Genomic DNA, 112,168 nt, shown 5'->3' with positions numbered 1-112,168 from the left:
GCGTCTCGATGGCCGTGATGCAGCCCTCGCCGATACCGCCGAAGGTCGCCATGGCATGGATCATCGCCGTCTTCGGCGTGCCATAGGCCTTCATGTAGACGTCGCGGCGGGCGATCATCGCAGCCATCGCTGCCTTGCCGCCACCCAGCGACTTGGCAACCGCGGTGATGTCGGGCACCACGTCATAGTGCTCGAAGGCATAGAAACGGCCGGAACGGCCGACGCCGCACTGCACCTCGTCGGCGACCCAGATCACCCCATACTGGTCGCACAGCACGCGCAGCTTGTGCCAGAACGCGGCCGGTGCCTTGTTGATGCCGCCACCACCCTGGATCGTCTCGAGCACGATGGCGCCGATGGCCGAATCGGAACGGAACGCCTTCTCGATGGCATCGATGTCGCCGAACGGCACCCGCACGGTGTTTTCGGTGAGCTTGAACTCGCCGCGATAGAGCGCGCCGTCGGTGACCGAGAGCACGCCCTTGGTCTTTCCGTGGAACGAGTTCTCGGCATAGACGATCTTGGGACGTGCCGGCCCCGCAGCACGCTCGGCGAGCTTGACAGCTGCTTCCATGGCTTCCGAACCAGACGAGCCGAAAAACACCATGTCGAGATCGCCGGGCGAGATCTGCGCCAGATTGTAGGCCAGCGCCGAGGCGTATTGCGACATGAAGGCGATGCCGATTTCGTGGCGCTTCTCGTCCTGGAACTTCTTGCGCGCCTCGAGCACGCGCGGATGGTTGTGGCCGAGCGCCAGCGAACCGAAGCCGCCGAAGAAATCGAGGATCTTGCGGCCATTCTGATCGATGTAGTGCATGCCCTCGGCACGCTCGATCTTGATCTTGTGGAAGCCGAGCAGCTTCATGAAATGCAGCTGGCCGGGGTTGAGATGCGCCTTGAACAGGTCGGTCATCCTGGCGACGTCGAGCGCCTTGGCCTGCTCGACCGACATCAGGTTCGGCTTGGCGAGCTTTGCCGAAGTCATTGCCGGAGCAACCGCGACGGCATGCGAATGGGCCGTATCCGGCTTGGTGACAAGCGTCATGTTCATATCCTCTATTCAGCCGGGGCGTGCTGCGTGGACGCAGCGAGGCCGTCCTTTTTGGCGCGATATTCCTTGTAGGCTGCGATGAGCATGTCCTCGTCGCGGTACTGCGGCACCCAGCCGAGTTGGCGCTCGCCCTTGGAGACGTCGAGAACGCACTCCTCGTCGGCGATCAGATACTGCTCGGGATCCATGATCGGCATGTTCATCAGGTCGAGCAGGTCGAGCGTCCGCTTGACCGCCCAGCCCGGCGTCGGCAGCAGGATCGACTTCGAACCGGCATGCTTGACAAGGTCGCCGAGCAGCTTGCGCACCGGCGGCGGATTGAGCGATCCGAGATTGTAGGCCTCGTTCGGCACGCCGGCCTTCCAGGCAAGCCGCGCTGCCTCGGCGCAGTCGAACACCGAGATGAACTGGTATGGGTTCCTGCCCGAACCGATCATCGGCACCGGCAGGTTCCAGTCGATCAGCTTGAACAGCTTCTCCAGAATGCCGAGACGGCCGGGCCCGATGATCAGGCGCGGGCGGAACAGCGAGATGTTCATGCCGCGCGTCCGCCACTCGGCCGCCAGTTCCTCGGTCTTCTGCTTCGACCAGCCATATTCGCCGAGCGGCGCCACCGGATGCTCTTCGGTCATCGGATGGGTCACGGTATGACCGTAGATCATGTCGGTGGTGTAGTGGACCAGCCTCGGCGCTGCCGCATGGTCCATAGCCTTGATGATGTTCTCGGTACCGAAATAGTTGACCGGGAAGAAGAAGTCGTGGCGCTTGGCCCGCACCTGCAGCGGCGACAGCATCTTGGCCGACAGGTTGTAGACCATGTCGTCTGCCTTGATGCCGACGGCTGCGATCGCGGCGGGATCGGTCACGTCGCAATGGACAAAACGCGCGTTGCGGTAATGCGCAAGGTCGCTCTTGACGATGTCGGCAACGACAACCTCTTCGCCGTCGGCGATCAGTTTGGGCGCAAGATGACGACCGACGAAGCCGTCGCCTCCGAAAATGATGTGTCTCATCGCAAAAGCTCGCTTGTCTTGGTGGGTTCGGTAGAGGCCGCGGCGACAACTTCGCCATGGTCGCGGCCGCTTTGGGCGATCAGCACGGTGCCGACGCAGATGAAGGCGATGCCGGCGATGCGCCAGGCATTCAGGTCTTCATGGAAGACGAAGTAGGCAAACACCGCCACCGCCACATAGGCCAGGCTGAGGAAGGGATAGGCGAAGCTGAGCTCGACCTTGGACAGCACATAGAGGTGCGATGCCATCGAGATGACGAAAGTCAGCAGTCCGGCGAAAACCCATGGGCTGAAGACGATCTGCAGTATCTTGATCAGCGGATTGCTGCCTTCGAAAGAAAGCGGACCAAGAGACATCATGCCCTGTTTCAGCATCAGCTGGGCCGCGGCATTGGTCATCACTGTGAAAAGGATGAAGAGGATATATTTCATTGCTTTGTCCGTCCTTCGCACAACCTATCGGAAAGCCCCTGATATTCTGTGAAGCTTTCCTGGCAATTTGAACTTTTTCCGCACTTCTCTAACAAGCGCCTACTCGGCCGCCTGCGCGGTCTCGCCATTGCGCCCGCCCAGCCGGCCGGCGGTCCGGGCCCAGAAGTCGGACATGAATGCCGGATCGCGCATTGCCTCGAGCCGCTGCCAGTCCGGGAACGAAGCCGCGAATGTCTCAGCCGACATGCGCGCGTCCTTGTAGGGATTGACCGCGCCACCCGCGCCGACGGTGATCCGGTCGAGTTCGGCGAGCAGCTCCAGCGTGCGCCGGCCATGGTTCGGAAAATCGAGCGTCAGCGTGTAGCCCGGACGCGCGAAGGACAGCAAAGCCGGCGAACGCTGGCTGCCAAAACGTTTGAGCACGGTCAAGAACGAGCCCTGCCCGGCGCGTCGCGCCGCCGCCAGCAATGCCGGAATTGTTTCGCGCGCCATAGCTTCAGGCACGACGCTCTGGTGCTGGTAAAGCCCGCTCGGACCGTAGAGCCGGTTCCAGTCGGCAACGCCGTCGAGCGGAAAGAAGAACTTCTGGTAGCTCGCCTGGCTTTCCCTGAGGCGGCCGCGCCGCCAGCCATAGGCGGCATTGAACAGCTTCAGGAAGGGCCGGTTGAGCAAGGTCAAGGGCGGCTGGAACGGCACCGACAGTCTTGCCGTGCCGCATTCGGCCGTCCGCGCGCCATAGGCGGCGTGGTTGCCTGCAAGCAGCAATCCGCGGCCGGCATGCTTGCCGCCGGCCAGCTGGTCAATCCAGGCAACGGCATATTCGTTGTCGCGGTCGGCGGCTTCGGCGAGATCAAAATATTCGCCCAGGCTGCCGAACGGCTTCACCGTCTCGGCGATATCGAGCGAGGGTACCCGCATCAGGCGGATCGCGGCGGACACGATGATGCCGGTCAACCCCATGCCGCCGATTGTCGCCCAGAACAGCCGGGCGTTCTCGCCGGCCGAGCAGGCATAGCTGCGTCCGTCCGAGCGCAGCAATGTCAGGCGTTCGACATGGCAGCCAAAACTGCCGCGACGGTGGTGGTTCTTGCCATGCACGTCATTGGCAATGGCGCCGCCGAGCGTGACGAACTGTGTCCCCGGCACGACCGCCGGGAAAAACCCGTGCGGAGCGGCATAGGCGATGATGTCGGCCAGCAGCGCGCCGGCCTCGGCTTCGATCAGGCCGGTCTCGGCGTTGAAGGAAACGACGCGCTGGCGCGGCCGCATATCGACGACGGCGCCGGCGCTGTTCTGGCAGCTGTCGCCATAGCTGCGGCCATTGCCATAGGCGAGCAGCGATCCGGCGCGTGCCGTCCCGCCGGCCAGAAGCCGCGTTGCCTCGGCGATGTCGATCGCCTGGCTTGCGCCCGGATTGGCGCGGCCAAAGCTCTGGTAACGGGCCAGTCCCACGCTCACAGGCCCGCCACCACAAGCAGCACCGCGCCGGCGAAAACGACGATCTGGCTGCGCCAGTCGCGGATGATGAAGACGACCGGATCGTCATGCAGTTCATCGCGCCGCGCCAGGATCCAGATGCGCATCGTGAGATAGAGCACGATTGGCGCCAGCGGCCAGACCAGCCAGGGATGCTCGTAGAGCTCACGCACCGCGCTGCTGTCGATGTAGAGCGCCAGAACCAGCGCCGAGGAAAACGCCGACGCCATGCCGGCCTGGGCGACGATCTCCTGGTCCTCGATGCGGTAGCCGCGCCCGGCGATACGCTCGCCGACGCTGAGGCTGGACGAACGCAGCTCGACATAACGCTTCACCAGCGCCAGCGAGAGGAAGAAAAAGATCGAGAAGGCGAGCAGCCAGAACGACACGTCCACCCCGGTCGCGGCGGCACCCGCCAGGATGCGCAAGGTGTAGAGCCCGGCAAGGGTCAGCACGTCGAGCAGCAGCATCCGCTTGACCGACAGAGAATAGGCGGTTGTGGCCACGAGATAGACCAGCAGAACGCCGGCAAACTCGATCGTCGTGAAGGTAGCCGTCGCCAGGCTGATGACCAGAAGGACGCCCACGGACGCCAGTCCGAACGGGATCGACAGCTTGCCGCTGGCGAAAGGCCGCTCACGCTTGGTCGAGTGCGCCCGATCAAGCGCCAGGTCGAAGAAGTCGTTGACGATGTAGATAGCCGAGGCGGCAGCGCTGAACGAGATGAATGCCAGGATCGCCGGCACCAGCATCTCGGGATTGAAATATTTGTGCGCCAGCACCAGCGGCACGGCGATCAGCACGTTCTTGAGCCATTGATGGACACGCAGCATCTTGCGGATGGTGCGCAGGTCGGGCTTCGGCGTCTCGATCAGTTCGGACTGATGGCTGGCCTGCCAACGTGCGGCGGCCCGGTCGGGTGCAACCACGATTGCCTCGCGCGCGGCATCGAACACTTTGATGTCGTGACGGCTGTTACCGGCATAATCGAAGCCGCCATCGCCATAGGCTGCCACCAGAGCCCTGCGCTTGCGTTCAGCGGTCAGGTTTTCACCGCCAACGCTGGCAAGCACCGCGTCGAACAGGCCAAGATGGCGTGCGATGGCTTCGGCGAACTTGCGTGGCGTGCCGGTGGCGAGAACGATCTGGCGCCCGTTGGCCTGCTCTTCGCGCAGGCGTTTCAGCACTTCGGGCCGATAAGGCAAGGTCGCCGGGTCGATGTCGACCACCGCGGCAATCGCCTGCTTGAGACGCGCTGGGCCGCCCTTGAGCAGCCAGTACGGCACCATGAAGATGGCGAGCGGATTCTTCTTGAGAAGGGCAAACAGTCCTTCCCACAAAAGATCGCTGGCGATCAGCGTGCCGTCGAGATCGACCGCCAGTGGTACTATCTTATTGTCTGATCGCGCATCCATCAAACTGCCTGCCCTGCCCCTTGCCGGACGGCGTGAACCTTCCGGACCCCTTGCCGCTATAGCGGGCGACCAGGTTCCGGATGGTTAAGGTCGAGGCCGAATGCTAAACGAGCACCAGTCATTTCGCCAGTCATGCTTAAGCAGACGTTAGCAGAATGCAGAAAAGGCCGGGCTGATGCCCGGCCTTTTCGATCATTAGCCTGTGTGTTGACAGGCTTTACTTGATGCGGGCAGCGCCGCCCGAAATCTCTACTGTTTCATCACCGGTCAGCGCTTCGCGGTCGCCATTCGGCAAGGTCACGAAGCAGCCGCTCGAGCAGAACTCGACCGTTTCGCCGGCGGCAAGGGAAAGCTCCGTCTTGGAACCACCTTCCGTGACGATCAGGGTCCGCGGTTCGGCATCGAGGTTTACCGCGCTTGCAGCATGCGCAGCGCCCGACATTGCCAGGACCAGCGCGCCTGCAGCGACAAGAAACCTTTTCATTTAGCACTCGGTGTTTCCACCGCCCCTGTTCATCTCAGCAAGGCATTTTCGCCGTTTGCATGAGAGCTTATATGAGTTCGAAGCTGAACGGCAACTGAATGCCTTGTTCATGCCATAATTGGCATCGGCCCACCATCAGCTCGGATCCGGCTTGCGGCGACGGGACTTTGGCTTGGCGGTTTCCTCCCCGCTCTTCTTGAGCCGCTCCTGCTCCATGGCGGCATACTCCGCTTCCGCCTGCTCGTCATCGGCAGGCCACGGGGTTGCCTGCTTGTCGCCAACCACACGGATGCTGCGCTGTGGGAATGGAATGTCGATGTGCTCGCGCTCGAATGCCTCAAGGATGGCGAAGCGCAGGTCGTTTTGCACGAATGCGCTATTGCCGATATCGGCGAGAAATACCCTGATCTCGAAGTTCATCGACGAATCCGCGAACGCCGAAAACAGCACGAACGGCTCCGGATTCTTGAGCACCAGCGGGTGGCCACGCGCAATATCCAACAAAATCTGGTGCACTCGCTTGGCGTCCGAACCGTAGGCAACTCCGATCGGCACTTCGACGCGGCCAAGCTTGTTGCGGTGGGTCCAGTTGCCGACTGCGCTGTTGATCAGATCGGAATTGGGCAGGATCACCGACTGGCGCTGGAAGGTTTCGATTTCGGTGGCACGCACGCTGATCTTCTTGACCGTGCCCGACACCGCACCGGCAACGATCCAGTCGCCGACCTTGAACGGTCGCTCGGCGAGCAGGATCAGGCCCGAAACGAAGTTCGATACCACATTCTGCAAGCCGAAACCGATACCGAGGGAAAGCGCACCGGCAACGAGCGCGAGGTTGGAAAGATCGATGCCTGCTGCCGAAACGGCGATCAGTCCGGCAATCGCCACGCCGGCATAGCCGACGGCGAGACGGATCGAATTGCGCACGCCGGCGTCGACCTTGCTGCGCGCCATGACCGAGCCGTCGAGCCAGCCCTGGAACCAGCGTGTCAGGAAATAGCCGATGGCAAACACCATGACGCCTGACAGAAGGCCGGCGGGCGAGAAGGTGAAGCTGCCGATCTGGAAACCCGAGCCGATGCGGTAGAGCCAGGTGATCATGTCGCCGGGCTGGAACCCCCACGTAAACAGGATCAGCGGCACGCCGACGGTCAGCACGAGCAGATTGATGACCATGCTGGTGACTAGGCCGAGTTGGTCGAGCGTCGCATCGTCGAGGGTGAACATTCGCTTGATGCGCCGGCCGACCGTCGTCTTGATGAAGGCGTCTTCCTCGTTGATCGCCTGCGACGACAGAAAGCCGATATACATGGTCGCCAGGATCGTGCCGGTGATGACGATCTGCTGCGACACGAAACGCGCAAGCCCGATATAGCCCAGCAGCGCTGCGGCGATGGTGACGCCGCCAAGGGTAAGCACGATGTAGCGGAAGAGACGCGGCCACGGCTTCGGCCGTCCTTCCTCATCGACGAACGGCTTGACCAGGCCGATCAGGATGACCAGCACGCCGATCACCACAGTCGAGGTCAGCGCCTCGCCGACAGTCAACGCAACCGGCGAGCCGAGTACCTGGTAGACCGAGCTCAGGAAGTAATCGAGGCCGGTAAACAGGGCGGTCGCGGTGATCAGGAGCATCAGCCAGCGCGCAGCACCGCTTTCGACCGGAATAAGCCGCCACTTGGGCAGCTTGGGCGACAGCACGGCCATGCCGAGGCGCGAAACGAAGAACACGATGGCGATGACGTAGAACAGCGACCACAGCATGGCGCCGATGTCGCCACGCAGCACCTCGAAATAGGCGAACAAATAGTAGGTGACGCCAAGAAAGACGACGAGCGCCGCCGACTGCATGAAGGTCGACCAGAAGGCGACCGAAAGCCTGCTGAGATAAGACGGCTCTTCTACCCGGCCGTCGGGCTCGAACATCCGTCCGAACATGCGCCGGCCACCGATGATGATGACCGCCGCCGCACCCAGGGCGAAGAACGTTGCCGCCAGCATCGACTTGAGCTTGAAGCTGACAACGAAACGAACCCAGGACGATACCGTTCGGTAGAGGTCGTTCATCTCCGTCTTGAAGGCGTCGGCCACCTCCGACCCCAGAGCGAAATTGATCTGGTAGCGTTTGGTCAAAAGGTTCTGGAACAGGCTGCGGCGGATCTCGGTGATCTGGCTGATCAGCCTGTCGATGCGGATCGACAGGTTCTCGGCAACGCCGAGCACGGCATTGATTTCGGTTTTCTCGGCGTTCAGTTTCTCGCGCTCACTGGTCACCACGGCAGGTTCGGGCGGCTGGCCCTCTGCCGGCGGCTTGCCGAGCTGCTCCAGCCGGGCGTTGATCTCGGCCAGGCGCGGACGGAACGCGACGCCGCTTTGCAACAGGTCGCGCGACAGCTGTTCGAGCTGCAGGCGGATGTCGACGAGACCGGCATCGTCTTCGGCGCTCTGCTCCATCTTCTTCTGCAGCGCATCGGTCCTGGCCGTGATGCTGGCGATGACCTCCTGCTGGTCGGACACCACGCCGGCCGGCGCCTTGCCGAGATCGGCATCCTGCGCTGCAGCGTTTGCCACAAGCACGGCTGTGAAGATGAACAGAGTGGCAGCTATGCGCCGGACTGCGGAAAACAACATGATTTGTCAGCGACTCGTGGTCAGTTTGCCAAGGAAAAGGCGTGGCCATTGATAATGACGCGCATCTCGGCGGGCAAGCCGATGCGCGCTGGCCCATGGGAAAGTCGGCCTGACGAAAAACAATGGCGGAATATTGGCTTGATCGCCGCAGTGCGGCCTGTAGTGTCCCGGCGCAGCCTGAAGGATGACATGAAGTATGGCGGAATATTCGGCCTTTTCGCTTCTCAAGAACGCGCTCAGCGGCAACCGCGACTGGAAACCGGCGTGGCGCAAGCCGAGTCCCAAGGCCTCGTATGACGTCATCGTCATCGGCGGCGGTGGCCACGGATTGTCGACGGCCTATTACCTCGCCAAGGAATTCGGCATCACCAATGTCGCCGTGCTGGAAAAGGGCTATCTCGGCTCCGGCAATGTCGGCCGCAACACCACCGCCGTCCGTTCCAACTATCTGTTGCCGCAGAACACGCGCTTCTACGAACATTCGATGAAGATGTGGGAGAATCTTTCCCACGACCTCAATTACAACGTGATGTTCTCGCAGCGCGGCGTGCTCAACCTGGCGCACACGCCCGGCCAGCTCGACGACCTCGCCCGCAAGGGCAACGCCATGCGCCATCTCGGCGTCGACGCCGAGCTGATGACGCCGGCCGAGATCGGCCGGCGTGTTCCCGGGCTCGACATGTCGCAATCCGCACGTTTCCCGATCTATGGCGGCCTGATGCAGGAACGCGCCGGCACCGCCCGCCACGACGCCGTGGCCTGGGGTTATGCCCGTGGCGCCGATCGCCGCGGTGTCGAGATCATCGAGAATTGCGAAGTCACAGGCTTCCTGCGCGACGGCGACCGGGTCATCGGCGTCTCGACAAGCCGCGGCGAAATCCGCGCCAAAAAGGTCGCCGTTGCCGTGGCCGGCAGCACGGGGCGCGTGATGCAGCTTGCCGGCATCGACCGCATGCCGATCGAGAGCCACGTCCTCCAGGCCTTCGTCTCGGAATCGCTTAAGCCGTTCCTCGACACCGTGCTGACCTTCGGCATGGGCCACTTCTATGTCGGCCAGTCCGACAAGGGCGGCCTCGTCTATGGCGGTGACCTCGACGGCTACAATTCCTATGCCCAGCGCGGCAGCCTGCCCATCGTCGAGGAAGTAATGAGTGAGATGCTGGCGCTGTTCCCTTCGCTGGCACCCGTGCGCGTGCTGCGCTCATGGGGTGGGGTCTGCGACATGTCGATGGATGGCTCGCCGATCATCACCACCGGCCCGTTGCCCGGCATGTATCTCAATTGCGGCTGGTGTTACGGCGGCTTCAAGGCAACGCCGGCTTCCGGCTTCTGCTTTGCCCACACCATCGCCAAGGACGCGCCGCACGAGTTCAACGCGCCCTTCACGCTCGACCGTTTCAGCCGTGGCACCGTCATCGACGACAAGGGCCAGGGTCCGACGCCGCGAATGCACTAGGGGTTCGAACATGTTGATCACCTGTCCCTATTGCGGCCCGCGCGACGTCTCCGAATTCGCCTATCAGGGCGACGGCAACCGCACCCGTCCCGATCCCGCTTCGACCGATGCCGAGGCGTGGAGCGCCTATGTCTATGACCGCCTGAACCCGGCCGGCATCCACAACGAGATCTGGCAGCATACCGGCGGCTGCCGCGCGCATCTCGCCGTCGTCCGCGACACGCTCACCCATGAAATCAAGAGCGTGCGTTTTGCCCGCGAACATGGCGCGCCGCCCCACGGCCGCCGCACATCCGGAGCCAAGGCATGAGCCCGCGCCGCACACCGTCGGGTGGCCGCATCGACCGGTTGCGGACCATCCGCTTCACCTTCGACGGCACCGCCTATACCGGCCACGAGGGCGATACGCTGGCCTCGGCGCTGCTTGCCAATGGGGTTTCGCTGTTCGGCCGCTCGTTCAAGTACCACCGTCCGCGCGGCGTGCTGACATCAGGCGTCGATGAGCCAAACGCTCTCGTGACGGTGCTGCGCGGCGAGGTCCGCGAACCGAACATTCCCGCCACGATGGTCGAGATCCATGACGGCCTCACCGCGGTCAGCCAGAACCGCTTTCCCTCGCTCGCCTACGACGTCAGTGCCATCAACCAGCTCGGCGGCAAGTTCATCTCCGCCGGCTTCTACTACAAGACCTTCATGGGTCCGGTGATTGGCCCGCTCAAGGGCACCCGCTTCTGGATGCTATGCGAAAAGATCATCCGCCGCGCCGCCGGCCTCGGCCGCGCCGGCCACGCGGCCGATCCGTCACGTTATGAGCGCATGAACGCCTTCTGCGACGTGCTTGTCGTCGGCTCCGGGCCCGCCGGCCTTGCCGCCGCGCACGAGGCTGCTCAGTCGGGCGCTCAGGTCATCCTGACTGAGCTCGATCCATGCTTCGGCGGCTCGGCCAACTGGTCGGGCGAGACGATCGACGGCGAGCCCGCCGCAACCTGGGCGTCCGATGTCGTCGGCGAACTCAAGACCCATGACAATGTCCGCCTGCTCAAGCGCACCACCGTCTGGGGCTACTATGACGGCAACACGCTGGCCGCCGTCGAACGTGTCAGCGACCACAAGGACACGCCCGCCAAGGGCGCGCCGCGCCATCGCCACTGGACCATCCGGGCAAAGAACGTCGTGCTCGCCACCGGTGCCTTAGAACGGCCGCTGGTGTTCCCCGGCAACGACCGGCCGGGCGTGATGATGGCCAGCGCCGCGATGCGCTACGCCAATCAGTACGGCGTGCTGGCGGGCGAGAAGATCGCCGTTCTAGCCAACAACGACAGCGCCTATCGTGCAGCCGCGGCCCTCGCCAAGGCGGGAGCCAGGATCGTCGCCATCGCCGACCTGCGCTCGGACGTCTCCGCGGCCTGCCGCACTCTTGCATCAGAGGCCGGCGCCGAACTGTTGACCGGCCATGCGGTGATCGGCACCGAAGGCGGCAAAAATCTCTCCGGGGTCAAGCTGGCCCCATTCTCCGCCACATTGGGTGTCTCCAAGGGCAACGCACGCGACATCGGCGCCGACTGCCTGATCGTTTCGGGCGGCTGGTCGCCAACCATCCACCTCGCCAGCCAGGCCGGGGCGCGGCCGGTCTGGAGCGACGACCTGCAGGCCTTCCTGCCGCCGGAAACCGGCAAGGGCTGGATCGGCGCCGGCGCCTTCAACGGCACCTTCTCGACGGCCGAAGTCATCTCCGAAGGCTTTTCCGCGGGCCGCAAGGCGGCAGGCCAGCCGGCGCTCGAAACCGCCACCCTGCCCGACGTCGAACCCGCGCCGCTCGACCCCAACCCGGCACCGGTCTTCGAGATCAGGGCCAAGGGCAAGGCCTTCGTCGACCTCCAGCACGACGTGACGGCTGACGATGTCCGCCTCGCCCACCTCGAAGGTTTCGTCTCGGTCGAGCATCTCAAGCGCTACACCACCCTCGGCATGGCCACCGACCAGGGCAAGGGCTCCAATGTGCCCGGCCTCGCCATCATGGCCGAAGCCCTGGGCAAGCCGATCCCCGAGGTCGGCACGACGCGCTTCCGCCCGCCATACGCACCTGTCTCCGTCGGCGCACTTGCCGCCGAGCGTTTCGGCGACCTCAAGCCTGACCGACTGACCCCGATGCATGACTGGCATCTGGAAAACAGCGCGACGATGTATTCGGCCGGCCTGTGGTTCCGCCCGATGATCTATGGCGGACCCGGCGAGACGATCGAGCAGGCCTATGTCAGGGAAGCGGCAGCGACCCGCGAAACGGCGGGCATCGTCGACGTCTCAACGCTCGGCAAGATCGCCGTCCAGGGACCGGATGCCGCCGAGTTCCTCGATCGCGTCTATTCCAACGTCTTTTCGACCTTGCCCGTCGGCAAGGCGCGTTACGGCCTGATGCTGCGCGAGGACGGCCTCGTCTTCGACGACGGCACCACCTGGCGGCTTGGCGAACACGACTTCCTGATGACCACGACCACGGCCAATGCCGGCAAGGTCATGCAGCATCTCGAATATTTCCTCGATGTCGTCTGGCCGGATCTCAAGGTTCACCTGACCTCCGTCACCGACCAGTGGGCCGGCGCGGCGATCGGCGGCCCGAAGGCGCGGGACATCCTCGCTTCCTGCGTCACCGGCACCAGGGTCGACAACGAGGCCCTGCCCTTCATGGGCATCGTCCATGGCGAGATTTCGGGCGCGCCGGTGATGATCTGCCGGCTCTCCTTTTCCGGCGAGATGGCCTTCGAGGTCTATTCCGGTGCCGGTCACGGCACCCATGTCTGGGAAGCGCTGATCGAGGCGGGCAAGCCTTTCGGCATGGTTCCCTACGGGCTCGAGGCCCTCGGCACGATGCGCATCGAAAAAGGCCACGTCACCGGTGCCGAGATCGACGGCCGCACCTCGGCACGCGACCTCCATCTCGGCTGGATGCTGTCCAAGAAAAAACCCTTCATCGGCTCGGCCATGATGGACCGCGAAGGACTTGCCGCCTCGGGCAGGCTCGAACTGGTCGGCCTGATCGCACTCGACAACCGGCCGCTCAGCGGTGGCGCGCACATCGTCGAGGAGGTCGACGCCGCCAACCCGCACGGATCGCTCGGCCACATCACCGCCGCCTGCTTCTCGCCCGCGCTCGGTAAGTACATAGCACTTGCGCTGGTCTCGGGCGGCAAGGCGCGCCATGGCAAGCGCGCTCACATCTCCGACCCGTTGCGCAACCGCTTCGGCCCGGTGGAAATCGTCAGCCACCACTTCTTCGATCCCGAAGGGAAGCGCATGCATGGTTGAGCAGCTTTCACCGCTCGAACCGGTATTCCGGCCCGGCTCGTACGGAAATTTCGTCGATGGCGTCGGCGTAACCTTGTCCGAGATTGCACCCGGATCGATTGTCCAGCTTGCCGCCTGGCCGGGCGAGGAAAAGAAGCTGATGGCAACGATCGGTTCGGTCACCGGCCTCAAGCTGGCCGATGGCGCGGGCGCCGGCGCTTCGTCCGAGCGCTGTTCCGCCTTCGGCTTCGCTCCCGGAAAGTTCCTGGTATCAGACGCTTCGGAAGGACTCGCCACAGCCTTTGCCGGCAAGGTCACCGCAGCGATCGGCACCATCACCGACCTGTCACATGGACGCACGGCGATCAGAATTGGCGGCCCGAAATCGGAATGGGTGCTGGCCAAGCTCTTTGCCGTCGACTTCTCCCTGACTGCATTTCCAGTCGGTTCGGGCATCTCGACCACCCACCACGACGTGTTCACCCAGATCCAGCGCAGCGGCCCCGACAGCTTCGACCTCTACGTCTTCCGCTCTTTCGCCCGCTCGTTCTGGAAAATGCTGTGCCATGCATCGGACGAAGTCGGCTACGAGGTTAGGTAAGTCAGGCTGCGGTCATGGTGCCCAGCCCGCATTCTGCAACACGACGCGGTAACCATCACAATCCTCAAAGGTCACGCCTCGCCTGTCCCAGTAGGGATTGAAGGACGGCACCGGCTGATAGCCATGCGCCTTCATCCGCGCGATCGATGCCTGCCAGTCGTCGCTGTCGGGCAAATAAAACACGACGAGATTGTCCTGCGTCGGCGCCCTGCCGGCGTCATGGCCATGGGCATGGGTGAACTCGAAATGATGCGCTTCGCCAGCCTTGCCGAGCATAACGCCATCGAAACCGTCATGGTTGTCGAAGCGGGCGAGTTCGTCGAGCCCGAGCCCGTCGCGATAAAAGCGGACGGTGGCCTCGAGATCGTTCGTGGGCCGCGCCACGCGCAGGACGACGTTCTTTTTCATGATCTCTCTCCCTGGGTCGAGCCTAGCCTGCCTTCGCATTTGACCACTGGGTGACGACGAGCCCAATGACGATCAGCACCAGGCCGGCAACCCTGGCGAGACAGGCAGGGCGCTGCACGAACCCCATCAGCCCGAAATGGTCGATGACGAGCGACGCCACCATCTGCCCGCCTATGACGGCGACGACGAAGCTCGCCGCCCCCATCTTCGGCGCCAGCAGCAGCGCCGCCGTGACATAGACCACGCCCGCGACGCCGCCGGTCCAGATCCACCAGGGCCCGGTGGCTGCGGCGGTTGCAAAGCTGGGCACCGGGACCCTGAACGCCAGCATGACAGGCACGGCCAGGGCCACGCTGACGGCCAGCGAGACCATAGTCGCCCAGAGCGGATGGCCGAGCAGCCGCCCGAGCATGGCGTTGGCGCCGGCTTGAAACGGGATGGCGGCGCCGGCGACCAGCGCTGCGGCGAGCAGGGATGAACCTAGGTTCGGCATGACATGTCTCCTTGTTTTCCAAGACCTAGGGCATCCGAAATTCTGATGGAAATTCGTATTTCGTAGCCGCAATATGCACGGGATGAATAATCTTGCCGGCATCGATCTCAACCTCCTCGTCGTGCTCGACGCGCTTTTGGCCGAGCGCCATGTCTCGCGCGCCGCTATCCGCCTGAACAAGAGCCAGCCGGCAGTCAGCCACGCGCTTGGCCGTCTCCGCCATCTGCTCGACGATCCGCTGCTGGTCCGGCATGGCGGTGCGCTTCAGCCGACCATGCGCGCGCTGGAGATTGCGCCGCGGCTCACTGAAGCGCTGGAACGTATGCACGATCTGCTCGCCCCGAGCGGCTTCGATCCGGCCACGGCACGCCGCAGCTTCCGCCTCGCAATGTCCGACTATGGCGCTATCGTCGTTTTGCCGCGCCTGCTGCCGCTTTTGCGCCGGCGCGCGCCAGGCATCGATCTCCATGTCAGCCAGGCCGGCCGCGAAGCCATGGCGGCACAGGTCATGGACGGCGAGGTCGACATCGCGATCGGCGTTTTCCATGCGCTCGACAAAGCCGTCCGGCGACAGCGGCTGTTCGAGGAGGACTATGCCTGCCTTTCCGACGCCGCGTTGCTGGGCAAAGCGGCTGGAATGGACATTGCCGCCTATCTCCAACGGCCCCATGCGCTCGTCGCGCTGCGCGCCGACGTCGAAAGCGAGATCGACGTGGCATTGGCCGCCGCCGGGCACAAACGGCGCATCGCATTGGTGCTACCGCATTGGGGCGTCGCACCCGGGCTGATCGCCGGAACCGATCTGGTGCTCACCATCGCGCGCCGGCTGCACCCGGCAGTGCCGGCAGCAAGCGGCCTCGCTGCCTTCGAGCCGCCATTTGCGATACCGTCCTTCGCCTTCCAGCAGATCTGGCACAGGCGCCGCGACGGCGACGCCGCGCATCAATGGCTGCGCGAGACGATTGCGGGCCTGTTCGAAAGCCTGCAACGCCTGCCATAGCCGAAAAAGAGCCGATGCTTTAAGATCGTCGCCGCTTGAATGGCAGTTGCACATTGGTATCGGCACTCATGGCCAGCAACGCGTTCCGCTTCGATGAGGTCTGGGAAATCCCCGAGGCATCCCCGCAAGAGGTGTGGGCCGTACTCGCTGACGCGACGCTGCTGCCACTGTGGTGGGGCGACGTCTACAAGGACGTGGAAAAACTGACTTCCCATGACAAGCCGTCGGTCGGTGCCAAGGTCCGCGCGCGTGCCCGGGGATTTCTGCCCTATGAGCTCAACTTCATTCTCGAAGCGGTGGAACTCGAGCCCGGCAAGGTCGTGGCGGTGAAGACATCAGGCGATTTCGATGGCCACTGGCGTGCAGTGCTCGCGCCCTCCGGCCATGGCACCCATGTCACGCTCACCTGGCAAGTCATCGTCGAGCGCCCGATCCTGCGCCTGTTGTCGCCGCTGCTGCGCCCCGCCTTTGCCTGGAACCATCGCTGGACCACGCCACGCGGCGAAGCCGGTCTGCGCCGCTATCTTGCCGAGCGAAAGGCCGGTCGAGCCTGGTCGCCTTATCCGCAAGATTGACAGTTCGGACCGGAATCGCGTCATGTTGTCGGTGGCCCGTGCAGCCTGCCGCTCGCCCCTTCCGGGAAGGTGAATGCACGACGATTGACGCGGTTTGACCTTTTGCACGGGCGATCCGCCAGAATGCGAGCACTGGCACTTTCCAAAAGTTCGCCCGGGCCAAGGATCGAACCATGCATTCCTTTCTCGACGCCAAACTGATGGCCAAGGCGCTTCGCAAGGCCATGGCCGAACGTCATGTCGAATTGTCCCACACCGATTGTCTCGAAGTCGTATCCCGGCAGTTTGGCCTTGCCGACTGGAACACGCTTGCCGCCCGCATCGCCGCTGCCACGGGTGACGACGCGCTCCCGCTTCCCGAGAGCTGGTTCATCACCGGCAACACCGAGCGCACCAACTACCGCATCGGCCTCGACCCTACTCAGCCCGGAACGGCCATCATCGAATGCCGCTTCCACCGCCAGGGCGGCATCGTGCTGCGCGAAGACCATTATGGCGTGCTGATGCAGAGCATCCAGGCCGACGACTATCGCGGTGGTCGCATCAGGCTGTCGGCAACGTTGAAGGCTGATGACGCCGACGCCGGATCCATCTGGATGCGCGTCGACAAATCGGAGGGCAAGGTCCTCCAGTTCGACAACATGACGACGCGGGAGGTCGACGGCGCACTGAGGGGCTCCACCGGCTGGCTTGAGCGCAACGTCGTGCTCGACGTTCCGGCCGAAGCCTCGAGCATCCACTACGGCTTGCTGCTGCAGGGATATGGTCGCATTTCGGCGCAGTCGTTCCAGGTCGAGGCCGTCGACGCAAAGATGAGCCCGACGCCACGGAGCCCGAAACATCTCCCACGGCCGACCAATCTCGACCTGAGGTCGAGTGGACTGTCCGCCTGACGGGTATTAGCCGGCGCTGTGCGGCGCCGGCATTTCCCGGCTATTTCAGGAACTGCACCCACTCGTCGAGGGGCGCGCGGTCGGTGCGGAAGGTGCTTTCCGGCTTCGACGTGTCTTCGTGGCCCAGCGCCATGCCGCAGACCACGACCTCTTCCTCGGGAATGCTGAGCACCGGCCGGATCTGGCGGTGATAGGGCGCAAATGCTGCCTGCGGGCAGGTGTGCAGCCCCCGCGCCCGCGCCGCGATCATGATGTTCTGCAGGAACATGCCGTAGTCGATCCACGAGCCCTGGTTGAGCCTGCGGTCGATGGTGAAGATCATGCCGACCGGCGCGTCGAAGAAGACGAAATTGCGGTCGTGCTGGGCGCGCATGCGGTCGACGTCGCGGCGGCCGATGCCGAGCGTGCTGTAGAGCCCGAAGCCGTTGGCGCGGCGGCGGCCGAGATAGGGCTCGAAGAACTGGTCCGGGTAATATTTGTATTCGTCCCAGACGGCCTTTTCGGCACGCACGCCGGAATTCAGGATGGCCTCGCTGATGCCGCGCAACGTCTCGCCCGAGGTCACATAGACCTTCCACGGCTGCATGTTGGTGCCGGAAGGCGCACGTGCGGCAACGTCGAGGATGTCCCTGATGACACTGTCGTCGACCGGCGTCGGCAGGAATGCACGCACCGAACGGCGCGACACGATGGCCTCATCAACGATATCGGTTTCGTCGTAGTGCTGCGGTTTTTGGTCCGGTGCCAGCATCAGCTGTCCCTATGGCATGGCTATTGTCGGATCGCCCCTCACCGCCCGTCCGAAACCGAGCCTTTGCACTCTCTCCCGGAGTCTCGCAAGAGAAACTTGCTGGACTATGAAAACGGGCTTGAATTTTTCACCGCAATGCCATTTCATGAAATTCTTCCTTGAAATTTCACGAGGGCCGCATTTTGAGTTCCACCGTGTCGCTGCGCAAGGAAGGCAACGTCGCCGGCGATGTGCTGGCCAACGACCTGCGCGCGCTGCGCAAGTCGCGCGGGCTGACGCTCGCCGAGATCGCGATCAAGCTGGGCCGCTCGGTCGGTTGGGTGAGCCAGGTCGAGCGCGGATTGTCGACGCCATCGATCGGCGACCTTCGCGCCTTTGCCGAACTGTTCGGCGTGCCGATCAGCCTGTTCTTCGGCCATGAGGCCACCAATGACATCGAGCGCGGCGTCGTTGTCCGCTCCGGACGGCGGCGCTCGCTGGGCAGCAACGAATCCGGGCTGGTCGAGGAGCTCCTGTCACCCGACCTCGGCGGTAGCTTCGAAATGCTGCGCTCGATTTTCGCGCCCGGCGCCGGCATGGCAAAGCCTGTGACGCGCCCCACCGAAGAGGCCGGCTATGTCGTCTCGGGCGGCTTCGACATCGAGATCGACGGCACCTGGCACAGCCTGGGCGAAGGCGACAGCTTCCGCTTCGACCACAAGCCATTCCGGTGGCGCAACCCCGGTTCGGTTCCGGCAGTGGTCATATGGGTCGTATCGCCACCGGTTTACTGATTGCTTTTTTGGGAGGAAAAGATGGCTGAGTTGCCGAGCACGGCCCGCGTGGTGATCATCGGCGGAGGCGCGGTCGGAGTCTCGTCGCTCTATCACCTCGCCAAATCAGGCTGGACCGACTGCGTCTTGCTCGAAAAGAACGAGCTGACCTCCGGCTCGACCTGGCATGCCGCCGGCAACGTGCCCACCTTCTCGTCGTCCTGGTCGCTGATGAACATGCAGCGCTATTCGACCGAGCTTTATCGCAGGCTGGCGACCGAGGTCGACTACCCGATGAACTACCACGTCACCGGCTCGCTCCGCCTCGCCCACAGCAAGGAGCGCATGCAGGAGTTCCAGCGCGCCAAGGGCATGGGCCGCTACCAGGGCATGGATATCGACGTCATTGGCACAGACGAAATCAGGCGCCGCTACCCTTTCATCGAGACGCATGATCTCAAGGGCGCGCTCTACGATCCCAGTGACGGCGACATCGACCCGGCACAGTTGACCCAGGCGCTGGCCAAGGGGGCGCGCGACATGGGCGCAAAGATCATACGCTTCTGCCCTGTCATTTCGGTCCGCCGCGACAAGGACGAATGGGTCGTTTCGACCGAAAAGGGCGACATCCGCTGCGAAAAGGTGGTGAATGCGGCCGGTTATCGCGCCGCCGAGGTGGGAAAAATGTTCGGCCGCGACGTGCCGATGATGGTGATGAGCCACCAGTACATCCTGTTCGACGAAATCCCCGAACTGGCTGCATGGTCGCGGGAAGCAGGCCAAAAGCTGCCGCTGCTGCGCGACGTCGACACCTCCTATTATCTCCGCCAGGAGAAGAACGGCATGAATCTCGGCCCCTATGAGCGCAACTGCCGCGCCCATTGGGCAACGCCCGACGACCAGATGCCCGCGGATTTTTCCTTCCAGCTCTACCCCGACGATCTAGAGCGGCTGGAATGGTATCTCGATGACGCAGTCCGCCGCGTGCCGATCCTCGGCACCGCCGGCCTGTCCAAGATCATCAACGGCCCGATCCCCTACGCCCCCGACGGCAACCCGCTGATCGGCCCGATGCCCGGCGTGCCAAATGCCTTCGAAGCCTGCGTCTTCACCTTCGGCATCGCCCAGGCCGGTGGCGCCGGCAAGGTGTTGGCCGAGTGGGTTACCAGGGGCGAGACCGAATGGGACATGTGGTCCTGCGACCCACGCCGTTTCACGTCGTTTGCCTCCGCGACCGACTATGCGGTTGCCAAGGGGATGGAGGTCTACGGCCACGAGTACGCCATCCATTTCCCCCGCCACGCCTGGCCCGCGGCGCGTAACCGCAAGCTCTCGCCGATCCACGACCGGATCGCCGCCCTCGGCGCGCAGTTCAACGCCTATAATGGCTGGGAGCGCGCCACCTGGTATGCCCAGCCCGGCGACGACACCTCGGAAGCATCGACCCAGACCTTCGCCCGTTCCGGCCCCTGGGAGAAACGCATCCGCGAGGAATGCCTCGCCGTCCGCGATGCCGCCGGCATCCTCGACCTGCCCGGATTCAGCCGCTTCAATCTCGACGGGCCGGGTGCCGCCGCGTGGCTCGAGACGCAGGTCACCGGTACCGTGCCCAAGGTCGGCCGCATCGGGCTGTGCTATTTCGCCGACGATCACGGCCGCATCGTCACCGAGATGTCGGTTGTCCGCCATTCCGACGACCTGATGACGCTGATAACCGCAGCGGTTGCCCAGTGGCACGATTTCGAGTGGCTGAAAGCGCACATGCCTGCCGGCGCCACCTTCAAGCTGATAGACCGCACCGAGGAGTATTCGGCCCAGATCCTCGCTGGCCCCAACTCCAGGAAAATCCTGGTCGAGGTCTGCGAGGCGGACCTCGCGGCCCCTTGGCTGACGCATCAGGAGACGACGATCGCCGGGCGCTGGGCCAAGCTGGTGCGCGTTTCATTTGCCGGTGAGCTCGGCTGGGAGATCCACACAAAGGTCGCCGACACGGCGACCGTGTTCGACGCTCTCTGGGCCGCCGGCCAGAAGCACGGGCTAAAACCCTTCGGCATGTTCGCGCTCGACGCGCTGCGGTTGGAAAAGGGTTACCGCGCCTGGAAAGGCGATCTTTCGACCGACTACACCATCCTGCAGGGCGGGCTCGAGCGTTTCGTCAAATGGGACAAGGCCGACTTTCGCGGCAAGACGGCGCTGCTCAACGAGAAGCAGCAGGGCACAAAGAAACGTTTCGTCACGCTTGTCATCGACACGCCGGGCGAATGCGACGCGCCCTACATGTCGACGCTCTGGCACAATGGAACAATTGTCGGTGAGACCACGTCAGGAGGATGGGGCCACAGGGTAGACAAATCGATCGCGCTGGGCATGCTGCGAACCGATCTGGCCGTGCCGGGCGTTACCATCGAAGTCGAGATTTTCGGGGAGCGCTTCAGCGCCACGGTCCAAGAGGACAAGCCCTTGTGGGATCCCGAAAACGAAAGGCTACGCTCATAATGTCCCTTCCCCATTCCGGTCGCGCCTTCGGCGCCTTCATGTTCGACATGGACGGCACCATCCTGAGCTCGATCGCCTCGACTGAACGCGTCTGGAGCGCATGGGCAATCAAGCACGGCCTCGACGTCGAGAGCTTCCTGCCGACCATCCATGGCGTTCGGGCCTATGAGACCATCCGCAGGCTGAACCTGCCCGGCGTCGACGTCATGGCGGAAGTCGAGGCTCTGACCCAGGCCGAGTTCGACGACGTCGACGGCATCGCATCGATCCATGGTGCAGCGAACTTCCTCAATGCACTGCCTGTCGAGCGCTGGGCGATCGTGACGTCGGCACCGCGCCGGCTGGCACTGCGCCGGCTGGAGGCCGCGGGCCTGCCTGTCCCGCCGATCATGGTCACCGGCGAGGATGTCGCCAACGGCAAGCCTGCGCCCGACTGCTTCCTGCTCGGTGCTGAGCGGCTCGGCCACAGGCCGGAAGATTGCCTGGTGTTCGAGGATGCGCCGGCAGGCATTCGCGCGGCGGAAGCCGCTGGCGCGCAGGTGCTGGTCATCACCGCCACCCACAACCATGCCGGCGGCACCCCGCATCCTTCGGTTACCGGCTATGGCGCGCTGACGCCCCGGCTCGACGGCACGAGCAGGCTGACACTCGCCCGTCTGGCGGCCTTGCAGGATGCAGGAGCCTGAGATGCCGAAACCATCCGCCCGCATCTCCGGCATCGTCCCATCAGGCAAGGACGGCTGGGAAGTGCATTTCGCCGCCATGACACGCAAGCAGGCCGGCGAAGACATCATCATGCTGTCGGTCGGCGACCACGATTTCGATACGCCGTCGGAGACGGTCGAGGCCTGTGTCGACGCCGTGCGCGCCGGCTACCACCACTACACACAACTGCCCGGCCTGCCGCGCCTGCGTGCTGCCATGGCCAGGATCTCCACGCGCTGCAGCGGCGTCGACACCGCACTTTCCGAAATCATCGCCACGCCGGGCGGCCAGGCCGCTCTCTACGCCGCGGTCCAGGCAACGCATGATCCGAGCGACCACGCCGTGGTCGTGGCGCCCTATTACGCCACCTACCCCGGCACCTTCCGCGCCGCCGGCGCCGGCTACACCGTCGTCGAGGCGCACGCATCGGATGGCTTCCAGCCGCGTGCCCAAGAGATCGAGACGGCGCTGAAGCCCAACACGCGCTCGATCCTCATCAACACGCCGAACAACCCGACCGGTGCCGTCTATAGCAGGAAATGCCTGGAGGACATCGCCGAGCTTTGCATCCGACGCGACCTCTGGCTGCTCTCCGACGAGGTCTATTGGACGCTCGGCGGCGGCGAGCATGTGTCGCCCCGGGCCCTTCCCGGCATGGCCGAGCGCACGCTCATCATCAACTCGATGTCCAAAAGCCACGGCATGACCGGCTGGCGCATCGGCTGGCTCACCGCCCCAGCCGACCTCGTCTCGCTGGTCATCAACCTCAACCTCGTCACCACCTACGGCCTGACCGACTTCGTCAGCCGCGCAGCGATCGAAGCGCTGGAAAACGATTTCGGCGTTGAATGGATCGCGACCACCTATGCTGGCCGCCGCAGCCTGTTCGTCGACCAGATGCGTGGACTGAACAACGTCACCGTACGCGGCTCCGAAGGCGGCATGTATGTCATGCTCGACGTCAGCGCCATCGAACCCGACTGCGAGAAATTCGCCTGGGATCTGCTCGAGGCCGAGAAGGTCGCCGTCATGCCTGGCAAGAGCTTCGGCGACGCCGCCGCAGGTCACATCCGCATCAGTCTGTGCCAGCCCGACGACGTGCTGAGGGAGGCCGCTGGCCGCCTGAGGCGCTTCGCCAACAGCTACGAGAGGTCTGCCGCATGACCGAAATCCCCACCCGTGCCCGCGCCGTCATCATTGGCGGCGGTGTGTCCGGCTGCTCCGTCGCCTATCATCTGGCGAAGCTCGGCTGGACCGATATCGTGCTTCTGGAGCGCAAGCAGCTCACCTCAGGCACGACATGGCACGCGGCGGGGTTGATCGGACAGTTGCGCGCGTCGCAGAACATGACCCGGCTGGCGAAGTATTCGGCCGACCTCTACGTCAGGCTCGAGGAAGAGACCGGCGTCGCCACCGGCATGCGCCAGGTCGGCTCGATCACCGTCGCGCTGACCGAGGAGCGCAAGCACGAGATCTACCGCCAGGCTTCGCTCGCCCGCGCCTTCAATGTCGACGTGCGCGAGATTTCGCCTGGAGAAGTCAAGGAGATGTATCCGCATCTCAATGTCTCCGACGTTGTCGGTGCCGTGCATCTGCCGCTCGACGGCCAGTGCGACCCGGCCAACATCGCGATGGCCTTGGCCAAGGGCGCACGGCAGCGTGGTGCAAGGATCATCGAGAACGTCAAGGTCACGAAGGTCCTGACGAAGAATGGCCGTGTTTCCGGCGTGTCATGGGCGCAAGGCGGCGAACAGGGAACCATCGAGACCGACATCGTCGTCAACTGCGCCGGCATGTGGGCGCGCGAGCTGGGCGCCAAGAACGGTGTCAGCATCCCGCTGCATGCCTGCGAGCATTTCTACCTCGTCACCGAAGCCATTCCCGGCCTCGGCCGCCTGCCAGTGCTGCGCGTGCCCGACGAATGCGCCTACTACAAGGAAGACGCCGGCAAGATGATGCTCGGCGCGTTCGAGCCGGTGGCCAAGCCCTGGGGCATGGACGGCATCCGCGAGGATTTCTGCTTCGACCAGTTGCCCGAGGACATGGATCATTTCGCCCCGATCCTCGAAATGGGCGTCAACCGCATGCCGATGCTGGAAACGGCCGGCATCCACACCTTCTTCAATGGGCCCGAGAGCTTCACCCCCGACGACCGCTATTATCTCGGCGAAGCGCCGGAGCTGGGCGGCTACTGGGTCGCCGCCGGCTACAATTCCATCGGCATCGTCTCATCTGGCGGTGCCGGCATGGCGCTGGCGCAGTGGATCCATGACGGCGAAGCGCCGTTCGACCTCTGGGAGGTCGACATCCGCCGCGCCCAGCCATTCCAGAAGAACCGGCGTTATCTCAAGGAGCGCGTCTCGGAGACGCTGGGCCTGCTTTATGCCGACCATTTCCCCTATCGCCAGATGGCGACATCGCGGAACATCAGGCGCTCGCCCCTGCATGAGCACCTGAAGGCGCGCGGAGCGGTGTTCGGCGAAGTCGCCGGCTGGGAGCGCGCCAACTGGTTTGCGCGCGAAGGCCAGGTGCGCGAGTACAGATATTCCTGGAAGCGGCAGAACTGGTTCGACAACCAGCGCGACGAACACCTGGCAGTCCGCAACGGCGTCGGCCTGTTCGACATGACTTCCTTCGGCAAAATCAAGATCGAGGGCCGTGATGCGCTGGCCTATCTGCAGCGCCTCTGCGCCAACGACATGGATGTCGAGCCCGGCCGGATCGTCTACACCCAGATGCTCAACCAGCGCGGCGGCATCGAAAGCGACCTGACGGTCACACGGCTTTCACCGACGGTCTTCCTGGCCGTCGTGCCCGGCGCCACGCTTCGCCGCGACCTCGCCTGGCTTCGGAGGCATCTTCGCGACGAATTCGTCGTCATCACCGACGTAACTCCGGCAGGATCGGTGCTCTGCCTGACGGGACCGAATTCGCGGGAGCTGATCGAAAAAGTCAGCCCCAACGATTTCTCCAACGACAATAATCCGTTCGGAACCTGGCAGGAGATCGAGATCGGCATGGGCCTTGGCCGCGCCCATCGCGTCACCTATGTCGGCGAACTCGGTTGGGAGCTCTATATTCCGACCGACCAGGCGGCGCATGTATTCGAGGTCATCGAGGAAGCCGGTGCCGATCTTGGGCTGAAGCTGTGCGGCCTCCACGCGCTCGATTCCTGCCGCATCGAGAAGGCTTTTCGGCATTTCGGCCATGACATCACCGACGAGGATCATGTTCTGGAGGCCGGACTCGGCTTTGCGGTCAAGACCGGCAAGGGCGACTTCATCGGCCGCGACGCGGTGCTGCGCAAGCGCGAGGCGGGTCTTGCCCGCCGGTTGGTCCAGTTCCGGCTGACCGACCCCGAGCCGCTGCTGTTCCACAACGAGGCCATCGTACGCAACGGCAAGATCGTCGGCACGATCACCTCGGGCAATTACGGCCATTATCTCGGCGGCGCCATCGGGCTCGGTTATGTCCCCTGCGCTAACGAGCCCGAGGCAGACGTGCTCGGTTCGCGCTACGAGATCGAGATCGCCGGCGAACGTTTTGTTGCCGAAGCCTCGCTGAAGCCGATGTACGATCCCAAGGCCGAACGCGTGCGCATGTAGCCGCCCCTTACAAAATCGCCCGCGCTGACATATTCAGACGGAGGGAATTCATGCGGCGAGGCCGGGCAGTGACGAAAAAGCAGCGACGCGTCTGGTGGGGCGACTTCAAGGCGGCCGATTTCGCCGGTCTCGATCCGGAAATGACCATCGCCGTCATCCCTGTCGCGGCCATCGAGCAACACGGCCCGCATCTGCCCGTCTCGACCGACCTTTCGATCATGGAAGGCATGCTGGCCGAGACCTTCGCCCATCTGCCCGACGACCTCGACGCCCGCTTCCTGCCGATCCAGGCAGTCGGCAAGTCCGACGAGCATATGCAGGCACCCGGCACGCTCAGCCTGCCCGCCAATATGCTGGTCGACGCCTGGACCGAACTCGGCGCCTCGATCGCCCGCGCGGGCATCCGCAAGTTCGTGTTCGTCACCTCGCATGGCGGCAATGAGGAGGCGATGGGCATCGTCTCGCGCGAACTGCGGGTGCGCTTCGACGCCCTGTCGGTGCGCTCGAGCTGGGGCCGCTTCGGCACGCCCGACGGCCTCTACCTTCCTCGCGAGATCCAGCTCGGCATTCATGGCGGCGATGTCGAGACTTCGCTGATGCTGCATTTCCGCCCCGAGCTGGTCGAGATGGCAAGGGCCCAGGACTTTGCCTCCAGCTTCGAGCGCACTGAGGCCGAGTTCGACCTGCTGCGCTCACATGGCCCACACGGCTTCTCGTGGATATCAAGCGATCTCAACCCACATGGCGTGGTCGGCAATGCGCTCGCCGCCACCGCCGAGAAGGGGCGGCTGACGGCCACGCATCAAGCCAAGGGGTTCGTTCGCCTGCTGCAGGACATCCGCAAGGCGAAGTTGGCGGAATGGCTGGCGTAGAGATGGTGCGTCCTTCAAGGCTCGCCGATCGAAGATAGCGGCTGAACGGAGTGAGCGGTCGCACGACCGGCCTCATCCTGAGGTGTGAGCCCGTACGGTCGCGCTGTTGTGCACAGCCCATCGGCGGGCGGGCCTTGAAGGACGCACGACCAGCCAAGCTGAACCCTGGCCGCCCTAGACCTCCAGCCCGAACGGCACGCCCTCGAAACAATCGGCGCCACGACCGATGGCGGCGATCGCCGTCACCATGCGCCCGTTGCGTCCCAGAACGTGGTCTGCCACCGCGATCAGCCGCGGATTGGGCGTCGCCGTCGGCGAAAGCTTGCGTATCAGCGCAGCAAGTTCTGCTTCGTCGCGCGACGGGTCGAGCGCCGCAGCGACAATGTAGGCCGAGGCCGTCGAGCGGCTTACACCGGCCCAGCAATTGATCGCCAGCGGCCGCAAGCGGTCCCAGGCGCGGGCGAAATCGAGCAATTGTCGCACATGCGCCTCGCCGGGCAGCGTCATGCCGTCCTGCTCGACCACGATGTCGTGCATGTTCATCAAAAGGTGGTTCTCGACGCGGATCGACACTGGCCGCGTCATTTCCGTTCCGGCCGACAGCAGTGAGACAAGCCGCTCGGCGCCGATCCGCGCGACTGTCTCGTCGACCTTCGAAAGCGGGCAGACAAAGATCACCGCGCAGCCTCCCTCTTCGCCATTTCCCGGTCCTGCGCCCAGTCACCCAGCGCCACGTCAAGCCGCCGCCACTCGACTTCGTGGCCCGGCAGGCCGCAGCGCAACTGGGTCGGTCGATCAGCGAAACTGCGCACCAGGATACCCTCGCGCCCCAGTGCCTTGAACAGTCCGGCGGCGTCGGAAATGTCAACATGGCGGAACAGCGACGTGCCACCGGTGACGATCACGCCAGCGCGGGCAAAGGCCTGGTCGAGACGATGCGCGGCATGCGCCAGCGTCGTGCGCATCTCACGCTGCCAGTCAGCATCCGACAGTGCCTTGATGCCATATTCGAGCGACGGTACGGCCACCGACCAGGGCCCTAGCTCTTCCTCCAGTCGACCGGCGATATCGGGGTGGGCCAGTGCAAAGCCGAGACGGATGCCGGCCAGCCCGTAGAACTTGCCGAAGGAGCGCAGCACCACGTGGCCACTCTGTTCGACGTCGCCGGCAAGGCTCTGCGCCAGCGGGCCGACGTCCATGAACGCCTCGTCGACGACCAGAAGCCCACCGCGGGCGCGCAGGCTGGCGGCCAGTTCAAGCAGGTCCTTGCGCTGCACGACACGGCCGTCAGGGTTGTTCGGATTGACCACGACGGCGAGGTCGGCGTCGAAAAGCTGCCCGAAATCGCGCGTCTCGGCCACCTGATGACCGGCGATCGCAGCGGCGCGGGCGTGTTCCTGATAGGTCGGCCCGAGCACGAAGGCGCGGCCGGGCCGCACCAGCGAGGCGATGCGCGGCAATAGAATCTGCGTGCCCGGCGCCGGCAACACATGGGCGGCCGAGGGCGCACCGTAAGCAGTGGCGGCAACCGCTGTGAGGTCGCGCGCCCGGCCCGGCTCGGGCAGGCGCGACAAGGCTGTGGCAGGCAGTTCGAAAAGCGGATAGGAGTTTGGATTGATCCCGGTCGACAGGTCGACGAATGGTTCGGGCGCTCCCGGAAACAGCGCCCTCGCCCGTTCCAGGCTGCCGCCGTGGTCCACGGTCCCTGTCCTACGTCCTGCAAGAAGCGTCATGTCTTTTCCGCTCGCCTTCCTGTCGCTTCTGGTTGAACTCGGTCTCGGCTATCCGGACCGGCTTGTGCGCAAGATCGGTCATCCGGTCATCTGGATCGGCAAGCTGATATCCTTTCTCGACATCAGCCTCAACCGAGCCACCGATACCGACGCTCAGCGCCGCATCTGGGGCGTCGCCGCCCTTGTCGTCATCGTCACAGTGCCCGCCACAATCGCCTTCGCCCTGGAGCGGCTGTTCGGTTTGCTGCCCCTCGGCATGCTCTTGACCGCCATCGCCGCTTCCAGCCTCGTCGCCCAGCGCAGCCTCGGCAGCCATGTGAAGGCGGTCGCCGACGCGCTCGACAGCGGCGGTATCATTGCCGGTCGCAAGGCCGTGTCGCAGATCGTCGGCCGCGACCCCGAGCGTCTCGACGAAGCAGGCGTCAGCCGTGCCGCAATCGAGAGCCTGGCTGAAAACTTCTCCGACGGCATCACCGCACCTGCCTTCTGGCTCGCCATCTCAGGTTTCGCTGGAGGTGCCGCCTACAAGGCGGCCAACACCGCCGATTCGATGATCGGCCACCGCACCAACCGCCACGAAGCCTTCGGCTGGGCCGCCGCCCGTTTCGACGACCTCATCAACCTGCCGGCCTCGCGCCTGACCGCGCTTGCCATCGTGCTCGCCGCCTCCCTCGTGCCCGGCGCCGACCCGAAGGCCGCCTGGGAGGCCGTCTGGCGCGACGCCCAAAAACATCGTTCACCCAATGCCGGCTGGCCCGAGGCCGCCATGGCCGGCGCGCTCGGCCTCGCCCTTGCCGGCCCTCGCGCCTATGGCGGCGTTTTGGTCGAGGACGCCTTCATGGGCGCGGGCGGCCGCCGGGACGCCAATGCCCGGGATATCCGCGCAGCACTCCGCCTCTACTGGACCGCCGACGCCATCCTGGTCGGCGCCATCGGCCTGATCGGCTTCGCCATCTGGCTCTGACACAGCAGCGCTAGAACTCGATTCCCTTCTGAGCCTTCACGCCGGCCGAGAAGTGATGCTTGGTCGCGCCCATCTCGGTGACAAGGTCGGCAGCCTCGACCAGCGCCGGCTTGGCGTTGCGGCCGGTGACCACGACATGCAGGCCCTCGCGACGGTTCTGCAGCGTCGCGACCACCGCCTCCAGATCGAGATAGTCATAGCGCAGTGCGATATTGAGCTCGTCGAGCACGACAAGCGAAATTGTCGGGTCGGCCAGCAGTTCCTGCGCCTTTGCCCAGGCTGCTTCGGCGGCGGCGATATCGCGCTTGATGTCCTGCGTCTCCCAGGTAAAGCCCTCGCCCATCGTGTGCCAGACGGCGCGGTCACCGAAGGCGGCGAATGCGTCCTGCTCGCCCGAATGCCAGGCGCCCTTGATGAACTGCACGACGCCAACCCGCTGGCCATAACCCAGCATGCGCAGCGCCAGACCGAATGCCGCGGTCGACTTGCCCTTGCCGGGACCCGTGTTGACGATCAGCAGCCCCTTCTCGACGATGGTCTTGCCGGCGACCTCGGCATCCTGAACCGCCTTGCGCTTGGCCATCTTGGCGCGGTGACGTTCGGCTTCTTGCTCGTCGATCGTCTTCATCATTTCACCTTCATCGGCAGGCCGGCGACAAGAAACAGCACCTCTTCGGCCACGGCCGCCACCTTCTGATTGAGCCTGCCGGCATCGTCACGAAAACGGCGGGCCAGTGCATTGTCGGGCACGATGCCGAGCCCAACCTCGTTGGAGACCACGAACCACGGCCCGCGCGGACGCGACAGTGCCTCGACGAGCGCCGCACATTCGGCCTCGACGTCATGATCGGCCAGCAGATGATTGGTAAGCCAGAGCGTCAGGCAGTCGACCAGAACAGGCGCGCCATCGGGCAGGCTGGCGAGCGCGCCGACCAGATCCAGCGGCGCGTCGAGCGTCCGCCAGCCCTCGCCACGGCGTCCCAGATGGATCGAAATGCGCTCACGCATCTCGTCGTCATAAGCCTGCGCCGTGGCAACATAGGTCCACGGCGCAGAAAAATGGGTGATGAGTTGCTCGGCATGCGCGCTCTTGCCGGAGCGCGCGCCGCCGAGCAGGAGGGTCAGCTTCTCAGGCAAGGCGGCTGTTCAGAGACGGCGCCGGCTCGCTCATGAAGCGGTTGCGCACGTAGCCCGCCACCGCACCCAGCACGACCCAGAACACCAGATTGGTGATGGTGACGGCGACGACGAAGCTGTGGTGCAGGTCTGCTGGAATCGGCGACTCGTGGCTTTCCGGTTGCGGTGCACCGACGATGTGCGGCGCAACGATCAGCACCACACCGAGTATCGCCAGCGGCAGCGACTGCTTGAAGGCGATCAGCGCGAGACCCGCCGCGGTGGCGACGACGGTCAGCGTCCACCAGATCTGGCGTGCGCCAAGATCGGCGGCCGGCATCGCCGGCAGCTCCGGCGGCAGGCCTAGACCGGGAGCCAGGGTAAACACGGCAAAGCCGGCAAAGCCCCAGAACACGCCCTGGCGCCAGTTGGCGATGCCACCGGCAAACTCGGAAACGGCGACCAGGATCAGGCCGAAAGCGATGCCGCTGACGATATTGGCGAGCGCCGAATAGGCAAAACGTTCAGCGCCGTCGGCCGGAGCCCAGGCTTCTTCTTCGGCTGGCGCCGCAGTCTGTGCCGCCGTGGTTTCGGCGCCGGCCGCAGGGGCGGTCGCCTCAGTGCCGGCAACTGGTGCCGCGGCGTGCTCATGGCCACCGCCAGCGTTCTCATAGGTCTCCGCCTTGAGGATCAGCGGGACGGTTGCATAGGTCTGGAGTGCGGCAAGGACCACGCCTGCCAATAGCCCGCTGATCGCCGCGATGAACACGACGTTTCTGAAGATGGACATTGTTGGATCGCCTTGGTTAGTGGCAGGGGAAAGCCATCGAGTGGCGATAGTCGTGGGCAGCGTTGTGCACCACGTCCATATGCGAGAACCCGAGGAAGCCAACAACGAAAAGGCCGAGCAGCGCGGCAAGCGCCAGCTGCATGCTACGCGACGGCGAAGAGACGTCGGTGCCGAGAGCAGAAACAGTGTTCATCACAAGTCCTTTCGCCCTCCACCCGAGGGCACAGAGATAAGTGCCTGTCGCCGGCAGGTCTCCTGGCTTGCGGATCGGCACCCTTCCCCGCCTTCCCGAAGCAAGCTTCAGTGGCATTTGGGGAGAGCTAACCGCATACAGTTGCGGGGGCAGCCACGGCTTTGGACCTTCAAATGGCCCTTACCGCATTCCCTCTTGATTCCGTAACGGAACCGACGACGCCGCAACTATAGAAACAAATGGCTTGGGCGGCAAACCAAATTCCGACGCCGCCGCGCTCGAAAGCGGCGTTCCGGCGATCATCCGCGGGCCACGATTCGCTCGGCCACCAGATGCTGGAGCCGCCACAGATGCCGATCGTGGATCGCCCGCTGCTCGAGGTTGCTGACCACATTATAGAGATAGTCCGCAGCCGAACCCCAATGGCCGCAGGTCGTCGCCAGTCGCTCCGCCACCGCGTCCTCGCCCAGCGCGCCGGCATAGGCGTGGCCTTTGCGGTTGATGACGAAGGCGAGCGCGGTCAACGGACCTTCATCGGTGGCGAGCTTCAGCCAGCGCGGCTTGTAGGTGGAGGGTTTCAGCGTCATCTCGCGGCGAAACAGCTTGTCCAGCTGCTCGCGGCGGTCGCCGTCCGTCAGCCTGAGCGCCACGCCCTTGCACTGGCCGCCGCGATCCATGCCCATCATCAGTCCAGGCTCAGCCTTTGTGGCGCGCCAGCGGGTCATGTTGATGCAGAACGAACGGTGCCAGCCGCGCACCAGCGCCACCCTTTCGTCGGTGTGCTCCACCTCGGGTTTCCAGATCAGCGATCCATAGGCAAACAGCCACAACGGTCCATTGCCGGGACGCGCGGCAAGCGTCTCGTCGATCATCACCTCATAGTCGGCGTCGTCGAGATGCATCGCATCGGGGTCGGGGCCCGTGTCAGCGACCTCGCGATGGCAACGCGCCACCAGCTCCTCGGTCAGCGCCATCTTTCGTCCGCTCATGCCCGCCCCATCAATTGCTTAACCCTGTGCACGACAGACAGTTCTGCTCTCTTCCGCCCCGCTTCAACCATGATAGTGCTGCATGGGCGCTGCAACACCCGAAAACGCAGAAGCGAACAACATGACGATGCAACCGGACCCCGACCAGATCAAAGCACCTTCTCGGCGCGTATCGGTCATCGACATCGCCCGCGGCGTAGCCCTGATCGCCATGGCGATCTACCACTTCGCCTGGGACCTCGAATTCTTCGGTTATGCCGATCCGGGCATGACCGCCTATGGCAACTGGAAGCTGTTCGCGCGCTGCATCGCCTCGAGCTTCCTGTTCCTCGTCGGTGCCAGCCTGGTGCTGGCACATGCCAAGGGCATCCGCTGGCCCGGCTATTTCAGGCGGCTCGCCATGGTGACAGCGGCGGCATTAGCGATCACCGTCGCCACCTGGTTCGCCACGCCAGACACCTTCATCTTCTTCGGCATCCTGCATCATATCGCGCTCGCCAGCGTGCTTGGCCTTGCCTTCCTGCGCGTCCCGCCGGTGCTGACGCTGATCGCCGCTGCTCTGGTGATCGTAGCACCCCACTATCTGCGCTCGGAGGCGTTCAATCACCCGGCCCTGGTCTGGATCGGCCTTTCCACCGCCAACCCGCGCTCCAACGATTTCGTCCCGCTGTTCCCCTTCTTCGGCGCGGTGCTGGCTGGCATCGGCGTCGCCGGACTGGCGCTCAGGGCAGGCCTGATCGAAAAGATGGCGCGGCTTCAGCCCGGCGCCTGGTCGCGCCCCCTCTCCTTCTTTGGTCGCCACAGCCTTGCCTTTTACCTCATTCACCAGCCGGTGATGATCTCGCTGGTCTGGCTCTTCGCCCAGCTCTTCCCGGCCCCGGTCGAAACCCGCGAGGTCACTTTCCTGAAATCCTGCCAGCTTTCCTGCGAGCAGAGCCGCGACACCGATTTCTGCTCGCGCTACTGTGTCTGCATGCTCGACGAGTTGCAGAAGGATGATTCGTTCGATCGGCTCTATGCCTCCGACCAGAGCCCGAAGTTGAAGGCCCATGTCGGGCAGACCGCCGCCATGTGCACGACAAGCACCGAAAATCAGACGATACCAGGAGGAGCGCAGTGACCAATCCCAACGCCGCCCCCAGCAAGGTGCCATGGCCGCCGATCCTCTACCTCGCAGCAATCGTGGTGGCGGCGGTGCTCGGACTGCTCTATCCCTTGCCGTGGATCACCGAACCGCTGTCGGACTTGCTTTTTGCCGCCGGCTGGCTGGCGGTTGCCGGCGTTGTTGCGATCTATTATTCGGCCATGCAGACGCTGAAGCGGGCCAAGACCACCATCCGCCCCGACAGGCCGTCCGAGCATCTGGTCACGTCGGGCGCCTTCTCCTTCACCCGCAACCCGATCTATTTCGCCAACACGCTGCTGATGATCGCCATCGGGCTGATCACCGCAAATGTCTGGTTCCTGGCGCTGGCCCTCATTGCCGCCTTTGCCACGCAAAAGCTCGCCATCGTACCGGAGGAAAAGCACCTGCAGGCACGTTTCGGCAAGAAATACATCGATTACGCGAAGAAGGTCCGGCGCTGGATCTAACCGGCGACGGCGGTCGCTTGCCTTCGGAGAAAACTGCTCGTCCCATAGACGACGACGATGGCCAGCGCGAACACCAGCCATAAGATCAAGCCGATCCATTGATGCTGGGCCGCATCGCCGCCTTCAAACACGCGGCCGAGATAGCGGACGCTGTTCTGATGCGATGCATGCATCAGGATCGCCGGCAGCACGCTTCCGGCCGAGTTCTGGTACAGCCATGTGAACACCACCGCTGCCGCCATGACATTGAGCGCACTTGAAATGCTGTAGTCGTTCAGCAGCACCAGCGGCAGGTGCCAGGCCGCCCAGATCAGCCCGAGCACCAGACTGGCATTCAGCGCGCCGCGCTCGCCGAGAAGCAAGGGCTGTGCAAAGCCCCGCCATCCCGGCTCCTCGCCAAGCGGACCACTGAAAACCATGAGCAACGAGACCATGACGGCGATTTCCGTGACGGCCGGCACATTCGCCCAGTTTGGCGGGGCCGAGCCGAACATCGGATTGAGCCAGATAGCAAGCAGTTGCACCGCCAGCGGCATGCCGATCGCCACCAGGTACCACACCGGAGGCACACGCCACTTAACAATCGAGGCAAGCAGGGCACGTACCCTTGGCCAGCCGCCCAGGACAGCCGAAATGACGATGGCAGCGACAAACGGGCCGAAAGTGAACCAGGCGATGTCTTCGCCGCCTGCCCGATAGAACGGAATGAAACCTATCCAGGTGATCGCGAATGCCAGCAGCACGAAGCTCACGACCGGCCAGTCGCGAACCGTCCTGACGAGCATGGACATTGGAGCTACTCCCAAGGGGTAGTTGACCATACCACAATGCCGTAGGCGAGTCCGGGCTGCCGCCCGCAGAGCGTGACCGGATCGGGCGTCAGGTGTTGACGCCGAGTTCGACCAGCCGCTCGACGCAGGATTCCTCGGCCTGGTCGAGCTCGGCCAGCGTTTCCTCGAGGTCGCGGCGCTTCTGGCGCAGGTCCTCGCGCTTCTCCTCGATGCGCTTGATCATCAGCTTGAGTTGACCAACTTCGCCGGGCGGCTCGCGATACATCTGGATGATCTCGCGGATCTCGTTGATCGAGAAGCCGAGCCTTTTGCCGCGCATGATCTGGCGAATGAGATGCCGATCGGATGGTCTGAACAGGCGGGTGCGGCCACGGCGGACGGGCTGGACCAGCCCCTCATCCTCGTAGAAGCGCAGCGTGCGCGTCGAAATGTCGAATTCCCGGGTCAGTTCGGTAATCGAGTAATATTCCCGCATCGTCTCTCCACCCGGCGGACGCTATCGCCCCGCCTCAAATTCATGCCGGGCACTAGCCGAGGCGATCATGCCGCGCGACTGATCCGCGCAAGCCGAGGAACCGTCACCGATCCCTTGCGGAGTCTGGCACGCGATTTACGTAAAAGTCAATCGAGCACAACTATCCCGGAGCGGCTCCGAGATGCAGCCACCAGGTGGCGAGACTGAGGAAGGCCAGGAAGCCGATGACGTCGGTTATCATCGTCGTGAAGATCGATGACGAGATCGCCGGATCGGCGCCGAATTTGTCGAGCAGCAACGGAATGAGGATTCCGCCGAGTGCCGCCGCCAGCATGTTGAGGATCATCGCCGCGGCAATGACAAAGCCGAGGTCCGGGTTGTGGAACCACAGGCCGGCAACGAGGCCGAGGATGGTCGCGATGACCGCGCCGTTGAGCAGACCGACCATCACCTCGCGGCGAATGACGCGGCCGGCATTGTAGATGTCGAGGTCGCGGGTCGCGAGTGCGCGCACCGTCACCGTCATCGTCTGCGTGCCGGCATTGCCGCCGAGCGAGGCGACGATTGGCATCAGTGCCGCCAGTGCCACCATTTCCTCGATCGTCGCGCCGAACTGGCTGATGACGGATGCCGAGATGAAAGCGGTGCCGAGATTGACCAGCAGCCAGGGCACGCGCGAACGCGACGTCGCCGCCACCGTGTCGGACAGCTCTTCGTCGCCGACACCGCCCATGCGCAGCAAATCTTCCTCGGCCTCCTGCTGGATGACGTCGACGACATCGTCGATGGTCAGCACGCCGACAAGACGCTCGTTCTCATCGACGACGGCAGCGGAAAGCAGATCGTATTGCTCGAATTCGCGCGCCGCCTCTTCCTGGTCCATCGTTGCAGGAATGGCATGGCGCGTCTCGTGCATCACCTCTTCGATCTTGACTGCGCGCTTGGTGCGCAGGATCTGGTCGAGGTCGACAGCGCCGAGCAGCTTGAAGGTCGGGTCGATGACGAAGACCTGGCTGAAGCGGTCAGGCAGGTCCTTGTCGTCGCGCAGATAGTCGATCGTCTGGCCTATGCTCCAGAAAGGCGGCACGGCGACGAACTCGGTCTGCATGCGCCGGCCGGCCGATTCCTCGGGATAGTCGAGCGAACGGCGCAGCCGGATGCGTTCGGTGAACGGCAGCTGCGCCAGGATCTCGTCCTGGTCCTCGGTGTCGAGATCCTCGAGAATGTAGACCGCGTCGTCGGAATCGAGTTCCTGGACGGCCTGGGCGATCTGCTCGTTGGGCAGGTTGTCGACGATGTCGAGGCGGATCGCCTCGTCGACCTCGGTCAGCGCCGAGAAGTCGAAGTCCGAGCCCATCAACTCGACAAGCGCCAGCCGCTGCTCCGGCAGCAGCGCCTCCAGCAGGTCGCCAAGTTCGGACTGGTGCAGGACGGAGACGTCGCGCTTCAGCGTCAGCGTATCGCGGTCGGCGATCGCCGCCCCGATATGGGCCAGGAACGGCGCGAGAATCACCCCGTCATCGCCATAGATTTCGGCGCGGACAGCGTCAGCGGCGTCGGCGCCGTGGCTATGGTCGTTTCGGGCTTCCATCGGCGCTTCCCGCTTGCGGATTTCGGGATTCGAGGTGGGTTATCCCTAGCCCGCAAAGGGCCGGAATATCAAATGAAATACGGCCCGGACGCAGCACTTCGAACAGGCGGCGCGCGCCTGTCTCAATCAGGCCACATGGTCGGCGGCGCAGTGGCCGTGATCGGCCAGAACCTCGATGATGCGGCAGTCGCAGATACGGCCATGGCCGCACTCGTCGATCATGCGGGCGAGCTCGCCGCGCAGCCGCTTGAGCTTCTCGATGCGACGGTCGACCTCAAGCAGATGCGACTGGGCGATGCTGTCGGCCTGATGGCAGGAGGCCTGCGGCTCCTGTGACATGGCAAGCAGTTCGCGGATGTGATCGACTTCGAAGCCGAGTTCGCGGGCGTGGCGGATGAAATTCAGCCGGTCGATCTCGGTCTTGCCATAGCGGCGCTGGTTGCCCTCGGTGCGCGGCGGCGCGGCGATCAGCCCAATCTGTTCGTAGAAGCGGATCGTCGGCACTTTGACACCGGTTCGCCGCGCCAATTCGCCAATCGGCAGATTCATCGAAAAATCCTCTTGATCCTCTAGTGGCTAGAGATTCTAGCATCGCTTCATATAGGATTGAAAGGACCTGAAATGAACGACGCCAGCCACGGCAAGACACGCTTCCGCGTCGGCGGCATGGATTGCGCCTCTTGCGCAACCAAGATCGAAAACGCGGTCAGCCGCCTGCCCGGCATCACCGAGGTCGGCATTTCGGTGTCGGCTGGCACCATGATCGTCACCTATCAGGGCCCCGCCCCCTCCGCCGCCATCTCGAAACAGGTGAAGGCGCTTGGCTACTCGGTTGCCGAAGTGGGCGCAGCCAGGACCGCGGCACCGACGGCTCATGTCCATGAGCACGGCCCGAACTGCAGCCACGACCACGTCGGCCACGACCACAGCCATGACGACCACACCGGCCATGACCATGCAGGTCACGACCATTCCGGCCACGATCATGGCGACCATTCCGGACACGACCATGGCGCGGCGGCGGCAAATGTTGCCGGGGCCGGCCACGATCATTTCGACCTCGACGACGGCCCGTGGTGGACATCGCGCAAGGCCAAGCTCACCATCACCTGCGGTGCAGCACTTGTCGCCGCCTACGCCATCGGCCAGCTCTTGCCGCAGATCGGGCATTGGGCTTTTCTGGCAGCACTTGCGGTCGGCCTGGTGCCGGTCGCCCGCCGCGCTTATGCCGGTGCCATATCGGGCACGCCGTTCTCCATCGAGACCTTGATGACCATCGCCGCCGTCGGCGCGGTGTTCATCGGCGCGACCGAAGAAGCAACGATGGTCGTCCTGCTGTTCCTCATCGGCGAATTGCTCGAAGGCGTCGCCGCCCGCCGCGCACGCGCCAGCATTCGCGGCCTTGCCGACCTCGTTCCCAAGACCGCCCTGGTCGAGGAAGGTGGCACGACGCGCGAAGTAGCCGCCGACACGCTTCAGGTCGGCGCGATCATGCTGGTCCGGCCGGGCGACCGCGTTGCCGCCGACGGCACAATCGTCGAAGGATCGAGCACGCTCGACGAAGCCCCTGTCACTGGCGAGAGCGTGCCCAAGTCGAAGAGTGCAGGCGACGACGTCTTTGCCGGCACGATCAACACCGATGCGGTGCTCCGGGTCCGCGTTACCGCAGCTGCCGCCGACAACACCATTGCCCGCGTCATCAAGCTGGTCGAGGAAGCGCAGGAAAGCAAGGCGCCGACCGAGCGCTTCATCGACAGCTTCTCGCGCTATTACACCCCTGCGGTCCTCGTCGTCGGCGCGCTGGTCGCCATCCTGCCGCCTTTGGTTGCCGGCGGCGACTGGTCGGAGTGGATCTACAAGGGCCTCGCCATCCTGCTGATCGGCTGTCCCTGCGCGCTGGTCATCTCGACGCCTGCCGCGATCGCCGCCGGCCTGTCCGCCGGTGCCCGCCGCGGCCTGCTGCTCAAGGGCGGCGCCGTGCTCGAGGGCATGCGCCGCGTCACCACGGTCGCGCTCGACAAGACCGGCACGCTGACCGAAGGCAAGCCGAAAGTCACCGACATCATCGGCATCGGCCTCTCTGAGGCCAATGTCCTGTCGCGCGCCGCCGCATTGGAAACAGGCTCCAGCCATCCGCTGGCGCTGGCCATCCTCGGGCGCGCCAAGGCCGATGGCGTGCCAATACCACCGGCCAATGCCGCCAAGGCCATCGCCGGCAAGGGCGTGACAGCCAGGGTCGGCGGGGAGGAGGTTTTCCTCGCCTCACCTGGTGCTGCCGAAGAAATGGCCGGGCTGTCAGCCGAACAAAAGGCGCGGATCGCCGCCTTCAATGCCGACGGCAAGACAGTCTCGGTGCTGCTCGTCGACGGCAGGGTCGCGGGCATTCTCGCCATGCGTGACGAGCCGCGCGCCGATGCCATCGCCGCTCTCGCCCGGCTCAAGGACGATGGCATCGCCACAGTCATGCTGACCGGCGACAACGAGGCCACTGCCAAAGCCATCGGCAAGGGACTCGGCATCAACGTCCGCGCCGGGTTGATGCCAGACGACAAGCAGCGCATCGTGCGCGAACTGCAGAAGCAGGGCCAGGTTGTCGCCAAGGTCGGTGACGGCATCAACGACGCCCCTGCTTTGGCCGCGGCCGACTTCGGCGTCGCCATGGGCGGCGGCACAGATGTCGCGCTCGAAACGGCCGACGCCGCGATCCTGCATGGCCGCGTCAGCGACATCCCCGACATGATCGCACTGTCCAGGACAGTGATGGGCAACATCGCCCAGAACATCACCATCGCGCTCGGCCTCAAGGCGGTCTTCCTGGTGACGACGATCATGGGCATCACCGGCCTGTGGCCGGCGATCCTGGCCGACACAGGCGCGACCGTGCTGGTCACCGCAAACGCAATGCGCCTGCTCGCCTGGCGCGGGCGCTGACGAAAGCCGGCTCTGCCAGGTCTCAAGCGCGCAGAGCCGCCCCGGCACACTGCTTCAGCTCGCGAGCTTGCCCGGCTCCACCATCCCTGGGCATCGCCGCCTGGCCGGCGGCGATGCGGCGCACGTCACCGCCGACGCCACGCCCTGTTCGCATGGCGTCGGCCCTTAAGACAGACACCACGACTTGAGCGCGACGGAATGTGTGTTATCGTCCCTGCATTGCGAAGGGACGATCGCAGTGTACCGTGGATAACATGCGCGCACTGAATGTCGTCACAAGCACCTGCCCCTGAACTTGCCACCATCGTCATTGGCTACCGGGCCCCGGCGGAAATCGTCGGCGCCGTCCGCTCGTTACGCGAACAGTCGGTGGCGACCGACATTCTCGTCGTCAATTCCGGCGGCGGTGACATCGGCGCCCTGCTCCGCCGCCACGGCCTCGACGTCGCCTTCGTCGAATTCGAGGAGCGCCTTTATGTCGGTGCCGCCAGAAACCGCGGCATCGAACGAACCAGGGCGCCCTACGTCGCCTTCCTCGCCGATGATTGCCGCGCCGCACCCGGCTGGGTCGAGCGCCGCCTTGCACGCCATAAGGCCGGCGCGCCTGTCGTCGCCAGTGCTGTGATAAACAGCAAGCCGCAAAATCTGGTCGCCTGCGCCGCCCATCTCAGCCTGTTCATGCGCCGCCTGCCCGGATTGCCGGAGGAACAGGCGATTCGCTATGGCGTCTCCTTCGAGCGCGGCCTGTTTGCGCGTCATGGCCTCTATGACGAGACGATGGCGACCGGCGAGGACAGCGAATTCCTGTTGCGCCTGCCCGCCGAACTCAAGCCGGCCTGGGATGGCGACATAAGAACGGTCCACCTCAACGAAACGAGGATCTTGCGCTTGCTGATCGACCAGTATCAGCGCGGTACCAACTACGGCCGTGAAATGCACCGGCTGTCCGGCAAATCCTTGCGCAAGATCGCCCGCGATGTGCTGCGCCAGCACCGCCCCGCCCGCCAACTGGCCATGGCGGGGCTCTCCGGCGACGAACTCATCCAGACGCTGCGGGCCATGCCCATCCTGCGGCTCAGCCTGCTCGCCAAGGCCGCCGGCGTTTTGATGGCGGCCGACAGCAGGGGCAAATCTGTCATCGCTCCCCTCAGCCGGCACGGGGTGCGGCCATGATCACCGTTACGGCCAAGCCACAGCGCCGACGCCGTTGGCGCGATCTTTTCCGCCGCCGGCAGACGGTACTTGCCGTTTTCAGCTACCGCTACGACGCCCATCTGGTGCCCGACCTGCTGACCAACATCGATCCGATCGTCGACGGCTGGGTCGCGCTGGACGACCGCGCCTCCACCGGGATTGTCAGCAGCGAGTTCGAGCGCCAGCGCACCCTTATTGGTGCCGCGCGGACCGCCGGCGCCGACTGGATTCTTGCCATGGATCCGGACGAGCGATTCGAGATCGGCGCTGCGACCGCCATTCGTAGGCTGCTGTATCCGCGCAAGCCGACGGCCTGGGGCTTCAACCTGCGCGAACTCTACGAAGCAGACGCCTATCGCGTCGACGGCATCTGGGGCCAGAAGGTCCGCTACCGGCTCTTCCCCGTCTTTGATGCAGCCGAACTGCCCGACCGTGGCATGCATGCATGCTGGTATCCGCGCGACGGCCGCTATCTCGAGCGGCACTGCGACCTGAACCTCTATCATCTCAAGATGATCGCCCCGGCCAGACGGTTGGCACGCCGGGATCTCTACAATCATCTCGATCCGGAGCTTCGCGACCAGCCGATCGGCTACGACTATCTTGCCGACGAAACAGGCGCCCGCTTCGAAACGATTCCGCAGGGCCGCACCTACGCGCCGCCACATCATGATGACGGAGGCTTGTGGATGGCCGACCTGGCTGCAGCAGTTCAGACGGAACCTTAAAAACGGCCGTCAACATCCTGCACGTGTTTGATGATTGAGGAGTTTCCGGCTTTTCAGCCTGCCGGCGCGTCTGGCCGGTGAAGCGGATATTTCCGCTTAGGAGTGACTGGTGCGGTCGAGAAGACTCGAACTTCCACGGGTTGCCCCACAGCGACCTCAACGCTGCGCGTCTACCAATTCCGCCACGACCGCACTGTCACGAAGGGCCGGTCCGAACCGGCTCGCGGCATGTAGCAAATCGTTTCCGGGGAAACAAGCGCCCTGTGCGATATTCGTCCATCATTCTTGCATACCCCAAGGGAAGCCGCATGACGGAGGCTGCGATAGCCGGCTTTCTAAGCCTGACCACTGGACGTTTTATCCCCAAGCCGCCATATCAGGTCGACGAACGGACCCCCAGAATGACCGAACGCAGCCTGATCGCCACGTCGTTTCTTGCCCTTCCCGGTTCAGCACCGGTCGAATGGCGAATCGAACCAGGCCTGACGCCCTACGATCAGGCGCTCGCCTTCATGGAACAGCGCGCAGATGCGATTCGCCAGGGCACATCAGGCGAGATGGTCTGGCTTGTCGAGCACCCGCCTGTTTACACCGCCGGCACCAGCGCCCAGGAACAGGACCTTGTCGAGCCCGACCGGTTTCCCGTCTTCAAGACCGGGCGAGGTGGCGAATACACCTATCATGGGCCCGGCCAACGCGTGGCCTATGTCATGCTCGACCTCAAGCGAAGGCGCGAGGACGTCCGCGCCTTCGTTGCGGCACTCGAAGCCTGGATCATTTCGGCGCTTGCCGCCTTCAACGTGAAGGGCGAACGGCGCGAGGACCGCGTCGGCGTCTGGGTGGTGCGGCCCGACCGCCCGGCCCTGCCTGACGGCTCGCCGGCGGAAGACAAGATCGCAGCCATCGGCATCCGTCTTCGCCGCTGGGTTAGTTTCCACGGCATCGCCATCAACGTCGAACCGGAGCTCGGCCATTTCTCCGGCATCGTGCCGTGCGGCGTCACCGACCACGGCGTTACCAGCCTCGTCGACCTTGGCCTACCGGTGACCATTGATGACCTGGATGTCGCGCTTAAAACTGCCTTCGAAGAGATATTCGGGCCGGCCGAAACCACCGCGACCGTTGTCCGGAAGACGGCCTGAGGCCGCCTTCCCGCGCGGCAGCTGAGATCCGCGCTTGATTCAACTCATTTTGCGCTAGGCGGCGCTGGCTCAGTCTTTTCCGTCGTGGCGATTTCAGCCCGCACGGTGTCGGCATCGAGTTAACCCGGTGCCCTGTTTCAGGTTGGGATCCAGCGAGTGCTGCCCAACAGGCACTCCAATCAGAGTGCGCCGATCCACACAGCCATGGTGACAAGGAAGGTGCTCATGCAGACCATCGAAATGACATCCTGTACCAGCTCGGTCATCTGTTGCTCCTGTTTTTAATATGTTCGTAATTTGTTCTATTTTTGTTCAAATGTCAACGCGAGCCATTGCATCCGGCAGCAGCCACTCGCCGCAACCGATTCGACAGTAAATGAAGGGTTTATCCAGGCGAACCGAGACCTTCGCCCGTTAACGAACAGGCGACGGCATCATCAGGCGATAGGGACAGCGGTTGAGAACAGATTCGTCCGGCTCAAGCGCCGGGCGTCTTCGGCAAGCGTCAGTGGCGCTCGACGCCCTTGAGTTCGATGACATGCTCGATGCCCATCATTCATACCTCAGGGCTTCGACCGGATCGAGCGCGGCCGCCCGCCATGCCGGAACCAACGTCGCCAGGAACGACAGCACCAGTGCCATCAGCACCACCGAGATGGTCTCGCCGACATCCATCTTGGCCGGCAGCTGGCTGAGGAAATAGAGCTCGGGGTTGAACAGCACGGTACCCGACAGCCAGGAAAAGAACTGCCTGATGCGCTCGACATTGAGGCAGATGACCACGCCGAGCAGCACGCCGGCGAGCGTGCCGGTCATGCCGATGGCAGCTCCCGTCATCAGGAAGATGCGCATCACCGCACCGCGTGTCGCCCCCATCGTGCGCAGGATGGCGATGTCGTGGCCCTTGTCCTTCACCAGCATGATCAGGCCGGAAATGATGTTCAGCGCCGCCACCAGCACGATCAGCGTCAGGATCATGAACATGACGTTGCGCTGGACCTGCAGAGCCGAAAAGAAGGTCTGGTTGCGCTCGCGCCAGTCGGTCAGGAAGATCGGCCGCTGTACTGCCTCCTCCACCTTGGACCTGATCCCGTCAATATTGTCGGGATCGTCGAGATAGACCTCGAGGCTCTGCGCCTTGCCTTCGGAGTTGAAGTACGTCTGCGCTTCAGACAACGGCATGAACACGATCGAGGCGTCGTATTCCGACATGCCGACTTCGAAGATCGCCGTGACCGTATAGCCTTGCAGGCGTGGCGTCGTGCCAAGCTGACTGCCATCGCCGTCAGGCGCGATCACCGTAATGATGTCGCCCAGCGCCAGGCCGTGATTCCTAGCCATGCGGCTGCCGATTGCGACGCCGCCGGCCGTATCGAAACCGGCGATGGCCCCCTGTTTGATGTTATTGGCAACCAGCGTGATCTTGCCGAGATCCTCTCCGCGGATGCCGCGCACCAGCGCGCCGGAACCGGCGCCGACATTGCCCCGTGCCAGCACCTGACCTTCGACCAGTGGAATGGCGTATTTGACGCCTGGGACGCCATTGATCCGCCTGGCAAGCTCGGCATAGTCCTCCAGCGGCAAATCGACCGGCGTGACGATGAGATGGCCGTTGATGCCAAGAATCCGCGAAAGCAGCTCCGCTCGAAAACCGTTCAACACCGCCATCACGACAATCAGCGTGGCGACACCCAGCATGATGCCAAGGAAAGAGATCGAGGCGATCACCGATACCATCGTTTCGTTGCGACGCGAGCGCAGATAGCGCCACGCCACCATGCGCTCGAAACTCGAAAAAGGTCCGGCGCCTGCCGGCTTGGCTGCGGTTGTCTGGCTCATGCGGCAACGCCCAGGCGCTGGAGGGTGCTGGCCAGTCGCACCGTTTCGCGCGTGTCGCTCTTGCGGTTGATTTCGACCTCGCCGGCGGCAACACGACGCGGTCCGACGATGACCTGCCGGGGCAGGAAACTGCACGACAAACGCATGGGCTGGTCCGCAAAATGAGGAACGTTGCGCCGGAATCGGCGCACAACTTCAGTGCACAGGCTTCATAGCCATTTCGTGGCGGAATGGAAACTCGCGGGCGCGAGGCAACCGCAGAGCATGCGGCCGCGTTAGCCTGCCTTGTGAGAAGGCCGCGGACCACCAGCGGTAACGGACCGCACGAGATGCGAAGCGGGCAGCAGCTCGCTTCTGGAGACACCGTGGACGGAAGAAAGGCAGCCCTACAAGGGCACGATCTTGCCTTCGGAAAGCGTAACGCGACGATCCATGCGTCCTGCAAGCTCGTGGTTGTGGGTGGCGATCAGGGCCGCCAAGCCCGACTGCCGCACAAGTGCTGAAAGCGCGTCGAAGACATAACCCGCCGTCACCGGATCGAGATTGCCGGTCGGCTCGTCGGCCAAAAGCACCAGCGGCGCATTGGCCACCGCGCGTGCAATCGCCACACGCTGCTGTTCGCCGCCTGACAGCTCCGACGGCCTATGCTGCGCCCGCTTGCCGATCTTCATGTAGTCGAGCAGCATACCGGCACGCTCGGCCGCTTCTTTGCGCGACAGGCCCTTCACCAGTTGCGGCATCATCACATTCTCCTGCGCGGAGAATTCGGGCAGCAGGTGATGGAACTGATAGACGAAGCCGACGTCGTTGCGACGGATGGCGGTACGCTCATCGTCCGACAGCCGCCCGCAGGCACGCCCATTCAGGATGACGTCGCCGGCGTCGGGCCGCTCGAGCAGCCCTGCTGTGTGCAGCAACGTCGACTTGCCGGCACCCGAAGGCGCCACCAGCGCCACCATCTCGCCGGGCTTCAGCGCGAAGCTGGCATTGTTGAGGATCGTCAGCTTGCGCGAACCCTGCTCATAGTGGCGCTCGACGCCCTTGAGCTCGATGACATGCTCGATGCCCATCATTCGTACCTCAGGGCTTCGACCGGATCGAGCGTTGCCGCCCGCCATGCCGGAAACAGCGTCGCCAGGAACGACAGCACCAGTGCCATCAGCACAACAGAGATGGTCTCGCTCATGTCCATCTTGGCCGGCAGCTGGCTGAGGAAATAGAGCTCGGGGTTGAACAGCACGGTGCCCGACAGCCAGGAGAAGAACTGCCTGATGCGCTCGACATTGAGGCAGATGACGACGCCGAGCAGCACGCCGGCGAGCGTGCCGGTCATGCCGATGGCAGCTCCCGTCATCAGGAAGATTCGCATAACCGCGCCGCGCGTCGCCCCCATCGTGCGCAGGATGGCGATGTCGTGGCCCTTGTCCTTCACGAGCATGATCAGGCCGGAAATGATGTTGAGCGCCGCCACCAGCACGATCAGCGTCAGGATCATGAACATGACGTTGCGCTCGACCTGCAGCGCCGAAAAGAAGGTCTGGTTGCGCTCGCGCCAGTCGGTGAGGAAGATCGGCCGTTGCGCCGCTTCCTCGACCTTGGGTTTCAGCGCGTCGACATTGTCGGGATTGTCGACATAAATCTCGATCGAGCCGACCTTGCCTTCGGAGTTGAAGTAGAGCTGCGCCTCGTTGAGCGGCATGAACACGATCGAGCTGTCATATTCCGACATGCCGACTTCGAAGATGCCGGTGATCGGATAAGCCTTGGCTCTCGGCGTCGTTCCCATCGGTGTCACGTCGCCGTCGGGCGAAATCAGCCGGATGGAATCGCCCAGAACCAGCCCCATGTTCTCGGCCATGCGCTTGCCGATCACCACGCCCTCGCCCTGGTCGAAGCCAACGATCGAGCCCTGCCTGATGTTGTTGGCGACCAAGGTCACCTTGCCCAAGTCGTCGCCCCTGATGCCACGCACCAGTGCGCCGGAACCGGCGCCGACATTGCCCTGGGCAAGCACCTGGCCCTCGACCAGCGGGATCGCGTATTTCACGCCCGCCACGCCATTGATGCGGTCAGCGACCGCTGCATAATCCTCGAGCGGCGTGTCGGTCGCGGTTACGACAAGATGGCCGTTGACGCCAAGGATGCGGGTCAGCAGCTCGGCGCGAAAACCGTTCATCACCGCCATCACCACGATCAGCGTGGCGACACCCAGCATGATGCCAAGGAAGGAGATCGAAGCGATGACGGAAATCACCGTCTCCTTGCGCTTCGAACGCAGGTAGCGCCATGCCACCATGCGTTCGAACACCGAGAAAGGCCCAGCCCCTGCCGGTTTCGCCGCCACCGCCTGGTTCATGCGTTGGCGCCCAGCTTGGCCAGCGCCTCGGCCACCGGCAGCGTCAGGCGCTCGCCGGACTTGCGGTTCTTGATCTCGACCTCGCCGGCAGCCGCACCACGCGGGCCGACGATGACCTGCCAGGGCAGGCCGATCAGATCGGCGGTCGCGAACTTGCCGCCCGCGCGCTGGTCGGTATCGTCATAGAGCACGTCCTTGCCGGCCGCTTCGAACGCCTTGTAGAGCTCGTCGCAGATGCGGTCGCAGTCGGCGTCGCCGACCTTCATGTTGATCAGGCCGATGTCGAACGGCGCCACGGCCTCCGGCCAGATGATGCCGTTCTCGTCGTGGCTTGCCTCGATGATCGCTGCGATCAGGCGGCTCGGGCCGATGCCGTAGGAGCCCATCGACACGAAATGCTCCTTGCCGTCGGGGCCCATGACCTTGGCGCCCATGGGCTTGGAATATTTCTCGCCGAAGTGAAAGATGTGGCCGACCTCGATGCCGCGCGCCGATACCTTGTCGGCCTCGGGCACCGCCGCCCAGGCGGCCTCGTCATGCATCTCTTCGGTTGCCGCATAAGGCGTCGTCCACTGCTTGACGATGCCGTCGATCTCGCCGTCATTGGCGAAATCGGTCGCAGCGCCCGGCACAGGTAAAGCAAGGTAGTCGCGGTGGCAGAACACCTGGCTTTCGCCCGTCTCGGCCAGGATGATGAATTCGTGGCTGAGATCGCCGCCGATCGGGCCGGTGTCGGCGCGCATCGGGATCGCCTGCAGGCCCATCCGGGTGAAGGTGCGCAGGTAGGAAACGAACATGCGGTTGTAGGCAGCTTTCGCGCCTTCGTAGTCGAGGTCGAACGAGTAGGCGTCCTTCATCAGGAATTCGCGCGAACGCATGACGCCGAAGCGCGGACGCATCTCGTCGCGGAACTTCCACTGTATGTGGTACAGGTTGAGCGGCAGATCCTTGTAGGACTTGACGTAGGACCGGAAGATTTCCGTGACCATCTCTTCATTGGTCGGGCCGAACAGCATGTCGCGTTCGTTGCGATCCTTGATGCGCAGCATCTCCTTGCCGTAGTCGTCATAGCGGCCGCTTTCGCGCCACAGCTCGGCCGACTGGATGGTCGGCATCAGGATTTCCAGCGCCCCTGCCCGGTCCTGCTCCTCGCGCACGATGCGGCAGATCTTGTCGAGCACACGCTTGCCCAGCGGCAACCAGGAGAAGCTGCCCTGGCCCTGCTGCCTGATCATGCCCGCGCGCAACATCAACCGGTGCGAAACGATCTCCGCCTCGCGGGGATTCTCTTTCAGGATGGGCAGGAAATAGCGCGACAGACGCATCGAATGTTCCATGAAATCGGTGATGCCGGAATCGGCATGACAAGGAGGCTTGCTTGAACGGGCTTCATAGCCATTTCAAGGCGGAATGAAAACCCGCGCATGCCGTTTCGACGCAGCGTCACAATGCGCTTTGTGGTTGATCGAGGGCACTTGCCAATCAATTGTGCAACGCAGCACAGGATTGCCCGCCAGGAAGCAAAATTCCGCGTGACAATTCATTTCGGCTTGGTCTAATGTGCCCCGATAACCGAGAGGGCGGAGAAAAAATCCGCTCTCCTACGCGGTCAAAGTCTTGGGAGGATGCGATCTAGGCGCGATAACTCGCTGCCGCCGGCAACGGAAAGCAGATCGGACGCGTTTAAATTGCAAGGCTTCGTGCCTTGCATTTTTTTTGGGCAATCATCAGCTTATGCTGCTTCGCTGAGAAGCAACACTAACTGCGTTCCCCTCCCCTAGGAATGCGTCAATTGATCTCGGGAATGAAATGCGTCAATTGATCTCGGGAATGAACTGCGGGAAATCGTCGAAGCTGTAGCCCAGCCCCTTGGTGACGAAATAGAACGCCCCGATCACCACAGCGGTCACCACCGTCGTCCACAGCATAGCGCGCAGCATATGCGGTCCACGCGGCGCACTTGCCTCCGTGCCGAGCGTCACGTCACGGTCGTCGTCCTGGGTCTTCAGGCCAAAAGGCAGGATGGCGAACAAGGTCAGCCACCAGAAGACAAAATACATCGCTGCGAGTGATACCCAGGTCATACCTGCTCCAGTTCTACCAGCGTGCCCTGGAAATCCTTGGGGTGGAGAAACAGCACCGGCTTGCCGTGCGCCCCAATCTTCGGATTGCCGTCGCCGAGCACCCGAGCGCCCGTCGCCTTGAGACGGTCGCGCGCGGCCAGAATGTCGTCAACCTCGTAGCAGACATGGTGCATGCCGCCCGACGGGCTTTTGGCCAGGAACGCCGCAATCGGCGACCCCTCGCCCAGCGGCTCGAGCAGCTCGATCTTGGTGTTGCCGACGTCGATGAAGACCACGGTCACGCCATGCTCCGGCAGCGCCTGCGGCGCGCCGACATTGGCGCCGAGCGTATCGCGATAGACAGCACTTGCCGCTGTGAGGTCGGGCACGGCGATCGCGACGTGGTTGAGACGTCCAAGCATGGTTCCAAATCCCAGCGAATGGCTACCAGTGAGCGCAGAACAGGACGAAACGGCCACAACAGCCGTCTGTTGCCTATTCCCCACTCCCTGTCCGCTCACCTCGTGACGAACACCGTCACCAGCGGTTTCTTGCCCCAGGCTTCGTTGGCGGCACCGCGCACAGCGCGACGCACGGCTTCCTGCACCAGGTCGAGGTCTTTTCGCCGCGCGCGGGGTATCGAGTCCACGGCGCCGATTGCCGCATCGAGCATCAGCTCCTCGAGATCTTCGCCGGCAGCATCGGTTTCGGCGACGCCGATCGCCACCAGATCCGGGTCGCCGGCGAGCTCGTACTTGTCGTCGAGCACGACGTTGACTGCAACATGGCCGGCAAACGACAGCTTGCGCCGGTCGCGAATGCCCATTGCCTCGTCGGAACCGATCAGCTTGCCATCCTTGTAGACGCGGCCGAACGGCACCTGGTCGATGATCTCGGCAGCTCCCGGCCACAGCCTCAGCATGTCGCCGTCGCGGATCTGCGCCACCTCGGGAATGCCCGACAGCGACATCAACGAACCCTGACCGACAAGGTGGGCGGCCTCGCCATGCACCGGCACGCCGATGCGCGGGCGAACCCACTCATACATGCGCTTGAGTTCCGAGCGGCGTGGATGGCCGGAGACGTGGACCAGCGCGTCACCGTCCTCGATGATCTTGATGCCTTGGTCGATGAGCAGGTTCTTGATCTCGAGGATCGCCTTCTCGTTACCAGGAATGGTGCGCGAGGAAAACACCACGGTGTCGCCGGGCGAAAGCGCCACCGACTTCATCTCGTCACGCGCCAGCTTGGCGAGTGCTGCGCGCGGCTCGCCCTGGCTGCCGGTACAGATGACGACGAGATTTTCGCGCGGAATGTAGCCGTAATCCTCTTCGGATACGAACTCGGGCAGCCCATCCATGTAGCCGAGTTCGCTCGACACGTCGATGACGCGCTTGAGCGAACGGCCCATGACGAGAACCTGTCGACCGGCATCGCGCGCGGCTTCCGCGATCGAGCGGATGCGACCGACATTGGACGAGAAGGTCGTGACCGCGACACGGCCCTTGGCTTCCTCAATGACCTTGCGCAGCCCCTGCCCGACCTGCTGCTCGGACGGCGAGTCGCCCTCGCGCAGCGCATTGGTCGAATCGCAGACGAGTGCCAGCACGCCCTTGTCGCCATAGGCGCGGAAGCGAGCCTCGTCGGTCATCGGGCCGATTTCGGGCGCGGGATCGATCTTCCAGTCGCCGGTATGGATCACGGTGCCGGCCGGTGAGGTGATCGCCAGCGACACGGGCTCCGGGATCGAATGGCTGACAGCGATCGCCTCGATCTCGAACGGACCGACGGTGAATTTTTCGCCGGCACGGTAGACAGTCACCGGGATCTTCGGCGCACCCTGCTCCGACTGGCGCTTGGCTTCCAGCAGGCCGGCGGCGAACGGCGTCATCCACACAGGTGCCTTCAGCTTCGGCCAGGTGTCGTGCAGCGCACCATAATGGTCTTCATGCGCATGCGTGATGATGATGCCGCGGAGGTTTTCCAGCTGCTCCTCGATGAAGCGCGTGTCGGGCAGCACAAGGTCGACGCCGGGCAGCGTCGCATCGGGGAACGTCACGCCGACGTCGATGATGATCCATTCACGCTTGTTCGCCGGGCCGAAGCCATAGAGAGCGAAGTTCATGCCGATCTCGCCGACACCGCCCAGCGGCACGAATACGAGCTCGGCTTTTTCCGCTTTAGCCATACCAGAAATCCTTTCAGGCCTGTCAGGCCGCGCCGGCCGAAGCAACCGCGCCGAAATGCACGTCGCCGGCGGCGATCTTTACCGCCTCACCTTTAGTGTCACGGATCACGAAGCGGCAATCCTCGTCGATGGTCTCGAAGACGCCGCGCACCACATTTCCCTCGATCCGCACGGCGACTTCGCTGCCGAGGCCGGCCGCGCGCCCAAGCCAGCGCTTGCGGATCGCCGCCAGTCCCCTGCCGCCGGCCCAGATGCGTTCGTTCTCGCTCCAGGCATCGGAAAGCGCCAGGAACAGGGTCTCGGCATCGACGCCTGCCCCCAGGCTGGCGAGCGAGGTCGCGGGATAAGGCACTTCGGTCGGATGCGCCACGACATTGACGCCGATGCCTATGGCGATCGCCAGCCTGCCTTGCCCGAGCAATGTCGATTCAAGCAGGATGCCGGCAAGCTTGGCGCCGGAAGCCAAGACGTCGTTCGGCCATTTCAGCTCGAAACGCTTGACGCCCTGCCCGCTGCCGCCGTCGACGCCGACCGAAAAGCGCGCATTCGGCGCAACTGCGTCGAGTGCATCGGCAAGCGCCAATCCGGCGACGAAGCCAAGCGTCGCCGCATATTGCAGGTCGTGGTCGAGAACCTTGAGCAGGGTCGCTGCGAGATTGCCTTCCGGCGTCGCCCAGGCGCGGCCACGTCGGCCACGCCCGCTTTCCTGTTTCTTCGAAACGACCCAGAGTTTTCCAGGGTCGCCGGCCATCGCCCGTTCCAGCGCCAGTGCGTTGGTCGAGCCCACGGCGTCATGGGCTTCGAGGCGGAAACCGTCGGCAGTTGCTGTCGGTGCGAGCTGGAACCCCATACCGTCAGAAGAAGGTCTTGGCAGCAGCTTCCGCCATCTGCCCGATCGGGCCGCCGATCAGCACGTAGAACAGAACGAACGCACCCGACAGGCCGAGCACGAGCCGAAGCTCGCCCGCCATCGGCTGGAAACCGCCAACCGGCTCATCGAACCACATGATCTTGATGATGCGCAGATAGTAGAACGCACCGACCACCGAAGCCAGCACGCCGATGACCGCCAGCGCGTAGAGATTGGCGTTGATCGCGGCGAGGAAGACGTACCACTTCCCCCAGAAGCCCGCGAGCGGCGGGATGCCGGCCAGCGAGAACATCAGGATGGTCAGGATCGTCGCCATGACAGGATTGGTCGACGAAAGGCCTGCGAGATCTGAGATCTGCTCGACATTGCCGTCCTTGCGTCGCATGGCGAGGATGAAGGCGAAGGTGCCGAGCGTCATCACCAGGTAGATCAGCATGTAGATGACCACGCCGCGCACGCCGGCTTCACTGTTGGCGGCAAGGCCGACAAGCGCGTAGCCCATGTGGCCGATCGACGAATAGGCCATCAGGCGCTTGATGTTCTTCTGGCCGATCGCGGCGAAGGCGCCGAGCGCCATCGAGGCGATCGAGACGAAGACGATAATCTGCTGCCAGTCGGTACCGATCGGCTCGAACGCGCCCATGGTGACACGCACGATCAGCGCCATCGCCGCCATCTTCGGAGCAGCGGCGAAGAATGCCGTGACCGGCGTCGGCGCGCCTTCATAGACGTCGGGTGTCCACATGTGGAACGGCACCGCCGAGATCTTGAAGCACAGGCCGGCAAGCACGAAGACCAGGCCGAAGACCAGGCCGAGCTGGCGCTCGCCACCGGTCAGGGCCGCGGCAATCGCCTCGAACGAGGTGTGACCGGTGTAGCCGTAGACGAGGCTGATGCCGTAGAGCAGCATGCCCGAAGACAGCGCGCCGAGGACGAAGTACTTGAGGCCAGCTTCGGTCGATCGCACGTTGTCGCGGTTGATCGCGGCAATGACGTAGAGCGCCAGCGACTGCAGCTCGAGGCCGAGATAGAGCGCCAGCATGTCGTTGGCCGAGATCATCAAGAGCATGCCGAGCGTCGCCAGCAGCACCAGCACCGGGAACTCGAACTTGTCGAACTTCTCGGCCTTGGCGAAACCAACCGACATGATCAGCGTCACCGCGGCACCCAGCAGTGTCAGGAATTTCATGAAGCGTGCGAAGGCATCGGAAACGAAGGCCGTGCCGTAGCCCGAGCCGTCATGGCCGAACACCAGCATCCAGGCGCCGGCCGCCACCAGCAGGGCGACGGCAAGGCCGGTCACGGTCGAGTTGGCGCGCTCGCCGGAGAACACGCCGATCATCAGAAGCGCCAGCGCGCCCAGGGCGATGATCAGCTCCGGTGCGGAGAGCGAGAGGCTCGAAAGGAGTTCGGGCGTCATGGTTCGCAAAACCCCTGTCAGTTCGCCGCCGCGGTCTGCGCGGCGTCGATCGATACGGTTACGTTGTTGATCAGCGCCTTGACCGAAGCGGTCGTGGCGTCGAACACCGGCGCCGGATAGACGCCGTAGAAGATGACCAGGATGATCAGCGGATAGAGCACCACCTTCTCGCGACCCGACAGGTCGAACAGACCCTTCAGGCTTTCCTTGGTCAGCGCGCCGAACACGACGCGGCGGTAGAGCCACAGCGCATAGGCTGCCGACAGGATCACACCGGTTGCCGCAATCAGCGCCACCCAGGTGTTGACCTGGAAGACACCGAACAGCGTCAGAAACTCGCCGACGAAGCCGGAAGTGCCGGGCAGGCCGACATTGGCCATGGTGAAGATCAGGAAGGCCACAGCGTATTTCGGCATGTTGTTGACCAGGCCGCCATAGGCCGCGATCTCGCGGGTATGCATGCGGTCGTAGACGACGCCGACGCAGAGGAACAGCGCGCCCGAGACGAGGCCGTGGCTGAGCATCTGGAAGATAGCGCCCTGAACGCCGGCTTCGTTCATCGCGAAGATGCCCATGGTGACGTAGCCCATGTGGGCGACCGACGAGTAGGCGATCAGCTTCTTGATGTCTTCCTGCATCAGCGCCACCAGCGAGGTGTAGACGATGGCGATTGCCGACATAGCAAACACCAGCGGGGCGAAGAATTCGGAAGCCAGCGGGAACATCGGCAGCGAGAAACGCAGGAAGCCGTAACCGCCCATCTTCAAGAGGATGCCCGCCAGGATGACCGAGCCGGCCGTCGGCGCCTCGACGTGCGCATCCGGCAGCCAGGTATGAACCGGCCACATCGGCATCTTCACCGCGAACGAGGCAAAGAACGCCAGCCACAGCCATGTCTGCATATTGGCCGGGAAGTCATATGCCAGCAGCGTCGGAATGTCGGTCGTACCGGCCTGCCAGAACATCGCCATGACGGCCAGCAGCATCAGCACCGAGCCGAGCAGCGTGAACAGGAAGAACTTGAAGCTGGCATAGACGCGGCGCTTGCCGCCCCAGACGCCGATGATGATGAACATCGGGATCAGGCCAGCTTCGAAGAAGACGTAGAACAGCACGATATCCAGTGCGCAGAACACGCCAATCATCAGCGTTTCCAGGATCAGGAACGCAATCATGTATTCCTTGACGCGCTTCTCCACCGACTCCCAGCTCGCCAGGATGCACAGTGGCATCAGGAAGGTCGTCAGGATGACGAACAGCATCGAAATGCCGTCCACGCCCATGTGGTAAGAGATGCCGGAGTCGAGCCAGGCGGCCTTCTCGACGAACTGGAAACCAGCTTCCGCATTGTCGAAATAGATCCAGATCAGCAACGACACCGCGAAGGTGAACACCGTCGTCAGAAGCGCGACGTTGCGGATATTGCGGCGCGCAGCGTCACCATCGTCCCTGATCAGCAGGATCAGGAGCGCGCCGACCAGCGGCAGAAAGGTGACCAGCGATAGAATGGGAACGCCAGACATCAGAAGGAGCTCCCGAGCATCATCCAGGTAACGAGGGCCGCCACGCCGATCAGCATGGCGAATGCGTAGTGATAGAGGTAACCGGTCTGCAGCTTGACGACGCGGTTGGTAACGTCAACGACGCGCGCCGAGATGCCGTCGGCACCGAAGCCGTCGATCAACCAGCCGTCGCCCTTCTTCCAGAGGAAGCTGCCGAGCCACTTGGCCGGGCGCACGAACAGGAAGTCGTACAGCTCGTCGAAGTACCACTTGTTGAGCAGGAAGGCGTAGAGCCCGCGATGGCGTTCGGCCAGGACCTTCGGCATCTCCGGCGACCGGATGTAGAACAGGTAGGCCATGGCGAACCCGCCGATCATCGCCGCGAACGGTGCCAGCTTCACCCACATCGGCACGCCGTGGAAATCGTGCAGGATGTGGTTGGTGTCGAGCGTGAACAGCGCGCCCTTCCAGAACTCGTTGTAGGCTTCGCCGATAAACTGGTCGTGGAAGACGACGCCCGCCAACAGCGCACCGACAGCCAGGACAAACAGCGGCACCAACATGACCGGCGGCGATTCATGCACATGGTGCATGACGTCGGCGGTGGCGCGCGGCTTGCCGTGGAAGGTCATGAAAATCAGGCGCCACGAGTAGAAGCTGGTGAAGCAGGCAGCGATAACCAGCATGGCGAAAGCGAAGCCCGCGACCGCATTGTGGCCGACGAATGCGCCTTCGATGATGGCATCCTTGGAGAAGAAGCCTGCCGTGCCGATGATCGTCGCCGGGATGCCGACGCCGGTCAGCGCCAGCGTGCCGATGACCATCATCCAGTAGGTGGTCGGGATCAGCTTGCGGAGGCCGCCCATCTTGCGCATGTCCTGCTCGTCGGAGACGGCATGGATCACCGAGCCCGATCCCAGGAACAGCAGCGCCTTGAAGAAGGCATGCGTGAACAGGTGGAAGATCGCCGCCGAGTAGAAGCCCATGCCGAGCGCAACGAACATGTAGCCGAGCTGCGAGCAGGTCGAATAGGCGATGACGCGCTTGATGTCGTTTTGCACCAGGCCAACGGTTGCCGCGAAGATCGCCGTGATCGCGCCGACGAAGGTGACGACGGTGAGCGCGGTGTGCGACAGTTCGAAGACCGGCGACAGACGCGCCAGCATGAACACACCGGCGGTGACCATGGTCGCCGCGTGGATCAGTGCCGACACAGGCGTCGGGCCTTCCATGGCGTCGGGTAGCCAGGTGTGCAGCGGCACCTGCGCCGACTTGCCCATGGCGCCCATGAACAGCAGCAGGCAGACGATGGTCAATGCATTGTGCTTGTCCAGTGCGTAGCCGAGGAAGTTCAGCACGGTGCCACCGTGTTCGGCGGCGCCTTCGGCCGGCAGGTAGGAAGCAGCGCTGGCAAAGATGGTGCTGAATTCGACCGAGCCGAACAGGACGTAGAGGCCGAAAATGCCGAGCAGGAAGCCGAAGTCGCCGACGCGGTTGACAACAAAGGCCTTGATCGCGGCGGCGTTCGCCGACGGCTTCTTGTACCAGAAACCGATCAGCAAGTAGGACGCGAGGCCCACCCCTTCCCAGCCAAAAAACATCTGGACGAGGTTGTCAGACGTCACCAGCATCAGCATGGCGAAGGTGAACAGCGACAGATAGGCAAAGAAGCGCGGCCGATGCGGATCGTGGTGCATGTAGCCGATCGAGTAGATGTGGACCAGCGCCGACACCGTGTTGACCACCACCAGCATGACGGCGGTCAGCGTATCGATGCGCAGAGCCCAGTCGGCCTGCAGTCCGCCGACGTCCAGGAAACGCAACACCGGCACGGTGAAGGCTTCGACGTCGCCCAGGGCCACGGCCACGAAGGCGATCCAGGACAGGACCGCCGATATCACCAGGAAGCCCGAGGTGACGTATTCGGCCGCTTTCGCGCCGATCGAACGGCCGAGCAGGCCGGCGATCAGGAAGCCGAGAAGCGGAAGGAAAACGATGAAGTGGTACATCATTGGCCGATCAGCCCTTCATCATGTTCACGTCTTCGACCGCGATGGAGCCGCGGTTGCGGAAGAAGACGACGAGGATTGCAAGTCCGATCGCCGCTTCGGCGGCGGCAACCGTGAGCACGAACAGCGCGAACACCTGGCCGACGAGATCGCCGAGCTGGGCCGAGAACGCCACGAAGTTGATATTGACCGCGAGCAGGATCAGCTCGACCGACATCAGGATGACGATGACGTTCTTGCGGTTCAGGAAGATACCGAACACGCCGAGCGTGAACAGGACCGCCGAAAGCGTCAGATAATGAGCGATGCCGACAACCATGGTCAGATTCCCTTGCCTGTCTCGACCTTCTTGACCTCGATCGCGGTCGCCGGGGTACGGGCGACCTGGGCCGAGATGTCCTGGCGCTTGACGTTCGGCTTGTGGCGCAGCGTCAGCACGATGGCGCCGATCATGGCGACCAAAAGCACGAGGCCGGCGATCTGGAAGAAATAGATGTAGTCTGTGTACAGAATGTCGCCGAGCGCTGCCGTGTTGTGGCGCGTCGCGATATCGGGCGTCGGCTGCGCAACGGCTGTCGCCAGTTTCGGCGCGAAGGCGTAGCCGCCGGTGACAACGATCAGTTCGGCAGCGAGGATCAGGCCGACAAGCGCGCCGATCGGCGCATATTGCAGCGCGCCCGATTTCAGCTCGGCGAAGTCGACGTCGAGCATCATGACGACGAACAGGAACAGCACCGCCACCGCGCCGACATAAACGACGAGCAGGATCATCGCCAGGAACTCGGCGCCGGTCAAAAGGAACAGGCCCGCCGCGTTGAAGAACGTCAGGATCAGGTAGAGCACCGAGTGAACTGGGTTGCGCGCCGAAATGACCATGAAGGCCGACGCCACCGCGATGAAGGCGAAGAGGTAGAAAAATACCGCTTCAAGTCCGTTGAGCATGGGTTCCCCCGGGTTTCCTTTCGGGCAGCGCGCCTTGTGCGCCCTGCCCTGTTCACGTCCTCGCTCCGCCTCCGAAGCAGGCCGCGCGTTCCTTAGACGAGCCGATTGGGCCCGTCCATTGTTCAGGCATCAGCGATACGGCGAATCCATAGCGATGTTGCGCGCGATTTCGCGCTCCCACCGGTCGCCATTCGCAAGCAGCTTGTCCTTGTCGTAGTACAGCTCCTCGCGCGTTTCCGTCGCGAATTCGAAGTTCGGCCCCTCGACGATGGCGTCGACCGGGCAGGCTTCCTGGCAGAAGCCGCAATAGATGCACTTCACCATGTCGATGTCGTAACGCACCGTGCGGCGGGTGCCGTCGTTGCGGCGCGGGCCGGCTTCGATGGTGATCGCCTGTGCCGGGCAGATCGCCTCGCACAGCTTGCAGGCGATGCAGCGCTCTTCGCCGTTGGGATAGCGGCGCAGCGCATGCTCGCCACGGAAGCGCGGGCTGACCGGGCCCTTTTCATGCGGATAGTTCAGCGTCGCCTTGGGCGCGAAGAACTGGCGCATCGACAGGAAGAAGGCGCCGACGAAGTCCTGCAGCAGCAGCGATTTGGCGGCTTGTGCGAGAGCGGACATCATGCAGCTCCGGTAAGCTTGAGGACGGCGGCGGTGATGACGACCATCGCCAGCGAGATCGGCAGGAACACCTTCCAACCCAGGCGCATCAGCTGGTCGTAGCGGTAGCGCGGCACGAAGGACTTCACCATGGCGAACATGAAGAACACCATGCAGACCTTGAGCACGAACCAGATCACGCCGGGAACCCAGGTGAAGGGTGCGAAGTCGAACGGCGGCAGCCATCCGCCGAGGAACAGGATCGTCGTCAGCGCGCACATCAGCACGATTGCGACATACTCGCCGAGGAAGAACAGCAGGAACGGCGTCGACGAATATTCGATCATGTGACCGGCGACGAGTTCCGACTCGGCTTCGACCAGATCGAAGGGCGGACGGTTGGTCTCGGCCAGCGCCGAGATGAAGAAGATCACGAACATCGGGAACAGGACGAGCCAGTTCCAGTCGAGGAAGGTATTCGGCAGGCCAAGGCGCGTGCCGATGCCGTCGCCCTGCGACAGGACGATGTCGGTGAGATTCAGCGAGCCGACGGTGAGCAGCACGCAGACGATGACGAAGCCGATCGAGACTTCGTAGGACACCATCTGCGCCGCCGAACGCAGCGCGCCGAGGAACGGATATTTCGAGTTCGAGGCCCAGCCGCCCATGATCACGCCATAGACCTCGAGCGAGGAGATGGCGAAGACATAGAGGATGCCGACATTGACGTTGGCGATCGCCCAGCCTTCGCTGACCGGGATCACCGCCCAGGCCGAGATCGCCAGCACCGCCGAGACGACGGGCGCGAGCAGGAACACGCCCTTGTTGGAGCCCGACGGGATGATCGGCTCTTTGAAGACGAACTTCAAAAGATCGGCGAAGGCCTGCAGCAGGCCCCAGGGGCCGACGACGTTCGGGCCGCGGCGCAGCTGGACGGCGGCCCAGATCTTGCGGTCGGCATAGAGGATGTAGGCGACGAAGATCAGCAGGACGACGATCAGGACGACCGACTTCAAGAGGATGATCAACGCCGGCAGGACGTAGAAGGAGAAAAAGGTATCCATGACAGCCTTTACTCCGCCGCCTGCTTGAAGCCGTTCTTGGCCAATGCCGAACATTCGGCCATCACCGCTGACGCGCGAGCGATCGGGTTGGTGAGGTAGAAGTCCTTCACCGCCGAGGTGAAGGCGCCCTTGTTCAGCCGGCCACCAAGCTTGGCGACCTTGGCAATGTCGTCGTTGTCGCCGGCGTCGATCTCGTCGATGCGGCGCAGGTGCGGGAATTCCTGATACAGCTTGGCACGCAGCTGCTGCAGCGAATCGAAGGGCAGCTTGTGGCCAAGCACGTCGGACAGCGCGCGCAGGATCGCCCAGTCTTCCTTGGCCTCGCCCGGCGCGAAGCCGGCACGGCTGGTCTGCTGCACGCGGCCTTCGGTGTTGACATAGGTGCCCGACTTTTCGGTGTAGGCGGCAGCCGGCAGGATGACGTCGGCGCGGTGCGCACCGGTATCGCCATGGGTGCCGATGTAGACCACGAATGCGTTCGCTGCCTTGGCCAGCTCGAGTTCGTCGGCGCCGAGCAGGAACAGCACGTCGCTGTCGCTGAGCATGCCGGCGACGTTCTTGCCGCCCTCGCCCGGCACGAAGCCGACGTCGAGGCCGCCAACGCGGGCAGCTGCGGTATGCAGCACGGCAAAGCCGTTCCAGTCCGGGCGGCTCGCCTTGACAGCAGTCGCGAGCTTCGCCGCCTGGCCGAGCACGGCAGCACCATCGGAGCGCGCAATTGCGCCCTGGCCAACGATGATCAGCGGGTGCGAGGCCTTCTTCAGCACCGAGAAGAACTTGCCATTGCCTTCGGCCAGATCCTTGAGCGTATCCGGGCCTGAGCCGAGCTGTTCGTAGTCGTAGCGGGTGTCGCCGATCTCGCCGATGACGCCGACCGGCACATTGGCTGCACGCCAATGCTTGCGGATACGTGCATTGAGTACCGAAGCCTCGAAGCGCGGGTTGGCGCCGATGATCAGGATGGCGTCGGCCTGCTCGATGCCTTCGATGGTCGGGTTGAAGATATAGCTGGCGCGGCCGAGCGACGGATCGAGCGCTGCACCATCCTGGCGGCAGTCGATGTTCTTCGAGCCGAGCGAGGCGATCAGCTGCTTGAGTGCATACATTTCCTCGACGGTCGCCAGATCGCCGGCGATCGCGCCGATGCGCTCGGCCGAGGTCTTGGCGACGGCATCCTTGATCGCCGTGAACGCCTCTGGCCAGCTCGCCGGAGCGAGCTTGCCACCCTTGCGGACGTAAGGCCGGTCGAGGCGCTGCGTGCGCAGGCCGTCCCAGATGAAGCGGGTCTTGTCGGAGATCCACTCCTCGTTCACCTGCTCGTTGATGCGTGGCATGATGCGCATCACTTCGCGGCCACGCGTGTCGACGCGGATGGCCGAGCCGACGGCGTCCATCACGTCGATGGATTCAGTCTTGGTCAGCTCCCACGGACGTGCCTGGAAGGCGTAGGGCTTGGAGGTCAGCGCGCCGACCGGGCACAGGTCGATGACGTTGCCCTGCAGCTCGGAGGTCATCGCCTGCTCGAGATAGGTGGTGATCTCGGCGTCCTCGCCACGGCCGATCAGGCCGAGCTCGGAGATGCCGGCAACTTCGGTGGTGAAGCGGACGCAGCGCGTGCAGTGGATGCAGCGCGTCATGATCGTCTTGACCAGCGGGCCGATGTACTTGTCTTCGACCGCACGCTTGCTTTCGTTGTAGCGGGAGCCGTCGAGGCCGAAGGCCATCGCCTGGTCCTGCAGATCGCATTCGCCGCCCTGGTCGCAGATCGGGCAATCGAGCGGATGGTTGATCAGCAGGAATTCCATCACGCCTTCGCGGGCCTTCTTGACCATCGGCGTGTTGGTGAAGATTTCGGGCGTCTCGCCGTTCGGCCCGGGACGCAGGTCGCGCACGCCCATGGCGCAGGATGCCGCCGGCTTGGGCGGTCCGCCCTTCACCTCGACAAGGCACATGCGGCAGTTGCCGGCGATCGACAGCCGCTCATGGAAGCAGAAGCGCGGCACTTCCGCGCCCGCCTCTTCCGCCGCCTGCAGCAGCGTATAGTGGTCGGGTACCGAAATCTCTTTCCCGTCGACCTTAAGCTTTGCCATAGCGCCTCAAATCCCGCGGATGATCCGCATTCCGTCCTGCAAGGGGCGCGGCCAGCGCTGCGCCCCGAAATCCACAATTCAAGCGGCTCAGTTGCCGCCGGCAAGCGTTGCCGCCTGCCCTATCCAATCATCACGACCGATCCGACCCTTGAAGCCGAGATAGTCGTCGGCCCAGGCCACCTCTTCCGCCGTCCAGCCGGCGATCTGGCCATAGGTCCAGATACCGAGACCATTCAGCACCTGCTCCAGCTTCGGGCCGATGCCCGAAATGGCCTTGAGATCGTCAGGCGTCTCAGGCCTTTCGATCGATGCAGGCTGCCTGAAATCCTCAGGCTGAAGCCCCACCGGAGCTTCTTCAAAGACAGCGGTCTCGATGACCGCCGGTTCGACCGTGGCGCCAACCGCAGGCTTCGCCTCGGCCTGCTCCAGCTTGCGCGCCAGGGTCTTGACCTCGGCGATCAGCGACGCCGTTTCATCGTCCCCGCGCCTGACGACCTTCGTACCCGTGGGCGCGAAGCTCGCCACGTCGCCGGCATAGTCGGCAAAGGGCGACAGCAGGCGTTGCGCGACTTCCGATGCGCCCGACACGGCTCCCATCCAGACGCCCATGGCGTGACTGGCGAGACCAACGCCGAGAGCCGAAGCAGCGGCGAAACCTGCGGCGGGATGCACCATGAGGTTCGCCGATCCGGCAAACTCCTTGGGCAGCATCGCCACGAAGTCCCTGTTCATCTGCTCCAAACGTTCCATTTCAGGCACTGCATTCTTGGGAAAGGGAAATGTCGACATTGATAGCTCCTTGTCGCCTTCGCCGTTCGCCTCTGCCTCGTCGTTTCCTGTTTCGGACCTTTGGCCCGCACTTTCTGACTTAACCCTTACTCAGCCGCCACCAACACCGGCTCGCTGCGGTGCGCATTGCGCGAGAACTCGTCGATGCGCCGCTCGATTTCCGGGCGGAAGTTGCGGATCAGGCCCTGGATCGGCCATGCCGCCGCATCACCCAGCGCACAGATCGTGTGACCTTCAATCTGCTTGGTGACGTCGAGCAGCATGTCGATCTCGCGCTTGTGCGCTTCGCCGCGCACCAGGCGCTCCATGACGCGCCACATCCAGCCCGTGCCTTCGCGGCACGGCGTGCACTGACCGCAGCTCTCATGCTTGAAGAAGTAGCTGAGACGCGCGATCGCCTTCACGACATCGGTCGACTTGTCCATGACGATCACGGCAGCCGTGCCGAAGGACGACTTGCGCTCGCGCAGGCCGTCGAAATCCATCGGGCAGTCGATGATGTCCTCGGCCTTGACCAATGGGCAGGACGCGCCGCCAGGAATGACGGCAAGCAAATTGTCCCAGCCGCCGCGGATGCCGCCACCGTGCTTTTCGACCAGCTCGCGGAAGCTGATGCCCATGGCCTCTTCGACCGTGCAGGGTGTGTTGACGTGACCGACCAGCATGAACAGCTTGGTGCCGACATTGTTCGGGCGGCCGATGCCGGAGAACCAGGCCGCACCACGGCGCAGGATGGTCGGCGCGACGGCGATCGACTCGACGTTGTTGACCGTCGTCGGGCAACCATAGAGGCCGACATTTGCCGGGAACGGCGGCTTCAGGCGCGGCTGGCCCTTCTTGCCCTCGAGGCTTTCCAGCAGCGCGGTTTCTTCGCCACAGATATAGGCGCCGGCACCGTGATGGACATAGATCTCGAAGTCGTAGCCGTTCTTGTTGTTCTTGCCGATCAGCTTGGCGTCATAGGCCTCGTCGATGGCGCGCTGCAGCGCTTCGCGCTCGCGGATGAACTCGCCGCGCACATAGATGTAGGCCGCAACCGCACCCATGGCGAAACCGGCCAGCAGGCAGCCCTCGACCAGCGTGTGCGGGTCATGGCGCAGGATGTCGCGGTCCTTGCAGGTGCCCGGCTCGGATTCGTCGGCGTTGACGACGAGGTAGGACGGACGGCCATCCGGGTTGCTCTTGGGCATGAACGACCACTTGAGACCCGTCGGGAAGCCGGCGCCGCCGCGGCCACGCAGGCCCGACGCCTTCATCTCGTTGATGATCCACTCACGGCCCTTCTCGATGATGCCGGCGGTGCCATCCCAGGCGCCACGCGACATCGCGCCGGCCAGCGACTGGTCGAAGCGGCCATAGATGTTGGTGAAGATGCGATCCTTGTCTTCAAGCATGCTCTTGCTCCTCAGACCGGCTTCTTGCCGAAGACGCGGACGTATTCGGCCACACCGCCCTTGGCGAGCGCCTTGGCCTGCTTGACCCAGTCGTCACGCTCGATGCGGCCCTTGAAATTCAGGTAACCGTCGACCCAATCGCGCTCGGCCTTCTTCCAGGAAGCGACCTGGCCGAAGGTGAAGATACCGAGCTCGTGCAACGTGCCCTCGATCTTCGGGCCGACACCCGAGATCAGCGTGAGGTCGTCGACGGCAGCCGGCTTGGCGATGCCGGCCGGACGGTTCTTGTCTTCGAGCGACGGCTTGGCCGCAGCTGCTGCCTTGGGCGCTGCAACACTTGCTGCCTTCTCGGCTGCGGGTGCTGCCTTGACCTTCGACGGCGACTTGACGGCCGGGCTGGTCTCGATCGCGTCGGTCTTCGGCTTGGCGGCGTTCGACGGCGGAACGGCCGTTCCGACGGCGGCGGCCTTGGCGGCCTTTGCCGCGGCCTTGGCAGCCTTGTCGCGGGTCGTCTTGAGCACGCCCTTCTCGTCGGCCAGCGAGGTCAAGCCTGTCAGCGGCGCGGAAAACACGCGGCCGGTCTGCGGTCCGGTCTTGACCTGCGCGCCCTTGCCAGCCTCGAACTGGTCGATGATCTCGCCCAGGCGTTCCGGCGTCAGGTCCTCGTAGGTGTCCTTGAAGATCATGACCATCGGTGCGTTGACGCAGGCGCCAAGGCACTCGACTTCCTCCCACGACAGCGTTCCCGCCTCGTTGGTGTGGAACTGGTCGTGATGGATCTTCGAGCGGCAGACGTCCATCAGCTCTTCCGAGCCGCGCAGCATGCAGGGCGTGGTGCCGCAGACCTGGATGTGGGCGCGCGTGCCGACCGGCTTGAGCTGGAACTGCGTGTAGAAGGTCGCGACTTCGAGCGCACGGATATAAGGCATGGCAAGCATGTCGGCGACATGCTCGATGGCAGCCTTGGTCACCCAGCCGTCCTGCTCCTGCGCCAGCATCAGCAGCGGGATGACGGCCGACTGTTCGCGGCCCTTGGGATACTTCTTGATCCAGGTCTTGGCTTGCGCCGTGAACGCCTTGTTGAAGGCGAATGACGCTGGCTGGACGCTGGCTTCTGCGAGACGGCGGACTGACATTTAGCGGTCGACCTCACCAAACACGATGTCGAGGGAGCCGAGAACGGCCGAGATATCCGCCAGCATGTGGCCGCGGCACAGGAAATCCATTGCCTGGAGATGGGCGAAGCCCGGTGCGCGCAGCTTGCAGCGGTAAGGCTTGTTGGTGCCGTCGGAGACCAGGAAGACGCCGAATTCGCCCTTAGGCGCCTCGACGGCTGCATAAACCTCGCCAGCCGGCACACGATAGCCTTCGGTGTAGAGCTTGAAGTGATGGATCAGCGATTCCATCGAACGCTTCATCGCCTGGCGCTTCGGCGGAACCACCTTGCCGTCCACGTTTGACACGGGACCGGTCGCTTCCTTGCCGAGCAGCAGATCGACGCACTGGCGCATGATCTTCGCCGACTGGCGCATCTCTTCCATGCGGATCAGGTAGCGGTCGTAGCAGTCGCCGTTCTTGCCGATCGGAATGTCGAATTCCATCTCCGAATAGCATTCGTAGGGCTGGCTCTTGCGCAGGTCCCAGGCAGCGCCCGAACCGCGCACCATGACGCCCGAGAAACCCCAGGCCCATGCGTCGTCGAGCGACACCACGCCGATGTCGACGTTGCGCTGCTTGAAGATGCGGTTCGGCGTCAGAAGGTCGTCGAGATTCTGCACGGTCTGCAGGAACGGATCGATCCACTTGCCGATGTCTTCGACCAGCTTCTGCGGCAGGTCCTGGTGGACACCACCCGGACGGAAATAGGCCGCGTGCATGCGCGCGCCGCAGGCGCGCTCATAAAACACCATCAGCTTTTCGCGCTCTTCGAAGCCCCACAGCGGTGGGGTCAGCGCGCCGACGTCCATCGCCTGCGTGGTGACGTTGAGCAGGTGCGACAGGATGCGGCCGATCTCGGAATAGAGCACGCGGATGATCTGGCCACGCTTCGGCACTTCGAGGCCGAGCAGGCGCTCGACCGCGAGCGCAAAGGCATGCTCCTGGTTCATCGGCGCGACATAGTCGAGGCGATCGAAATAGGGCACGGCCTGCAGATAGGTCTTCTGCTCAATCAGCTTTTCGGTGCCGCGATGCAAAAGGCCGATATGCGGATCGACGCGGTCGACGACTTCGCCGTCGAGCTCGAGCACCAGCCGCAGCACGCCGTGTGCCGCCGGATGCTGCGGGCCGAAATTGATGTTGAAGTTGCGGACGGAGGTTTCAGCCATTTCGGCGCCTCAATTCGTCTTGGCTTTTTCGTCACCCGGCAGCACGTATTCGGTGCCTTCCCAGGGAGACAAAAAGTCGAAATTGCGGAATTCCTGCTTGAGCTCGACCGGCTCGTAGACGACACGCTTCTGCTCGTCGTCGTAGCGAACCTCGACGAAGCCGGTGAGCGGAAAGTCCTTGCGCAGCGGGTGACCTTCGAAACCGTAGTCGGTCAAAAGTCGGCGCAGGTCGGGATGGCCCGAAAACAGGATGCCGTACATGTCATAGGCTTCGCGCTCGAACCAGTCGGCACCCGGATAGACCGAGGTGATCGACGGAACCGGCGTGTCCTCGTCGGTGGCGACCTTGACGCGGATGCGCAGGTTCTGGCGCGGCGACATCAGATGATAGACGACATCGAAACGCTTGCGACGCTGCGGGTAGTCGACACCGGCAGCATCGATGAAGGAGACGAACTGGCACTGCACATCGCTGCGCAGGAAGGTCATCACGTCGACGATGTCGGCGGCCTTCACCGTCAGCGTCAGCTCGCCATAGGCGACGACGCTTTCTTCGATGTCCGCATCGAGCTTTTCCGCAATGTACGCGGCAAGGTCGTTCAGGGCTTCACTCATCTGGGATCACCGCTCGATCGTGCCGGTGCGGCGGATCTTCTTCTGGAGAAGAAGGATGCCGTAGAGAAGTGCTTCGGCGGTCGGAGGACAGCCGGGCACATAGATGTCGACGGGCACGACGCGATCGCAGCCGCGCACCACCGAATAGGAATAGTGATAGTAGCCGCCGCCATTGGCGCACGAGCCCATCGAGATGACGTAGCGCGGTTCCGGCATCTGGTCGTAGACCTTGCGCAGCGCCGGCGCCATCTTGTTGGTCAGCGTGCCGGCGACGATCATCACGTCCGACTGGCGCGGTGAGGCGCGCGGCGCGATGCCGAAGCGCTCGGCGTCATAACGCGGCATCGAGATGTGCATCATCTCGACGGCGCAGCAGGCCAGACCAAAGGTCATCCACATCAGCGAACCGGTACGCGCCCAGGTAATCAGCGCTTCGGACGAGGTGACGAGGAAACCCTTGTCGGACAATTCGTTGTTCAGCTCGCCGAAGAATGCGTCGTCTGAACCGATGGGCTTGCCGGTGTTCGGATCGATGATGCCTTTCGGCTTCGGCGCGATCAGGGTGCCGGAGGCGTCGTTCAATCCCATTCCAGCGCTCCCTTTTTCCACTCATAGACAAAGCCGATGGTCAGCACGGCAAGGAAGATCATCATCGACCAGAAGCCGAGCATGCCGATCTCGCCGAAGGACACCGCCCACGGGAACAGGAACGCCACTTCGAGATCGAAGATGATGAACAGGATGGAGACCAGATAGAAGCGGATGTCGAACTTCATGCGGGCGTCGTCAAACGAGTTGAAGCCGCACTCATAGGCTGAAAGCTTTTCCGGATCCGGACTGCGGTAGGCCACAAGGAAAGGCGCCACGATAAGCGCAATGCCGACAATAAGCGCCACACCGATAAAAATGACGATGGGCAGATACGAACTCAGGAGAGCGTTCATGCTGCGAATTCCGTTGGTGGCCTATCCACCCAGATTTACAGCACGGGGTCCGTTTCCGGAAGCGCGACAGATTCTCGCCGAGCCGGACGAAACGGTCGTGCTGCAATGCGGCGACGGTTAGCGCAGCCGGTCGGTCGAAGCAAGTCCAACCTTGGCCAAAACGTGGCAAAGCACGCTGCTGGCCCAAAATCCTGCGCGTGTGGCTCCCCTTTGATTTCCTTCGTTTTTTACTCAAGTTTACGCTCCTGACAAGACCGGAACCCCAGTTCTGCTAGCATTTGCAGCAAAGGTCGATTCTCGTGCCCTTGCGTCACTCCTCAAGAGACTGCGATAGCTTGCCGCAATGAAGGAAAAACTCTCACTCGCCACGGCCCGCCGCATCGCATTGGCGGCCCAGGGATTTGCCGACCCGCGCCCCACCGGCGCGATCACGCGGCGTCACCTGCAGCGCGTGCTCGACCGCACCGGCCTGCTGCAGATCGACTCGGTCAGCGCCGTCGTGCGCGCCCACTACATGCCGCTCTATTCGCGACTAGGCTCCTACCCCATGGCCCTGCTCGACGACGCCATGGCTCCGAAGAAGCGCATGCTGTTCGAATACTGGGCGCATGAAGCGTCGCTGCTGCCGCTGGAGACCTTTCCGTTGTTGCGCTGGCGCATGGCGCGGGCCGAGGACGGGATGTATGGCGGGCTTGCCAAGTTCGGCCGTGCCAACAGGCCCTATATAGAAGAGATCTTTCGCCAGGTGGTCGACCGCGGTCCGATCGCCGCTTCCGACATCGAGGGCGCCAAGGGTTCCGGCGGCTGGTGGGGCTGGAGCCAGGAAAAGCATGCCTTCGAATGGCTGTTCTGGGCCGGTCGCATCACCACCCATTCGCGGCGTGGCTTCGAACGCCTCTACGATCTGCCTGAGCGCGTGCTCCCGGCCGGCATATACGACCGTCCAGTTCCCCAGGCCGAGGATGCGCATCGCGATCTCTTGCGAATCTCCGCCCGCGCCCATGGCATCGCCACCGGCATCTGCCTGCGCGACTATTTCCGCCTGTCGCCAGCCGACATGAAAGGCCGGCTCGAAGAGCTGGTCGAGACCGGCGAACTGATTCCCGTCCGCGTCGAAGGCTGGGACCGGCAGGCCTATCTCCACGCCGATGCGCGCATTCCGCGCAAGATCCAGGCACGCGCCCTGCTTGCGCCCTTCGATCCGCTCGTCTTCGAGCGCACCCGTGCCGAGCAACTGTTCGACTTCCGCTACCGCATCGAAATCTACACCCCGGCTGAGAAGCGCCAGTACGGCTACTACGTCCTGCCCTTCCTTCTGGGCGAGCGCATCGTCGCCCGCATCGACCTGAAGGCCGACCGACCGGCGGGTATCCTGCGCGTCCACGCCGCCTATGCAGAGCCCTGTGCGCCACCGGAAAGCGCAGCCGAACTTTACGAAGAACTCCAGCAGATGCGCGACTGGCTCGGCCTCGAAAGCATCGAGGTGACGCCCGCGGGCGATCTCGGACCCGGCCTGAGCGACATTGCGGGTCGCTCCGCCTCGTTGACTCCACCCCTCGCGAAAGCCTAAATCGCCCACAGACGGTCCTTCGCCCGCAACGGCGAAGGCTAAGAGGGAATGCGGTGCGCGCCGGTGGCGTCAAATCCGCGGCTGTCCCCGCAACTGTGAGCGAAGAGCCAAGCTCGAAGACCACTGGGATTTTCCCGGGAAGGCGAGCGAAGGCGAAGATCCGCAAGCCAGGAGACCTGCCGTCGCAGACATTGATCCGATCGCCTGGCGGGTGCCCCGGGCAAGGAGCCTGGATTTGGACTTCGACGACAACCTTCCGGTCGCATCAGCCGACGCATCCTGCGATGCAGTCGACGCGCGCCCATGCGACGTGACCATCCTCGTCTGCTCATCCTGCCGCGACGAAACCGGCTCCGACGCCCATCCACGCGCCGGCGCCCAGCTTGCCGAGCACGCCCGCCTCGCCGCCAATGGCGAGATCGCCGTGCGCAGCGTCGAGTGCCTGGGCAACTGCAAGCGCCGCCTTAGCGCCGCCCTGATCCGCGACGGCGCGTGGAGCTACGTCTTCGGCGATCTCAACACCATGTCGGGCGACGATCTCGTCGCCGGCGCAAGACTCTTCGCCACCTCGACCGACGGCCTGATCCCCTGGCGCGGCCGTCCCGATAGCCTCAAGCGCGGCCTCGTCGCGCGCATCCCACCACTTGCTCTCATCAAGGAAGACACATGACCGCCTCCCTCGAACGCGTTCCCTGCACCGTCGTCACCGGCTTTCTCGGCGCCGGCAAGACCACGCTGCTGCGCAACATCCTCGAGAACTCCAAGGGCAAGCGCCTCGCCATCATCGTCAACGAGTTCGGCGATGTCGGCATCGACGGCGAGATTCTCAAGGGCTGCGGCGTCGATGCCTGCCCGGAGGAAAACATCGTCCAACTGGCCAATGGCTGCATCTGCTGCACCGTCGCCGACGACTTTGTCCCTGCCCTCGACCAAATTCTGTCGCTTACACCGAGGGTTGACCACATCCTGATCGAGACCTCGGGCCTGGCGCTGCCCAAGCCGCTGGTCCAGGCCTTCCAGTGGCCAACGGTCAAGAGCCGCGTGACGGTCGACGGCGTCATCGCCGTGGTCGACGGCCCTGCGCTGGCCGCAGGTAAAGTTGCCTCCGACATGGAAGCGCTCGCCGCCCAGCGCAGTGCGGACGATTCGCTCGACCACGACGACCCGGTCGAGGAAGTGTTCGAGGATCAGGTCGCCTGCGCCGATCTCATCGTCCTGTCCAAGAGCGACCTGCTCGACGAAGCCGGCCACGCCCGCGCCACCGCCATCGTGCGCGAGCACCTGGCACGCGCCGTCAAGATCGTACCCTCGGCGCATGGCAAGGTCGATCCGTCGGTTCTGCTCGGCCTCGGCCTCGCCGTCGAGGACGACATCGAAAACCGCAAGACCCATCACGACGGGGCGTTCGACCACGAGCATGACGACTTCGATACCTTCGTCATCGAGATCCCGTCGATCGCCAACCCCGACGAACTGGCGAAACGCGTCGCCACCGCCGCCGAAGAAGAGAACGTGTTGCGTGTAAAGGGCTTCGTCGACGTCGGCGGCAAGCCGATGCGGCTGCTCGTGCAGGCCGTCGGACCGCGCGTCAACCACTATTATGACCGTGCCTGGACCGCAGAGGACGACCGCCGCTCGCGCCTGGTCGTGATCGGCCTCAAGGGTCTCGACCGCCCGGCCATCGAGCGTATCCTGGTCGGCTGAACCGGACAGCCGGGATGCACATCCTCACCACCACCTCCGCCTCGCTCGATGACCTGATCGAGCCTGTCGACCTCAGGCAGAAGCCTGCGGATGTGGTGGCGCTGTCCTTCACCGACAGCGATCTAGCCGGCCTCGCCGGCGCCTGGAAGGCGGATGCGGACAACTTGCCATCGATGCGGCTCGCAAGCCTGCGCGACCTCCGCCATCCGATGTCGGTCGATCTCTGGATCGACAGCGTCGCCAGCCACGCCAAGGTCATCCTTGTCCGCATTCTCGGCGGCCACGACTGGTGGCGCTACGGCTGCGACCAGCTTGCCGCGATGGCGCGCGAAAAAGGCATCGCGCTGGCGCTCTTGCCGGGCGAAAGCCACGACGAGGATCTCAGGCTGATCGAGACCTCGACCCTGCCGCGCACCGAACTCGACGCCCTGCTCGGTTATTTCCGCGAGGGCGGCCCGGAGAACATGAAGGCGCTGGTGGCGCGGCTGGCCGGACTGGCGGGTGGCAAGAATGCCATGGCGGCCCCCGTCGCAGTGCCGAAGGCGGGTTTTTATGATCCGGCGCGGGGCATCGTCTGTGATTTAGAAGCCTCTTTTGCCGGATGGACCAGCGCCTCTGCGCAGATGTCCGGCAGGACAGAGGGGGGTGCGCAGGATCACGACATCTCCAGCTCTCCTGCCATCCCCATCCTCTTCTACCGTTCGATGCTGCTCGCCGCCGACGTCGCCCCTATCGACGCGTTGGTCGAGGCACTGAGCGCACAGGGCCTCCGCCCCATTCCGATTTTCGTCTCAAGCCTCAAGGATAAGGCCTCCCTAGCATTCGTCGAAGCAGCCCTGGACCAGCTCGCGCCCACGGCAATCATCACCGCAACCGCCTTCGCCGCCGGCGCCGAACCGGGCACGGAAACGCTGTTCGACCGCGCCCGCGTGCCGGTGTTCCAGGTCATTGTCGCCACCACCCGCCGCGAAGCCTGGGAAGGCAGCCCGCGCGGCCTTGCGCCCGCCGATCTTGCCATGCATGTGGTGATGCCCGAGCTCGACGGTCGAATCCTCGCCGGCGCCATCTCGTTCAAGGCGGAGAGCGAAGTCGACCCAGCCCTCGGTTTCCGCGCCTTCGCCAACCGGCCCGAGTCCGATCGCGTCGAGCAGGTCGCCCGCCGCATAGCCGCCCACCTCAGGCTGCGCCAGACACCGCCCGAAAAGCGCAAGCTGGCGATTCTCGTCCCCGACTATCCCAGCGCCCCCGGTCGCACCGGCTATGCCGTCGGCCTCGACGTGCCATCAAGCGTGCTCGCCATGCTGCACGACCTCAAGGAGGCCGGCTACACAGTTGAATCGATTCCGCAATCGCCGCGCGCATTGCTCGACCTGATCGAGGCTGGTGGGCAAGGGCTGGCGCTCGAAGACTATCTCACGCTTGCCGAAGATCTGCCTGAGGAGGCGAGGAAAGCTGTCGAAGCGGCGTGGGGCTATCCCGAAGCGGAGGCTACAGGCGGAAGTGCGCGCTCTACGTTCCCCCACTTCGCCTTCCGCGCCGCCACCTTCGGCAACGTCACCGTCGCCCTCGCCCCTGACCGCGGCCGTTCGGCCGATCGCCGCGCCGACTATCACAACCCGACGCTGCCGCCGCGCCACGCGCTGCTTGCCTTCGGCCTCTGGCTGCAGAAGTCGCTCGGCATCCACGCCATCGTCCATGTCGGCGCCCATGGCACGCTCGAATGGCTGCCCGGCAAGGCGGTGGCACTGAGCCGGAACTGCTTTCCCGAAATCGTCACCGGCTCGCTGCCGGTGGTCTATCCCTTCATCGTCTCCAATCCCGGCGAGGCGGCCCAGGCCAAGCGTCGCATCGCAGCGATCACGCTTGGCCACCTGCCGCCGCCGCTCGCCGCTGCCGGCCTGGACGAACACCAGCAGAAGCTCGAGCGCCTGGTCGACGAATACGCCCAGGCAGACGGCCTCGACCGTCGTCGCCGCGACCGCCTGGCCAAGCTCATCGTCGAAACGGCGTCGCAGACCGGCCTTGCTGCCGAGGCCGGCGTCGCCGGGACCGACGCGCCCGACGAAGCGCTGCGCCGCATCGACGCCTGGCTCTGCGACCTCAAGGATTTCGCCATCAAGGACGGCCTGCATATCTATGGCCGCGCCGAAGAGAACGAGCCGGACTCAGCGCGCCTTGCCAGCGCAGAAGCCGAGCGGAAAAACCTGATCGCCGCGCTCGACGGCCGCCATATCAAATCCGGCCCAGCAGGCGCTCCGGCACGTGGCCGCACCGACGTCCTGCCGACGGGACGCAACCTGTTCACGTCAGACCCGCGCACAATGCCGACGCCGACGGCCTTCGACCTCGGCAAGGCAGCCAGCGACGAGGTCATGCGCAGCTACCTGCAGAGCCATGGCGAATGGCCGCGTGCGCTCGTCATCGACCTGTGGGGCAGCGCTTCCTTGCGCACCGGCGGTGAGGAGATCGCCCAGGGCCTGGCGCTGATGGGCTGTCGGCCGCAATGGGACGCCGCCACCGGTCGCGTCACCGGCATCGAGGTGCTGCCGCCGGCAGCGATCGGCCGCCCGCGCGTCGATGTCACCTGGCGTATATCAGGCCTGTTTCGCGACATGTTCCCAACCCAGATCGCACTCATCGACGCCGCCGCGCGCGCCGTTGCCACCCGCGACGAAGACGACCACGACAACCCGCTCGCCGCCAGCACGCGCGCCGCGGGCAAGGTCGAGCCACGCATCTTCGGTTCCTCCCCCGGCACCTATGGGGCGGGCCTCGAGGACCTGCTTTCCAGCGGTGACTGGCAAGCGCGCGAGGACCTCGGCCGCGCATATCTCCATGCTGCCTCCCACGCCTACGGGGGCAGCGACGGCGAAGGCGTTTCCGCGCCGGGCGCCTTTGCCGACCGCATCGCCGGGGCCGATCTGCTTGTGCACACCGGCGACGACCCCGGCCGCGACATTCTCGAAGGCTCCGCCGACGTCGCCTTCATCGGCGGCTTCGCAGCAGCGGTCGCAGCCCTCGGCAGGCACGCGGACGTCATCGTGCTCGACACCTCGGATCCGCAGAAGCCGCGACCGCGCTCGGTCACTGAGGCTGTCGGCCGCGTCGTCAGGGCACGCGCCACCAATGCCCGCTTCATTGCCGGCCAGATGCGCCATGGCCCGCGCGGCGCTTCCGAATTCGCCGAGACGGTCGACAGGCTGATCGGTTTTGCCGAGACCACCAACGCCATCCCGGCCGCGCTGATCGAGGCCGTCCACGACGCCTATGTCGGCAACGAGGACGTGCGCGACTTCATGCTGCGCGAAAACCCAGCGGCAGCAAAATTCATCGCCGAGCGTTTTGCCACCGCCCGTCGGCGCGGCTTGTGGCACCCGCTGCGCAACTCCGTCGACGACGATCTCGCTGCCCTCATCGCCGAGGCTGAAGCGCGCGAGGTTGCGGCATGACCGGCTTTTCCCGCCGCGGCGCTTGTCCGGCCCTTTCGGCCCCGATGTCGACCGGCGACGGCCTGTTGGTGCGGCTCAACCCGCTTGCTGGAGAAATCGCGCCCAACGTCTTGATCGGACTCTGTGAATCCGCCGCGCGGCATGGCAACGGCATCGTCGAGGTGACTGCGCGTGGCAGCATCCAGATCAGGGGGCTGACGGCGGAGAGCGCGCGTCTGCTGGCCGAAGAAGTCGATGCGCTCGGCATCGCGGTGCGCACCGGCGTGCCGGTCGACACCAGCCCGCTCGCCGGCATGGACCCGAAGGAGACTGCCGATCCGACATCGCTGGTGGCGGCGATCCAGACAGCCATAGCCGAGGTCGACCTTGCTACGCGGCTCGGCCCGAAGGTGTCCGTCGTCGTCGATGGGCGTGGCCAGATCGGGCTCGGCGCAATCATCGGCGACGTCCGACTGGTGGCAAAGGATGCCGAGCGCTGGCGCTTGTCGGTTGCCGGCGACGAGAGTTCGGCGCGTTTGGTCGGTGAAGTCGATGCCGACGCCGCATGCGCGGTCACGCTCGACATTCTCCAGGCAATTGCGGCACTCGGCCGGCAAGGCCGCGCGCGTGACCTTGGCCCGGAGGTCACAAGAGCTGTCGTTGAAGCATATGAAACGTCTCGCTCCTTCACGCCCCCCTCTGTTGTGCCTGACATCTCCGCCACGGGTAGGAAGATTGGCAGCTCCGCCGGTAGCGCTGATCATGCAGCGTCGTCGATGGGCGGAGGCGGCGATGGCAGCCTGATCTCCCCCTTTGCGGGGGAGATGTCCGGCAGGACAGAGGGGGGTGGGAAGGATCGCTACCCAACTGACTCAAGAACTGAGCACTCCGCCGCAACCGATTCATCGCCCATCGGAATCCTCCCGCTCACAGGCGCCCGGATCGCCCTCGGCATCGCCCTGCCCTTCGGCAGCATCGAGGCCTCGACTCTGGCCAGATTCTGCCAGGCGGCGACAGCCGCGGGCGCCACCGGCATTCGCCCGGCGCCCGGCCGGACCCTGCTCGTCATGGGCCTCGACCGCTCCGCCGCCGCCACGCTCACCACCACCGCCCAATCCCTCAGCCTTGTCACCTCACCCGCCGATCCCCGCATCCGCATCGCCGCCTGCCCCGGCGCGCCGGCCTGCGCTTCGGGCATGATCGCCGCGCGCGACGTCGCCGCCGAAATTGCCCACGAGATCGGCGAAAGCCTCGACCCGACGCTGTCGCTGCATGTCTCCGGCTGCGCCAAGGGCTGCGCCCATCCGGGACCGGCCACGCTCACCATCGTTGGTGACGAAAAGGGTGCTGTATTTGTCGTCGGCGGAACGGCGAAGGGCCTTCCGGCCGCCTACACCGCAGGATATGAAGCCGCGCGCGGCATGGGCCGCCTCACGAAATTGCTCGCCCAAGAGCGCAAGCCGGACGAAAATGCCGCCGCCTGCCTCGCTCGGTTGGGCGCAAAGCGCCTCGCGCAAGCTCTGGCACAGGAATGAACATGGCCGCCTACGACTATATCCATGATGGCATGGCCATCTACGAACGCTCCTTCGCCATCATCCGCTCGGAGGCGGACCTCAAGCGCTTCTCGGAAGACGAGGCCGACGTTGCCGTGCGCATGATCCATGCCTGCGGCCTGGTCGAGGCGGCCGAACATTTCGTCTTCTCCGAAAACGTCGTCGCCGCTGCGCGCGGTGCGCTGAAGGCCGGCGCGCCGATCTTCTGCGACGCCGAAATGGTGGCGCGCGGGGTCACCCGCGCCCGTTTGCCCGCCGACAACGAAGTGATCTGCACACTGCGCGACCCGCGCACATCAGATATCGCCAGGGAGATCGGCAACACCCGATCGGCCGCCGCGATCGACCTCTGGGTCGACAGGCTCGCAGGCTCGGTCGTCGCCATCGGCAACGCGCCGACAGCCCTGTTCTACCTCCTCGAGAGACTGCGCGACGGCGCGCCCAAGCCTGCCGCCATCATCGGCATGCCGGTCGGCTTCGTCGGCGCGGCCGAATCCAAGGACGCCCTGGCAGAGAATTCCTATGGCGTGCCCTACGCCATCGTCCGCGGCCGCCTCGGCGGCAGCGCCATGACGGCCGCTGCCCTCAACTCGCTGGCGAGGCCCGGCGTATGAGCGCTCCCGCTGCAAAGGGTCGCCTCATCGGCGTCGGCACCGGGCCCGGCGATCCCGAACTTTTGACGCTCAAGGCCGTGCGCGCGCTGGCCGAGGCTGACGTGATCGCGCATTTCGCCAAGCGCGGTGCCAATGGCAACGCCCGCACCATCACCGATGCACATTTCCGCGACGACGTGATCGAGCTGCCGCTGATCTATCCGGTCACCATCGAGATCGACAAGGATCACGACGACTACCGCGCTGCCATTACGGGCTTCTACGAGGCGTCGGCGCAAGCGATAGCCGCCCATCTCGATCAGGGCCGTATGGTTGCGATCCTGTCGGAGGGCGACCCGCTGTTCTACGGCTCCTACATGCATCTGCATGTGCGCCTGTCGCATCTCTACCCGACCGAGGTCATCCCCGGCGTCACTGCCATGTCCGGCTGCTGGTCGCAGACGGGCGTGCCGATCGTCCAGGGCGACGACGTGTTGTCGGTACTGCCCGGCACGATGAGCGAGTTCGAGCTGACCCGCCGCCTCGCCGATACCGACGCTGCGGTCATCATGAAGGTCGGCCGCAACCTGCCGAAGATCCGCAAGGCGCTGGACGCGACCGGCAAGCTCGGCCGCGCGCTGTATGTCGAGCGCGGCACCATGCCCAACACCCAACACATGAAGCTGATGGACAAGACAGACGACAACGCGCCCTATTTCGCCATCGTGCTGGTGCCCGGTTGGGCCGGCAAGCCGGGAGCGGACAATTGAGCGGCTCCCTCGTCGTCATCGGCCTCGGCCCCGGCAATCCGGACCAGATCACGCCGGAAGCCAGCCGCGCGGTCGCGGAAGCCAGCCATTTCTTCGGCTACAAGCCCTATCTCGACCGGCTTGAGCTGCGCCCTGACCAGACCCGCGTCGCCTCCGACAACCGCGAGGAGATCTCGCGCTCCAACGCCGCCCTCGATATGGCGGCAAGCGGCCACCACGTTGCTGTTGTCTCGGGGGGCGACCCCGGCGTCTTTGCCATGGCAGCCGCCGTCTGCGAGGCCATCGAGGCCGGCCCGAGGGCATGGCGCGACATCGAGTTGTCGGTCGTTCCAGGCGTCACCGCCATGCTGGCCGTGGCAGCCCGCGTCGGCGCACCGCTCGGCCACGATTTCTGCGCCATCAATCTGTCGGACAATCTCAAACCATGGGATTTGATCGAGCGCCGGCTTGTCGCCGTCGCGCAGGCAGGCTTCGTCATCTCACTCTACAACCCCATCAGCAAGGCCCGTCCCTGGCAGCTCGGCAGCGCGTTGGAAACCCTGCGCAAGCATCTGCCTGCCACGACGCCCGTCATCTTCGGCCGCGCCGCCGGCCGGCCCGACGAGCGCATCGAGATCTTCACGCTTGGCGAAGCAGATGCGGCGAAGGCCGATATGGCGACCTGCGTCGTCATCGGCTCGCCCGAGACGCGCCTGATCGAACGCGACGGCAAGCCCCCGCTGGTCTACACGCCGCGTTTTTCCGCCGGAGCGGCGAAATGATCGACAAGATCGGCCATGGCAGCGACATCAGGTGCGGACGGCACCTCGGGAAGCTGCGGCCGGCGGAAGAGGATCACCTCGATGCCGAGTTGCCGCGCTGCCGCGATCTTGCCGTAGGTCGCCTGCCCGCCGCTGTTCTTGGCGACGATGACGTCGATCCTGTGTGCCTCGAGCAACGCCCGCTCATTCGCTTCGCGAAACGGCCCGCGCGCCAGAATGTAGGTCGCGTCGGCCACGCCGAGCGGCGGCTCTATCGGATCGACGCTGCGAATGACATAGCCGTGCTGGGGGGCTGTCTCGAAGGCCGCGACCTCCTGCCGACCGAGCGCCAGGAACACGCGGCGCGAGCTCTGGCCCAGCGCGGCGACAGCCTGTTCGGCGTCTTCCACCAGCGTCCAGCTGTCACCTTCGACCGGCTCCCAGCCGGGACGGCGCAGGGCGAAGATCGGCACACCCGATATCCGAGCCGCCTCCGCCGCATTGGCCGAGATGCGCGCCGCATAAGGATGCGTGGCGTCGATCAGAAGATCGGTCTTGTGCCCGGCCAGCCAATCGGCCAGCCCCTGCGCGCCGCCGAAGCCACCGGTTCGTACCGGCACCGGCTGCTCGACAGGGTTTTCGGTCCGGCCCGCCAGCGAAAGCAAGATGTCGAGATCGTCACGGGGGGCGAGCCTGGCCGCCAGCTGCCGCGCTTCGGTGGTTCCGCCCAGGATCAGAATACGGTGGGTCATCATGCCTGCTGAACTCGACGCCCCGATGCAAGAATGGCTGACCGTCGTCGGCATCGGCGAGGACGGTGTAGCGGGTCTCGGCGACGAGGCCAAGCGCGCAATATCAGGCGCTGCCTACGTCTTCGGCGGCAAGCGTCATCTGGCGCTGGCAGCAACGCTCATCACGGGCGCGGCTCGCCCATGGCCGACGCCCTTCGACAGCGAAATGCGTGACGTGGTCGCCCTGCGCGGCGAAAATGTCTGCGTGCTGGCTTCGGGCGACCCGTTCCTGCACGGCGTCGGCGCCACCCTTTCCCGCGTCGTGCCGTCAGCGGACATGCGGGTCCTTCCGGCCCCATCTGCTTTCTCGTTGGCCGCCTCGCGGCTGGGCTGGGCGCTGCAGGACATCGAAACGGTTTCGCTCCACGGCCACGCCATCGATCTGATCCGCCCGTTGCTGCAGCCGGGCGCGCGCATCATTGCACTCACCTCGGATGGCGAAGCGCCGGCCCAGATCGCAGCCCTTGTCACCGGCAACGGTTTCGGCGCTTCGCGTTTGACGGTGCTCGAAGCGCTCGGTGGAGAAAGCGAGCGCATCCGCGCCACGACAGCCAGTGGCTTCGACCTCGAAAACATCAATCCGCTCAACGTCCTGGCGCTCGAGCTTGAATCCGGATCGCAGGCACGGATCCTGCCGCTTGCCTCAGGTCTCGCCGACGACTTGTTCGAGCATGACGGCCAGATCACCAAGCGCGAGATCCGCGCGGTCACGCTTTCCACCCTCGCGCCCCGCCGCGGGGAGTTGCTGTGGGATATCGGCGCCGGCTCCGGCTCGATATCCGTCGAATGGATGCTGTGTCACACCTCGCTGCGCGCCATCGCCATCGAGCACAATGCCGAGCGCGCCGAGCGCATCGAGCGCAATGCCGGCGCCTGCGGCGTGCCCGGCCTCACGGTTGTCAGGGGCGCAGCGCCTGACGCGCTGATCGGTCTGCCGACGCCAGACGTCATCTTCATCGGCGGCGGCGGATCGGACGCCGGCGTCTTCGATGCGGCAATCGTAGCACTTCGATCAGGCGGTCGCCTCGTCGCCAACGCCGTCACGCTCGAAATGGAAACATTGCTGCTGTCGCACCATGCCGCGCATGGCGGCGATCTTCTGCGCCTTCAAGTCTCCCGCGCCGCCCCTGTTGGCTCGATGACCGGCTGGCGGCCGGCAATGCCGGTCACACAGTGGAGCTGGGTGAAGCCATGATGGTTGCAGGCATTGGCTGCCGCAAAGGCGCAGCAGGCGAAGACATCCTCTCGGCAATCGAAACCGCGCTCGAGGCGCACGGCCTTGTCGTCACAGCACTTTCGGCGCTGGCCACCGCCAGCCTGAAACGTGACGAGCCCGGTATTCTTGCAGCCGCACGCCGGCTCGACCTGCCGCTGCTCGTCATGGACGACGCGGCACTCGCCGCCGCCGCATCCCGTACGTCCAGCCAGTCGCAAGCCTCATTGGAGGCAGCCGGCACGCCATCCGTATCGGAGGCCGCCGCGCTCGCCGCTGCCGGCGCGGATGCCGCACTGCTTGGCCCGCGCATATCAGTCGGCCCCGCAACCTGCGCCATAGCCACCTCTGGAGCCACAGCTTGACCGTTCACTTCATCGGCGCCGGCCCGGGCGCGGCAGACCTCATCACCGTGCGCGGCAGCCGCCTGCTCGGCTCCTGCCCGGTCTGCCTCTATGCCGGTTCCATCGTTGCGCCGGAGCTTCTGACCTATTGCCGCGCCGACGCCCGGCTGGTCGACACGGCACCGATGTCGCTCGACGAGATCGAGGCGCAATATGTCGCCGCCAACAAGGCCGGGCATGACGTCGCGCGGCTGCATTCGGGTGACCTGTCGGTGTGGAGTGCGGTCGCCGAACAGATCCGGCGACTGGAAAAGCACGGCATTCCCTACACGCTGACCCCCGGCGTACCATCCTTCGCGGCGGCAGCGGCGGCGCTGAAGCGCGAGCTGACGATCCCCGAAGTCGCCCAGAGCCTGGTGCTGACCCGCACCTCCGGCCGCGCCTCGAAGATGCCTCCGGGCGAAACGCTTGCCGGCTTCGGCCGCACCGGCGCCACGCTTGCCGTCCACCTGTCGATCCACGCCATCGACCGCGTCGTGACTGAGCTGACACCGCATTACGGTCCGGATTGCCCCGTGGCGGTCGTCTTCCGCGCCTCCTGGCCGGACGAGCGCATCGTCAGGGCCACGCTGTCGACGATAGCAGCCGAGTTGGCAAAGGACCCTTTCGAGCGCACCGCCATCATCTTCGTCGGCCAGTCGCTGGCAGCGCAAGATTTCCGCGAAAGCTCGCTCTACGACGCTTATTATCAGCGCCGCTTCAGGGGCCGCGACGGGCTATGAGAGGCCGCGAAGGGCGCATGCCCCATCAGCTCTCCCTCGCGGTTGAAGACCAGGATTTCGACCGCGATATCGAGCTTGTCGAAGACGCTTGCCGCCGTGCGCCAGGCCGCAGCAGCGACCGCGTCACCTATGCCGATGCCCGCCTTGTTGGCCTCGATGAAGGCCTCGGCGACGGTGTTCGCGCCCTTGATGCGGGCTTCGAGTCCGGTGTCTGCACCGGCCCCGACGGCGATGGCTGCCAGGCCGTCGAGATCGGCCGAACCGCGGCTCGAATGCAGGTCGAGCAGGCCTTGCGCCAGCTTGGTCATCTTGGCGACGCCGCCGGCAATGGTGACCTTCGCCACCGGGTGGGCGCGAATATATTTCAGCATGCCGCCGACGAAGTCGCCCATGTCGATCAACTGCACCTCGTGAAGACCATGGAATTTCTGCACCGCCAGCTCAGAAGTGTTGCCGGTGGAACCCGCCACATGGTCGAAGCCCATGGCGCGGGCCACGTCGACGCCGCGATGGATGGAGTGGATCCAGGCCGAGCAGGAGTAGGGAATGACGATGCCCGTCGTCCCCAAGATCGAGATGCCGCCCAAGATGCCAAGGCGCGGGTTGAGCGTCTTCAGCGCCATCTCCTCGCCGCCGGCGACGGAAATCTCGACCTCGACATCAGCGCCTTCGCCCAACACCTCGGCCACGACGCCGGCAATCATCTTGCGCGGCACCGGGTTGATCGAGGCTTCGCCGGGCGGAATCGGCAGGCCCGGCCGCGTCACCGTGCCGACGCCCTTGCCCGCCTTGTAGACAAGACCGCTGCCGGCAGCGCCCGGCCGCACCGTGCTCATGACCAGCGCACCATGCGTGACGTCAGGGTCGTCGCCGGCATCCTTGACGATACCGGCCATGGCCAGGCCGTCGCCGCGTTCGTTTCTCGCCAGCGCAAAGGCCACGTTCTGCCCGCCCGGCAGCACGATCTCCACCGGATCGGGAAACGCACCCGCCTTCAATGCCACGCACGCCGCCTTGGTGGCGGCAGTGGCGCAGGCGCCGGTGGTCCAGCCGCGCTTGAGCGGACGATCTTCTTCATTCATGACGCGATCTATAGGCTGGCACAGCCTGTGCGTCATCGGCGAAAGCGACACGCATGACACTCGAAAACGCTATCACGCGTTTGAATTACAAGCAGCACGTGCTCGAACCGGGCCATGTATGGCTGGCCGGCGCCGGCCCCGGCGATCCCGGTCTGCTGACACTCGACGTCCTGTCGGCGCTGGCCCAGGCCGATGCGCTGGTGCATGACGCGCTGGTCTCGCCCGAGATCGTTGCGGTTGCCGAACAGGCGGAAAAATTCTTCGTCGGCAAGCGCGGCGGCCGGCTGTCGATCCCGCAGGGCGACATCAATGCGCTGCTGGTCAGGCTGGCGCGCGAAGGCCGCAAGGTCGTGCGGCTCAAGGGCGGCCATCCCTTCGTCTTCGGGCGTGGTGCCGAAGAAGCGCTGGTGCTGACCCGAGAGAACATTCCCTGGCGCGTGCTCTCGGGCATCACCTCGGCCTTCGGCGGCCTCTCCTCCGCCGGCATTCCAGCCACCATGCGCGGCGTCAACGGCGCGATCATCCTCGCCACCGGCTTTGCCGCCGTCAGCGACGACCGGCCCGACTGGGCAGCGCTTGCCCGCACCGGCCAGCCCATCGTCATCTATATGGGCCTGACACACATGGCCGAGACGGTGACGGAGCTTCTGCGCGGCGGACTGTCGACCGACACGCCTGCAGCCTTTGTCGAGAACGCCTCGACGCCGGAGGAACGCACGGTCACCGCCACGCTCGGCACACTGGTTGCCACCGCCGAGCGCGAAAAGGTCGTCTCGCCGGCCCTCATCGTCGTCGGCGGCATTGTCTCGCTGCGCGCCGAGCTGATTGGACGGAAATGACGGCGCGTGGGCTCATCATCGGCGCCCCACGCTCGGGCTCGGGCAAGACCAGCGTAACGATTGGCCTGCTGCGCGCGCTCGCGCGCCGCGGCATCAAGGTGCGTGGCGCGAAATCGGGACCGGACTACATCGATCCCGGCTTCCACGCTGCCGCAACCGGCCGGCCCGGCGTCAATCTCGACAGCTGGGCCATGGCGCCGTCGCTGCTCAACGCATTGGCCGCCGATGCATCGGCCGAAGCCGAGATGGTGATCCTCGAAAGCGCCATGGGCCTGTTCGACGGCATCCCCGCGGAGACAGGCCGCTCGGGTGCGGCTGCCGATCTCGCCCGTCTCTACGGCCTGCCGGTGCTTCTGGTGCTCGACGTCTCCGGCCAGTCGCAGACAGCGGCGGCCATCGCCAAGGGTTTTGCCACCTACGACCCCGGCGTCCGGATCGCGGGCGTGGTGCTCAACAGGCTCGGCAGCGACCGTCACCGCAAGCTTGCCGGCGACGCCATCGAGGCGCTCGGTCTGCCCGTCGTCGGCGCCATCCTGCGCGACCCGACCTTGTCCATTCCAGAACGCCATCTCGGCCTCGTCCAGGCCGAAGAGCATGCTGACCTCTTCGCCCACATCGAAAAGCTCGCCGACATGGTCGAGCGCTCGCTCGACCTCGATGCCATCGTCGAACTGGCGACGCCGCTGGCGCCAATGCCTGGCGACCAATCCTTCGCCCTGCCGCCGCCCGGACAGCGCATCGCGCTCGCCCAGGATGCCGCCTTCACCTTCCTTTACCCGCACCTCGCCGCCCACTGGCGCGCCATGGGCGCGGAGCTGGTTCCGTTCTCGCCGCTCGCCGACCAGGCGCCCGACGCCACCTGCGACATCTGCTGGCTGCCGGGCGGCTATCCCGAACTCCATGCCGGCCGCCTCGCCGCAGCTGGCACCTTCCTGTCGGGCACCCGCCGTTTTGCCGACACCAAGCCGGTCCATGGCGAGTGCGGTGGCTTCATGGTGCTCGGCGGTTCCATCGAGGACGCCGATGGCGCCACCCACGCAATGCTCGGCCTGCTCGGCCATGCCACCAGCTTCGCCAAGCGCAAGATGAACCTCGGCTACCGCCAGGCCAGACTTTCGGCACCTTGCCCGCTTGGCTCCGAGGGCAGCGTCGTCAGGGGGCACGAGTTCCATTACGCCCAGACGGTTGTTGCAGGCGACGATACGCCACTCGGGCAACTGGCCGATGGCCAGGGCAAGCCGCTCGGCAGCTTCGGCGGCCGGCGCGGCCATGTTACCGGCACCTTCTTCCACGCGATCGCGCGAGGCTGAGACGATGACGCCGGCGACGATCTTCGACGACATCCGCCTCGGCCTCGTCTTCTTCACGCGCCTGCCGCTGCCGCATTTCGAGGTCAGGGATCGTTCGCTCGCCGACGCCATCTGGACTGCGCCGCTCGTCGGCTTCGTCGTGGCGGTCCTGGCCTGGCTCGCCTTCGCTGCCGGACAAGCCCTCGGCCTCGCCGAAGGCCCGACTGCCGCACTGGCCATCGCTGCCGCCATGCTGGTCACCGGTTGCCTGCATGAGGACGGCCTGTCCGACACATCAGACGGTTTCGGCGGCGGACGTACACGCGAGCGCAAGCTCGAGATCATGCGCGACAGCTGCATCGGCAGCTATGGCGCGGCAGCGCTGGCGCTGTCGATCCTGGCGCGCTGGAGCGCGATCGTCGAAATCGAAGACCCCGCCCCTGTTTTCGCCGCCCTCGCCGCCGCTCATGTCGGCTCGCGCGCACTGATCCCCGCCTTCATGCAGAACCTGCCCCAGGCCCGCGCCGACGGCCTTGCCGCCGGCGTCGGCACAGTCGCCGACGGGGCAGTGATCGCCGCCCTCGCCATCGGCGCCGCAGGCCTGCTGTTCCTCGGGCTCAGCGGCGCGGTCGTCGCGGCGTTGTGCCTCGCCCTCCTCTTCTTCGCCTTCAGAAAGCTCTGCCTCGCCCAGATCGGCGGCCAGAGCGGCGACACCATCGGCGCTCTGCAGCAAATGGCCGAAATCGCCCTGCTGTTTGTCGCATCCGCCATCCTTGCTTGATTCTGTTTTGGAGTATTCACTGCCATGGCCTTCAAATCGCTCAATGAATTGCGCCAAGCTTGCCTCGACCTGCCGGCCGGCAGCGACGCCGCAGCGGATGCCGTCGCCCGCCGCCAGGACACGCTGACCAAGCCGCGCGGCAGCCTCGGCAAGCTCGAACAGATCGCCGCCTGGCTCGGCCGCTGGCAGGGCCGCGAGATGCCGAGGCTCGACGAGGTCAAGGTCATCGTCTTCGCCGGCAACCATGGCGTCACCGCCCAGGGCGTGTCGGCCTATCCGTCGGAGGTGACGGTACAGATGGTCGCCAACTTCGCCGGCGGCGGCGCTGCCATCAACCAACTCGCCCGCCTTGCCGGCGCCGAACTCGCGGTCATCCCGCTCGAGCTCGATCGCCCCACGGGTGACTTCACCCAGACGGCGGCCATGGACGAAGCCGATTTCCTCGCCGCCGTCTCGACCGGCTATGACGCGGTGACGCCTGATCTCGATCTCGTCTGCTTCGGCGAAATGGGCATCGGCAACACCACACCCGCCGCGGCCATCGCCGCAGGCCTGTTCGGCGGCACCGGCCGCCAGTGGGCCGGCCGCGGCACGGGCGTCGACGATAGTGGCCTGGCCCGCAAGTTCGCCGCCATCGATGCCGGCCTCGCCCGTCATGCCGCCACGCTCGCCGATCCGCTGGCTGTCGCCGCCAATCTCGGCGGCCGCGAACTCGCCGCCATCCTCGGCGCCACGCTGGCCGCGCGCCACCACAACGTGCCCGTCCTGCTCGACGGCTTCGTCGTCACGGCAGCAGCTGCCCCCTTGGCAAAACTCCACCCAGAAGGCCTTGCCCACACGCTGTCGGCCCATGTCTCCGCCGAGGCAGGCCATCGCCAGCTGCTCGAAACCCTGAAGCTCGCGCCGCTGCTCGACATGGGGATGCGGCTCGGCGAAGGTTCGGGCGCCTGCGTGGCCGTCAATCTCGTCCGTTCGGCGCTGGAATGCCACGCCAGAATGGCAAGCTTCGCCGAGGCCGGTGTCACCGAAAAATAGTTAGGCATTCCGCAGGAAGGCGGTCGCACATCTCAAGCCTAGAAATCGATTTCTTCGTTTGACAAAAGGATAGAAGAAAATTCTTCATACAAGCGCAGAGGCAATCCACCTCTGCCTCTACCTGAAACAGGCCCGCAGCTATGTTGCGGCAAAGTTTAGCCATTTGCCGCTTGTCTCAGGAGAATGCCCCCATGAAACGTTTCCTTCTTGTCGGCGTAGCACTTGCCGCCATGCTCGCCGGCCCACTGCAGGCGTCTGCCGCCGACAAGCTGCTCAACGCGTCTTACGACGTCGCCCGCGAACTGTTCGCTGCCGAGAATGCCGCCTTCATCGCCAAGAATCCGGGTGTCACGGTCGACCAGTCGCATGCCGGCACCTCCAAGCAGGCACGCGCCATCGTCGAAGGACTTGAAGCCGACGTCGTCACCTTCAACCAGGTCACCGACATCGAATTCCTGGTCAAGAACGGCTTTGTATCAGACGACTGGAAGAAGGATTTCGCCAACCAAGCCTCGCCCTTCTATTCGCTGCCGTCCTTCCTCGTCCGCGCCGGCAACCCCAAGGGCATCAAGGACTGGTCCGACCTGGTCCGCGACGACGTGAAGGTCGTCTTCCCCAATCCGAAGACCTCGGGCAATGCGCGCTATACCTATCTGGCGGCAACCGCCTACGCCAAGGAAGCATTCAAGGGTGACGAGGCCAAGGTCAAGGAGTTCGTGACCAAGCTGTTCGACAACGTGCCGGTGTTCGACACCGGCGGCCGCGCCGCCACACCACCTTCGTCGAGCGCAACATCGGCGACGTGCTGATCACCTTCGAGGCCGAGACCCGCTCGATCGCCAAGGAATATGGTTCCGACAAGGTCGAGAGCGTCATCCCCTCGGTCAGCCTGCTCGCCGAATTCCCCGTCGCCATCGTCGACAAGGTCGTCGACAAGCGCGGCTCGCGCGATCTGGCAAAGTCCTATCTCGATTTCCTCTACACGCCGGAAGGCCAGCGCATTGCCGCCCAACACGGCAACCGTGTCCACGAGCCTTCGGTCGCCACCGAATTCAAGGAGCAGTTCCCCGATGTTCGCCTGGTCACTGTGGAAGATGTCTTTGGCGGCTGGGACAAGGTCCAGAAGGAACATTTCGGTTCCGGCGGCCTGCTTGAAGAGATTTACGGCGAGCGTTGACCTCAGTGCATGACCCCGGAAATCAATATCGATTTTCGGAAGAGGATCATGCACAACTCAGACTGCTACGGGGTCCTTTGCGCGTCCAACAAGGACGCGCGGCACCGTCGTCGTTATCGTGGAGAATTGGAGAGCCGGCCATGCCGGCTTTCCGCATTGTTGTATCCGGGAAGGCATTTCAGTGGCGCGCCGCATTCTGCCGGGGTTTCCCCTGGCACTGGGGATAACCCTCGTCTACGTCTCGATCATCGTCGTGCTGCCGCTCGGCGCGCTGGTGTTCAAGGCGGCCAGCCTCGGCTTCGAGGACTACTGGCGCATCGTCTCGTCGCCGCGCGCGGTCGCCAGCTACCGGGTCACGGCCCTTTCGGCGCTCGCTGCCACTGCCTTCAACCTCGTCTTCGGCATGGCGCTGGCGTGGGTGCTGGTGCGCTACCGTTTTCCCGGCCGCCGCTTCATCGACGCGCTCGTCGACCTGCCCTTTGCACTGCCGACGGCGGTCGCCGGCATCGCCTTGACGACATTGTTCGCCGAAAACGGCTGGTTTGGACAGGCGCTTGCCCAGGCCGGCATCAAGGTTGCTTACACCCCGCTCGGCATCATGGTCGCCATGGCCTTCACCAGCCTGCCCTTCATCGTGCGCACCGTGCAGCCGGTACTGGAAGACCTCGACCCCGCACTTGAGGAAGCGGCCCAGACGCTCGGCGGCAGCGACCGGTCGATCTTCCTGCGCGTTATACTGCCGCTGCTGGCGCCCGCGCTGCTGGCCGGCCTGTCCTTGTCCTTTGCCCGCAGCTTGGGCGAGTTCGGCGCCATCATCTTTATCGCCGGCAACCAGCCGATGTCGACCGAGATCACGGCGTTGCTCGCGTTCATCCGGCTCGAGGAATACGACTACCAGGCCGCTGCGGCGATCGCCTCGGTGCTGCTCATCACAGCCTTCCTAATGCTCGCCATCACCAACATCCTGCAGGCACGTGCCCTGCGCTACACGGCGAGGGGCTGAGATGAGCAATTCCGTCAAGGGCCGCCCGTCCCGCGTCGGCGACGCGCCGGCCTTCCGCCGCGCGCTCATCGGCATCGTGCTGACGCTGGTCGCCATCGTCATCGTCGCGCCGCTGGTCGTCATCGGCTACCAGGCCTTCTCGCAAGGTATCGCGGTCTATGCCGCCGCGATCGCCCATCCCGACACGCTGCACGCCATCGGCCTGACTGTGGTCACCGCGCTCATCGCCGTGCCCATCAACACCGCCTTCGGCGTTGCCGCCGCCTGGGCAATTACAAAGTTCGATTTCCGGGGACGCCGCTTCCTGCTGGTGGTGATCGAAATCCCGTTCTCCATCTCGCCCATCGTCGCGGGCGTCGCCTATCTCTTCGTCTACGGCCTGCAGGGCCTGTTCGGCCCGGCGCTGGAGCAGGCTGACATCAAGATCCTGTTCGCCCTGCCCGGTATCGTGCTCGCCTCGATGTTCGTCACCGCTCCCTTCGTCGCCCGTGAGCTGATCCCGCTGATGCAGGCGCAAGGGCGCGATCTGGAAGAAGCCGCGACATCGCTCGGCGCGTCGGGCTGGCGTACCTTCTTCTCGGTCACCCTGCCCAACATCCGCTGGGCGCTGCTCTATGGCGTGGTGCTGTGCAATGCGCGCGTCATGGGTGAGTTCGGCGCCGTGTCGGTGGTGTCAGGCAATATCCGCGGCCAGACCAACACGCTGCCGCTGCATATCGAACTGCTCTACCACGACTACCAGACCGCGGGCGCCTTCGCCGCGGCCTCGATCCTGGCCCTGCTCGCCGTCGTCACCCTCGCTGCCAAGGTGCTGCTCGAGCGCCAAGGCGCCGGCCGCGCCCGTCGTCGCCCCGCGCTTGCAGCCCCCGTAGCCACACCCAAGACCGCTTCCGCTGAGGTTCCGTCATGAAAATCCGCCTCGACAACGTCGTGAAGACCTTCGAGACCTTCCGCGCCGTCCATGGCGTCTCGCTTGAAATCGAGAGCGGCGAACTGGTGGCCCTGCTCGGACCTTCCGGCTCGGGCAAGACCACCATCCTGCGCATGGTCGCCGGCCTCGAATATGCCGACGCCGGCCACATCTATTTCGGCGCCGAGGATGCCACCGACATTCCGGTGCGCGACCGTGGCGTCGGTTTCGTCTTCCAGCACTATGCGCTGTTCCCGCATATGACGGTTGCCGAGAATATCGCCTTCGGCATGAAGGTCTCGAAGCAGCGCCGCGACAAGACTGCCATCGATGCTCGCGTCGCCGACCTGCTGCGCCTCGTCCAGCTCGAAGGCCTGGCCGAACGTTTCCCCGGCCAGATTTCAGGCGGACAGCGCCAGCGCGTCGCCCTTGCGCGAGCGCTCGCCGTCGATCCCAAGGTACTCTTGCTCGACGAACCTTTCGGTGCGCTTGACGCCAATGTCCGCCGCGACCTGCGCCGCTGGCTGCGCGAGATCCATCAGGAGCTCGGCATCACCACTTTGTTCGTCACCCACGACCAGGAGGAAGCGCTCGACCTCGCCGACCGCGTCGTCATCCTCGACAAGGGCCAGATCGTCCAGCAGGGCACGCCCGAAGAGGTCTGCCGCAACCCCGCATCCGCCTTCGTCATGAATTTCCTCGGTGACACCAACCGCATTTCCGCAGCCGTGGCCGGCGGCATAGCCCGCCTTGGCGAGGCACAGATCCCCGCCCCCGGCTTTGCTGACGGCCCGGTCGAAATCTTCCTGCGCCCGAGCGATCTCGGCTGGAGCAGCAGCGGCGCCGGCATCCCCGCAACCGTCGCCCGCGTCATCGACCGGCCTGCCGGACGGCGCATTCTGGCGCTGACGGCAACGGGCGAAGCCGTCGAACTCGACGTCGCGCCTGAAACCCAGGTCAGTGCCCGCGAGCAGGGCATCATCACCATCGAACGCGCCAGGGTATATGCGGCAGGCTGATTCTGCCGCGAATAGGGTCAAAACCCGCAAAACTTACGGAAAATCAACGCGTTTCGGCTTGTATATCAAGTCTGTGGAATTTATCTCTGGTGAAGGCCGGAATGCGATGGGGACGAATCGTTATCCTCGGCAAGCAACCTCACGCTGCGACTGGCAGCAGGAAGCCGATGACACGCGTTCGCCATGCTGACTAAAAAAGGCAAATACGGCCTCAAGGCCCTCGTTCACCTATCCCAACTGCCTGCCGGCCAGCTCGCTTTCGTCGGCGACATCGCGACCACCAACAAGATACCGAAAAAATTCCTCGACGCGATCCTAGGCGAACTCCGCAACGCCGGTTTCGTCCAGAGTCGTAAGGGCAAGGACGGCGGCTACCGCCTCGCCAAGCCTGCCGCCGAGATCAAGATCGGCCATGTCGTGCGTGTGCTCGACGGCCCGCTGGCACCGATCCCTTGCGCCAGCCGGACCCAGTACCAGCCCTGCGACGACTGCGACGAGGCGACCTGCCAGATCAGGCACATGATGCTCGAAGTTCGCCAGGCGATTGCCGGCGTGCTCGACAATCGCAGCCTCGCGCAGGTGCGCGACGCTGCCAATGACGACATTCTGAGCGACGCCCTGAACCACGCCTGACCGTGCCGGTCAGACAATGCGGCGCAGCACCACCGGCCGCTTGCGCAAATGGGTCGGCGCGGGATCATGGCGGCGAAATGCCTTGCGCAATGCCGGTATGACCTGACGCCCGAAGGCCTCAACCGCATCGGCATCGTCGAGCCCGTGGACGATGAAATCGCTCACTCCGAGTTCGACAAAGCCAGCCAGCACAGAAACGACGTGCTCCGGTTCACCCGTCAGCTGCCAATCCTGCTGCCCGCCCTCGCCAGCTTGCACATGCCCGACATGCACCGGCAAGGAGAAGCGGATGCGCTGGGCCCGACCGAACGGTTCGGCAGCAACCCTCACGCGTTCGATCAGCCGCAACGTGTCGTCGAAGCCACCCACCGGCAGCTCGAACCTGTCGGCGTGCCGGCCCGCGATCTTGAGCGCCGTGCCAGACAATCCGCCGAGTTGCAGCCGGATCACTGCGCCTTCGGCTGCCTTCATCGGCACGAAACCGCCATGGATGCGGTAGAACAGGCCCTCATGGTCGAAGGGCTGCGCATTGCTCCACAGCCGCTTGAGCAGCATCAGATATTCGTCGGTGCGCCCCAGCGTGGCGACGAGACCGCTGTCGTCATTGATCTCGCGCAGGTCGCGGCTTGGCGGCACCCGCAATGCCAGCCGGCCAGAGCCGATCTGGTCGAAGGCCGCAAACTGCCGGGCAGCCATCACCGGCGCCACGATTCCAGGCCAATGCGAGACGAGCACACCGATCGACTGCGTGCTGCGCAGCGCAAGCGACGCCAGGTCCATATTGGCAAGCAGGCCGCCCATGTCGTCGATGAGAACGCAGTCGAAGCCCGCCCTTTCGAGCTGGCGCAGCCTCTGCACGGCAACCGCCGTGTCTGAAAAGAAGGAAGAGTGAAGTTCGTCCTTGTCGGCAACGCCGCCCGGGCAATGGGTGAAGTCGATCTGCATCGCAAACTCCTTCATCTTGTCAGGAACAGTTATTGGCGCCGCCCGCCGGTTCACGCGCTACTCTGGAAAACCTTCTTCAGTTGGGTTGAGATGATATAGCGCGCCCGCCTCCGGGCACGGGGTGGCCCTAGTGGACCAGACCGACGACGACGGCCGCGGTAAAGCCGAACGACACCGTGAAGAACAGATACGACGCGATCTGCGCAATGCTGGCAGGGCTGCCGGCCGCAGCTGCCGTCTCGCCGACGCGGCTGTTCGAGAGATACTGGGTCTGTGCCATCGCAATCTCCATCATGCCGTTAGTCTATAAAATTAATAGACTTTGTCGATCGCTAATTTTGGCGAGATTGTGGAACGGCTTTGCCCTGCCACAGCTGGGCGGGAGCAATTTTTCTCTTGCGAGAATGATCTGCCGACTACCGGTTGAGCGCTGAAGCGCCGCTGCGGCAGGACGCATGAACTCAAAAACATCATTACATAACAGATGGATAGCCGAAATCCAGTCGCCAAAAGATTACAGTTTTGGGCCGAATTCGACGACAGGAGGGAGGCAAAAAAAAATGTCCCGAAGGCACTGTTGGCGCCTTCGGGACCGGACGAAATACGGCTAGCCGGCTCAGTAATAGCCGCGCGGGCATTCTGCCAGATAGGTGCGACCATAGCGGTCGCGATAGCGGCAGCGGTTCGGCTCGTTGGCCCGGCCGATCAGGGCGCCGGCAACGGCACCGACGGCGCCACCGACGAGCGCGCCTTCAGCCCGGTTTCCGGGTGCGGCAACGGCACTGCCGATCGCCGCGCCGCCAAGACCGCCAATGGCTGCACCCTGTTCGGTCTGCGAGCAGGCTGCCAGCGGCACCAGAAGTGCAAGACTCAATACGAGTTTCATCATCACCAATAACTCCCGAAAATGTGTCCCCGCCTCGCCTACAATGCGCGGCGGCGAAAAACGATCCATCGCGCCTCTCCAGCGCGTGGACCACTAAGTCCCTTCAACCCAAGGCATGCCAAGGCAATCGGGCAGCATTCGGGCAGCTCCGATCCGCAACTGCCGCGATGAACCGGCTTCGAAACGAGCCGCTTCCAGCCCGTCGAATTACGCTGACCTATGCCGTCTTGCTCTTCCGCCCCGCCTGTGACGGACGCCGGACCTTCCGTTTGGCGGCCTTGAGCGGTACCGCGGGCGCGTCAGTCAGGGCGCCGATGGTGGCGCCGGCCATGTTGAACGCCGCAAAGTCGGCGTTGAGGTCGCCGGCAAGCTTGTCGGCATCCCCGGCAGCACCGTCGGTCCACAGCACCACCCCTACCCTGAGCGATGGCTTGGCACGTTTCAGACGCCGCACCAGAAAGCGGCCATGGTGAAGCGAATCGGCATTCAGGAAGCCGATCACGGCTGTATGCACGCCTTCGAGCGGCAGGCTTCTGATGCTGGACGGTTCGACATCGGCATGGTTCGCCGTGGCAACAGTCGCGCCCTGCACCGTCAGCACCTGCGCCAGCATGGCCGCGGCCGCGTTGTCGAGCTCGCCGCGCCCGCCAATGCACAGCACCGCCTTCCCCGCACCGTCGGGCAGTTCGTCGGCCGGCTCGCCATCGTCCTGCGTCACATCCTCGGGCGCGTCGTCCTCTTCATCCGCTTCTTCGCCGGCGATTTCGTTCAAGTTGGCCACCAGCACCACGGCACTGGCGGCGACGCGCGTCCGCTGCTCGTCGGTCAGGGCACCGCGCGCCCGGTCGAATTCGCCAAGCAGCAGGGCCGGAATGGCGACATTGCCGTAGAAGTCGACGAGATATTCAGTCTCGAGCATCTCTTCGGCGTGATCAGTCGCCTCATCAGGATCTCCTGCCAGAAGGCGCTGGTATAGCCGCTCCTTGGGGTCGAGCACCGGTTCGTTGCCGAACAGAACTTCAAGGAACTCGAACTGTGGCACGTGTTTTCCGAGCACCACCAGGCAGACGGTCAGCGGCGTCGACAGGACCAGTCCGACCGGTCCCCACAACCAGGTCCAGAAGATCGCGGCGACGATGATGGCGAGCGGCGAAAGGCCGGTTCTCGAGCCATACAGCCAGGGCTCGAGCACATTGTTGATGACCAGTTCCATGGCGATGAACAGTGCCGCGGCCCACAGCACGAGCGACCAACCGGGGGCAACCGCAATCGCCAGGAACAGCGGCAGGATCATTGCGATCGCCGGCCCGATATAGGGCACGAAGCGCAGCACGATGGCGAGCAGGCCCCACAGAATCGCATTCGGAATGCCGAGCAGCCAGAGGCCCATTCCAATCGGAACGCCATAGGCGACATTCACCACCAACTGCATCAAAAGGTACTGACCGACCCTTCGCCCGGCATCCTGCAGCGCTTCGGTCGTCCGGTGCAGGTCGCCATAACCGACGAGGCGAATGAACCGGTCGCGCAAATCCTCGCGCTCCAGCAGCATGAAGATGACGACGACGATGACGAGGCCAGCCGTCGCCAGCGGTCCGATCAGCGGCGTGATCAGGTTCATAAGCGTTTCGATCGGCTTTTGCGGTGTGAAGATCTCGACCAGCAGCGGGTCCGGCCGGGATGGATGGGCCGCGGGCGCGAGATTGTCTTCCGGCTTATCGATCTCCTGGCCAACGCGCTCGATGACCCCGCTCAGCCTGTCGATGATCCCCTCTCCGCTGCCGCTTTCCTTGAGCGCGCGCACCTTGTTGAGGATGTTCGACTGATAGGTCGGTACGTTCTGCGCGACCTCGCCGATCTGCGAAACCACCACGAAGCTGAACACCGCGACCACGCCGAAGGCGGCCAGCACGCAGGCAATCACCGAAACCAGCCTGGGAACACCGAACCGCCTGAGCCAGCTGGCGATCGGCGCAAGCGCGAAGGTCAACAGCACCGCGATCGCAAGCGGCAGGAACACATCGCGGGCAAAATACAGGATCGCAACGACAGCTGCTGTGGCCGCGAACGGCGGCAGCGCCGTCCTGGACTGCGGCTGAAGCAACGGTGGCTGTCCAGAACCGAGGCCTCGAGTTTTCGGAATTGCCTCCACCACCTGCAACCTCCTGGCCCTGAAACCGCTTCGCGCTGATGACGAGCAACCATTCGTGACAGGAGACGTCACGAGCACGCTGTCATGTCGTGCCGCATAGTCGCGGCAGATGGGCCGCATTTGCAATGGCCCGCAAGTCTGCCGCCAGAAGAAGCGCCGGCCATCAGCGGAACGTTCATGCCAAGGGCGCAAGTGCCTGCGAGGGGCGGAGCTCGGATCGCCGGGGCAAATGCTCAGGTCGGAGCGAAACGTGCTTGCCAACTGGCTGCCCCGCGCCCGACGGACATTTGCGCATTGGCAATGCTGAATCCGGCACGCTAGGCAAGATGCAGTCCGATTCGCTACCGACAGGTCCGCCATGAACAAGGCCGCAGCTTCATTTGCCCTCGTTGCCGTGCTGGCGGCCGCACTGACGGCACTCAGCCTCGCCGTTGCGCGGCACGGCTATCCCTTCGGCGTCATCGGCGTGCAGCGCCTCGACGGCATCGCCAGCGCCGATAGCTTCATTCCGCTGGCGGCGATCTACTTCCTTGCCGCGATGCTGATGATGATCCTGCCGCTCAAGGCGGCGAGTATCGTCCTGGTCAATGCTGCCGACACCATCCACTGGATCGTCATCGCCCTGTTCGCCACCATCGTCGGCTGCCTCGCGGCGCGCTGGGTATTCGGCCAGGCCAGTGCGCCTTGGGCCCTGCTCGACTGGCGCTACCTGTTCGTCGCCATCATTGTCGGCTGCCATCTCGCAATGAACGAACTGCGCCGTAACGTCCTGCTGCGCAGCCTCTTCTTCGCCCTCTTCGGCGTGGCAACGCTTGCCTGCCTGTTCTGGTCGTTCCGAATTTGAGGCAGCGCAGGGCCGACCAGAAATAGGACTCCAAGCGACTTCAACCCAATTGAAGCAACAGTCACAGCGGTTTGAAATCTTTGGAGAAGAAGTGGTGGGTGCGACAGGGATCGAACCTGTGACCCGCTGATTAAGAGTCAGCTGCTCTACCAACTGAGCTACGCACCCACTCGCGACCGGTGAACCGACCGTGGCCGGCATATAGCCAAGGCATTTTCGCCTGTCCACCCCACCAGCCGCTTTTTCTTTCAGTCGGCAAAAATAGCTGGGTCAAACCAGCAGAACGCCCTCGGCCACCCTCACCGCGTGTCCGCCGATGCGCGCGGAAGCCAGCTTGCCGCCCGAGATCTCGAGCTCCAGCCTGATCCTGGACGGTCGCCCCATCTCGATGCCCTGTTCGATCCAGAATCGCTGCGCCCCATCGGTCGGCCTGTCGAACTCCATGATCGCCCCAGCAAAGGCGGCAGCCGCCGAACCTGTCGCCGGATCTTCGTAGGATGGGCTGCCTGGAACGATCATCCTCGCGTGGAATGCGTTTTCGTGCCCCACAGTCTCGCGACAATAGACATAGGCGCTGGCCACCGCCGAGTCGTTCTTGCGCGGCGAAAAGGTGAACCAGGCCTCGTTGTCGAATCGAATTCTCGCCGCAACCTTGGTGTCTGCCACCGGCACGGTGATGTAGGGAACGCCCGCAGACCACAGCGATACACGATGGTTCTCAAAGCCGATCTCGTGTGGCGCCAGTCCAAGGGCTGCGGCAACCGCATCGGTGCTGGCGGCCAGCGGCATCGGCTCGGGCAGTTTCGGCAGGTCGAATTCGGCAAACAGGCTGTCGCCAACCTTGTTCACGGCACAGCGCACCAGGCCGATATTCTCTTCGAGGACAAAAATGCCGGCAAGATCATTACCTTGCGCCATCTCGGTCAGCGCGATCGCCGTGCCGACGGTCGGGTGACCGGCAAACGGCATCTCGTAGTCAGGCGTGAATATGCGGACCCGTGCCTTGTGCTTCGGGCTTTCGGGCGGCAACACGAATGAGGTCTCCGACAGGTTGAACTCCCTGGCGATGGCCTGCATCTGCGCCGTGCTCAACCCCTTGGCATCGACGACCACAGCGAGTGGGTTGCCGGCAAGCCTGTTTTCGGTGAAGACGTCGTAGACAAAATACTTGCGTCCGCCCGTCATGTTTGCTCCTTCTGCGCCGGCAACATGAGCGAAATTTAATTTGAATTTCGGGACCACTCAGCCGATCTGTGATTTTAAAGCATGATCGTCAAACTGGCATCCCGGTTTCAGACAAGATCATGCTCGATCGAACCAGCTTAGAGCAGGCTCTAGGCGGATTTTCTGGGACCATCGAAAGGGTCTGGCTTGGACCAGCTGACAAATCGCCCGCAATCGGCGAGCACGCCATCGATAGAGGCAGCCCTCGGCCTCGACGGCAACGGCCGCGCCACGCGCCGCCGCCGTGGCTGGCTGTGGCTGCTGGTGGCGCTGGTCGCTGCGGCTTGCGCCTATGCCGGCTATTCCTGGTTCGCAACGCCTTCCCAGAAGCTTGTCTACACCACCCAGGCCGCCGAGATCGGCGATCTGACCGTCGAGGTGTCGGCGACGGGCAATCTGCAGCCGCTCACCCAGGTCGACATTTCGAGCGAATTGTCGGGTGTCGTCCGCTCGGTCGCGGTGGTCGAAAACCAGCAGGTCAAGAAAGGCGACGTGCTCGCCTCCCTCGACACGACGCGGCTTTCCGCCCAGATCGAGCGTGCCCAGGCGTCCGCCAAGGCTGCCGCCGCCAAGGTCGAAGACACGCGCACCACCTTGTCGCAGAATGCCCAGGCGCTCACCCGCGCGCAGGAACTGGCAAAACGCGGCATGGCCACCACCCAGGCGCTGGAAGCAGCCACCGCCGAGCGCGATCGGGCGCAGAGCGCGCTCGACATGGCCGAAGCCAACCTCGCTATCTCGGAGGCCGATCTCAAGCTGCAGCAGGCCGACCTCGCCAAGAGCACGATTTATGCCCCCATCGACGGCGTCGTGCTGACGCGCTCGGTCAATCCGGGCCAGACGGTGGCGTCCTCCATGCAGGCGCCGGTGCTGTTCGTGCTCGCCGCTGACCTGTCCCAGATGGAGCTCAAGGCGGCAGTCGACGAGGCCGACATCGGTTCGGTGGCGAAGGGTCAGAACGCCCGCTTTACCGTCGATGCCTTTCCCGACCGCAGCTTCAAGGCGACGATCCGCGACATAGCCTATGCCGCTGTTACCACAGACGGCGTGGTCACCTACAACGCCTGGCTCGAAGTCGCCAATGACGAGCTGCTGCTGCGCCCGGGCATGACGGCGACGGTGTCGATCGTCACCCGGGAGGCCAAGGATGTGCTGACAGTGCCAGCCACCGCCTTCCGTTACCGCCCGGCACCTGTTGCCCGCAGCAGTGGATTCAGCCTGCAGAACCTGTTCCTCGGCCGTTCCAATCGCGGCCCGACCGACCGCAGCCGTCCGGCCTCGACGCCTACAGATGGCCTGCGCACGCTCTATGTGCTCAAGAACGGCGCGCCGGTCGCGGTCAGGGTCAAGACCGGCTCCACCGACGGCGATCGCACCGAGATCGTCTCCGGGCTTGCGGTCGGTGATGCGGTCATCACCGCCTCGTCGTCCGCAAGGGCCAATTGAGCTGGTCGTGGAAACCCCTGTGATAACCACCGCGCCGCTCATCCTCTTCGACAAGGTCTGGAAGACCTACGGCCAGGGCGAAGCCGAGGTGCGTGCCCTCGCCGGCATCGATCTCGCCATCGCGCAAGGCGAGTTCGTCGCCATCATGGGCCCGTCCGGTTCCGGCAAGTCGACAGCGATGAACATTATCGGCTGCCTCGATACGCCCACCTCAGGGCGCTACGCCTTCATGGGCACAGACGCCGGCCGGCTCGACCGCAACCGCCGCGCCGTCTTGCGCAATCTCTACATCGGCTTCGTCTTCCAGGGCTACAACCTGCTGCCGCGCACCACGGCTGTGGAGAACGTCGAGCTGCCGTTGATCTATCGCGGCGCAGCCGCGCATGAGCGCCGCGCGCTGGCCATGCAGGCCCTTGCCGAGGTTGGCCTCGAGGGCCGTGAGCACCACACGCCGGCCGAACTCTCCGGCGGTCAGCAGCAGCGCGTGGCGATCGCGCGCGCCATTGTCACTCGGCCCACCCTTCTTGTCGCCGACGAGCCGACGGGCAATCTCGACACTGCCCGCAGCCACGAGATCATGGAGCTGCTGACCCGCCTCAACGAGGAGGCCGGGCTCACCATCGTCATGGTCACCCACGAGGCCGATATCGCCGCCTATGCCGGACGCACCATCGCCTTCCGCGATGGCCACGTCGCCTCCGACACCAGAAAGCTGGAGGCAGCATAAGTCATGATCTGGGAGACCGTCCGCCTCGCCCTCCGCTCTGTCCGCCGCAACGCGCTGCGCTCGTTCCTGACGCTGCTTGGCATCGTCATCGGCGTCGCCGCCGTCATCGCCATGCTGACAATCGGCAGCGGCACCACCGAGAAGGTCAAGACCGACATCTCGCAGCTCGGCAGCAACCTTCTGATCGTCCGCGCCGGCCGTCCCGCCGCCCCCGGCTCAGGCCCGCAGCAGACCATCCGCCAGCTCGGCGACAAGGAGGTCGCAGCCCTCACCGCCCATCTCGAAGGCGTACGTGCCGTCTCGCCGGCGTCGCAGAAGCAGGTGCGCGTCGTCTTCGGCACCGAAAGCCTGACCTCGTCCATCACCGGCACCGACAACGCCTATCTCGACGCCCGCGACTGGAAGGTCGCTTCGGGCCGGCCGTTCAGCGAGTCCGAGGTGCGCGGCGGCGTCAATGTCTGCCTGATCGGCGAAACCTTGCGCCAGCAGTTCTTTGGCGCCGGCGATCCCGACGGCGCCGCCATCCGCGTCGGCCGCGTCAGTTGCAAAGTCATCGGCCGGCTCGCGCCGAAGGGTTATTCCGGCTTCGGCCAGGACCAGGACAATGTCGTGCTGATGCCGCTTCAGGCGTTCCAACACCGCATCGCCGGCAACCGCGACATCGACAACATCTATGTCGCCGCCGATGACGTGACGCCGACCTCGGTCGTCCAGACGCGGATCGAGGACATCATGCGCGACGTCAGGCGCGTCACCGCCGACCGCGAGGACGATTTTTCCGTCCGCGACATGACCCAGATCGCCGATGCGATGGCCAGCGCCACCGCCACGATGACCGGCATGCTCGGCGCTGTCGCCGGCGTCAGCCTGCTCGTCGGCGGCATCGGCATCATGAACATCATGCTGGTGTCGGTCACCGAACGCACCCGCGAGATCGGCATACGCCTCGCCATCGGCGCGCATGAAAAGCACATCCTGATCCAGTTCCTGGTCGAAGCAACCGTGCTGTCACTGCTCGGCGGGCTGATCGGCATCGCCATCGGCCTGACGCTGGCGGGCGTCGCCTCGCTGGCGCTATCCATCCCGTTTGCGCCGAGTCTGGCGGTCGTGCTGCTTGCCGTCGGCTTCTCGGCGTTGATCGGCATGGTGTTCGGTTTCTTCCCAGCGCTGCGCGGCGCGCGCCTCGATCCGATCGAGGCGCTCAGGCACGAATAGCCGAAGCTACTTCTTCAGCAGCGTGTTTGCCGTGCCTTCCTCGACCTGGTCGATGACAAGCAGCTTGACCGGCTCGGCACCGACATTGGCGCCCTGATGCCACGTGCCGAGCATCTCGACGATGAAGTCGCCCGTCTTGTAGCTGGTGCTCTTGCCGGTTTCGGCATTGGTCACCTGCAGTTGGCCCTCGAGCACATAGGCGTAGCGCGCCGACGGGTGCATGTGCACCGGCAGCGACGCCCCGGGCGGGATCTCGAAGGAGGAGACCAGCACCTGCACGTTCTTCTGCGGCAGCACGATCGGCTGTCCGTTCGCGGTCACCGTCGTCGACGCCAGCGGCGTCACGACAACCTTGGCAGCAGGCGTGTTGTCGAGAGCATGGGCACTGGCGCTCAGAGCCAGCGCAATGGCGCCAGCGAAAAAACTTGCACGTGCTGGAAAGCTGGCCATCGAATCCCCCCGAAATGCCGCACAAGGTCTGCGGCAACTTGTGACCCAGCGGCATGCGGCCCGCAAGGGCTTCGGCAGGTCGGCGACGGCTGGTGGCGTCAGCCGCGTGAAAAATGCCATTCCACCAGCGCGGGCATATGCGGAATCAAATTGTCGGGCAGATCGTCCATGCCGCGGATGATGACAGGCCCTTCGATCTCGGGCTCCGCATCGGCCGCCACAAAGCGCTCGATGCGCGCGGCCACCTCGTCGGCGGTCTCAGTGAGATGGTAGCAGCGCACGATCGCCGTGCCGGTGTCCCCAGACAGCGCATAACAGCGTTCTTCGCCGCGAGCCTCGCCAAGCTCGAGCCCGGTCTCCTCGCGAACCTCGCGCGCCATGTTGTAGTTGAGGTCGACGAGCCCATCACAAAAGTCTTCCGGCTCGAACGAGCCGGCGGCGAAATAGACCTTTCCCGCATTGACCGTATGCGCGCCCATGCGGATCGCCACCAGCGCATTGTCGCTTGAGATCAGCATGGCGTGCGCGAAGGAATGTTCGGCACTGGTGAGCGGTTTCAGCTTTCGCCACAGCATGAAGGTCGAGAAGCGGACGGCGTGGCAGCGTCCCACGAGCCGGTTGTCGCCATAGGCAAGCTCCGACAGGAGCACCACCGTGCCGTCGAACATCGCCGGCGTCAGTGCCTTTTCAGCCGCCCAGTTGGCCAAGATCGCCTCGGCATTGTCGCGCTCGAACGGGTGCGGCTCGGCATCGAGGCGCACGTCGACGACGTCGACCGGCAGGATCTGGTTGCGTGGAATGTCGAATGCCAAGGAAATCTCTCAGGTAATGCTCAACGTCACCGCAACCGGGCAGTGGTCGGAGGCCTTCGGCCGGTCCCAGCCGGCGCGCGGATAACGGTCCACCTCTTGCCCAGGCGGGAAGATGGTGCGCCAGGGCTGGCCGCGCCGCACGATGTCGGGCACCGCCTGCTCGTTCGTCCGTGCCAGCGACGGCGAAAGCAGGATGTAGTCGAGCTGGCACAGATGCCGTTCCAGCGGTCCACGCGTGTGATAGAGTGTCCAGCGGTCCATCTCCTGTCGCCGCGCGACAACGTTTTCGGCAAAACCATCGGCGAGGAACACGTCGAGGCAGGACGCCGTCTCCTGAACCGGCGTGAAGCCGTAGCCCTGATAGGCATCGCCCGAGATCACCAGCCGCTCGCGATAGTCGTTCATGTCGCCGCAGATCACCCAGCGCTTGTCGGCTGCATGGTCCTTGCCGAAACGGTCCTCGATGATCCGCCGGACGGCCTTAGCCTCGGCGACACGGATCGGCATCGTCGCGTCACGGCCGTTCAGCCCGTTGCGCGGCGAGCCCATCGACTTGAAGTGCACCGAATAGATGGTCAGCGGCTTGCCGCCGATCTTGACGTCGATCTCCAGGCAGTCGCGCCGGAAGATGCGCTCGAACGGCTCCTGGCCGAGACTGGCGAGTTCCGGCGTATGCAGCCCGAGCTCCTCGAAGGTGACATGGGCATGGCTGGTCATGCGCACGAACTCGATCGGTTCGCCATGCGCAGTCTCAGCCCGCATCATCACCGCAACGTCGATGCCGCGCGAATCATTCCCAGAGGTGGTGTATTTGTGCTGGTAGCCTTGCCCCACCATCTTGAACAGATAGCCGTATTCGAAGGCCTTCAGCGCTTCGATGTTGTCGACTTCCTGCAGGCAGATGATGTCGGCGCGGGTCTCGGCGATGGCCAAGGCCGTCAGCTGGCGCATGTCGTCGGCGTGCGCGATCGCGCGCGCCTGCTCAAGCAGCCGATACTCAGCCTCGCTATGGATTTCGAACAGGGCAAGTGTCCGGTCCTCGTTGAGCTGATTGCGGTAGCCGGAATAGTCGAACCTGTTCATCAGGTTCTCGACATTGAAGGTGGCAAGGCGCAGCGACATGCGCCGAGCATTGCCTTCATGTTGGCCCAAACACAAGAGCCCAGCCCACAAGCCCACGGGAACTCGGCGTTCATTTCCCGTTCAGGCTGAAAGGCGGAATATGCCTGATCTCCATCGAAATTTGGGGGCATGGAGCCTTTGGGATTCGGACTCAGGAGACGATCATGAACCTCTCATCCCTTGCACGTTCCGGGCTCGTCGCGCTCGGTCTCGTCACCGGCCTGCCGCTGGCTGCGTCGGCTTCGCCAGCCAGCCTGGGCCAGATGCCCTCAATTGTTCCGCAGGCGCCGCAGAATATCATCCTCGCCCAGAGCCATTTCTGCCCGCCCGGAAGCGGATGCTATGGCCGCCGTGATGGCCGGCGCGATGGTTGGCGTGGCGACGGTTGGCGCCACAAAAACTGGAGCGGCGACCGTTGGCGTGACGACTGGCGCTGGCGCCACCGCCCGCACCGCCGCCATTTCAGGAGCGGCATCTATCTGAACTTCGGCATCCCTGCTTACCGCTACTACGAGCCGCGCTACTACCAGCCACGCTATGTCCAGCCGCGCCGCGTCTATCGTGGCGGCGGCTCGCCGCACGTCCAGTGGTGCTACGACCGCTATCGTTCGTATCGGGCCTGGGACAACACCTTCCAGCCTTATAACGGTCCGCGCCGGCAGTGCTGGTCGCCCTATAGCTAGGCGAAGCCGAAACAACGGAGACGGCGTCGCACCTGCGGCGCCGTTTTGCTTCAAATATGACTTCAGGCTAATAAACAACAGCTACAAGCTGTTGTTTACGTATCATGTGTAGAACCAAGAATACCGGGAGGATTTCTATTCTGGGTTGAAATTACATGACGGCAGACAACGCCGAGATTGCCGAAAACGAACTGCGCCGGGAGCGACGCAACCGCGTCCTCAAGGGCGCTGCGATTCTGACCGGCATCACCAATTCGGAAACCCGCTGCACCATCCGCAACATGCATACGAACGGCGCCGAGATCAAAATCCCCGCGGAAAGCCGCGTCCCCGACCAGTTCCTGCTCTATGTCCCCGTCGACGGCATCGCTTATCGCTGCATCGTGCGCTGGCGCAAGGCCGACCGCCTCGGCGTCCAGTTCGAAGGCACCGAACCCAAGCCGCACTGGCATTACGGCTGAACCCCCGATTCCCAGTCGATAAAAAAGGCCGGCAGATTGCTCCACCAGCCTCTTTTTGATTTTCGAGCCAATCGCCCTGCCGAGCCTGGGGCCGGCAGGGTGACGCGGACTTCCTAGTTCTTGGCCTCGTCGACCAGCTTGTTCTTGGCGATCTCCGCGCGCCAGCAGGGCGTAGCCCGAGGACGCGTAACGAAGGAGACCTGGATCGTCTCAGTTCTTCGCCTTGTCGACCAGCTTGTTCTTGGCGATCTCCGCGCGCCAGCAGGGCGTAGCCCGAGGACGCGCAACGAAGGAGACCTGGATCGTCTCAGTTCTTCGCCTTGTCGACCAGCTTGTTCTTGGCGATCCACGGCATCATCGCGCGCAGCTTCGAGCCGACTTCCTCGATCTGGTGGCTGTCGTTCATGCGGCGGATGCCCTTGAAACGAGCGGCGCCCGAACGGTATTCCTGCATCCAGTCGGAGGTGAACTTGCCGGTCTGGATGTCCTTGAGGACGCGCTTCATCTCGGCCTTGGTCTCTTCGGTGATGATGCGCGGGCCGGTCACGTACTCGCCCCACTCTGCGGTGTTCGAGATCGAGTAGTTCATGTTGGCGATGCCGCCTTCATAGATCAGGTCGACGATCAGCTTCACTTCGTGCAGGCACTCGAAATAGGCCATCTCGGGAGCGTAGCCGCCCTCGACCAGCGTCTCGAAGCCGGCGCGGATCAGCTCGACAAGGCCGCCGCAGAGGACGACCTGCTCGCCGAACAGATCGGTTTCACACTCTTCCTTGAAGTTGGTCTCGATGATGCCCGACCGGCCGCCGCCGACGCCGCATGCATAGGACAGGCCGAGATCAAGCGCGTTGCCCGAAGCGTCCTGATGCACGGCAACCAGGCACGGCACGCCGCCGCCCTTCTGGTATTCGCCGCGCACGGTGTGGCCCGGGCCCTTCGGCGCGACCATAATGACGTCGACGGTCGACTTCGGCTCGATCAGGCCGAAATGCACGTTGAGGCCGTGGGCGAAGGCGATCGCTGCACCATCACGAATGTTCGGAGCGATCTCGTCGCGGTAGATGTCGGCCTGCAGTTCGTCAGGCGTCGCCATCATCATCAGGTCGGCCCACTTGGCGGCTTCAGCAACCGTCATGACCTTGAGGCCGTCGGCCTCGACCTTCTTGGCGGTCGCAGAGCCAGCCTTCAGACCAACAACCAGTTCCTTGGCACCCGAATCCTTGAGGTTCAGCGCATGCGCGCGGCCCTGGCTGCCGTAGCCGATGATGGCGACCTTCTTGCCCTTGATCAGGTTGAGATCGGCATCGCGATCGTAATAGACACGCATTGGTGGGTTCCTTCCCGGTTTTTAAGTCAGAGGGCCTTGGGCCCGGTTTTCGCTCCATGAAGAGCAAGAAACTGCTGCGTTGCGCGCACGGCGTCGCCGTCGATCCCCGCCTCAGTCAATTCCAGCCGGTCGCCGAGCAGCAGACGGATCTGCACGTCGCGGGCGACCAGCCCAAAGAATGTCCGGAATGCCGTCTCGGCATCATCGAATTCGAGCAGGCCCGCCTCGCGCCCCGCTTCCAGCACCGGCTTCAGCCTGCGCCCCAGCGCAAAGCGGCCGCGCTCCAGCACGATGGCGCCAAGGTCGCGCTTGTCCGATCCGGCATGCACAACGCCAACCCTATTGAGCGCGATCGAAGTGTCGCTCGAAATCACCCGCAGCCAGTCGGAAGCGAAACGTTCGAGGCTCGACGTCAGCGACGCCAGGTCCAGTCCCTTGCGGTCGACCGGCGGCACACGCACCTTCGAAGCCTGCCACTGCACGGTCGCGGTCAAAAGCCCGTCACGGTCGCCGAACCACTTGTACAGCGTTTCCTTGGAGCAGCTGGCGCGGCGCGCAACGGCCGTCATCGTCAACCTGTCGCCCTCCTCGACGAGCAGGCGCAGCACCGCGTCGAGCACGTCCTGCTGACGTGCCGTCGGTCCCTCGCCTTCCATCATCTCAGTTGTCGTCTGCAACATCGTTCCAAGCCTGCCACGTCACGCCGGCTCGCTTCGAACAAGCCGTACCGTACGTTACGGTTCGGTTGATAGCGCAATTGAAGGCAGCCCTGCAATCGGATTCTTCGCATCGCTTGCAATTATCTGGTGACCGCCTTGACGGAAGCCGCCCCTGCGGAAACTTGCCGTCTGGCCGCCTCAGGAACCACCGAGATCGACGGTCTCGGCCAGGAAATCGAGCAGCGCCCTCACCCGCGCCGGCACCGGGCCGCCATTGCCAAGAAACACCGCGTGCACATCCTCGAGATCGCCGGGATTGGCCTCTTCGAGAACGTTGGCCAATCTGCCTGCCGCCAGATCGTCGCGCACCTGGAACGCGGCAATGCGCGCCAGTCCGATTCCGGCCAGCGCCAGTTCGCGCAACGCCTCGCCGTCGCTGGCCTGGACGTTGCCTGTGGGCGTGACGTCCACGACAGCGCCGCCCTGCAGCACCGGCCATGCCGGCATGGTTCGGGCATAGGACGGCCCGAGCAGATTGTGCCGCTTCAGTTCGTCGGCGCTACGCGGCATGCCTCGCATTGCGAAATAGGCGGGCGCTCCGACGATCATCATCCGCGTCGCGCCAAGCTTGCGTGCGACAAGGCTCGAGCTTTTCATCGGTCCGGCTCTGATCGCCACATCGGCGCGTGCTTCCAGAAGATCGACGACAATGTCGGACAGGGCGATATCGACGGAGATCTCGGGATATCGTGCCAGGAACTGCGGCAACAGCGGCAGCAGGAAATGTTTGCCGAACGGCACGTTGGCGTTGACGCGCAGGCGCCCGCGCGGCGCCTCGCCGGCTGCCGCGCATTGTTCCGCCTCCTTGAGGTCGGCAAGGATGACGACGCTGCGCTCATAGAACGCACAGCCCTCAGGCGTCAGTTGCAGCCGCCGCGTCGAGCGGTTGACCAGCCGCGTGCCGAGCCGGTTCTCCAGCCGCGACACCAGCTTGCTCACCGCCGAAGGCGACATATCAAGCGCGCGTGCCCCAGCCGAAAAGCCACCGCTCTCCACAGCCCGGACAAACACTTCCATTTCGCCGAAGCGGTTGACGTCCACGCGCATCATTGTGAATTCACGTCACAGATCCTTCGCCAGAGCGACGTCTACTTCATCTAGTTGGCCGCGTCCATATCAAGGCTCTCACCGGAGACTTGGACGATGAAACAGAACACTGCACTGATCGTCGGCGCCCATGGCGTCATCGGCAGCAATCTCGCCAGCCACCTGGCAGCACTCGGCAACTGGGACATTGTCGGACTGTCTCGGCGCGGCGGTTCGAGCCAAGGCTCAGTCCGTCACATCGCTGTCGATCTGCTCGATATCAGGGACGCCAGGGAAACGCTCGGCGGCCTCCACGACGTCACTCACATCTTCTACGCCGCCTATCAGGATCGGCCGAGCTGGGCCGAGCTCGTCGAGCCCAACGTCGCCATGCTGCGCAATGTCGTCGACACGGTCGAACCGATCGCCAGGAACTTGCGCCACATCAGCCTGATGCAGGGTTACAAGGTCTATGGTGCGCATCTTGGGCCGTTCAAGACGCCGGCACGCGAGACCGACGCCAACCACATGCCGCCGGAGTTCAACGCTGACCAGCAGGATCTTCTCGAAGACCGGCAGATGGGCAAGAGCTGGGGCTGGTCGGCGCTGCGTCCTTCGGTGGTCATCGGCCAGGCGCTTGGCAACCCGATGAATCTCGCCATTGCCATTGCCGTCTATGCTTCGATGTCGAAGGAGCTTGGCCTGCCGCTGCGCTTTCCCGGCAAGGCAGGCGCCTATGACAAGATCATCGAGATGACCGACGCCGGCCTGCTGGCGCGGGCCACCGTCTGGGCCGCGACAGACGAACGCTGCGCCAACCAGGCGTTCAACATCACCAATGGCGACCTGTTCCGCTGGAACGAGATGTGGCCGAAGATCGCCTCGAGCTTCGGCATCGAGACAGCCCCGCCCTTGCCGATGTCGCTCGACACCATCATGGCCGACAAGCAGCCGCTGTGGGACAAGATGAAGGCCCGCCACGGCCTCGCCGACACACCCTATGCCGATGTGTCGTCATGGCGCTTCGCTGACTTCGTTTTTGGTTGGGACTACGATTTCTTCGCCGACGGCACCAAGGCGCGGCGCTTCGGCTTCCACGACTTCGTCGACACCGAGGAGATGTTCATGCGCACCTTCAGTGAGTTGCGCCAGCGCCGGATCATCCCCTGATCCGACGGGCCGCCGCCTACTGTCCGTAGGTTGCGAGATAGTGCGGAGGAATGGCTACCGGATACAAGGCGCCGGACAACGCCATGACAATCAGCGCCGCCAGCAGCGCGCCCACTCCGGCAGCACCTCCAAGCAAGGCCGTCCCCAGCGCGGGACGGCTGGCCAGGGAGCTCCAGTATGCCGCGCAACCGACATGGACGAATAGCGAGAGAACCCCGAGAAAATAGTAGGGCGCGAAGAACCAGTGCCAGGGCGGCGCAAAGAAGCCAGCGGCGGCAAAGCGAAAGTCAGTGTCGAGACCAAAGACTGTGCGTCCGGCGATGACGGCCCCGATATGGTTGACCAGGAAGAAGGCGAGATAGCCACCCGACGCCGACTGTAGCCAGGCGACGGTTCCCGTTCGCCTCGCCCAACCGCGCACCAGCATGGTGAGCCCGCTGCCGACCTGCCACAGGATGAGGCAGACCAGCGCCACCTCGACGAAGGGCTGTCGATAGAGCTGCCGTGCTTCGGCCATGAAGGCGATGTGGGTCTCCTGCCCGCTCAGGCCGGCAAGATGATTGGCCATGTGCAGCAGCACGAACAGGCCGATGAACAGCGCCGACGCGCGATGCAGGCCGCGCAGCCTCGGGCGCGCCGGTAGATCTTCCATTCATCCCCCTCAGTCGGCCGCCGCATCGTCGGCCGCAATGCTGCAGAATGCCTGATCAGTTCAGCTTGACCAGGGCCACGCGCCGGTTCTTGGCCCGGCCTTCGTCATTGTCGTTGCTGGCGACCGGCGCCATCATGCCGGCACCCGCTGCAGTCAGCCGTCCGCCGTCGATGCCGAATTGCGAGACAAGCGCTGCTTTCACCGCAGCCGCCCGGCGATTGGACAGGTCGATATTGTAGTCGAACTTGCCCTGGCTGTCGGTATGCCCGACAACGGCCACCGCCAGCGCCGGGTTGTCACCCAGAAGCTTGGCGATCTCCTTCAGCGTCGGTCCTGACTCCGGCTTGATGTCGGCCTTGTCGGTGTCGAAAAAGATGCCGTAGAGCGAGATGCCGCCGCTGGTCGACAGTGTATCAGCCATCTTGGCTGCCTCCACCACAACCATCTTCTTGTCGCGCGCCTTGGGCTCCACCACGTGCACGATGGCGATGGTGCGCGCATTCAGCGCCTTGCAGTAGAGGTCGTCGAGCAGTTGGAAGGTCTGCACCGTGACATAGGCGTCGCCGCCGTCACGCGGCACCTTGGCGCTGAGATAGCGCTGGTCGGCAACCCCAGACGAGGCCACGCAGGCGGCATTGGAGAACGCCTCGACGCCGAGGGCGCTGTCGTAGAAGAAGTTCATCATCAGGCTCATGTCGCCGCCGCCGCTCGAGGCCGAGCGCGAAGCGTCGCCACCGCATTCCTCCTTCTTGCATTCGAACACGACCTCGCCGCCGGCCGCCTGCACCACGTCCTGGTAGTTGCGCAGCACTTCGAGCGGCGAACGGCCGTCCGGCAGCACATAGAACAGCCGGGTGAGCGTGCCTTCAATCTCGTCAGCCTTCTCCGGCTTGAACACCCTGTTGTTGTTCTTGTCGCGCTTGTCCGGATCGGGATCGGCCTTAAGCGGCGAAAGCGGCACGCTGAAATCAGTGTAGTCGAGCTTCTGGTGGTAGACGATGAACGAGCCTTCGTAGCGCTTGGCAAGCGCGTTGTCGGCGGAACCTTCGATGTCGGCGGAGGGCACCGTCGCATCGGCAAGCGCTGGCATGCAGCTGACGGCGAGCAATGCCAAGCCTGCCGCTGCCTTTCGAAATCCACGCACCATAAGTCCCCGCATCGCACGCCCCCCGGTTGAATGTGACGCAAGGTAGCCACAACCGCAGCATGGCTCAAGCAAGGATGCGAACTTGCTTTTCTTCGCTGCGCTCCGTCCAGTCCGCTTCCTTGAGTCCGGCCGACGCGAACGGATCGATCAGCGTGCCGGCGACAATCGAGGCCAGCAGTTGCGGCGCCGGCGGCAGCTTGGCGACCGTCGCCACCAGCCGGTCGCGCAGAAATGGCAGCAGCACCGAGTCGGACTGGTAGAATGGCGTAAAAGCCAGCGACAGCGCCTGGAACAGCCTAAGGTGCCGGCGCCGGGTGCGAACATAGGCCGTAAGCGCTGCCTCCGTGTTGCTTGCCTGCCGCAAGGCGTGCGCAAGTGCAGCAGCGTCCAGCAAGGCCATGTTGGCACCTTGACCCAGTTGTGGGCTGGTCGAATGCGCGGCATCGCCGATGACGGCAAGGCCCCGCGCCGCCGGCGGCAGTAGCGTGTGATGGCCATAGCGGGCCAGTGTCAACTGGTCGAAATCCTCAATCTGGTCGAGATAGGACTGGCTTTCAGGCCAATGCCCTGCCACCTCGGCCTTCCAGGCGTCCAGCCCAAGGGCCTGCACGCGCTCGGCATGCGCCGGCTTCAGGCTCCAGAAGAACGCCGCCATCTTGCGCCCGCCTGGCTCGGCGCGGCCGATCGGCAGCACCCCGATCATGATGCTGGCACGGCGATAGCGCTGGGTTAGCGAGTGTTTGTCGAAGCCTTCGCCCTGCCAGTCCAACGAAGCCCAGAACGCGCCATAGGCCAGCGGTTTCGGCTCGCCCGCGAGGCCGGCGCTACGCCGGATCTTCGACCTTGCGCCGGTGGCATCGACAACGAGGTCGAACGATCCAAGCTCCCGCCCTGCGGCGTCGACAAGCCGTGTCTGCTCGCCCGGAACCACGGCCTCCAGCTCGGCAGCGGTGACGATGTCGATGCCTTCGCCCAACACTGCCCGGTACAGCACGCCGAACAACGCCGCACGGTGGACGGCCAGGCCAAACCGCCCACCCGGCCGCGCATCGTAACGCACGTCGAGCACCGTGCGCCCGCTCACGGCATCGGTGCCGTGCAACCGGTCGATCCGGCTTCCAAGTTGTGAGATTTCGCCCAACAGGCCGAGATCGGCCAGCACCGAAAGTCCGGTCGGCTGCAGGATCAGCCCGGAGCCCAGCGGCTTCGGCTCGACGAAGCGATCATGGACAGTGACCCGGTGCCTGTCGCGCTTGAGATAGAGTGCCGCTGCCAGTCCAGCAGGCCCGGCTCCGGCGATTGCGATGTGAAGTTTTCGAGTGCCCATCTGCCTTCCGTCCATGACGCATGGTTCACGGACGGAACATGTACTGGCAATGCTACTTTTTGCCCCGCGCCGGTCTCAGATCGACACCTGCGTGCCAACCTCGACCACGCGGCCGGTCGGGATCTGGAAATATTCGGTCGCATCCGCCGCCGTGCGTGCCAGGCCGATGAACAGCCTGTCCTGCCACAAGGGCATGCCCGAGTTGGGCGACGCCTTCAGCGAGCGCCGCGACAGGAAGAACGACGTCGTCATGATGTCGAACTTCCAGCCCTGCTTGCGGCAGATGGCCAGCGCCTTGGGGATGTTCGGCTGCTCCATGTAGCCGAATTTCAGCTTCACCCGCATGAACAGCTCGTTGACCTGCTCCATCTTGACCCGCTCGCTGTCGGGCACCACCGGCTGTTGGGCCGTCACCACCGACAAGATGACGTTCTGCTCGTGCAGCACCTTGTAGTGCTTGAGGCTGTGCATCAGCGCAGTCGGCGCGCTGTCGGGATCGCTGGTCAGGAACACGGCAGTGCCCTGCACAAGATGCGGTTTCTTCTTGCCCAGATTCTCCGCCAGGAAATTGAGCGGAATCTCGTTCTTGCGCGTCTTGTCGAACAAATAGCGGCTGCCGCGTACCCAGGTCCACATGATCAAGGCGCTGGTAAAGGCCACCGCCAGCGAGGCCCAGCCGCCCTCGAACACCTTGACGATGTTGGAGGCGAAGAAGCCGATGTCGATCAGGCCGAATATCGCGGTCGCAACAATCGCCACAGCCGCCTTCCAGCGCCAGATGCGCAGCATCACCACCGAAAGCAGCAGCGTCGTCACCAGCATATTGCCGGTGACAGAGATGCCATAGGCTGAAGCCAAAGCGCTCGACTCGCCGAAGCCGACAACCAGCAGCATCACCACCAGCGCGAGGATCAGGTTGACCCGCGGCATGTATATCTGCC

Annotated in this window: 108 protein-coding genes, 2 tRNA genes, 1 pseudogene and 2 riboswitches (2 of these 113 only partly in view); of the genes and pseudogenes, 47 read left to right on the top strand and 64 right to left on the bottom strand. The window is 64.2% G+C overall.

The annotated features are described in order from the left end of the window. The 7 genes from H5P29_RS15620 to H5P29_RS15590 all read right to left on the bottom strand — a co-directional run. Positions 1-985: the 5' portion of an aspartate aminotransferase family protein gene (locus tag H5P29_RS15620; RefSeq protein WP_246340564.1), read on the bottom strand. 428 nt of this gene lie to the left of the window's left edge; 985 of the gene's 1,413 nt are visible here — the first part of the coding sequence; its start codon is at positions 983-985; its stop codon lies beyond the left edge, outside the window. A 71-nt stretch (positions 986-1,056) separates the two neighbouring features. Continuing rightward, the gene (locus tag H5P29_RS15615) at positions 1,057-2,064 is read right to left on the bottom strand and encodes an NAD(P)-dependent oxidoreductase (RefSeq protein ID WP_067960875.1); all 1,008 of its coding nucleotides are present in this window, start codon (positions 2,062-2,064) and stop codon (positions 1,057-1,059) included. Beyond that, positions 2,061-2,495 (bottom strand): EamA family transporter, encoded by a 435-nt coding sequence (locus H5P29_RS15610; RefSeq protein WP_067960874.1) that lies wholly within the window; start codon positions 2,493-2,495, stop codon positions 2,061-2,063. The genes H5P29_RS15615 and H5P29_RS15610 overlap by 4 nt, the downstream gene beginning before the upstream one ends. Before the next feature lie 99 nt (positions 2,496-2,594). Next, on the bottom strand, positions 2,595-3,947 hold the full coding sequence (locus H5P29_RS15605) for an FAD-binding oxidoreductase (protein ID WP_185910404.1): 1,353 nt from the start codon (positions 3,945-3,947) through the stop codon (positions 2,595-2,597). Between the two features lie 2 nt (positions 3,948-3,949). Next, entirely contained in the window at positions 3,950-5,386 is a 1,437-nt protein-coding gene (locus H5P29_RS15600; RefSeq protein WP_067960873.1) for a UbiA family prenyltransferase, read from the bottom strand. A gap of 217 nt (positions 5,387-5,603) precedes the next feature. Next, complete coding sequence (locus H5P29_RS15595; RefSeq protein WP_067960870.1) at positions 5,604-5,870, bottom strand: hypothetical protein; 267 nt, start codon at positions 5,868-5,870, stop codon at positions 5,604-5,606. Positions 5,871-6,005: 135 nt separating this feature from the next. Continuing rightward, positions 6,006-8,501, bottom strand: coding sequence for a mechanosensitive ion channel family protein (locus H5P29_RS15590; RefSeq protein ID WP_067960867.1), 2,496 nt, complete (start codon positions 8,499-8,501; stop codon positions 6,006-6,008). Positions 8,502-8,697: 196 nt separating this feature from the next. Here H5P29_RS15590 and H5P29_RS15585 point away from each other — a divergent pair, with 196 nt between their 5' ends. Genes H5P29_RS15585 through soxG form a run of 4 tightly spaced genes read left to right on the top strand, consistent with a single transcriptional unit; the run spans position 8,698 to position 13,840 of the window. Further along, a complete protein-coding gene (locus H5P29_RS15585) occupies positions 8,698-9,957 on the top strand; it encodes a sarcosine oxidase subunit beta family protein (protein WP_067960865.1) in 1,260 nt (419 codons plus the stop codon). Between the two features lie 10 nt (positions 9,958-9,967). Next, positions 9,968-10,267 carry a sarcosine oxidase subunit delta gene (locus H5P29_RS15580; protein WP_067960863.1) on the top strand — a complete coding sequence of 100 codons (300 nt, stop codon included), beginning with the start codon at positions 9,968-9,970 and terminating at the stop codon, positions 10,265-10,267. After that, on the top strand, positions 10,264-13,260 hold the full coding sequence (locus H5P29_RS15575) for a sarcosine oxidase subunit alpha family protein (RefSeq protein ID WP_067960859.1): 2,997 nt from the start codon (positions 10,264-10,266) through the stop codon (positions 13,258-13,260). Before H5P29_RS15580 ends, H5P29_RS15575 begins: the two co-directional genes overlap by 4 nt. After that, positions 13,253-13,840 (top strand): sarcosine oxidase subunit gamma family protein, encoded by a 588-nt coding sequence (gene soxG / locus H5P29_RS15570; RefSeq protein WP_067960856.1) that lies wholly within the window; start codon positions 13,253-13,255, stop codon positions 13,838-13,840. Before H5P29_RS15575 ends, soxG begins: the two co-directional genes overlap by 8 nt. A 12-nt stretch (positions 13,841-13,852) precedes the next feature. On the opposite strand, the gene H5P29_RS15565 is transcribed toward soxG, so the two are convergent. Both H5P29_RS15565 and H5P29_RS15560 read right to left on the bottom strand, forming a co-directional pair. Continuing rightward, positions 13,853-14,248 (bottom strand): VOC family protein, encoded by a 396-nt coding sequence (locus tag H5P29_RS15565; protein WP_067960853.1) that lies wholly within the window; start codon positions 14,246-14,248, stop codon positions 13,853-13,855. 22 nt (positions 14,249-14,270) lie between these two features. Further along, positions 14,271-14,741 (bottom strand): DMT family transporter, encoded by a 471-nt coding sequence (locus H5P29_RS15560; RefSeq protein WP_154383911.1) that lies wholly within the window; start codon positions 14,739-14,741, stop codon positions 14,271-14,273. An 82-nt stretch (positions 14,742-14,823) separates the two neighbouring features. Between H5P29_RS15560 and H5P29_RS15555 the strand changes: the two genes are divergently transcribed. The 3 genes from H5P29_RS15555 to H5P29_RS15545 all read left to right on the top strand — a co-directional run bounded on the left by H5P29_RS15555 (position 14,824) and on the right by H5P29_RS15545 (position 17,209). Then, the gene (locus tag H5P29_RS15555; protein ID WP_067960847.1) at positions 14,824-15,741 is read left to right on the top strand and encodes a LysR family transcriptional regulator; all 918 of its coding nucleotides are present in this window, start codon (positions 14,824-14,826) and stop codon (positions 15,739-15,741) included. Positions 15,742-15,809: 68 nt separating this feature from the next. After that, positions 15,810-16,316: an SRPBCC family protein gene (locus tag H5P29_RS15550; RefSeq protein WP_067960842.1), complete on the top strand. Its 507-nt coding sequence runs from the start codon at positions 15,810-15,812 to the stop codon at positions 16,314-16,316. Between the two features lie 173 nt (positions 16,317-16,489). Then, positions 16,490-17,209, top strand: coding sequence for a glyoxalase superfamily protein (locus H5P29_RS15545; RefSeq protein WP_067960840.1), 720 nt, complete (start codon positions 16,490-16,492; stop codon positions 17,207-17,209). A 40-nt stretch (positions 17,210-17,249) separates the two neighbouring features. On the opposite strand, the gene H5P29_RS15540 is transcribed toward H5P29_RS15545, so the two are convergent. Next, positions 17,250-17,960, bottom strand: a complete 711-nt coding sequence (locus H5P29_RS15540) for a nitroreductase (RefSeq protein WP_067960837.1) — start codon at positions 17,958-17,960, stop codon at positions 17,250-17,252. 230 nt (positions 17,961-18,190) lie between these two features. Here H5P29_RS15540 and H5P29_RS15535 point away from each other — a divergent pair, with 230 nt between their 5' ends. The 6 genes from H5P29_RS15535 to H5P29_RS15510 all read left to right on the top strand — a co-directional run bounded on the left by H5P29_RS15535 (position 18,191) and on the right by H5P29_RS15510 (position 26,390). Then, positions 18,191-18,733 carry a helix-turn-helix domain-containing protein gene (locus H5P29_RS15535; protein ID WP_067966366.1) on the top strand — a complete coding sequence of 181 codons (543 nt, stop codon included), beginning with the start codon at positions 18,191-18,193 and terminating at the stop codon, positions 18,731-18,733. A 21-nt stretch (positions 18,734-18,754) separates the two neighbouring features. Beyond that, entirely contained in the window at positions 18,755-21,208 is a 2,454-nt protein-coding gene (locus H5P29_RS15530; protein WP_154383910.1) for an FAD-dependent oxidoreductase, read from the top strand. After that, positions 21,205-21,894, top strand: a complete 690-nt coding sequence (locus tag H5P29_RS15525; protein WP_371746563.1) for an HAD-IA family hydrolase — start codon at positions 21,205-21,207, stop codon at positions 21,892-21,894. The genes H5P29_RS15530 and H5P29_RS15525 overlap by 4 nt, the downstream gene beginning before the upstream one ends. 1 nt (position 21,895) lies before the next feature. Beyond that, the gene (locus tag H5P29_RS15520) at positions 21,896-23,077 is read left to right on the top strand and encodes a pyridoxal phosphate-dependent aminotransferase (protein WP_154383908.1); all 1,182 of its coding nucleotides are present in this window, start codon (positions 21,896-21,898) and stop codon (positions 23,075-23,077) included. Next, positions 23,074-25,518, top strand: coding sequence for an FAD-dependent oxidoreductase (locus H5P29_RS15515; protein WP_154383907.1), 2,445 nt, complete (start codon positions 23,074-23,076; stop codon positions 25,516-25,518). The genes H5P29_RS15520 and H5P29_RS15515 overlap by 4 nt, the downstream gene beginning before the upstream one ends. Positions 25,519-25,586: 68 nt before the next feature. Next, complete coding sequence (locus H5P29_RS15510; protein ID WP_185910105.1) at positions 25,587-26,390, top strand: creatininase family protein; 804 nt, start codon at positions 25,587-25,589, stop codon at positions 26,388-26,390. Between the two features lie 174 nt (positions 26,391-26,564). Here the strand turns inward: H5P29_RS15510 and H5P29_RS15505 are convergent, their stop codons facing one another. After that, complete coding sequence (locus H5P29_RS15505; protein WP_185910104.1) at positions 26,565-27,068, bottom strand: tyrosine phosphatase family protein; 504 nt, start codon at positions 27,066-27,068, stop codon at positions 26,565-26,567. After that, the gene (gene cobD, locus H5P29_RS15500; RefSeq protein ID WP_154383904.1) at positions 27,065-28,123 is read right to left on the bottom strand and encodes a threonine-phosphate decarboxylase CobD; all 1,059 of its coding nucleotides are present in this window, start codon (positions 28,121-28,123) and stop codon (positions 27,065-27,067) included. The genes H5P29_RS15505 and cobD overlap by 4 nt, the downstream gene beginning before the upstream one ends. Here cobD and cbiB point away from each other — a divergent pair. Further along, positions 28,122-29,087, top strand: a complete 966-nt coding sequence (gene cbiB / locus H5P29_RS15495) for an adenosylcobinamide-phosphate synthase CbiB (RefSeq protein ID WP_154383903.1) — start codon at positions 28,122-28,124, stop codon at positions 29,085-29,087. The genes cobD and cbiB overlap by 2 nt on opposite strands. Positions 29,088-29,097: 10 nt before the next feature. On the opposite strand, the gene cobO is transcribed toward cbiB, so the two are convergent. The 5 genes from cobO to H5P29_RS15470 all read right to left on the bottom strand — a co-directional run bounded on the left by cobO (position 29,098) and on the right by H5P29_RS15470 (position 32,175). Beyond that, positions 29,098-29,715, bottom strand: a complete 618-nt coding sequence (cobO, locus tag H5P29_RS15490) for a cob(I)yrinic acid a,c-diamide adenosyltransferase (RefSeq protein WP_067960818.1) — start codon at positions 29,713-29,715, stop codon at positions 29,098-29,100. Next, a complete protein-coding gene (gene cobU / locus H5P29_RS15485; RefSeq protein WP_154383902.1) occupies positions 29,715-30,224 on the bottom strand; it encodes a bifunctional adenosylcobinamide kinase/adenosylcobinamide-phosphate guanylyltransferase in 510 nt (169 codons plus the stop codon). The genes cobO and cobU overlap by 1 nt, the downstream gene beginning before the upstream one ends. Then, positions 30,217-30,993 carry a CbtA family protein gene (locus tag H5P29_RS15480; protein ID WP_154383901.1) on the bottom strand — a complete coding sequence of 259 codons (777 nt, stop codon included), beginning with the start codon at positions 30,991-30,993 and terminating at the stop codon, positions 30,217-30,219. The genes cobU and H5P29_RS15480 overlap by 8 nt, the downstream gene beginning before the upstream one ends. Positions 30,994-31,009: 16 nt before the next feature. Beyond that, entirely contained in the window at positions 31,010-31,186 is a 177-nt protein-coding gene (locus H5P29_RS15475) for a CbtB-domain containing protein (protein ID WP_154383900.1), read from the bottom strand. A 34-nt stretch (positions 31,187-31,220) separates the two neighbouring features. Continuing rightward, positions 31,221-31,418, bottom strand: a riboswitch (cobalamin riboswitch). Positions 31,419-31,485: 67 nt separating this feature from the next. Then, positions 31,486-32,175: a gamma-glutamylcyclotransferase gene (locus tag H5P29_RS15470; protein WP_067960810.1), complete on the bottom strand. Its 690-nt coding sequence runs from the start codon at positions 32,173-32,175 to the stop codon at positions 31,486-31,488. Positions 32,176-32,296: 121 nt separating this feature from the next. Here H5P29_RS15470 and H5P29_RS15465 point away from each other — a divergent pair, with 121 nt between their 5' ends. Both H5P29_RS15465 and H5P29_RS15460 read left to right on the top strand, forming a co-directional pair. Then, positions 32,297-33,295 carry a DUF1624 domain-containing protein gene (locus tag H5P29_RS15465; RefSeq protein WP_067966360.1) on the top strand — a complete coding sequence of 333 codons (999 nt, stop codon included), beginning with the start codon at positions 32,297-32,299 and terminating at the stop codon, positions 33,293-33,295. Then, the gene (locus H5P29_RS15460; protein WP_067960808.1) at positions 33,292-33,768 is read left to right on the top strand and encodes an isoprenylcysteine carboxylmethyltransferase family protein; all 477 of its coding nucleotides are present in this window, start codon (positions 33,292-33,294) and stop codon (positions 33,766-33,768) included. Before H5P29_RS15465 ends, H5P29_RS15460 begins: the two co-directional genes overlap by 4 nt. Here the strand turns inward: H5P29_RS15460 and H5P29_RS15455 are convergent. The 4 genes from H5P29_RS15455 to H5P29_RS15440 all read right to left on the bottom strand — a co-directional run bounded on the left by H5P29_RS15455 (position 33,765) and on the right by H5P29_RS15440 (position 37,174). Next, entirely contained in the window at positions 33,765-34,559 is a 795-nt protein-coding gene (locus tag H5P29_RS15455) for a CPBP family intramembrane glutamic endopeptidase (RefSeq protein WP_154383899.1), read from the bottom strand. The two genes, H5P29_RS15460 and H5P29_RS15455, sit on opposite strands and share 4 nt — an antisense overlap. 88 nt (positions 34,560-34,647) lie before the next feature. Next, entirely contained in the window at positions 34,648-35,034 is a 387-nt protein-coding gene (locus H5P29_RS15450) for a MerR family DNA-binding transcriptional regulator (RefSeq protein WP_055969316.1), read from the bottom strand. 160 nt (positions 35,035-35,194) lie between these two features. Then, positions 35,195-36,625 carry a magnesium transporter gene (gene mgtE, locus H5P29_RS15445; protein ID WP_154383898.1) on the bottom strand — a complete coding sequence of 477 codons (1,431 nt, stop codon included), beginning with the start codon at positions 36,623-36,625 and terminating at the stop codon, positions 35,195-35,197. A 126-nt stretch (positions 36,626-36,751) separates the two neighbouring features. Further along, a complete protein-coding gene (locus tag H5P29_RS15440) occupies positions 36,752-37,174 on the bottom strand; it encodes a helix-turn-helix domain-containing protein (protein ID WP_154383897.1) in 423 nt (140 codons plus the stop codon). 72 nt (positions 37,175-37,246) lie between these two features. Between H5P29_RS15440 and H5P29_RS15435 the strand changes: the two genes are divergently transcribed. The 3 genes from H5P29_RS15435 to H5P29_RS15425 all read left to right on the top strand — a co-directional run bounded on the left by H5P29_RS15435 (position 37,247) and on the right by H5P29_RS15425 (position 41,478). After that, positions 37,247-39,556: a heavy metal translocating P-type ATPase gene (locus H5P29_RS15435; protein ID WP_154383896.1), complete on the top strand. Its 2,310-nt coding sequence runs from the start codon at positions 37,247-37,249 to the stop codon at positions 39,554-39,556. A 267-nt stretch (positions 39,557-39,823) separates the two neighbouring features. Continuing rightward, positions 39,824-40,729 (top strand): glycosyltransferase family 2 protein, encoded by a 906-nt coding sequence (locus H5P29_RS15430; protein WP_154383895.1) that lies wholly within the window; start codon positions 39,824-39,826, stop codon positions 40,727-40,729. Further along, a complete protein-coding gene (locus H5P29_RS15425) occupies positions 40,726-41,478 on the top strand; it encodes a hypothetical protein (RefSeq protein WP_154383894.1) in 753 nt (250 codons plus the stop codon). The genes H5P29_RS15430 and H5P29_RS15425 overlap by 4 nt, the downstream gene beginning before the upstream one ends. A 107-nt stretch (positions 41,479-41,585) precedes the next feature. Here H5P29_RS15425 and H5P29_RS15420 read toward each other — a convergent pair. Next, positions 41,586-41,670: transfer RNA gene (locus tag H5P29_RS15420), tRNA-Leu, on the bottom strand. 209 nt (positions 41,671-41,879) lie between these two features. Here H5P29_RS15420 and lipB point away from each other — a divergent pair. Next, entirely contained in the window at positions 41,880-42,620 is a 741-nt protein-coding gene (gene lipB, locus H5P29_RS15415) for a lipoyl(octanoyl) transferase LipB (protein WP_154383893.1), read from the top strand. Between the two features lie 552 nt (positions 42,621-43,172). Here lipB and H5P29_RS15410 read toward each other — a convergent pair. The 24 genes from H5P29_RS15410 to H5P29_RS15295 form a co-directional block, all read right to left on the bottom strand. Beyond that, the gene (locus H5P29_RS15410; RefSeq protein ID WP_154383892.1) at positions 43,173-44,459 is read right to left on the bottom strand and encodes a lipoprotein-releasing ABC transporter permease subunit; all 1,287 of its coding nucleotides are present in this window, start codon (positions 44,457-44,459) and stop codon (positions 43,173-43,175) included. Continuing rightward, positions 44,456-44,605: a hypothetical protein gene (locus tag H5P29_RS15405; RefSeq protein ID WP_154383891.1), complete on the bottom strand. Its 150-nt coding sequence runs from the start codon at positions 44,603-44,605 to the stop codon at positions 44,456-44,458. The genes H5P29_RS15410 and H5P29_RS15405 overlap by 4 nt, the downstream gene beginning before the upstream one ends. A 240-nt stretch (positions 44,606-44,845) precedes the next feature. Further along, positions 44,846-45,529: an ABC transporter ATP-binding protein gene (locus H5P29_RS15400; RefSeq protein WP_067960781.1), complete on the bottom strand. Its 684-nt coding sequence runs from the start codon at positions 45,527-45,529 to the stop codon at positions 44,846-44,848. Then, positions 45,529-46,815 (bottom strand): lipoprotein-releasing ABC transporter permease subunit, encoded by a 1,287-nt coding sequence (locus H5P29_RS15395; RefSeq protein ID WP_067960776.1) that lies wholly within the window; start codon positions 46,813-46,815, stop codon positions 45,529-45,531. Before H5P29_RS15395 ends, H5P29_RS15400 begins: the two co-directional genes overlap by 1 nt. After that, positions 46,812-48,140: a proline--tRNA ligase gene (proS, locus tag H5P29_RS15390; RefSeq protein ID WP_067966358.1), complete on the bottom strand. Its 1,329-nt coding sequence runs from the start codon at positions 48,138-48,140 to the stop codon at positions 46,812-46,814. Before proS ends, H5P29_RS15395 begins: the two co-directional genes overlap by 4 nt. 489 nt (positions 48,141-48,629) lie before the next feature. Continuing rightward, positions 48,630-48,899: a DUF1467 family protein gene (locus H5P29_RS15385; RefSeq protein WP_067960771.1), complete on the bottom strand. Its 270-nt coding sequence runs from the start codon at positions 48,897-48,899 to the stop codon at positions 48,630-48,632. Beyond that, complete coding sequence (gene mce, locus H5P29_RS15380) at positions 48,896-49,300, bottom strand: methylmalonyl-CoA epimerase (protein WP_067960767.1); 405 nt, start codon at positions 49,298-49,300, stop codon at positions 48,896-48,898. The genes H5P29_RS15385 and mce overlap by 4 nt, the downstream gene beginning before the upstream one ends. Before the next feature lie 95 nt (positions 49,301-49,395). Continuing rightward, the gene (locus tag H5P29_RS15375) at positions 49,396-51,066 is read right to left on the bottom strand and encodes a ribonuclease J (protein ID WP_067960765.1); all 1,671 of its coding nucleotides are present in this window, start codon (positions 51,064-51,066) and stop codon (positions 49,396-49,398) included. A gap of 22 nt (positions 51,067-51,088) precedes the next feature. Continuing rightward, the gene (locus H5P29_RS15370; RefSeq protein ID WP_154383890.1) at positions 51,089-51,916 is read right to left on the bottom strand and encodes a biotin--[acetyl-CoA-carboxylase] ligase; all 828 of its coding nucleotides are present in this window, start codon (positions 51,914-51,916) and stop codon (positions 51,089-51,091) included. Between the two features lie 4 nt (positions 51,917-51,920). Further along, a complete protein-coding gene (gene nuoN, locus H5P29_RS15365) occupies positions 51,921-53,357 on the bottom strand; it encodes an NADH-quinone oxidoreductase subunit NuoN (RefSeq protein WP_154383889.1) in 1,437 nt (478 codons plus the stop codon). 17 nt (positions 53,358-53,374) lie between these two features. Then, the gene (locus tag H5P29_RS15360) at positions 53,375-54,880 is read right to left on the bottom strand and encodes an NADH-quinone oxidoreductase subunit M (protein WP_067960757.1); all 1,506 of its coding nucleotides are present in this window, start codon (positions 54,878-54,880) and stop codon (positions 53,375-53,377) included. Then, positions 54,880-56,868, bottom strand: a complete 1,989-nt coding sequence (gene nuoL, locus H5P29_RS15355) for an NADH-quinone oxidoreductase subunit L (protein ID WP_154384209.1) — start codon at positions 56,866-56,868, stop codon at positions 54,880-54,882. The genes H5P29_RS15360 and nuoL overlap by 1 nt, the downstream gene beginning before the upstream one ends. 10 nt (positions 56,869-56,878) lie before the next feature. Then, on the bottom strand, positions 56,879-57,187 hold the full coding sequence (nuoK, locus tag H5P29_RS15350) for an NADH-quinone oxidoreductase subunit NuoK (protein WP_067960754.1): 309 nt from the start codon (positions 57,185-57,187) through the stop codon (positions 56,879-56,881). A 2-nt stretch (positions 57,188-57,189) separates the two neighbouring features. After that, positions 57,190-57,810: an NADH-quinone oxidoreductase subunit J gene (locus H5P29_RS15345; RefSeq protein ID WP_067960751.1), complete on the bottom strand. Its 621-nt coding sequence runs from the start codon at positions 57,808-57,810 to the stop codon at positions 57,190-57,192. 129 nt (positions 57,811-57,939) lie between these two features. Then, positions 57,940-58,431: an NADH-quinone oxidoreductase subunit NuoI gene (gene nuoI / locus H5P29_RS15340; protein WP_055970601.1), complete on the bottom strand. Its 492-nt coding sequence runs from the start codon at positions 58,429-58,431 to the stop codon at positions 57,940-57,942. After that, entirely contained in the window at positions 58,431-59,474 is a 1,044-nt protein-coding gene (nuoH, locus tag H5P29_RS15335; RefSeq protein ID WP_067960748.1) for an NADH-quinone oxidoreductase subunit NuoH, read from the bottom strand. The genes nuoI and nuoH overlap by 1 nt, the downstream gene beginning before the upstream one ends. A gap of 8 nt (positions 59,475-59,482) precedes the next feature. Continuing rightward, the gene (nuoG, locus tag H5P29_RS15330) at positions 59,483-61,564 is read right to left on the bottom strand and encodes an NADH-quinone oxidoreductase subunit NuoG (protein WP_154383888.1); all 2,082 of its coding nucleotides are present in this window, start codon (positions 61,562-61,564) and stop codon (positions 59,483-59,485) included. Between the two features lie 87 nt (positions 61,565-61,651). After that, positions 61,652-62,353, bottom strand: coding sequence for an NADH-ubiquinone dehydrogenase (locus H5P29_RS15325; protein WP_246340548.1), 702 nt, complete (start codon positions 62,351-62,353; stop codon positions 61,652-61,654). 86 nt (positions 62,354-62,439) lie between these two features. Continuing rightward, entirely contained in the window at positions 62,440-63,747 is a 1,308-nt protein-coding gene (gene nuoF / locus H5P29_RS15320; protein WP_154383887.1) for an NADH-quinone oxidoreductase subunit NuoF, read from the bottom strand. A gap of 11 nt (positions 63,748-63,758) precedes the next feature. Further along, entirely contained in the window at positions 63,759-64,883 is a 1,125-nt protein-coding gene (locus H5P29_RS15315) for an NADH-quinone oxidoreductase subunit E (protein ID WP_154383886.1), read from the bottom strand. Continuing rightward, the gene (locus H5P29_RS15310; RefSeq protein ID WP_067960709.1) at positions 64,884-66,074 is read right to left on the bottom strand and encodes an NADH-quinone oxidoreductase subunit D; all 1,191 of its coding nucleotides are present in this window, start codon (positions 66,072-66,074) and stop codon (positions 64,884-64,886) included. A 9-nt stretch (positions 66,075-66,083) separates the two neighbouring features. Next, positions 66,084-66,689 (bottom strand): NADH-quinone oxidoreductase subunit C, encoded by a 606-nt coding sequence (locus tag H5P29_RS15305; protein WP_067960706.1) that lies wholly within the window; start codon positions 66,687-66,689, stop codon positions 66,084-66,086. A gap of 6 nt (positions 66,690-66,695) precedes the next feature. Beyond that, entirely contained in the window at positions 66,696-67,277 is a 582-nt protein-coding gene (locus tag H5P29_RS15300) for an NADH-quinone oxidoreductase subunit B family protein (RefSeq protein WP_067960703.1), read from the bottom strand. Continuing rightward, on the bottom strand, positions 67,268-67,633 hold the full coding sequence (locus H5P29_RS15295) for an NADH-quinone oxidoreductase subunit A (RefSeq protein WP_067960700.1): 366 nt from the start codon (positions 67,631-67,633) through the stop codon (positions 67,268-67,270). Before H5P29_RS15295 ends, H5P29_RS15300 begins: the two co-directional genes overlap by 10 nt. Before the next feature lie 343 nt (positions 67,634-67,976). On the opposite strand from H5P29_RS15295, the gene H5P29_RS15290 reads away from it, so the two are divergent. The 8 genes from H5P29_RS15290 to H5P29_RS15255 all read left to right on the top strand — a co-directional run bounded on the left by H5P29_RS15290 (position 67,977) and on the right by H5P29_RS15255 (position 78,015). Beyond that, positions 67,977-69,203, top strand: a complete 1,227-nt coding sequence (locus H5P29_RS15290; protein WP_154383885.1) for a winged helix-turn-helix domain-containing protein — start codon at positions 67,977-67,979, stop codon at positions 69,201-69,203. Continuing rightward, positions 69,199-69,402, top strand: a riboswitch (cobalamin riboswitch). Its footprint overlaps the gene before it by 5 nt. A gap of 36 nt (positions 69,403-69,438) precedes the next feature. Next, the gene (locus H5P29_RS15285) at positions 69,439-69,873 is read left to right on the top strand and encodes a DUF1636 family protein (RefSeq protein ID WP_246670674.1); all 435 of its coding nucleotides are present in this window, start codon (positions 69,439-69,441) and stop codon (positions 69,871-69,873) included. Beyond that, a complete protein-coding gene (cobW, locus tag H5P29_RS15280; RefSeq protein ID WP_154383884.1) occupies positions 69,870-70,907 on the top strand; it encodes a cobalamin biosynthesis protein CobW in 1,038 nt (345 codons plus the stop codon). Before H5P29_RS15285 ends, cobW begins: the two co-directional genes overlap by 4 nt. 14 nt (positions 70,908-70,921) lie before the next feature. Further along, the gene (cobN, locus tag H5P29_RS15275) at positions 70,922-74,356 is read left to right on the top strand and encodes a cobaltochelatase subunit CobN (protein ID WP_154383883.1); all 3,435 of its coding nucleotides are present in this window, start codon (positions 70,922-70,924) and stop codon (positions 74,354-74,356) included. Further along, the gene (gene cobG, locus H5P29_RS15270; RefSeq protein ID WP_154383882.1) at positions 74,353-75,870 is read left to right on the top strand and encodes a precorrin-3B synthase; all 1,518 of its coding nucleotides are present in this window, start codon (positions 74,353-74,355) and stop codon (positions 75,868-75,870) included. The genes cobN and cobG overlap by 4 nt, the downstream gene beginning before the upstream one ends. A gap of 2 nt (positions 75,871-75,872) precedes the next feature. Then, positions 75,873-76,505: a precorrin-8X methylmutase gene (locus tag H5P29_RS15265; protein ID WP_154383881.1), complete on the top strand. Its 633-nt coding sequence runs from the start codon at positions 75,873-75,875 to the stop codon at positions 76,503-76,505. Next, positions 76,502-77,254, top strand: a complete 753-nt coding sequence (locus tag H5P29_RS15260; RefSeq protein WP_154383880.1) for a precorrin-2 C(20)-methyltransferase — start codon at positions 76,502-76,504, stop codon at positions 77,252-77,254. The genes H5P29_RS15265 and H5P29_RS15260 overlap by 4 nt, the downstream gene beginning before the upstream one ends. After that, on the top strand, positions 77,251-78,015 hold the full coding sequence (locus H5P29_RS15255) for a precorrin-3B C(17)-methyltransferase (protein ID WP_154383879.1): 765 nt from the start codon (positions 77,251-77,253) through the stop codon (positions 78,013-78,015). Before H5P29_RS15260 ends, H5P29_RS15255 begins: the two co-directional genes overlap by 4 nt. Here H5P29_RS15255 and H5P29_RS15250 read toward each other — a convergent pair. Next, positions 77,979-78,749 (bottom strand): cobalt-precorrin-6A reductase, encoded by a 771-nt coding sequence (locus H5P29_RS15250; RefSeq protein ID WP_154383878.1) that lies wholly within the window; start codon positions 78,747-78,749, stop codon positions 77,979-77,981. The two genes, H5P29_RS15255 and H5P29_RS15250, sit on opposite strands and share 37 nt — an antisense overlap. Here H5P29_RS15250 and cbiE point away from each other — a divergent pair. From cbiE to cobM, 3 genes are read left to right on the top strand one after another with little or no spacing between them, the layout of a single operon-like run. Then, positions 78,748-79,980 carry a precorrin-6y C5,15-methyltransferase (decarboxylating) subunit CbiE gene (cbiE, locus tag H5P29_RS15245; RefSeq protein WP_154383877.1) on the top strand — a complete coding sequence of 411 codons (1,233 nt, stop codon included), beginning with the start codon at positions 78,748-78,750 and terminating at the stop codon, positions 79,978-79,980. The two genes, H5P29_RS15250 and cbiE, sit on opposite strands and share 2 nt — an antisense overlap. Further along, entirely contained in the window at positions 79,977-80,363 is a 387-nt protein-coding gene (locus tag H5P29_RS15240; RefSeq protein WP_067960673.1) for a cobalamin biosynthesis protein, read from the top strand. The genes cbiE and H5P29_RS15240 overlap by 4 nt, the downstream gene beginning before the upstream one ends. Beyond that, positions 80,360-81,124 carry a precorrin-4 C(11)-methyltransferase gene (gene cobM, locus H5P29_RS15235; RefSeq protein WP_154383876.1) on the top strand — a complete coding sequence of 255 codons (765 nt, stop codon included), beginning with the start codon at positions 80,360-80,362 and terminating at the stop codon, positions 81,122-81,124. The genes H5P29_RS15240 and cobM overlap by 4 nt, the downstream gene beginning before the upstream one ends. Here cobM and H5P29_RS15230 read toward each other — a convergent pair. Further along, on the bottom strand, positions 81,091-82,206 hold the full coding sequence (locus tag H5P29_RS15230) for a cobalt-precorrin-5B (C(1))-methyltransferase (RefSeq protein ID WP_246670673.1): 1,116 nt from the start codon (positions 82,204-82,206) through the stop codon (positions 81,091-81,093). The genes cobM and H5P29_RS15230 overlap by 34 nt on opposite strands. 53 nt (positions 82,207-82,259) lie before the next feature. On the opposite strand from H5P29_RS15230, the gene cobA reads away from it, so the two are divergent. The 9 genes and pseudogenes from cobA (at position 82,260) to H5P29_RS15185 (ending at position 90,892) form a co-directional block, all read left to right on the top strand. After that, on the top strand, positions 82,260-83,045 hold the full coding sequence (gene cobA, locus H5P29_RS15225) for a uroporphyrinogen-III C-methyltransferase (RefSeq protein ID WP_067960668.1): 786 nt from the start codon (positions 82,260-82,262) through the stop codon (positions 83,043-83,045). Beyond that, positions 83,042-84,355 carry a cobyrinate a,c-diamide synthase gene (locus H5P29_RS15220; RefSeq protein ID WP_154383875.1) on the top strand — a complete coding sequence of 438 codons (1,314 nt, stop codon included), beginning with the start codon at positions 83,042-83,044 and terminating at the stop codon, positions 84,353-84,355. The genes cobA and H5P29_RS15220 overlap by 4 nt, the downstream gene beginning before the upstream one ends. Before the next feature lie 4 nt (positions 84,356-84,359). Next, complete coding sequence (locus tag H5P29_RS15215) at positions 84,360-85,115, top strand: adenosylcobinamide-GDP ribazoletransferase (RefSeq protein ID WP_154383874.1); 756 nt, start codon at positions 84,360-84,362, stop codon at positions 85,113-85,115. A gap of 24 nt (positions 85,116-85,139) precedes the next feature. After that, the gene (gene cobT / locus H5P29_RS15210) at positions 85,140-86,150 is read left to right on the top strand and encodes a nicotinate-nucleotide--dimethylbenzimidazole phosphoribosyltransferase (protein ID WP_154383873.1); all 1,011 of its coding nucleotides are present in this window, start codon (positions 85,140-85,142) and stop codon (positions 86,148-86,150) included. Between the two features lie 191 nt (positions 86,151-86,341). Then, positions 86,342-87,327 (top strand): annotated as a pseudogene (gene cysP / locus H5P29_RS15205) (thiosulfate ABC transporter substrate-binding protein CysP). Between the two features lie 181 nt (positions 87,328-87,508). Then, positions 87,509-88,330 (top strand): sulfate ABC transporter permease subunit CysT, encoded by an 822-nt coding sequence (cysT, locus tag H5P29_RS15200; protein WP_115731505.1) that lies wholly within the window; start codon positions 87,509-87,511, stop codon positions 88,328-88,330. A 1-nt stretch (position 88,331) separates the two neighbouring features. Next, positions 88,332-89,240, top strand: a complete 909-nt coding sequence (gene cysW / locus H5P29_RS15195) for a sulfate ABC transporter permease subunit CysW (RefSeq protein WP_154383872.1) — start codon at positions 88,332-88,334, stop codon at positions 89,238-89,240. Then, on the top strand, positions 89,237-90,259 hold the full coding sequence (locus H5P29_RS15190) for a sulfate/molybdate ABC transporter ATP-binding protein (protein ID WP_067960650.1): 1,023 nt from the start codon (positions 89,237-89,239) through the stop codon (positions 90,257-90,259). Before cysW ends, H5P29_RS15190 begins: the two co-directional genes overlap by 4 nt. Positions 90,260-90,442: 183 nt before the next feature. Beyond that, on the top strand, positions 90,443-90,892 hold the full coding sequence (locus H5P29_RS15185) for an Rrf2 family transcriptional regulator (protein WP_067960647.1): 450 nt from the start codon (positions 90,443-90,445) through the stop codon (positions 90,890-90,892). Between the two features lie 9 nt (positions 90,893-90,901). Here H5P29_RS15185 and H5P29_RS15180 read toward each other — a convergent pair whose 3' ends face one another. From H5P29_RS15180 to H5P29_RS15165, 4 genes are all read right to left on the bottom strand, one after another. After that, entirely contained in the window at positions 90,902-91,837 is a 936-nt protein-coding gene (locus H5P29_RS15180) for an LLM class flavin-dependent oxidoreductase (RefSeq protein ID WP_185910103.1), read from the bottom strand. A 127-nt stretch (positions 91,838-91,964) separates the two neighbouring features. Next, positions 91,965-92,117 (bottom strand): hypothetical protein, encoded by a 153-nt coding sequence (locus H5P29_RS15175; RefSeq protein WP_154383870.1) that lies wholly within the window; start codon positions 92,115-92,117, stop codon positions 91,965-91,967. Positions 92,118-92,453: 336 nt separating this feature from the next. After that, positions 92,454-92,726, bottom strand: coding sequence for a glycine zipper domain-containing protein (locus tag H5P29_RS15170; RefSeq protein ID WP_067960641.1), 273 nt, complete (start codon positions 92,724-92,726; stop codon positions 92,454-92,456). Between the two features lie 214 nt (positions 92,727-92,940). Beyond that, positions 92,941-94,995 carry an AI-2E family transporter gene (locus H5P29_RS15165; protein ID WP_154383869.1) on the bottom strand — a complete coding sequence of 685 codons (2,055 nt, stop codon included), beginning with the start codon at positions 94,993-94,995 and terminating at the stop codon, positions 92,941-92,943. Between the two features lie 238 nt (positions 94,996-95,233). On the opposite strand from H5P29_RS15165, the gene H5P29_RS15160 reads away from it, so the two are divergent. Beyond that, on the top strand, positions 95,234-95,719 hold the full coding sequence (locus H5P29_RS15160) for a hypothetical protein (protein WP_067960634.1): 486 nt from the start codon (positions 95,234-95,236) through the stop codon (positions 95,717-95,719). A 92-nt stretch (positions 95,720-95,811) separates the two neighbouring features. Here H5P29_RS15160 and H5P29_RS15155 read toward each other — a convergent pair. Both H5P29_RS15155 and H5P29_RS15150 read right to left on the bottom strand, forming a co-directional pair. After that, positions 95,812-95,887, bottom strand: a tRNA-Lys gene (locus tag H5P29_RS15155). Between the two features lie 102 nt (positions 95,888-95,989). Next, the gene (locus H5P29_RS15150; protein ID WP_067960631.1) at positions 95,990-96,904 is read right to left on the bottom strand and encodes a PhzF family phenazine biosynthesis protein; all 915 of its coding nucleotides are present in this window, start codon (positions 96,902-96,904) and stop codon (positions 95,990-95,992) included. Between the two features lie 186 nt (positions 96,905-97,090). Between H5P29_RS15150 and H5P29_RS15145 the strand changes: the two genes are divergently transcribed. From H5P29_RS15145 to H5P29_RS15135, 3 genes are read left to right on the top strand one after another with little or no spacing between them, the layout of a single operon-like run. Then, the gene (locus tag H5P29_RS15145) at positions 97,091-98,389 is read left to right on the top strand and encodes an efflux RND transporter periplasmic adaptor subunit (RefSeq protein WP_154383868.1); all 1,299 of its coding nucleotides are present in this window, start codon (positions 97,091-97,093) and stop codon (positions 98,387-98,389) included. Positions 98,390-98,411: 22 nt separating this feature from the next. Continuing rightward, positions 98,412-99,116, top strand: coding sequence for an ABC transporter ATP-binding protein (locus H5P29_RS15140; protein ID WP_210328476.1), 705 nt, complete (start codon positions 98,412-98,414; stop codon positions 99,114-99,116). A gap of 3 nt (positions 99,117-99,119) precedes the next feature. Continuing rightward, positions 99,120-100,331, top strand: a complete 1,212-nt coding sequence (locus H5P29_RS15135) for an ABC transporter permease (RefSeq protein ID WP_154383866.1) — start codon at positions 99,120-99,122, stop codon at positions 100,329-100,331. 6 nt (positions 100,332-100,337) lie between these two features. On the opposite strand, the gene H5P29_RS15130 is transcribed toward H5P29_RS15135, so the two are convergent. The 3 genes from H5P29_RS15130 to H5P29_RS15120 all read right to left on the bottom strand — a co-directional run bounded on the left by H5P29_RS15130 (position 100,338) and on the right by H5P29_RS15120 (position 102,715). Continuing rightward, on the bottom strand, positions 100,338-100,781 hold the full coding sequence (locus tag H5P29_RS15130) for a cupin domain-containing protein (RefSeq protein ID WP_154383865.1): 444 nt from the start codon (positions 100,779-100,781) through the stop codon (positions 100,338-100,340). A gap of 98 nt (positions 100,782-100,879) precedes the next feature. Then, positions 100,880-101,593 (bottom strand): hypothetical protein, encoded by a 714-nt coding sequence (locus tag H5P29_RS15125; RefSeq protein ID WP_154383864.1) that lies wholly within the window; start codon positions 101,591-101,593, stop codon positions 100,880-100,882. A gap of 9 nt (positions 101,594-101,602) precedes the next feature. Next, positions 101,603-102,715, bottom strand: coding sequence for an endonuclease/exonuclease/phosphatase family protein (locus H5P29_RS15120; protein WP_067960614.1), 1,113 nt, complete (start codon positions 102,713-102,715; stop codon positions 101,603-101,605). A 164-nt stretch (positions 102,716-102,879) separates the two neighbouring features. On the opposite strand from H5P29_RS15120, the gene H5P29_RS15115 reads away from it, so the two are divergent. Further along, the gene (locus H5P29_RS15115; RefSeq protein WP_154383863.1) at positions 102,880-103,398 is read left to right on the top strand and encodes a BA14K family protein; all 519 of its coding nucleotides are present in this window, start codon (positions 102,880-102,882) and stop codon (positions 103,396-103,398) included. A 155-nt stretch (positions 103,399-103,553) separates the two neighbouring features. Continuing rightward, complete coding sequence (locus tag H5P29_RS15110) at positions 103,554-103,859, top strand: PilZ domain-containing protein (protein WP_154383862.1); 306 nt, start codon at positions 103,554-103,556, stop codon at positions 103,857-103,859. Positions 103,860-104,166: 307 nt separating this feature from the next. Here the strand turns inward: H5P29_RS15110 and ilvC are convergent, their stop codons facing one another. The 3 genes from ilvC to H5P29_RS15095 form a co-directional block, all read right to left on the bottom strand. Further along, positions 104,167-105,186 (bottom strand): ketol-acid reductoisomerase, encoded by a 1,020-nt coding sequence (ilvC, locus tag H5P29_RS15105; RefSeq protein WP_067960608.1) that lies wholly within the window; start codon positions 105,184-105,186, stop codon positions 104,167-104,169. A 26-nt stretch (positions 105,187-105,212) separates the two neighbouring features. After that, positions 105,213-105,866, bottom strand: coding sequence for a TetR/AcrR family transcriptional regulator (locus H5P29_RS15100; RefSeq protein ID WP_067960605.1), 654 nt, complete (start codon positions 105,864-105,866; stop codon positions 105,213-105,215). Between the two features lie 177 nt (positions 105,867-106,043). Continuing rightward, complete coding sequence (locus H5P29_RS15095) at positions 106,044-106,955, bottom strand: LysR family transcriptional regulator (protein WP_067960604.1); 912 nt, start codon at positions 106,953-106,955, stop codon at positions 106,044-106,046. 93 nt (positions 106,956-107,048) lie between these two features. On the opposite strand from H5P29_RS15095, the gene H5P29_RS15090 reads away from it, so the two are divergent. Further along, positions 107,049-108,101, top strand: coding sequence for an SDR family oxidoreductase (locus H5P29_RS15090; RefSeq protein ID WP_067966347.1), 1,053 nt, complete (start codon positions 107,049-107,051; stop codon positions 108,099-108,101). 16 nt (positions 108,102-108,117) lie between these two features. Here the strand turns inward: H5P29_RS15090 and H5P29_RS15085 are convergent, their stop codons facing one another. From H5P29_RS15085 to H5P29_RS15070, 4 genes are all read right to left on the bottom strand, one after another. Further along, positions 108,118-108,753 (bottom strand): hypothetical protein, encoded by a 636-nt coding sequence (locus H5P29_RS15085; RefSeq protein ID WP_067960600.1) that lies wholly within the window; start codon positions 108,751-108,753, stop codon positions 108,118-108,120. Between the two features lie 55 nt (positions 108,754-108,808). Beyond that, positions 108,809-109,912, bottom strand: a complete 1,104-nt coding sequence (locus tag H5P29_RS15080) for an OmpA family protein (protein ID WP_246786986.1) — start codon at positions 109,910-109,912, stop codon at positions 108,809-108,811. A gap of 52 nt (positions 109,913-109,964) precedes the next feature. Continuing rightward, a complete protein-coding gene (locus H5P29_RS15075; protein WP_154383861.1) occupies positions 109,965-111,227 on the bottom strand; it encodes an NAD(P)/FAD-dependent oxidoreductase in 1,263 nt (420 codons plus the stop codon). Positions 111,228-111,302: 75 nt separating this feature from the next. Then, a protein-coding gene (locus tag H5P29_RS15070; protein WP_154383860.1) for a potassium transporter Kup crosses the window boundary here: on the bottom strand, positions 111,303-112,168 show its 3' portion. Its footprint extends 1,051 nt past the window's final position; 866 of the gene's 1,917 nt are visible here — the last part of the coding sequence; the start codon falls outside the window, past its right edge — the gene reads right to left on this strand; it ends in the stop codon at positions 111,303-111,305.

The sequence above is a fragment of the Aminobacter sp. MDW-2 genome (assembly GCF_014250155.1).
Taxonomy (GTDB): domain Bacteria; phylum Pseudomonadota; class Alphaproteobacteria; order Rhizobiales; family Rhizobiaceae; genus Aminobacter; species Aminobacter ciceronei.
The sequence above is the reverse complement of the archived record's forward strand: the minus strand, read 5'-3'. Positions and strand labels throughout refer to the sequence as shown.

What these genes read in the sequence shown, in the direction of transcription:
- H5P29_RS15615 (WP_067960875.1), bottom strand. Translation starts at nt 2,064, where the DNA reads ATGAGACACATCATTTTCGGAGGCGACGGCTTCGTCGGTCGTCATCTT.
- H5P29_RS15610 (WP_067960874.1), bottom strand. Translation starts at nt 2,495, where the DNA reads ATGAAATATATCCTCTTCATCCTTTTCACAGTGATGACCAATGCCGCG.
- H5P29_RS15600 (WP_067960873.1), bottom strand. Translation starts at nt 5,386, where the DNA reads ATGGATGCGCGATCAGACAATAAGATAGTACCACTGGCGGTCGATCTC.
- H5P29_RS15595 (WP_067960870.1), bottom strand. Translation starts at nt 5,870, where the DNA reads ATGAAAAGGTTTCTTGTCGCTGCAGGCGCGCTGGTCCTGGCAATGTCG.
- H5P29_RS15590 (WP_067960867.1), bottom strand. Translation starts at nt 8,501, where the DNA reads ATGTTGTTTTCCGCAGTCCGGCGCATAGCTGCCACTCTGTTCATCTTC.
- H5P29_RS15585 (WP_067960865.1), top strand. Translation starts at nt 8,698, where the DNA reads ATGGCGGAATATTCGGCCTTTTCGCTTCTCAAGAACGCGCTCAGCGGC.
- H5P29_RS15580 (WP_067960863.1), top strand. Translation starts at nt 9,968, where the DNA reads ATGTTGATCACCTGTCCCTATTGCGGCCCGCGCGACGTCTCCGAATTC.
- H5P29_RS15575 (WP_067960859.1), top strand. Translation starts at nt 10,264, where the DNA reads ATGAGCCCGCGCCGCACACCGTCGGGTGGCCGCATCGACCGGTTGCGG.
- soxG (WP_067960856.1), top strand. Translation starts at nt 13,253, where the DNA reads ATGGTTGAGCAGCTTTCACCGCTCGAACCGGTATTCCGGCCCGGCTCG.
- H5P29_RS15565 (WP_067960853.1), bottom strand. Translation starts at nt 14,248, where the DNA reads ATGAAAAAGAACGTCGTCCTGCGCGTGGCGCGGCCCACGAACGATCTC.
- H5P29_RS15560 (WP_154383911.1), bottom strand. Translation starts at nt 14,741, where the DNA reads ATGCCGAACCTAGGTTCATCCCTGCTCGCCGCAGCGCTGGTCGCCGGC.
- H5P29_RS15555 (WP_067960847.1), top strand. Translation starts at nt 14,824, where the DNA reads ATGAATAATCTTGCCGGCATCGATCTCAACCTCCTCGTCGTGCTCGAC.
- H5P29_RS15550 (WP_067960842.1), top strand. Translation starts at nt 15,810, where the DNA reads ATGGCCAGCAACGCGTTCCGCTTCGATGAGGTCTGGGAAATCCCCGAG.
- H5P29_RS15545 (WP_067960840.1), top strand. Translation starts at nt 16,490, where the DNA reads ATGCATTCCTTTCTCGACGCCAAACTGATGGCCAAGGCGCTTCGCAAG.
- H5P29_RS15540 (WP_067960837.1), bottom strand. Translation starts at nt 17,960, where the DNA reads ATGCTGGCACCGGACCAAAAACCGCAGCACTACGACGAAACCGATATC.
- H5P29_RS15530 (WP_154383910.1), top strand. Translation starts at nt 18,755, where the DNA reads ATGGCTGAGTTGCCGAGCACGGCCCGCGTGGTGATCATCGGCGGAGGC.
- H5P29_RS15520 (WP_154383908.1), top strand. Translation starts at nt 21,896, where the DNA reads ATGCCGAAACCATCCGCCCGCATCTCCGGCATCGTCCCATCAGGCAAG.
- H5P29_RS15515 (WP_154383907.1), top strand. Translation starts at nt 23,074, where the DNA reads ATGACCGAAATCCCCACCCGTGCCCGCGCCGTCATCATTGGCGGCGGT.
- cbiB (WP_154383903.1), top strand. Translation starts at nt 28,122, where the DNA reads ATGTCTTTTCCGCTCGCCTTCCTGTCGCTTCTGGTTGAACTCGGTCTC.
- cobD (WP_154383904.1), bottom strand. Translation starts at nt 28,123, where the DNA reads ATGACGCTTCTTGCAGGACGTAGGACAGGGACCGTGGACCACGGCGGC.
- cobO (WP_067960818.1), bottom strand. Translation starts at nt 29,715, where the DNA reads ATGAAGACGATCGACGAGCAAGAAGCCGAACGTCACCGCGCCAAGATG.
- H5P29_RS15480 (WP_154383901.1), bottom strand. Translation starts at nt 30,993, where the DNA reads ATGTCCATCTTCAGAAACGTCGTGTTCATCGCGGCGATCAGCGGGCTA.
- H5P29_RS15475 (WP_154383900.1), bottom strand. Translation starts at nt 31,186, where the DNA reads ATGAACACTGTTTCTGCTCTCGGCACCGACGTCTCTTCGCCGTCGCGT.
- H5P29_RS15470 (WP_067960810.1), bottom strand. Translation starts at nt 32,175, where the DNA reads ATGAGCGGACGAAAGATGGCGCTGACCGAGGAGCTGGTGGCGCGTTGC.
- H5P29_RS15465 (WP_067966360.1), top strand. Translation starts at nt 32,297, where the DNA reads ATGACGATGCAACCGGACCCCGACCAGATCAAAGCACCTTCTCGGCGC.
- H5P29_RS15455 (WP_154383899.1), bottom strand. Translation starts at nt 34,559, where the DNA reads ATGTCCATGCTCGTCAGGACGGTTCGCGACTGGCCGGTCGTGAGCTTC.
- H5P29_RS15450 (WP_055969316.1), bottom strand. Translation starts at nt 35,034, where the DNA reads ATGCGGGAATATTACTCGATTACCGAACTGACCCGGGAATTCGACATT.
- mgtE (WP_154383898.1), bottom strand. Translation starts at nt 36,625, where the DNA reads ATGGAAGCCCGAAACGACCATAGCCACGGCGCCGACGCCGCTGACGCT.
- H5P29_RS15440 (WP_154383897.1), bottom strand. Translation starts at nt 37,174, where the DNA reads ATGAATCTGCCGATTGGCGAATTGGCGCGGCGAACCGGTGTCAAAGTG.
- H5P29_RS15435 (WP_154383896.1), top strand. Translation starts at nt 37,247, where the DNA reads ATGAACGACGCCAGCCACGGCAAGACACGCTTCCGCGTCGGCGGCATG.
- H5P29_RS15430 (WP_154383895.1), top strand. Translation starts at nt 39,824, where the DNA reads ATGTCGTCACAAGCACCTGCCCCTGAACTTGCCACCATCGTCATTGGC.
- H5P29_RS15425 (WP_154383894.1), top strand. Translation starts at nt 40,726, where the DNA reads ATGATCACCGTTACGGCCAAGCCACAGCGCCGACGCCGTTGGCGCGAT.
- lipB (WP_154383893.1), top strand. Translation starts at nt 41,880, where the DNA reads ATGACCGAACGCAGCCTGATCGCCACGTCGTTTCTTGCCCTTCCCGGT.
- H5P29_RS15410 (WP_154383892.1), bottom strand. Translation starts at nt 44,459, where the DNA reads ATGAGCCAGACAACCGCAGCCAAGCCGGCAGGCGCCGGACCTTTTTCG.
- H5P29_RS15405 (WP_154383891.1), bottom strand. Translation starts at nt 44,605, where the DNA reads ATGCGTTTGTCGTGCAGTTTCCTGCCCCGGCAGGTCATCGTCGGACCG.
- H5P29_RS15400 (WP_067960781.1), bottom strand. Translation starts at nt 45,529, where the DNA reads ATGGGCATCGAGCATGTCATCGAGCTCAAGGGCGTCGAGCGCCACTAT.
- H5P29_RS15395 (WP_067960776.1), bottom strand. Translation starts at nt 46,815, where the DNA reads ATGAACCAGGCGGTGGCGGCGAAACCGGCAGGGGCTGGGCCTTTCTCG.
- proS (WP_067966358.1), bottom strand. Translation starts at nt 48,140, where the DNA reads ATGCGTCTGTCGCGCTATTTCCTGCCCATCCTGAAAGAGAATCCCCGC.
- H5P29_RS15385 (WP_067960771.1), bottom strand. Translation starts at nt 48,899, where the DNA reads ATGACCTGGGTATCACTCGCAGCGATGTATTTTGTCTTCTGGTGGCTG.
- mce (WP_067960767.1), bottom strand. Translation starts at nt 49,300, where the DNA reads ATGCTTGGACGTCTCAACCACGTCGCGATCGCCGTGCCCGACCTCACA.
- H5P29_RS15375 (WP_067960765.1), bottom strand. Translation starts at nt 51,066, where the DNA reads ATGGCTAAAGCGGAAAAAGCCGAGCTCGTATTCGTGCCGCTGGGCGGT.
- H5P29_RS15370 (WP_154383890.1), bottom strand. Translation starts at nt 51,916, where the DNA reads ATGGGGTTCCAGCTCGCACCGACAGCAACTGCCGACGGTTTCCGCCTC.
- nuoN (WP_154383889.1), bottom strand. Translation starts at nt 53,357, where the DNA reads ATGACGCCCGAACTCCTTTCGAGCCTCTCGCTCTCCGCACCGGAGCTG.
- H5P29_RS15360 (WP_067960757.1), bottom strand. Translation starts at nt 54,880, where the DNA reads ATGTCTGGCGTTCCCATTCTATCGCTGGTCACCTTTCTGCCGCTGGTC.
- nuoL (WP_154384209.1), bottom strand. Translation starts at nt 56,868, where the DNA reads ATGTACCACTTCATCGTTTTCCTTCCGCTTCTCGGCTTCCTGATCGCC.
- nuoK (WP_067960754.1), bottom strand. Translation starts at nt 57,187, where the DNA reads ATGGTTGTCGGCATCGCTCATTATCTGACGCTTTCGGCGGTCCTGTTC.
- H5P29_RS15345 (WP_067960751.1), bottom strand. Translation starts at nt 57,810, where the DNA reads ATGCTCAACGGACTTGAAGCGGTATTTTTCTACCTCTTCGCCTTCATC.
- nuoI (WP_055970601.1), bottom strand. Translation starts at nt 58,431, where the DNA reads ATGTCCGCTCTCGCACAAGCCGCCAAATCGCTGCTGCTGCAGGACTTC.
- nuoH (WP_067960748.1), bottom strand. Translation starts at nt 59,474, where the DNA reads ATGGATACCTTTTTCTCCTTCTACGTCCTGCCGGCGTTGATCATCCTC.
- nuoG (WP_154383888.1), bottom strand. Translation starts at nt 61,564, where the DNA reads ATGGCAAAGCTTAAGGTCGACGGGAAAGAGATTTCGGTACCCGACCAC.
- H5P29_RS15325 (WP_246340548.1), bottom strand. Translation starts at nt 62,353, where the DNA reads ATGTCGACATTTCCCTTTCCCAAGAATGCAGTGCCTGAAATGGAACGT.
- nuoF (WP_154383887.1), bottom strand. Translation starts at nt 63,747, where the DNA reads ATGCTTGAAGACAAGGATCGCATCTTCACCAACATCTATGGCCGCTTC.
- H5P29_RS15315 (WP_154383886.1), bottom strand. Translation starts at nt 64,883, where the DNA reads ATGTCAGTCCGCCGTCTCGCAGAAGCCAGCGTCCAGCCAGCGTCATTC.
- H5P29_RS15310 (WP_067960709.1), bottom strand. Translation starts at nt 66,074, where the DNA reads ATGGCTGAAACCTCCGTCCGCAACTTCAACATCAATTTCGGCCCGCAG.
- H5P29_RS15305 (WP_067960706.1), bottom strand. Translation starts at nt 66,689, where the DNA reads ATGAGTGAAGCCCTGAACGACCTTGCCGCGTACATTGCGGAAAAGCTC.
- H5P29_RS15300 (WP_067960703.1), bottom strand. Translation starts at nt 67,277, where the DNA reads ATGGGATTGAACGACGCCTCCGGCACCCTGATCGCGCCGAAGCCGAAA.
- H5P29_RS15295 (WP_067960700.1), bottom strand. Translation starts at nt 67,633, where the DNA reads ATGAACGCTCTCCTGAGTTCGTATCTGCCCATCGTCATTTTTATCGGT.
- H5P29_RS15290 (WP_154383885.1), top strand. Translation starts at nt 67,977, where the DNA reads ATGAAGGAAAAACTCTCACTCGCCACGGCCCGCCGCATCGCATTGGCG.
- cobW (WP_154383884.1), top strand. Translation starts at nt 69,870, where the DNA reads ATGACCGCCTCCCTCGAACGCGTTCCCTGCACCGTCGTCACCGGCTTT.
- cobN (WP_154383883.1), top strand. Translation starts at nt 70,922, where the DNA reads ATGCACATCCTCACCACCACCTCCGCCTCGCTCGATGACCTGATCGAG.
- cobG (WP_154383882.1), top strand. Translation starts at nt 74,353, where the DNA reads ATGACCGGCTTTTCCCGCCGCGGCGCTTGTCCGGCCCTTTCGGCCCCG.
- H5P29_RS15265 (WP_154383881.1), top strand. Translation starts at nt 75,873, where the DNA reads ATGGCCGCCTACGACTATATCCATGATGGCATGGCCATCTACGAACGC.
- H5P29_RS15260 (WP_154383880.1), top strand. Translation starts at nt 76,502, where the DNA reads ATGAGCGCTCCCGCTGCAAAGGGTCGCCTCATCGGCGTCGGCACCGGG.
- cbiE (WP_154383877.1), top strand. Translation starts at nt 78,748, where the DNA reads ATGCCTGCTGAACTCGACGCCCCGATGCAAGAATGGCTGACCGTCGTC.
- H5P29_RS15250 (WP_154383878.1), bottom strand. Translation starts at nt 78,749, where the DNA reads ATGATGACCCACCGTATTCTGATCCTGGGCGGAACCACCGAAGCGCGG.
- H5P29_RS15240 (WP_067960673.1), top strand. Translation starts at nt 79,977, where the DNA reads ATGATGGTTGCAGGCATTGGCTGCCGCAAAGGCGCAGCAGGCGAAGAC.
- H5P29_RS15230 (WP_246670673.1), bottom strand. Translation starts at nt 82,206, where the DNA reads ATGAATGAAGAAGATCGTCCGCTCAAGCGCGGCTGGACCACCGGCGCC.
- cobA (WP_067960668.1), top strand. Translation starts at nt 82,260, where the DNA reads ATGACACTCGAAAACGCTATCACGCGTTTGAATTACAAGCAGCACGTG.
- H5P29_RS15220 (WP_154383875.1), top strand. Translation starts at nt 83,042, where the DNA reads ATGACGGCGCGTGGGCTCATCATCGGCGCCCCACGCTCGGGCTCGGGC.
- H5P29_RS15215 (WP_154383874.1), top strand. Translation starts at nt 84,360, where the DNA reads ATGACGCCGGCGACGATCTTCGACGACATCCGCCTCGGCCTCGTCTTC.
- cobT (WP_154383873.1), top strand. Translation starts at nt 85,140, where the DNA reads ATGGCCTTCAAATCGCTCAATGAATTGCGCCAAGCTTGCCTCGACCTG.
- cysW (WP_154383872.1), top strand. Translation starts at nt 88,332, where the DNA reads ATGAGCAATTCCGTCAAGGGCCGCCCGTCCCGCGTCGGCGACGCGCCG.
- H5P29_RS15190 (WP_067960650.1), top strand. Translation starts at nt 89,237, where the DNA reads ATGAAAATCCGCCTCGACAACGTCGTGAAGACCTTCGAGACCTTCCGC.
- H5P29_RS15185 (WP_067960647.1), top strand. Translation starts at nt 90,443, where the DNA reads ATGCTGACTAAAAAAGGCAAATACGGCCTCAAGGCCCTCGTTCACCTA.
- H5P29_RS15180 (WP_185910103.1), bottom strand. Translation starts at nt 91,837, where the DNA reads ATGCAGATCGACTTCACCCATTGCCCGGGCGGCGTTGCCGACAAGGAC.
- H5P29_RS15175 (WP_154383870.1), bottom strand. Translation starts at nt 92,117, where the DNA reads ATGGCACAGACCCAGTATCTCTCGAACAGCCGCGTCGGCGAGACGGCA.
- H5P29_RS15170 (WP_067960641.1), bottom strand. Translation starts at nt 92,726, where the DNA reads ATGATGAAACTCGTATTGAGTCTTGCACTTCTGGTGCCGCTGGCAGCC.
- H5P29_RS15165 (WP_154383869.1), bottom strand. Translation starts at nt 94,995, where the DNA reads ATGCGGCCCATCTGCCGCGACTATGCGGCACGACATGACAGCGTGCTC.
- H5P29_RS15160 (WP_067960634.1), top strand. Translation starts at nt 95,234, where the DNA reads ATGAACAAGGCCGCAGCTTCATTTGCCCTCGTTGCCGTGCTGGCGGCC.
- H5P29_RS15150 (WP_067960631.1), bottom strand. Translation starts at nt 96,904, where the DNA reads ATGACGGGCGGACGCAAGTATTTTGTCTACGACGTCTTCACCGAAAAC.
- H5P29_RS15135 (WP_154383866.1), top strand. Translation starts at nt 99,120, where the DNA reads ATGATCTGGGAGACCGTCCGCCTCGCCCTCCGCTCTGTCCGCCGCAAC.
- H5P29_RS15130 (WP_154383865.1), bottom strand. Translation starts at nt 100,781, where the DNA reads ATGGCCAGCTTTCCAGCACGTGCAAGTTTTTTCGCTGGCGCCATTGCG.
- H5P29_RS15120 (WP_067960614.1), bottom strand. Translation starts at nt 102,715, where the DNA reads ATGTCGCTGCGCCTTGCCACCTTCAATGTCGAGAACCTGATGAACAGG.
- H5P29_RS15115 (WP_154383863.1), top strand. Translation starts at nt 102,880, where the DNA reads ATGAACCTCTCATCCCTTGCACGTTCCGGGCTCGTCGCGCTCGGTCTC.
- H5P29_RS15110 (WP_154383862.1), top strand. Translation starts at nt 103,554, where the DNA reads ATGACGGCAGACAACGCCGAGATTGCCGAAAACGAACTGCGCCGGGAG.
- ilvC (WP_067960608.1), bottom strand. Translation starts at nt 105,186, where the DNA reads ATGCGTGTCTATTACGATCGCGATGCCGATCTCAACCTGATCAAGGGC.
- H5P29_RS15100 (WP_067960605.1), bottom strand. Translation starts at nt 105,866, where the DNA reads ATGTTGCAGACGACAACTGAGATGATGGAAGGCGAGGGACCGACGGCA.
- H5P29_RS15095 (WP_067960604.1), bottom strand. Translation starts at nt 106,955, where the DNA reads ATGATGCGCGTGGACGTCAACCGCTTCGGCGAAATGGAAGTGTTTGTC.
- H5P29_RS15090 (WP_067966347.1), top strand. Translation starts at nt 107,049, where the DNA reads ATGAAACAGAACACTGCACTGATCGTCGGCGCCCATGGCGTCATCGGC.
- H5P29_RS15085 (WP_067960600.1), bottom strand. Translation starts at nt 108,753, where the DNA reads ATGGAAGATCTACCGGCGCGCCCGAGGCTGCGCGGCCTGCATCGCGCG.
- H5P29_RS15080 (WP_246786986.1), bottom strand. Translation starts at nt 109,912, where the DNA reads ATGCGGGGACTTATGGTGCGTGGATTTCGAAAGGCAGCGGCAGGCTTG.
- H5P29_RS15075 (WP_154383861.1), bottom strand. Translation starts at nt 111,227, where the DNA reads ATGGGCACTCGAAAACTTCACATCGCAATCGCCGGAGCCGGGCCTGCT.